The organism is Candidatus Amarolinea dominans (assembly GCA_016719785.1).
GTDB lineage: Bacteria > Chloroflexota > Anaerolineae > SSC4 > Amarolineaceae > Amarolinea > Amarolinea dominans.
In genome coordinates this window covers 461,374-576,716 of record JADJYJ010000003.1, presented here as the reverse complement: position 1 = coordinate 576,716, position 115,343 = coordinate 461,374, and the positions used below count along the sequence as shown (strand labels likewise).

Below are 115,343 nucleotides of genomic sequence, written 5' to 3'. Positions count from 1 at the left end.
CCTCTTGAGCCAATAATCGAGCGCTTCATCTGAGAGGATTCGTAGATGGGTGCGCCCTTCCTGCCACTGTGCGACGGTGGTGGTCGGTGGGGTATCGCCAAAGGCATCCAGAAACTCGGCTGAATGCGTTGTCAGGATGACCTGCGACTTGAGGGCGGCGTCGCTGGCGTACTCGGCGATGATCGGCAACATCGAAGGGTGGAGGCCTGTCTCTGGCTCGTCAATGGCAATCAACCCAGGCGGGTTCGGATTGACCAGGACCGCGAGAAGGAACAGGAAGCGCAACGTCCCATCCGAGAGATCGGCAGCCGTTTGCTCGCGCCGCAGGCTCTTCCAACGCACGCGCAACTGAATTCGCTGATCGGCGGCCGGCGGGAAGATCAACTCGTCGAAGTCATCCCCAAAGGCAACCCTCATGGCGGCGTTGATGTCGTGTTTGAAGTCCCGACTGCCGGTGTACAACGTATGAAGGACCGAGATCAGGTTGGCGCCATCGGGCGCCACGGAGGTCTCCGAACGGGCAAGCGTTGGTTGGCGCACAGGCGCCTCGCGATGCACCTGAAAATCCTGATAGACACGCCAGCTCGCCAGCTCATTCTGGAAGTGAGAGATGGTACGGTTTGCAGCGAATGGCCCCGAAGCCATCGAGAGCAGCGTTTCCTCCTCGGGCACGGCTTCTTCGGGCGCGTCCACCCTTTTCTCCCGTTCGTCAAACACGACCGCGTTGCGCGGCGTGCGCTCCAGGAACTTCATCGGTTGCTCCTTTTCGCCGGTTTGTACGCGATAGAAGTTGCCCAGAAGCTCATGTTCGATGCGATACGCGCTGGAAAGACCGAGGCGTAGCAGTTCTAGCTGATAGGTCAACCTGTAGCGTTCCGACTCGAGTTCTGGCATCGCCGCGCCGACCGGAGCGGTCTTGACCTGAAACGAAATCTGTGGTTCCTGGCCGTCCCAGACCAACGGCTCCATCCCCCCTTCGCGTTGAACATATTTCCCCAGGCCACCCCGCGCAGAGACGGCAAGCAATTCGAACACCTTGAGCAGATTGGACTTGCCGCTGCCGTTTGGCCCGATGATCACATTGATGTCGCCAGGCGTCCACGTGATATCGTAAAGTGAGCGAAACCGCTTTACATCTAGCTGTAACAGCATCTTCATGCTTGCCCCCAAGGTTCCGGTCATCGTCTGACACCGGTTTCATTAAGCCATCTTCACGTCAGCGCGGCCTACGCCTCGACGTAGTAGACGATGCCCACGGTGCCCGGCCCTACGTGCGAGCCAACGACCGGGCTGAGTTCGCTGAAGTGCAGTTCTGCCACGTCGAACTGATCTGCGATCTGGTCGTAGAGCCAGAGCGCGTCGCGGGTGGCGGCTGCGTGGGCCACGGCCACGTGCAGCGGTTTCTGGCCGGCCGCGGCCGTTTGCAGATCGAGCAGCAGCGCGTCGAGCGCGGCGCGGTGACCGCGGGCGGTGCTGGCGATGGTGGTGCGTCCATCTTCGATAGCCAGGATGGGCTTGAGCGCCAGGGCGGCGCCCAGCCAGCGGTCGGCCGCGCCGATGCGCCCACCGAGATACAGATAGCGCAGGTTGTCCACGACCAGGCGCACATGCAGCCGGGGCGCCAGGGCGCGAGCCGTCTCGGCGGCCTCCACCAACGTGGCGCCTGCGGCGCGTGCATGCGCCGCGGCCAGCACGACGAAGCCGGTGCCCATGGAGACCGAGCGCGAATCAATCACCTCGACGGGGATATCAACGGCCGCGGCCGCCTGACGCGCAATATCCACCGTGCGGCTGTAATCGGCGGACAAATGCACAGATAGGATACCGTCATGGGTCTCCGCCAACGCCTCGTAGGTGGCAATGAGCGATTCCAATGACGGCGGTGATGTCACCGGCAACTGGGAAACGTGCGAGAGGCGCTGGTAGAACTTTTCGGGTGCGATGTCCAGACCATCTCGGTAGGTGACGCCATCATAGGTCACGGTGAGGGGCACGATCGTGATCTGAAAATGGCGCAACAGATCACGCGGCATACAAGCGGTGCTATCTTTGACAATGGCAAATGACATGGTAGCTCGACACGTCCTTCGTCAGCGGCGGCGCTGCAGCAAGCGCGGGCTGCACAGATGCAATCAGAGGGCTGATTACCCCGCCGGACGGTGAGAATTGTCACGCTGACGGCTTGGCAACGAATAGACAGTTGTCGCCTGACAAGCTCTCATCATGACCACATTTATTATACCATGAGCGGTGAATAGCTGGAAACCATGCGGGGAGAGCGACACGGGCCTGGGAGTGGGGCGTCTCGCCCGCAGCGTCGCCAGGCGCTCGTGCTCGCAACGTGTGGCGCTCACGGGCTTAGGAACAGAAAGGGTCGTCGGCCGCAAGGACGCGTGGCAGGAGGAGTCGCAGGTCGTCCATGAGCTCGGGCAAATGCTCGGACAACGAATCGTCCATGAAGATACGGCGCGGGTACCAGGCGAGAGTGCCCTCGACTGATGGAGTCAGCGTACCTCCCTGCGCTTCGGCGGTGAAGATGCAAAGCAGCACGCCGGTGTTGGCATCGCCAGTGCCCAGGGTTGGGCTGGGCGGCTGGTTGAGGATGCCGCGCAGGCGCAGGTGGCTGACGGTCAGCCCGGTTTCTTCGTGTATTTCGCGCAGGGCCGCGGCCTGGATGCTTTCGCCGGCCTCGACATGGCCGCCCACACCGTTGAGGCGGTTGGCCCACAGGCGTTTATTGGGCGCGCCCCGCAGCAGAAGCACGTCATCGCCCTGAAGAATGAAACAGAGCGTGCGGGGCACAACGGTGTAGCGGCGGTCAGGCATACATTTCTTCCGCCGCGGGCGGTTGCCGGTCGGCGACCAACCGTTGGAGATCGGCCAGGCGCACGTTTGCCAGGCTGGAGACAACCAGGTTGGCCGCAGCCACGCGGCTGGGCGGCCCGACGCCGACCACCATCATGCCGGCAGCCCGTGCGCCCACAATTCCGGCCGCAGCATCTTCGAAGACCACGCAGGCCGACGGCGGCACGTTCAGCCGTGTCGCCGCCAACAGGAAAAGGTCGGGCGCTGGCTTCGAGTGCAGCACGCTGTGCCCGTCACAAATCACATCGAAGCGCGGCCGAATGCCCAGGCGATCGAGGACCGCATGGGCGTTTTGACTGGCCGAGGCGACCGCGGTGCGCAGGCCGCTGGCGCGGGCGTCGTCCAGCAACGGTAGGACGCCGGGCAGCAGATCGGCTGGTGTCATGTGGTTGAGCATGGTGAGGAAGTGGTCATTCTTGCGGGCCTGGAGTGCGGTCATCTGCGCCTCTGACAGGACGCGCCCGGCCAGGATCGCCTCCAGGGATGCGCGCCGCGAGACGCCGCGCAGTTGATCGCCCAGGGACCGGTTGAAGGCAAAACCCTCTTCTTCAGCCAGGCGCTGCCAGGTGCGGTAGTGCAATTCGGCCGTGTCGGTCAGCACGCCGTCCAGGTCGAAAATCAGAGCTTGCAGGGTCATCGTGGTCATCGGATCTTGATGATGGGGGGCAATCGAAGGGGGCGCCAATGGGGTTACGGTAACACGGGAAGCCAGTTCTGTCAAAATAAGACCGTCTATCTCAGCACAATGGGCGTCAGGCATTGAATTGGTCGGCCCTTACAAAATTATGATGGCATTTTGTAACTTGACTTACGGATGAAGGCTTGATTCATAACGGATAGTACGCTACATTCCCCCGTCACTCACCCCAAGCGCTCGTAAGTAGATTCCCCGATCATTTGATGCCCGAAGTCACCAGCAGGCAGCCGTGAGTCGGTCTGCCGAGAAAGAGGAGGAGGATCATCATGAAGTTGTCCGTGCAAACGCGCCGCGCCTGATGTTAGCGTTGGCTCTCATGTTAATGATTGGCGGGGTTGCACTTGCCAGCGAAGGGACGCATTGGTCTTATGGCGGTGAAAGTGGCCCCGATCACTGGGGTGATCTCAGCCCGGATTACGCCGCGTGCGCCACGGGCGTGGAACAATCGCCGGTTGACATTCCGGCTGACGCTGCGCTGAACGCAGGCGATATCAGCTTTAGCTATCAGCCGAGCGCGGTCAACATCATGAACAACGGCCACACGGTCCAAGTGAACTATGACCCAGGCAGTGCAATCACCTTGAACGGTGTGCGCTACGACTTGGTGCAGTTCCACTTTCACGCCCACAGCGAACATGCCCTGGCAGGTGAGCTTGAACCGATGGAAGCGCACCTGGTCCACAAGAACGCCAAAGGTGGCCTGGCCGTGGTCGGGGTTCTGCTCAAGGCGGGCAGTGAAAACCCGGCGTATGCCGCGGTGCTGAACAATCTGCCGGCCGAGGAAGGCGAACCGCATGCAGTCAGCGGCGCATCGGTGGATGCCAATCAACTGCTGCCCACCACGCGCACCTACTGGCGCTACAACGGCTCGCTGACAACGCCGCCATGCAGTGAAGGCGTACAATGGCTGGTGCTGAACACACCGGTAGAGCTGTCGGACGCGCAAATCGCCGAGTACACGGCCATCTACAACGCGAACGCGCGGCCGCTGCAGGCGTTCAACGCGCGCGCCTTTGTTTTGACGCTCACCCTGCCCGTCACCGGTGATGTGAGCATGACGTTCGACGCCGTCCTGCTGGTGGCCGGCGCGCTGTTGATGCTCAGCGGACTGATGATCCTGCGACGCAGCCGCGGGCTGGCGGTCAGCTAACAATAGAGACCCGGTTTCTGGCAGAAACCGGGTCTCTATTAAATTTCTATCGAAGAAAACGCTCATTTGACAAGATTTTTATTTTTTGTTATACTGTAAGTGCTTTCATGTAAGGACAATCGGCGGTTTGTTTACAGAGAGGTGGTTGAAAACGTGGCAGGTGTCACCATCTACGATGTCGCCCATCAGGCCGGCGTGAGCATTGCGTCCGTGTCACGTGTGCTCAACTCGCCTGAGTCGGTCAACCATGCGACGCGAGCGCGTGTGCTCACGGCCATTGATGCGTTGGGTTATATGCCCAAGGCCGAAGCCGTCGCGCGTGCGCGCAAGAGCACGCAGCGTATTGGCGTCCTGGCTCCCTTCTTCACCTATCCTTCGTTTGTGCAGCGTCTGCGCGGGGTGGCCGCCACCCTCTCGACGGCCGCGTACGAGCTGGTTATCTACAACGTGGACTCCTCCGCGCACCGCGACGCCTACCTCGCCAGCCTGCCTCTCACCCGTCGCCTGGATGGCATCATCGTCATGGCCCTGCCGTTTGCGGAAAGCGTGGCGGAGCGTTTGATGCAGCGCCTGGCCGTCAATGAGATGGATGTCGTCTTGATCGAGTGGTCACACGCCATGTTCAGCAGCATCGTGATTGATGATGCGGCCGGGGGGCGGCTGGCGGCCGAGCACCTGCTGACCCTGGGGCGCCGGCGCTTGGGTTTCGTGGGCGATTCAGATCTGCCCGATTACGCGATCCACACCAGTGACCGCCGCCTGGCCGGCTTTCGCGAGGCCCTGACGCAGGCAGGCCAGGAACTACCGGCCGACTATGTGGCGCTGGGGCCGCACGGCCTGGAGACCTCCTATCGCCAGGCGCAGCGCCTGTTTGACCTGCCGTCGCCGCCCGATGCCATTTTTGCGGCCAGTGACACACAAGCGCTGGGCGCCCTCAAGGCTGCGCGTGATCGAGGTCTGCGCGTGCCGCATGATGTCGCCATTATCGGTTTTGACGACCTTGACCTGGCCGATTACATCGGTTTGACCACGGTGCGCCAGCCTCTGGAGCAATCCGGTCGCATTGCGGCCGAGCTGCTCCTGGCGCGTTTGGATGACCCCACGCGACCCAACCAGAAAATCACCTTACCCCTCACGCTGGTGAAGCGTGAGACAGCCTGAGTCATGAAAATTAACGAAACAGGAGGAACCCAAAGGGCATTTCATCTATTCGTGTTCTGCTGTAGACGACGGACGCGGTCTACCTGGCCCGGCGCCCGGCGATCGTTTGCCAGTGATTGACTGAATCTGATCTGAAGGATCACAAGAAGGAGAGAGAAACATGCGACGTTTGAATTTGCTCACGCTGTTGGTCATCGTGACCCTGGTGCTGGGCGCCTGCAGTCAGGCTGCGACGCCAACCGCGGCCCCAGAAGCTACGAAGGCTCCGGAAGCCACGAAGGCTCCAGAAGCCACCAAGGCCCCGCCTACTGACGCGTCCGTGGGCGGCACTGAAGCCGGCGCCCGCGCCAAGGGTCTGACCGAACTGGCCGATGCCTATGCCGGCAAGTACAAGGGCACCAAGGTCACCATGACCGGCCCATTCACCGATGAAGATGCCGTGAAGTTCAACAACACGATCAAGGCGTTCGAGGGAGCCACCGGCATTGACATCCAGTACGAAGGCTCGAAGGAATTCGAGGCGTCCATCGCGGTGCGCGTGCAGGCCGGCGATGTGCCTGATGTGGTTGACTTCCCGCAGCCGGGCTTGCTGGGCACCTTCGTCAAGCAGGGCAAGGTTGTCCCGGTTTCTGCGGCCATCTCCGCGGGCTGGCTGAAGGAAAACTACCTGCAGTCGTGGCTGGACATGGCGACCATGACCGGTGCGGACGGCAAGGCCGACATGTACGGTGTCTGGCACCGCTTCAGCGGCAAATCGCAGGTCTGGTACCCCAAGAAGGCGTGGGACGCGGCTGGCTACAAGATTCCGACCACCTGGGATGAGCTGCTGGCGCTGACCGAACAAATCGCCAAGGACGGCGACCCGGCGTGGTGCGTGGGCATCGAGTCCGGCGCCGCCACCGGCTGGCCGGCCACCGACTGGACCGAGGAGATGATGCTGCGCACCACCTCCCTGGAGAACTACGACAAGTGGGTGAAGGGTGAACTGAAGTTCGCGTCACCTGAGGTCAAGAAGGCCGTCGAGACCTTCGCCAATGTCTGGAACAACGACAAGTACGTCTACGGCGGCAAGGCCAGCATCGTGACGACCTTCTTCGGCGATGCCCCGACTCCCATGTTCGAGAACCCGCCCAAGTGCTGGCTGCACAAGCAGGGTAACTTCATCACTTCCTTCTTCCCCAAGGAGGCCAAGGCTGGCGTGGATTACGACTTCTTCTACATGCCGCCGGTAGATGCCCAGTACGGCAAGCCCTACCTGGTAGCTGGCGACATCATGGCCATGTTCCACGACCGGCCTGAGGTGCGAGCCGTCATGCAGTTCTTCTCGACGGGTGAGAGCGTCAAGGGCTGGCTGGCCTCCGCAGGCGCGCTGTCCATGCACAACGACTCGCAGCTCGACTGGTACGGCGACCCCGTCGAACGCAAGATCGCCGAAACCGTCAAGGGAGCGACCTCTGTGCGCTTCGACGCTTCCGACCTGATGCCCGGCGAAGTTGGCTCCGGCTCCGAGTGGAAGGGCTTCACCGACTACTTCTCCGGCGCCAAGGACCTGGACACCGTCCTCCAGACCATCGACGCGGCCTGGCCGAAGTAAATCAGGCGCAGACGCCATGCCGGTCGGCGCAGGCCGACCTCGCGGCGGCACGCCCTTTCGGCCCGAATTCATTCGGCAGCTGTAGTCGGCGCCGGATGCCTGAGTAGTTTCGAGTGCGTAAACCGTCTGGCGGCAGGAAAGAGGCCATCGGGCCTGCTTTCCTGCCGCTCACGACCAGGAGGGTAACCCATGCAGCAACTGACAACACGGGCACAGCCCAAGAGCTCCCTGGAACGGCTCATCACTCTCGTCGTGCAGGCACTGATTTCGCTCTTTGTCCCGGTGCTCACTTTTCTCGTCCTCTACGCGGGCTTTCGCTTCTTGCGTGAGAGTGACGCGCCCAAGGGGATCATCGCCCTGGTGGCCATCATCTGGGGAGTGGGTGGCGTCGCGCTCTTGTACCTGGTCTCCAACTGGTTCATCGAGCGCATGGGCGACATCTGGCGCGCGCGCCTGCAGCCATTTGTCTTCGTAGGCCCGGCCGTGGCCATCCTGGCCTGGTACCTGGCCTTACCGACCGTCCGCACGTTTTGGGTCAGCCTGTTCGACCGCAACGGCACGGCCTTCGTCGGCCTGTCGAACTACCTGGCGGTGTTCACCAACCGGGACATGTTCACCGCGTTTCGTAACAACCTCATGTGGATCATCATTGGCGCCACCTTCTGCGTGGTGTTCGGCCTGCTGATCGCCGCCCTGGCGGACCGCAGCCGTTTCGAGAACTTCGCCAAGGCGATGATCTTCCTGCCCATGGCCATCTCGATGGTCGGCGCCGGCGTCATCTGGAACATGATCTACGACGTCAACCCGAACATCGGCCTGCTCAACGCCATCGTGGGCGGCCTGACCGGCGCCAAACCGGTGGCCTGGACCGCGGCGGCCAATCTGCAGCCCTGGAACAACCTGTTCCTGATCCTCATCGTGATCTGGTTGCAGACCGGCTACGCCATGGTGCTTTTCTCCGCGGCCCTCAAGGGCATCCCGGGCGAGATCATGGAGGCCGCACGTGTTGACGGCGCCACCGAGATCCAGGTCTTCTTGCGGATCATGATCCCCTACATCATGGGGACCATCATCTCGGTGGGAACTACCGTCGTTATCTTCACCCTGAAGATCTTCGACGTGGTGCAAGTGATGACCGGCGGCCAGTTCAGCACCCAAGTCATCGCGACCGAGTTTTATCGCCAGAGCTTCACCGCGCAGAACGCTGGTTACGGCTCGGCCATCGCCATCGTGTTGTTGATCGCCGTCATACCGGTCATGATCTACAATTTGCGCCAATTCAGCCAACGGGAGGTGTTCTGATGGCCACCAAAACCACAAGCGCCAAGCGCGCCAGGCTCGGTTCGGACATCCTGGTCAACGGCAGCCTGGCCCTCCTCGTGCTGCTCTGGACCATTCCAACCATCGGCCTGCTCGTCTCATCGTTCCGAACGCGCTTCGACATTCAGACCTCCGGCTGGTGGAGTATCCTGCCGCACCAGGAATGGATGCAGACTGAGGAGTTCAAGCCCGACGACAGCCTCGACCGCGAGGCTGTGATGACCATTCGCGACGCGCAGGGCACCTTCGAGCAATTCCGCGCCGGTGTGAATGCGCCGGACGGCAAGACCCGCCTGATCTGGATCGGCAACAAACGCCTGGGTGTCATCCAGGTGCAGGAACAGCACTGGACCAGCAACACCGACTTCACCGTGGAAAATTACGGCCAGGTGCTCGCCGGCAAGCAGTTCGAAATCCGCCAGCCAGACGGCAGCATACAGGTGGAGCAGGGCGACAACTTCGTCGGCGCGTTCCTCAACAGCCTGACGGTGACCATCCCCGCGACGCTGATTCCGATCTTGATTGCGGCCTTCGCGGCCTACGGCTTCGCCTGGATGGCTTTTCCTGGCCGCAAGGCATTCTTCATCATGGTGGTGGCCCTGCTGGTTGTGCCCCTGCAGATCGCATTGGTGCCGATCTTGCGCGACTATGTCAGCTTGAAACTCAACGGCGAATTTCTGGGCGTGTGGCTGGCACACACCGGCTTCGGCCTGCCGCTGGCCGTCTACCTGCTCTACAATTACATCAGTTCACTGCCCAAGGACATCCTGGAATCGGCATTCATTGACGGCGCCTCGCACTTCACCATTTTCGTGAACCTGATCCTTCCGCTCTCGGTGCCGGCGCTGGCGTCCTTCGCCATCTTCCAGTTCCTCTGGGTCTGGAACGACTACCTGATCGCGCTGATCTTCATCGGCGCCAAACCAGACGTGCAAGTGCTGACCATGCGCATCGCCGAAATGGTTGGCTCGCGTGGCAACGACTGGCACCTGCTCACCGCTGGCGCCTTCATTTCCATGCTTCTGCCGCTGGCCGTTTTCTTCAGCCTGCAGCGCTTCTTCGTGCGTGGCCTCCTGGCCGGCTCGGTGAAGGGCTAAGCGAACAAAAGTTGCCAACTTTTGGGAAAGTTGGCAACTTTTTCAGGAAGGTCACATGCAGAACGACTGGTACAGGGACGCTGTCTTCTACGAGGTATTCGTGCGCGCCTTCGCCGACGGCAATGGCGATGGCATCGGCGATCTGCCTGGCTTGACCGCCCGGCTCGACTATCTGCAAGCCCTGGGCGTGGATGCCCTCTGGATGCTGCCCATCTTCCCCTCCCCGCTGCGCGATGATGGGTATGATGTGGCCGACTATGGCGCCATTCATCCCGATTATGGCACGTTGGACGATTTTCGTCACCTGATGGCCGCAGCTCATCACCGCGGCCTGCGCGTGGTGGTTGAGTTAGTTCCCAACCACACCTCCGATCAGCACGCCTGGTTTCAGGCCTCGGCTGATCCTTCGCATCCTGATCACGCCACCTACCGTGATTGGTACGTCTGGAGCGACACCGACGACCGCTACGGCGCTGCGCGCATCATCTTCCTGGACTCTGAGCCGTCCAACTGGACGTTCGACCCGCGGCGCGGCCAGTATTTCTGGCACCGCTTTTTCCATCACCAGCCTGATCTCAACTACGACAACCCGGCCGTACAGCGCGCCATGCTGCGCGCCGTCCAATTCTGGCTTGACCTGGGCGTGGATGCCTTCCGCGTCGACGCGACACCCTACCTGTTCGAGCGCGAAGGCGCCAGCAGCGAAAATCTACCGGAAACGCACGCCTTTCTCAAGCGCCTGCGCCAGTTCGTGGACGCGTACGCGCCGGGGACCATGCTGCTCTCCGAGGCCAACCAGTGGCCGGAAGATGTGCGTCCCTATTTCGGGGGCAACCCGGCCGATCCAACCGCGCCTGGCGATGAATTTCACATGAACTTCCATTTCCCCCTCATGCCGCGCATCTTCATGGCGCTGGCCCGCGGCGATCGTGCGCCCATCCAGCAGATCCTGGCCCGTACCCCGCCCCTGCCCGCCGGCTGCCAGTGGGCCACGTTCCTGCGCTGTCACGATGAACTGACCCTGGAGATGGTCACGCCCGCGGAGCGCGAGTTCATGTGGAACTTCTACGCGCCAGAACCCCGTATGCGCCTGAACCTCGGCATCCGCCGGCGGCTGGCGCCCTTGCTCGGCAATGACCGCCGCCGCCTTGAGCTGGCCAATTCACTCCTCCTGACGCTGCCCGGCTCGCCCGTCATCTACTACGGCGACGAAATCGGCATGGGCGACAACATCTGGCTGGATGACCGCGACGGCGTGCGCACGCCCATGCAGTGGTCGGACGCGGTCAACGCCGGCTTCTCCAGCGCCGCCCCCGCGCAACTGCATGACCCGGTGATTGATGATGTGATGGGCGATCAGACCTACAGCTATCGCCGCGTCAATGTGGCCGCGCAGGAGGCCGACCCTGATTCCCTGCTGCACACCATGCAGCGGCTGATTGCCGTGCGCAAGCAACACCCCGCCTTTGGCCGCGGCGACCTCACCTGGTTGCCGTGCAGCACACCGGCCGTCGCGGCCTACAGCCGTGCGACCGCCGCTGAGCGCTTGTTCATCGTGCAAAATCTGTCCTCGCAGCCCCAGGCCGCGACGATCGAACTGCCCATCAGTGCCCCCCTGCCCCCAATCCTGGGGGAGCCGAATGCTTTTCCCCCCGCCGGCGCAGACCTGCACGACCTGCTGAGCGGAAGGCGCCTGGCCGTCCAGGAGGACGGCCGCTTGGCGTTGAACTTAGCCCCTTATGAGTACCTTTGGTTAGGTTGAACACATGAGCGAAACACCCTGGTTACAGCAGCAGACCCAATTGACCCTGGAGCGACTGCGCCCGCGCTTGCAAGCGCGCCTGTCAGCCCAGGCCGCGGCCGATCCTGACGGCTGGCAAGACTTCAGCCGCCGCCTGGACGCCAATTTTCCCCGCTTGTTCGCGACCTACTACGATCTCTACGCCGCGCGCTACGATTTCTTCTACCATCTCGAAGAACTGCTCGTCACCGCGGCCCTGGGCTGGTTCGACCGCCCGTCCAGCCTGCGCGGCCTGGACGCCAGCCGCGAGGCCGATCCGCAGTGGTTCCAAGCGGAGCGTATGTTGGGCGGCGTTTGTTATGTAGACCTGTTTGCCGGCAACCTGGACGGTGTGCGGGCGCAGATTCCCTATTTCAAGGAGCTGGGCCTGACCTTTCTGCACCTGATGCCGCTCTTCAGCAGCCCGGCCGGCAACAACGACGGCGGTTACGCGGTCAGCAGCTACCGCGAGGTCGACCCCAGCCTGGGCACGATGGCGCAGCTGTCTGCCCTGGCGGCCGAACTGCGCGCCAACGGCATCAGCCTGGTGCTCGATTTCGTCTTCAATCACACCTCGGATGAGCACGAATGGGCGCGGCGGGCGCAGGCGGGCGATCCAGTCTACACCGAGTTCTACTACCTGTTTCCCGATCGCACCATGCCAGACGCCTACGACAAGCATCTGCGTGAGATTTTCCCCGATGTGCGGCCCGGCAGCTTCACCTATCGCCCGGACATCGGCCGCTGGGTCTGGACCACCTTCAACAGCTTTCAGTGGGACTTGAACTACAGCAATCCCGTGGTGTTCCAGCACATGGCGGCCGAGATGCTCTTCCTCGCCAATGCCGGCGTCGAAGTGCTGCGCCTGGACGCGGTCGCGTTCGTGTGGAAACAACTGGGCACCGGCTGTGAAAACCTGCCCCAGGCCCATCGGCTCATTCAAGCCTACAACGCCCTGGCGCGCATCGCTGCGCCCTCGCTGCTCTTCAAGTCTGAGGCCATCGTTCATCCCGATGAGGTGGTCAAATACATCGGGCCTGGCGAATGTCAACTTTCGTATAACCCGCTGCTGATGGCGCTGCTGTGGGAGGCGCTGGCGACGCGCGAGGTCAAGCTGCTGCAAGGCTCGTTGCGCGACCGTTTTCGCATCAACCCCGCGTGCGCCTGGGTCAACTACATCCGCTGTCATGATGACATCGGCTGGACCTTCGACGACGGCGACGCGGCCCGCGTCAACATGCGCGGCTTCGATCACCGCCAATTTCTCAACGCCTTCTACACCGGCCGCTTCATCGGCAGTTTTGCCCGCGGCCTGCCCTTCCAGGAAAACCCCAAGACCGGCGATTGTCGTATCTCCGGCACGGCCGCGTCGCTGGCCGGCCTGGAAAAGGCGCTCTTCGACAACGATCCCACCCAGATCGAGTTTGCCCTGCGGCGCATTCTGCTCCTGCACAGCATCATCCTTTCGATGGGCGGCATCCCCCTCCTCTACCTGGGCGACGAGATCGGCATGTTGAACGACTACGGCTATGGGCGCGACCCGGCCAAAGCGGGCGACAGCCGCTGGGTGCATCGTCCGTCCGCCAACCAGGCGCAGATCGAAGAGCGCCATGACCCGACGACACTGACCGGCCGTCTCTTCACCCGCCTGCTGCACCTGATCGCGCTGCGCCGCGCCTCCCCGGCCCTGGGCGCGGGCGCGACGACCCTTTTCGACACGGGCAACGGCCATGTGCTCGGCTACGTGCGCCAGAACGGCGGGCAGCGTCTGCTCCTGTTCGCGAACTTCGCGAGAACAAACAGACCGTGGCCAACAGTGTCGTGCGCATCCAGGGCCTGGCTTATCATTTTCACGATCTGGTGGCCGACGAGCAGGTCACACTCAGCGGTGACCTGGACCTGGGGCCGTTTCGCTTCGTGTGGCTGCTGGCAGAATAAGGTAGGCAAAGCCAATGTTCGATCTCATTGCCTGTGGTGAACTCCTGATTGATTTTGTACCGACGGTATCTGGCCTCAGCCTGGCGCAGGCGCCAGCCTTCAAGAAGGCGCCGGGCGGCGCACCGGCCAATGTGGCCGTGGGCACCGCGCGCCTGGGCCGGCGCGCCGGCTTCATGGGGCAGGTCGGCGACGATGAGTTCGGTCATTTCCTGGCCGACACCCTGGCCGCCGATGGTGTGGATGTAGCCGGGCTGCGCTTCTCCGACGCCGCGCGCACCGCGCTGGCCTTCGTTTCCCTGCGCGCGGATGGCGAGCGTGAGTTCATGTTCTATCGCCATCCCAGCGCGGACATGCTCTGGCGTCCGGCCGATGTAGATCCAACTTACGCCGCGCAAACGCGCATCTTCCACTTTGGCTCCATCACCCTCATCGGGGAACCGAGCCGCAGCGCCACCCTGACCGCCGTGGCCGCGGCGCAGGCGGGCGGCGCGCTCATCTCCTACGACCCCAACCTGCGCCTGCCGCTGTGGCCTTCGCCTGGGGCCGCACGCACCGGCATGTTGCTGGGCTGGCAGTTGGCGCAGGTCATCAAAGTCAGCGAGGAGGAGCTGGCCTTCCTCAGCGGCGCAACTGACCTGGCTACGGGCGCCCGCCGTCTGTGGCACGACGCGCTGCGCCTGCTGGTGATAACGCAGGGATCGGGCGGCAGCACGTACTTCACGCCCCACGCGGCCGGGCATGTGCAAGGTTTCGCGGTAACGCCGGTGGACACCACCGGCGCCGGCGATGGCTTCGTCGCCGGCCTGCTGACCGGGCTGCTCGACTGTGATCTGAACTGGAGCGAAGATGATCTGCGCCATGCGCTGCGCCTGGGCAACGCGGTCGGCGCGCTCACCACGCTGGAGCGCGGCGCTATTCCCGGCCTGCCCACCCGCGCCGCAGTCGAGGCGTTCCTGGCAAGCGCACCCGTATGATTCTACTGGGCGAATTAGCGGCGCTCTTCACCTCGCTGGCCTGGTCGTTCACCTCGCTGCAGTTCACCCTGGCCGGCCAGCGCGTCGGTTCCGTGGTGGTCAACCGCACGCGGTTAGTTCTGGCGGTGGTCTATCTTTCGCTGGCGCATCTCCTGCTCACCGGCAGTCTCTGGCCGCAGGGAGCCGATTTGGAGCGCTGGCTGTGGCTGGGACTCTCCGGCGTCATCGGCCTGGTTGCCGGCGACGCCTGCCTCTTTCAGGCCTACGTGCTGATTGGCCCCCGCCGCACCATGCTGCTGATGACCCTGGCGCCGATCTTCTCTTCCCTGCTGGCCTGGCTGTGGTATGGTGAAACCCTGACCTGGCTGCAGACCCTGGCCATCCTCATGGCCCTGGCCGGCGTCGCCTGGGTCGCGATGGAGCCGCGTGGTCAGCCCAGCGCTTCCGCCGCATTTGTCGGCGATCACGATCACCACGCCTACCGCAACGGCGTTCTCCTGGGCATCGGCGCCGCGCTGGGTCAGGCCTTCGGCCTTTTCTTTTCCAAACTGGGCATGGACGGCGGCTTTCTGCCACTCTCCGCCACCCTGGTGCGCATCCTGATAGCGACGGCGACCCTCTGGCTGATCACGCTGCTGCAAGGGCAGGTGCGCGCCACCGTCACTGCCCTGCGTGACCGCCGCGCGACGCTCTTCATCATCGGCGGCGCGTTCACCGGCCCCTTCCTCGGCATCTGGGGTTCGATGGTCGCCGTGCAAAATGCCCCCCTGGGCATCGCCTCCACCCTGATGGCGCTGCCGCCCATCCTGCTGATCCCCCTGACGCACTGGATCTTCCACGAGCCGGTGACGCGCCGCGCCGTCATTGGCACCCTGATCGCCCTGGCCGGCGCCGCGCTGATTTTTTGGCAGTGACAATCACCGCACAGTCCCAAAGGGAGTAGTCAAGCGCAGAGATCGTTATATCGGAGGAAAACAATGCCCAATCTAGCCTACGTTGGACAAGTGATCACGGTCTATCCCATTCACGGCGCCGACCGCATCGAAAGCCTTGAAGTCGTGTGTGGCAAAGGGGGACGCTGGCGAGGCACGGCAAAGAAATCGGAGTTCGCGGTGGGCGAACTGTGCGAAGTCTACCTGCAGGACGCTTTGCTGCCACAAACCGAGCGTTACGCGTTCCTGGAACAGCGCGGCTGGCGCGTGCGCATGATGCGTCTCAGGGGGGTGCCCAGCGAGTGCCTGATCATGCCACTCACTGAAGACACCCAGGGTCTCGAACCCGGCACAGACATCACGGAACTGGCGGGTGTGACTAAATATGAAAAGCCGTTGCCTGCCAACATCGGCGGCGATATTCGCGGCAATTTCCCGCCATTCATTCCAAAGACCGACGAACCCAATTTTCAATCCGTACCTGCGATGATCGAGGCATTGGTTGGCCAGCCGTTCTATGCCACTGTCAAGGCCGATGGCAGCAGTGGCACCGTTTTCTGGGACGACGACGGTGTCGTTCGTGCTTGCTCGCGCAACTTCGAACTGAAAGATGGACCCACTACCGCGGTGTGGCAACTGGTGCGCAAGTACGATCTCGCGCGACATCGCCTTCCTATCGCATTGCAATTCGAGATCGTCGGCCCAGGTATCCAAAAGAACGCATTGGGCTTGAAAGAAGTGGACTTGCGGCTGTTCAACGTTTGGCGCATTGATCAACGTCGCTACCTCGATTTCGACGACATGCTTGCCGTTGCACAAAGCCTGGGCTTACCGATGGTAGAACTCGTTGAGATTGGCGATTCTTTCGGCTTGAAAGACGACGAAGCGTTGCGCCAGTACGCGGAGCGCACCTATACCAACGGCGCCACCGCAGAAGGTGTTGTCATTCGCCCCATGAAGGAAACCCGGGTCAATGGCGAGCGCCTTAGTTTCAAAGTAATCAACTTGCTCTATCGTGACTAAGTAGGGGCGGCGGCCCCGCCTCAGGGCGGTGAGCGAGGCGGCCAGCAGGGCCAGCCCGGCCAGCAGGACGGTCATGCCGTCGAAGCCGCGGCCCGCGCGGCCGGCGTCGGTCAGGCGCACAGCCGTGGGCGCAGCATAGGCCGCGCTGACAGGGCCGTGCCGCGTAATTATGTTTGTTATGTCCACATCTTCCAGCCAGTAGTAGTAGGTCGTGTTGTTGACCAGGTTGGCCGCATCCAGCCATTCATAGCTGAAGCCCTGACTGCTGCCCGGCGCCTGTGACGGGATCAGGCTGCTGTTGAGTTGCACGTCCGGCGCAGCGGGCGAAGTTCCGCGCCAGAGGTTGAAGCCCACGTTGCCCAGTTCGCTGACTGTTTCCCAACTGACACGCATGGCCTCGCCGCTCTGGATGGCGCTGAAATCGGCGAGGGCGGCCGACAGAACACCACTCTTGAAGGCGGTGAAGGTGGAGAAGCCCGTTTGACCACTGGCCGGGAAGCTCGTACCGCTGACAGTCCCTAGCTCGATCCAGGCCGGCCCGCCATCCCACTTCTTGCCATTCATGGCTTCTGCGCCGACCACGTCACCTGCCTTGAAGCCGAACGTTGCGTCATAGGAGAGGCTATCAATAGTCCCGTTCTGCGCGCCGGTCCAGTAGCGGGTGATGTAGGTGGTGGCGCCGGCCGGCTTGTCAGGGTGAACAGTATCCGTGACGCGGAAACAAACGGCCGCGCTGCTGAAATTCGCGCCACTGACGCTGAAAGACGTAACCGGGGAGTATTCAGATGCGCCGGTAGCGTCGCCGATGGGATAGTCATACGAACCGTTGGCGGCAAACTGCTTGCACAAAGCGCCTGCGCCGTCAGCCACGATCATGCGAGCGTCGCCGAACGTGCCGCTGATGGCCGACGCCGAGGATCCCAGGGTCAGGTCGTAGCTGCCCAGCGTCAACAGGCCGCTAGTGAGCGTCAGTTGGTTGTTCACCGCCGCAGGCCGATTGAGGGACACACCGGCCGCGTTGTTGATCGTCAGATACGCGAACGTCGTGTCCACGCTGCCGCCGATGGCCTGCGCAGCGGCGCCATTGAAAGTGACGGCGCCGTTGTTGTGGGTGTAGCTGCCGCTGTTCGTCCAGTTGTCGCCAACATTCATGTTCAGGCCGTTAGCGTTCAACGTGCCGCCGGAGATGGTCACGTCGTTCTTGACCGTCAAGCCGTTGGTGACGAGCTGAGCCGTCGGCGAGTTGGTGGCGTTCACGATCAGGTTGTAGACCGGCGCGATGCTGTTGACGCGGATGGTCTGGCCTGCAGGCGTGGAAGCGTCGCCGATTTGCAGGGCGCCGCCAGTGACTTCGTAGGTGGTGGAAAGGACAATCACGTCAGCCGCGTTCGAAGATGCCCTGCGCACGACTATCGTTCCGCCATTCATCGTGAAGGGAACGCCTGAATTCAGCTCAAATGGCGCCCTTGAGGTGCTCGTACTGCCGACCGTGTTCACCGTGATGATACCACCCAACTGGGTGAATGTTCCGGTTGAAGTACCACTATTGGGCGAAAACCTGCCGGCAATGTTCAGCGCTCCGCCTTCCATGATCAGGGTTCCATTATTCAGGTAGGTTATGCTGTTTCCAGAGCTTGCACCTACGTTGACAGTCCCGGCCGATATCCTCAGTAAGCCAGCATTGAGCGTCCAGCTATAACTGCCGGCATTGATCGTGCCCCCATTGTTCCAGAAGCCCGCAGTACTGCCTATGGACGGTCCGGATGTAAACGGCAACAGAGTTGACGCGCTCGATAGCTTGAACGTGCCTGATGTTAGCACAAGCGGGTTAACGGCAGCGTTCAGGGTAATCAGCGATGCGGCCTCCAGGATTCTGTCCTTGGCGCCCTTCGTCACCGAAAGGATATTGAAGTTCGTGGTTGATGTGCCAGCTATTTCCTGGTAGGAACTGGTTCCGTTGAAATCAACCGTTCCAATCCCCCGATTGAAAGTTCCGTTGTTGATCCAGTCTCCCGCCACAGACAAGGTATAGGCCGTCGAACCGTTCATTGTCAGCGAGGCGCCGGACTCGATGGTGATCTGGTTGCAGACCGCTCCCGCGGCAGCGATGGCCGGTTGGTTGGACGGCGCTGCGGGGATGGTCACGTTGTCGGCGCTGGTGGGCACGCTGCTGGAGGACCAGTTGCCAGCCGTGAACCAGTCTGTTGAAACCGTGCCGGTCCAATTGATGCCGCCGCAACTGTAATCGCCGGGCGCCTTTTCGGCGGCCATGGTGCGCTGGCCTTCGTTAGATCCGGTCACGGCACTCACGGCATAGTATTCGGTATTTACCGTGCTCTGCCCGGTCAGGGTGGCGCTGGCCCCATCGAACGTGATGTTGGAAGTGACCTCCTCCATGACCATGGCCCCCAGGCGATACACCTTGTAGGCGGTGGCGCCGGAAACGGCGCCCCACTTCAGGATGACCACATCGCTGCAGACGCTGAAGATCCTGAAGTTCTCAGCCGCCGGGCCGAGGTAGTTCACATCGCTGGTCGCGGTCAAGGCGCTGCGCTGCACCCGGAACTCGATGGTGTGAATGCCGGTCACGCTGGGAGCGGTCCACTGGTAAGTGCGACTCGTGGCGCTGTAGCCGCTGGTGATGCTCGTCCAACTGCCGCCATCCAGCCGGTAGTCGAGGCTGAACGTGCCGCTGGCGCCGTAGCTGTCCCACTTCAGATGATAGGCCGTGCCGGAGACGAAGCGATGGTCCTTCAGCGGGAACATCATGGTCAGCTCATCAGTCAGAAATTCGTAGGTCAGGTAGTAGGTCTGCGGGCCGGTGGGCACGCTGGTTCCACTCACCTCCATCGTCCAATTGCCCGAGGCGGGGTCGTCGAGCGTCACCTGTTCGATGGTATTGCGGCTGTCAACACTGCGGGTCGCCGCGGCGCTAATCGCCGCCACGCTGGCGGAATGATCGAGGACCCAGGGGTTGTAGCTGACGTTGGACGGGTCTTTGGCCACCAGGTCGAGGTTGTTGACGATGGCCGGGTTGGCGCTCACGGCGGCGGCCACATCGGGCCAGACGATCATCACGCGCACCTGTTTGGTGTTGGCGGGCACGGTGATGGTGTGGGAGTTCGTGCCGCCATGGGAGACGGAACCGGTCAGGAATTGGGCATTATCAATGACGTTGTAGGCGCGGCGCAGGTTGGGCCGACCATAGCCGTGCTTGAAATCAGGCCCGGCGTTGCCCAGGTCATCGGCTGTGTTCATCAGGATGGCGCGCAGCAGGGAGGAGGGCGGTTCGCTGCCGCTGTTCTTGGCCTTGTACACCTGCGCCAGCATCGCTACCTCGCCGGTAACTTTGGGCGCCGCGTCGGACGTCCCTTCGATGCCTTCGATCACCAACTGGGGGATAATCCGGCCATCATACATCGGGCCGCGGCTGCTGAAATACGTGATGGCATCCACGGAGTCGAGCGCGCCGATGGCAAATTGATTCTTGTTCTGTTTCATCTGCCCGGTGATGTTGGCCCAGCCGGTGCAGCAGGCATCGTAGGGCGTAGCCGGCCGAGTCGCCCGAATTGCCTGAGGAGTAGATGACGAGGTGGTTGGGGTAGGTGACGATGCGCAGGTCATGATCCCGCGCCGATTGATCGTAGCCGCCGCTGATCGTAACACCGTAGGAATGGTTGGTGTAGCGCATGCTGTGCGAAGCGTAGAGGGCCGCGTAATCGGGCGAGCCGACCACGCTGAGGAAGGTCGCGCCCCAGGCGTCGTTGCGGTTGGACGGGTCGAGATTGCCCGCGCCGCCCGCGTTCTGCATGACGCCGATCTTGTGACTGGACGAAGCCCCTGATTCCATCTCGGTCAGCCGGCCTTTGACATCCACCAGACTGTCCACTGTGCCGCTCTCGCCAATGCCAACGACGACCCCGGCGCCGTTGTAGTTCAGGCTGTTGTAGCCGGTGTTCAGGTAGTTGGCGCGGCCGCTGGCGTTGCGGTGATCGTAGCCGTCCAGCGTCGGTTCCTCCGGCGGCAGCCCGGCAAACTGAATGAACGGCAGCGCCAGAACCTCGCGCAGCCGCGCCGGATCGAGCGTGATGTCCAACTGGCGCGAGTAGTCACGATGAGCCTGGATGGCGACGCCCCTGGCCTGCAGGGCGGCCATCACCGTGGCCGCGTCCAGGTCGGTGTAGTAGCTGATCACCAGCCGGTCCGTAGCGCCGCCCTGGGCGATCAGGCCGGCCAGCGACGGCTCGAAGCGGAAGATGTCCGCGACCTCGATGATCGTGACGGCCTGGTCAGTCAGGCGGTCGAGGTCGAAGCCCTGTTCGATGACGGCGAAGTAGGTGTCATCGGGGAGATAGTCTACCAGGAGCAGGCCGGCGGCCGCCCACTGCTGCTGTTCGCGGTCGCCTGGAATTTGCTTGAACTGGATCAGCTTGAAGGTCTTGCCGTCGAAGCTGGCGCCGGCCGCGACTTTGGCTTCAGCGGGCGTCACGATGTCTGGAATGATGTTGCCACTGACCAGCCGAATCGGCTTGACGCCGCTGCCCTGGGCATGCACCCCGCTCGTGGTTGTTATCAGGAACAGCCACGCGCCACAGATGAGCAGCGCAGCCTTCGACAGATTCTTGATGGATGATTTCATTGAGTTCCTCCTGGCGTTATCACTGTTGCTCGAAAACCGGGACCACCGATCAACCCGGATGGACACGGATTTTCCTGCCTTTGCGTCCTGGCGTCCCTGCGTCTTTGCGTTATCACCTGCGCTCGAGGATGATCTGAGGGGGCTGAAAGGCATCCTCCGCGCCCTCCCGGCCGCCAAACTCCGTGCGCAGGAACTCCACGAGGTCTTCCACATCGGCAAAGGGCCGCTGTTCGCCCGTGGCAATGCACTGGACCGAAGCTGCCCAGACGATTCGTTGGTCGTTGCGAACCTGCCTGAAACGTAGCAGGTATGAGGCATACTGTGGCTGCGAGATCATGCGCTGCACTCCTTGTTCCGGGGTCAGTGTAGCAGGGAGGTATCACCAAACTCTCACCAGGCCGCCCAAACTGGCTGCGCTTTTCACCTGTTTTCGGTTATAATGGGGCCGCTTGCCGGTCGCCCCTTCAGCCGCCCCAATAGAACTGATCGTGTGAACGACCCTCCCAGCCAACCATTCCACAGGAGCGTTCGATGTCTCACCTCCGCATTGCCCTGTTCGGCGGTTTCGAGGCCAGCCTGGATACCCAACCGCTCGTTGACTTTGGCGCGGACAAGGCGCGCGGCCTGCTGGCCTACCTGGCCGTCGAATCGAACCGCCCGCACCGCCGCGACGAACTGGCCGCGCTGCTGTGGCCCGACTCCACGGATACCCGCGCGGCTCACAACCTCAGCCAGACCCTGCTGCGCCTGCGCCGCGCCCTGGGCGCAGCCGGCGCGCCAACGCCCCCCCGCCAGCAGCCCCTCCTCCTGATCACCAACCGGGACATTCAGTTCAACCCCCTGGGCGACCATTGGCTCGACGTAGCCGAGTTCGCCGAGTTGATCCGCGCCCGGCGCCAACATCAGCACCAAAACGACGATCTCTGCCCCCTCTGCCTCGGCTGGCTGAAGCAGGCTGCCAACCTCTATCGCGGCGAACTGCTGGCCGGTTTCTCCCTGCGCGACAGCGTGCCGTTCGAGGAATGGCAGGTGGTGCAGCAGGAAATGCTGCACATGCAGGCCGTCGAAGCGCTCGCCTCCCTGGCAGCTTACCATGAACGCCGCGGCGAACCGCAGCAGACGCAGGAATTTGCCCGCCGCCTGGCGGCGATGGAGCCCTGGCACGAGCCGGCGCAGCTCATGCTGATCGCCGCGCTGGCCGCGTCGGGTCAAACGGCGGTCGCGCTGGAACAGTACAACGCCTTCAGCCGCCTGCTGGCGGCGGAGTTCGGCGCGACGCCCTCGCCCTCGGCCCGTGGCCTGCACGATCGGATTCGGGCGCATGCGGCCCTGCGCGATCCAGGCGTCGCCGCCGGCCAGGCCGCGGCGCCCGGCGAGGAACGTCGGCAGGTCACGGTCATGGTGTGCGGCCGCCGCCGCGCCGCCGCCGCGGGCGATCCGGAGGATGATTTGGAAGCGCTGGCGCGGTGCAGCGCCCACTGCACGGGGGCCCTGGCGCGCGGCGGGGGCCAGCGCCAACCGCGGCAAGGCCTGACCTGCCTGGTCTACTTCGGCCACCCGGTCGCGTACGAAGATGCGGCGCAGCGGGCCGTGCGCGCCGGCCTGGAGATTGCCGTCGCGGCGGGCGACGGGTACAGCCACGCCATCGGCATTGACACCGGCATGATGGTTTCTCTGCCAGGGGAGATGGGCCGCGAGATGGTGGGAGAGGCGCCCATCCGCGCCCGCGCCTGCCAGCAGCAGGCCGAAGCGGGCAGCGTGTGGGTGACCGCGGCCACGGAGCGCCTGATCCGCGGCTGGTTCGACTGCCAGCCGGGGCCGGGCGCGGTCCCGGCCGCTTTTCGTATCAGCGGCGAACACGCAGCGGGCAGCCGGCTGGCCTGGCTGGCGCAAACCCAGTCTCTGCCGCCCCTGGTGGGGCGCGAGGCGGAAATGCAGCAGTTGACCGCGCTCCTGCAAGCGGCGCAGCAGGGGCAGGGCCAGGTGGTTGCGCTGGCCGGCGAAGCGGGCATCGGCAAGTCACGCCTGGTCTGGGAACTGAAACGCGTGGCATCGCCATCCGTTCGCTGGCTGGAAACCGCCTGCACGCCGCATTTTCAGCACACCAGCCTGCACCCGGTCATTGCCATGTTCCAACGGTTCCTGGATCTGCAGCCGGGCAACGATGCCCAGGCGCCGCGGGCCAAACTCGATGATCTGTTCGAGCGCCTGGGGCTGGCGCAGCCGACCGCGACCTGGCTGCTGGCGCTGCTGCTCGACCTGCCCACAGAGATGCCTGCGCCGCAGACCATCACCGAAGACCAGCGCCAGCGCATGCGCCTGGCCTGTGTGGCGCTGCTGGGCCGGCTGGCCGCCCAACGGCCCCTGGTCGTGGTGATCGAAGATCTGCACTGGGCCGACCCTTCGACGGTGGCCTGGCTCGATGCGTCGCTGGACGCGCTGACCGCGCTGCCCTGCCTGACGCTGCTCACTTATCGGCCCATCTTCACCCCGCCCTGGCGGCCGCGCAGCCGCCTGACCCAACTGACTCTCGGTCCGTTGAACCCTGGGCAGGCCGAGCGCCTGGTGGACGGTCTGGTGGGCGATAAGGCCGTACCTGCTGCGCTCCGTCGCCGCGTGGTCGAGCGGGCTGACGGCGTCCCCCTGTTCGTGCAGGAGCTGGCCCGGGCGCTGCTCGAAAGCGGCGCGCCGGCAGCGGCCAGCGCAATCCCGGCCACGTTGCACGACTCACTGCGTGCGCGTCTGGATCGGATGGGCGCGGCCAAAGTGACCGCCGGCTGGGCCGCTGCCCTCGGCCGCGAGTTCGCCTACCCCGTGCTGGCTGCCGTCGTGCCCTTCGATGAACCACGCCTGCGGGCCGACCTGGCCACACTTACCGCGGCGGGCTTGATCCAACCGACCGGCGCTGCGACGGCGACGCACTATGCGTTCAAGCATGTCCTGATTCAGGAAGCTGCGCTGGGTGCGCTGTTGAGGCGGACCCGGCAGGCCCATCACCGGCGCATCGCCGAAACCTACGCGGCGCGCTTTCCGCAGATCGCCGAGACGCAACTGGAGGTGATGGCAGAGCACTACCTCCAGGCAGGGCTGGTCACGCAGGCCGTGAACTACTGGCTGAAGGCCGGCGAGCGCGCGACGACACAGGGCGCCACGCTGGAAGCCAGGCATTTCTTCGACCGCGCGTTGGACACCATCGAACCTGGGGATGTGGAACGACGCTGGCGGGCGTTGTGGGGGCGGGAGACGGCGCTCTGTTTTCGCGGAGAGCGGCTCGCACAGAAGGCCGACATCGAGGCGCTACTGGCATTGGCCGAACAGCTCGATGACGACGGCCGCCGCAGCCAAGCGCACCTGCGCCATGCGCGCTACGTCTCATCGCAGGCCGATTATCGAGAACTGGCGCAAGTTGCAGATGCCGCCATCGCGGCCGCGCAGCGCGCCGGACGCCCGGCGCTGGCGGTGGAAGCGCTGGCGTACAAAGTCACAGCCTTGCTGCGCCTGGGTGAGCGATCTGCGCTGCGGTCGGTCGTGGCAGAAACACTGGCCCTGGCGCAGACGATCGGTGAGGATGACATTCGCTCGTACGCGATGGCGGCCGTGGCGCTTTACTATTTCGAGAACGGTGATCTTGCCCATGCTGCGCAAATCCTCACGCAGAGCCTGCACGCGGCCCGTCGCAGCCAGAACCGTCATCTCGACCTGGAATGTCAGTATCACGGGCACCTCGGCTTCGCCTTCGCGCAGTTGGGACTGTACAGCGAGGCCCGTGACGCGCTGGAGGCCGGTCTGGAACTGGCGAATCTGACCGGAATAGGCCGCCATCAAGCCTATCAGATGGTCAACCTGGGCTTCGTGCATTGGCGCAGCGGTGACCTGGCCACAGCGATTCAGATGGAAGAGGCCGCACTGCAGGAGTATGCGGCGACCGGCGATGCGTTTGGTCAGGCCGTCTGCCGGGCCTATCTGGGCTACATGCATGAGGAAATGGGCGACCTGGTCCCCGCAGCAGGAGACCTGGCAGCGGCCCGTCTGGGTTTTGCCGAGCTAGGGGTTGAGCCGGACAAGATCGAAGCGCAGGCGACCGAGGCGCGCGTGCTATTGGCCCTGGGTCAGCCAGAAGCGGCGCGGCAGTTGACGATGGATGTTTGGGAGTACCTGTGTGAGCAGGGAACCGACGGGTTCAGTTCCCCCGCCTGGGTTTATGTGTGCGTCGCCGATGTTCTGGCTCAAGTCGGAAATCCCGGCATCTCAGCGGTCGCGGTGCTTGCAGCCGGCTGTCGCGAGGTGCTGCTGCGAGCAGACAGAATCAGCGACGCGGCGTGGCGACGGGCGTTCCTGCACAACGTGGCCGAGAACCGGGCCGTGATGGCCGCGCCGGTAACGCAAGCCCGCCGAATGAATTCGGCGTCTGATAACCCGCCGAATGAATTCGGCGTCTGATACGGCCCGCCGAATGAATTCGGCGTCTGATACGGCCCGCCGAATGAATTCGGCGTCTGATACGCTAAACCTGCTGAAGCAGGTTGCGTGAGTGCGTCTTGGCGTCTTGGCGTTATGGTTACAAACGACAAGAAGGTGGTGAAGAGAAGGGACTTGCACTTTGACAATCGAATAGAACTTCCTATCTGTTTCGGGCGCAAGCGAGAACGCTGAAGTTACGGTGGCTGAAATGTGCTATCCTGAATAAAGTCATGAGGCGAAATTCAGGAGGCAGCCAATGAAAGCAAAAACAGAATGGCGAGTACGGATGGAACGCCAAGCCCATCGAGATGCCATGCACAGACTGAAAGCCGCTTATCAGAAATTGAGTCAAGAAACAGAGCCGAAGGAGGTTCGTAATGAAACAGACAGCTGCGTTGTATGCCCGTGTTTCGACGCAACGCCAGGAAGAGGAGGCCACGATAGCCAGCCAGGTGGCGGCGATTGAAGAATATGCCACCCACGAGGGGTACGCCTTGCGAAAGGACTTGTATTTTCTGGACGAGGCGGTGAGCGGGGCGAAATGGATCGTCCGGCGCTGGATCGGTTACGAGACCGAGAAGGTGAAGGCTGTTACCAGGTGGTGATCTGCCTGAGTCCAGATCGGTTGGCAAGGGTGTACATGTTGCAGGTGCTTCTGCTGGAAGAATTTCGGCAAGCCGGGATACAAATGTTGTTTGTGAACCAGCCTCCGGTGAGTGATAGCCCGCAGAGCCAACTGTTGTTCGGCATTCAAGGGTTGTTTGCCGAGTATGAACGGGCTGTGATTGCCGAACGGATGCGGCGAGGGCGTCTGCATTGCGCACGTCAGGGAGCAATGGTCAACCCAAAGACCCCATATGGGTATGATTACGTGCCCAAAACAGGGAGGGAAGGCGGGCGTTGGGAAATCAATGCCGAAGAAGCCAGGGTCGTGCGTCAAATTTACGCCTGGTATACCCAATCCGAGCCGATGACTATTCAAGAAATCACAGATCGCTTGAATCGAGACGGCCTCCAACCGCGCCGGAAGTGCTGGCGCAGTAGCCTGATTGGAAACATCCTGCGACAAACCCAATATACCGGATTGGCTTACTACAATCGCACCGAAAAGGTGTATCATGAGGTGGGGCGATTGCGTAAAATTGGGCATGGCAAGCGTCTTTGCCCGGTGAGTATGCTTCGCCCCACAGAAGAATGGATTGCCATTCCGTCCCCAGCATTTTGGACAAGGATATCTGGCGCATGGCACAAGAACGACTGAAAACGAACCAGCGATTCTCAATGCGCAACAATCGCAACCACCGCTATCTCCTGCGCGGCTTGTTGATTTGCGCCACTTGTGGCCATACACTCACCGCCCGCGCTGGGAATGGCTATTTTTCCTACAGCTGTGGCTATGGCGGTGTTCACCGTGCCCCCGATACGCCTGAGCATACCTGCCGCATTGACGGCAACACCGTTGAAACCCTGGTTTGGAACGCAGTGGTGGAGCTTTTGAAAAATCCCAAACTGATTTCCCAAGCGTGGGGCTGCGATGAAGCTGCCAACATCGAGCAAGGTGAGAAAGAGCGGTTGGAAAATCGCTTGCGATCGCTCGACCGTCAGCAAGAACGTCTGCTGGATTTGTACCAAGATGAGCAGATCGAAAAGCCATCCTACCTGGTGCGCAAACAACGTCTGGATGAGGAGCAAAAAAACATTCAAACGCGCCTTCTGCAAATCGAGCAAGAGGCCAAGTCCGAACAAATCAAGCAGGAATTGATCGAAGATTTCCAGCAATATTGCCAGCGTATCCAGGAAAACCTTGCAAATCCCAGCCCGGATTTACAACAGGAAGTGATTCGGTTGTTAATTGATCACGTTGTTGTCGGAAAAAATGAAATCGTGATCAAGCACATCGTCCCGACCGATGATGATTGTCGTTTGAAACCACAACGTCTTTGCGTTGAAGAAAAGCGTCCTGGCGTTGAAAACGCTCATCAATCGCCGGCCTGCTGTTCGGCCAGGAACACGACGCGCAGCAGGTGCAGTTCGGGATAGGGAATCGCCTGCTCCAGGGCTTCGTAGATCGGCGTAAGGCGCTCGGGGCCAAGCATCGCCAAGTGCTCGATCACCTGCGCTTGCTGGTCGGGCGTCAGCGTCGAGGCCGCGAGGACGGGCGCGGGGTCAACCGCGTGACCGGCGCGCAGGTAGTCGTAGAGATGACTGAGGATCGTGCTCTTTTGTACGCCGTACAAGGCTTGCAGGCTTTCGATGGGCTGCCCGGCCGCGAACAGCTCGCCCACCTCCTCGAAGCGCCGTTTGCCGCCGCCAATGCTGCTGACAACCACCGGCGGATCAGGCGGCCGGGGTTGCTCTGACAGACCCAGCTCTGCACAGTGCGCACGTATCACCGTTAGAAACGCCTCTCCGTATTTTTGCAGCTTGACCTGCCCCACGCCGTTGATGTCCAGCAGCCGCGTGGCCGACTGTGGGAAATAGGTCGCCATTTCCAGTAAGGTGCGATCCGAGAAGATGATGTAGGGCGGCATGTTCACCGCGTCGGCCAGGCGCCGGCGCACCTCGCGCAGCTTCTGGAACAAAATCTCGTCGTGCGGCGCCGCAGCAGCAGGCGCGGGCGCGGCCATGACCGCCTGCGCCACGCTGACCGCGCGGTGTTCCTCCAGCACGTCATGTCCCAGCCCGGTCAGCGTGAGCGAGCCAAACTGCATGTCCTGCGCCAGCAGCCCCTGGCTGATGAATTGCTGCGCCAGGTCGCGCCAGCGCTCCAGGGCGTGTTCCTTGCCGCTGCCATACGTTGGCAACTGCTGATGACGATAGTGGAGCACTGCTTGCGCCTGCGAGCCGCGCAGCACGTTGATGATGTGCGCCACCCCAAAGCGTTGACCGGTCTGGGCGACTGCGGTCAGGAATTTGTGCGCCGCGGCGGTCGCATCGGTCTGCGCCGCGGGCGCGACCTGACCCTGGCAGTGATCGCACATGGTGCAGGTGGGTTCCGCGATCTCCTCGCCAAAATAGGTGAGCAGGGGCGGGCGGCGACAGCCCTGCGCTTCCACGAAGCGGAGCATGGCTTGCAGCCGCGCACGTTTGCCGGGCTGCTCCGGCGGGGCGCTCTGTTCGATGAAATGAAAGATGGTGCCGATGTCCTGGCGGGCAACCAGCAGCAGGCAGTCAGCGCGCAGGCCGTCGCGGCCGGCGCGGCCGATCTGCTGGTAATAGCTTTCGATGTTTTCCGGCAGATTATGATGAACGATGAAGCGCACGTTAGATTTGTTGATCCCCATGCCAAAGGCGATGGTGGCGACCATGATGGGCGCCTCATCGCGCACGAACAGGCGCTGGTTCTGACGCCGGGTGGCGTCGTCCAGGCCCGCATGGTAGGCGAGCGCGCGGTAGCCGTGCCCGTTCAACTGCGCGGTCAGGGTGTCCACCTGCTGCCGCGTGCTGCAATAGATGATGCCCGACTGGTCTGGATGTTGGGCCAGGAAATCGAGCACCTGGCTCAGGCCGTCCCTGCGCGGTTGGACCGCCAGGTACAGATTGGGGCGGTCGAAGCTGGCCACGAATTCGTGGGCACGACCGAAGCCCAGGATGGCCTGGATGTCGTCGCGCACACGCGGGGTGGCTGTGGCAGTCAGCGCCACGCACACCGCTTGCGGGTAGCGGCGACGCACTGACAAGAGTTGCCGGTACTCCGGCCGGAAGTCGTGCCCCCACGAGGAGATGCAGTGCGCTTCGTCAATCGTCAGGCAATCTATGGCGCACTGATCGAGCAAAACCAATGTTTCTGGCCGCAGCAGCGTCTCCGGCGCCACATACAGCAGTTTGATTTCGCCCTGGCGGACTTGCGCGGTCGTGGCCACATAGTCGCTGTAGTTCAGCGTGCTGTTGAGAAAGGCCGCCGGCACCCCCAGCTCGTGCAACTGGTCCACCTGGTCTTGCATCAGGGCAATCAGCGGCGACACCACCACGGTCAGCCCGGCAAAGAGCAGGGCCGGCAGTTGGTAGCAGAGCGACTTACCGCCGCCGGTGGGCATGACGACCAGTGTATCCTCGCGCCGCATCATGCTGCCGATGATGTCATCCTGCAAGGGGCGAAAGCTGTCGTAGCCGAAGATGGTTTTCAACAGCCGCCGCGGCGTCTGCCCGGTGGCGGTCAACGCCGGCGCCGCGGGTCGCGAGGTTGGTGCGGTGACAACCGGCGGCTGGGCCGCCAACTCACGCCCAGGCGGAGGCTGCGGGGATGTCACCGCCGGCGAGGGGCGCGCCGCGGGTACGATGGCCCGTTGTCTTGGCAAGAACCAGCCCGAAAGCTGCACGAAACAGCGTTCCTCCACGTCCGGGCTGGTCTCCGGCCGCCACCAGTGCGCCAGGGAGACCCGCACGATGGCGCCGGCCGGGATTTCGGGCAGAGGCTCTTGAAAACCAACGAAGGTGAGGGTGTGGCCGCCCGCGGGCGTGGGATAGCGATAGCGGATGCGCTTGGCGTCGTCGGCTCGCGTCAATGGCTCGGCCGGTCGCCAGAACATGGTGCTATAGGGTGGGATGCCGGTGCGCGCCGTGATGAAGAGCACGCCGGCCGCGGTGGTCTGGGTCAAACCCTCGTACAGCGCCTCGATCCCGCCGGCGCGCGGCGGCAGGAAACGCTCGATGAAGGGAATGGGGTCGGTCATCGGGCCGAGGCGTCGCCGCTCATGCACGATCAGATTCTCGACGTGGGGCGGGACCAGTTGCGGCGCCGGAGCCGCATCCACCTCCCACACCTCGCCGACGCCATACTCCAGGCCAGCTGCCTCATGCGTGGCCGCATTGGCCGCCACCAGGCGCACGCTCTGCCCCTCGAAGCTAATCCCCCCAATGCAGGCCCCGCCGCCCATCCGCGTCTTGGCCACAATCAAAACTTTCACAACCGCTCTCCGCTCTCCATGTTCACCCTTCATCCTTCACCCTCAGATGTCTGACCGGGCTGCTCAGCGCGGCGGTCAGGTGGGCGGCCAGCAGGGAACGATGGCAGGCCTGGGGCGCCTGTTCCACGCACAGCAGGGCGATGACATGACCGTAGGCGCTCAAATCGGCCAGGAGCTGAGCGCTGTCCAGCCCAGCCAGGCACTCCTGCTCATACTGAGCACTGAACGCCGGCGCCAGCGCGGCCCGTTGACGCTTGGCGACACGGCCGGCCGCGTCGGCGGCGTCCTGCACGTGGCGCAAGGCGTGACTGGGCGCCAGGTCAGGCCGGTGCAGATAGCGGATATTCAGCGCGGCCAGCCGGTCTTGCAGGCGCCGGCTGTTGGCAAAGGCATAGGCCGCGCCCCGCACCCCGCGGCGTCGGCGAATGTCGCACACCGCTTCGACGCCGGCGGCTTGCAGGGCCTGAAAGAAATGGTCGGCATCGAAGCCATAGACACCGATTGTAACGATTTCAATCATATCCGCCCCCATCGTCACTCTCATCCATGTCGCCATCTTCGTCATCATCATCATCATCGGTCGCCTGGTAGCGTTTGCGTGACGTAAATGTGGGAGCGCCAAACAACCCCAGTTGACCGCCGGTCAGGCGGGCGATGACCGCCGCGTGCGACAGCGGCTGGTCGTTCTCATCCAGGTGAATCACCGGAATGTCAAGGCTGGTGAGAGACTCGCCGATCAGCTTGCTGCGATGACACTCTTCGGGCCGCCCCTCGCTGCACAGCAGCACCACGCGGCGCTGTTGGGCAAACGCACGGCGGAGGCGACCGATGCCCTCCTGGTAGGCGGCCGTCTGCTTGACCAGGTCGTAATCCACCTTGCCATCGCGGTAGCAGGCGGGGTCGGCGGGCCGGCCGCCGAGGAGATCTCCCATGTACAGATAACGAATGTGACGCCGCTCGATTTCGCGCGCCAGCGACTCTTTGGAGAATTCGGGCTTGAAACGCGAGTAGGGCGCGGAGCGAATGTCAATCACAAAGGCGATCTGCCACGTCTGCAGAACCGCCAGCAGCGCCTCCACACTGCGCGCACCATAGCCGATGGTGTAAATGGGGATTGGATCGGTCATACTTCGTCCTTCATTCAATTCGCGATGCCCAGCACCTCGACGTTGTCAATGTAGCCGAAGTCGCTGCTGTCTGCGCTCCATTGACCGAAGGCCAGCTTGAAGTCGCTGCGGTTGGCCGCGCCGGCCGGCAGGCTGAACTCCATGAGGTGCAGCGCGCCGTTCTCCTCCGGATCGCCATTCTTGATCGTCTCGATCTTTTGCCAGGCCGCGCCATCCCACCAGTAGGCGATCAACCGTTCGGAGGCCTCGTAGGACGCCGCGCCCAGGGCGACGCGGTACACGATGTCATGGTAGCCGGCCGTGGAAACGGTGCGGTTCATCCAGCAGTTGTTGCCGGCCATGCGGACGCTGTACGCGCCGATCCTGGGGTCGCCGCTGTACCAGGTGGTGCTGCCCTCCTTGTACCATCCGCTGAAACCGGCCTCGAAATCATCCAGAAAGATGCGCTGCAGCCCGGCCGCAGGGGTGGGGTGCTGGTCGGCGCGGGCGTGGGGGTGGGCGTCGCGGCGGCGGTCGGCGTGCTGGTCGGCGCAGGGGTGGGGGTGTTCGTCGCGGCGACGGTCGGCGTGCTGGTCGGCGCGGGCGTGGGGGTGTTCGTTGCGGCGACGGTCGGCGTGCTGGTGGGCGTCGGGCCGGTGGCGAAGCCTCGCACGACCACATCGTCGCTGAAGCCGTAGTCGTTGGTCGCGCTGCCGTTGAGCTTGAAGCGCAGGCCGAAATTCGGGTTGTTGTCGGCGCCCTGCGGCAGTTGGAGCTCGAAGGGGTTGAGCAGGTTGTTCTCCTCCGGGTCCCTGTTGTTGATCTGCTTCAGCACGACCCAGGCGCTGCCATCATACCAGAGGGCCTGCAGATTCTCGCTGTCGTTGTCCAGGCTGTGTGCGCCCAGGCCGAAGGCCACGGAGATGAAGCGGTAGCCCACGGTCGAGATCGTCTTTTCGATGCTGCCGGTGACGCGCAGGCGCGCGCTGTGCGTGCCGTTCTTGGGTGAGCCGGTGTACCAGGTGGTATTGCCGCTGCGAGCCCAATCCAGCGCGGTCTCGAAGCCGTCCGTGAAGATCGCCTCGCCGCTGCCGATGGGCCGCGCCGCGATGTAATCCACCCTGGTTTCGGTGTCCTGCCCCAGGTCGTTGAACGCGGTCAGGCTGACGGTATAGTAGCCGGGCGCGGTGTACTCATGGGTCGGATTTTGCAGAGTGGAGGTTCCACCGTCGCCAAAATCCCAGGCCCAGGCGGTCGGCGCGGCGCTGGAGAGGTCGCTGAAGCTGACCATCAGCGGCGTGGCGCCCGCGGTTGGGCTGGCCGTGAAGTTGGCAACCGGCGGCTGCGGCGCGGCCTGGAACTCGTAGGCGCCGATGTCCCACAGCCCGTTGTTGGGCCGCGGGGCCGCGTCGAAATCGTGATCCGGGGCTGCGGTCGCCGCGCCGTGATCAATGGCCGGCGATGTGGGCTGTAAATGAAAATCTGCGCCGGTCGCGTTGACGAAGGCCGGGTCTCCTTCCACGTAATCGGCCCCGCGCAGCTCGCCGGTCCGACCGCGGAAGCCGTCAATCAGGTTGTGATCCACGGTCAGGGCCGCGGCGGGCACCCCCTCGGCCAGGATAGTGAAGAAGTCGTTCTGGCTGACGATGTTGTTACGGATGACGATATTCTGCACGGACGGCTCTGCCACCTCGATACCGCCGCCCCAGACGCCGTCGCCGTTGTCGTAGAAGGTGTTGTTGATGATGGCGATGTCGTGAATGGGATGGGGATAGCCGGCGTCCCAATCGCCGATGGTGATGCCCTTGCGCGTGTTGCGGTAGAGCACGTTGTTGATGATGGTCACGTTGGTCAGCTCGCCGCCGCGCTCCGAGGCCAGGGCGATGCCGTGGTGGAAGCAGTTATGGCTGCGGTTGCCGTCCAGGGTGATGTTGTAGGTGGGCGAGTCCCAGGCATCCACGTAGAGGCAGAGGCGGTTCATGTCGTGGACGTAGTTGCCTTTGACCAGCACATCGTGCGAGCCATCCTTGATGTCAATGCCCTCGCCGCCGTTGGCGCCCGGGCCGCCGTGATGCACGTGATTGTCGAGAACCTGCACATAGGCGCTCTGGGTTACGGAGATGGCCTCCTGCTCGCCGTTGTTGTTGGCAAGCTCCACCTCGTTGTTCTGAATCACCGTGTTGGTGCTCGTCCACGAGGCAAGGCCGGAGTGCAGGGTGTTGTAGGTGCGATTGTTTTCGATGATGCAGTTGTCCGCATGGTAACAGATGATGCCAAAGCCGTCGGTGATGTTCTGCACCACGAAGCCGCTGATGCGCACGAAACCGGCGTAGTCCACGCGGAAGCCGCCGTCGAAATAGTTCGCCAGGCTCATGCCGTTCGCATCCACCACCGGCGTTTCACCCGGATAGGCAGCAAAAGTGATGAACACGCCGGCCGCGCCAGAGTGGGTGATGCGCACCGCCTCGTGGTAAACGCCTGCGCGCACATAAACCGTGTCGCCGGCCGACACGGTGTCGGCCGCATGCTGAATCGTCCGCCAGGGCAGCGCCTCCGTGCCCGGATTGCTGTCCGCGCCGGTCGTCGCCACATAATAGAAGGCGCTGGCGCGCGCCAGCGGCGCTTGGGCGGCGGGGAGAAGCAGGGACAGGATCATGATGCAGAGAAAAAGGAAGCGAAAAGACAAGCGAAAAGAAAGGGGAGAAGAAGAGACAGAAGAGGAGCGATGGAATTTCATGGAATGGTCTTTCTCTCGATAGATCGTTGGTCGTCCGGCCAACCCGCGCACGAATGAATTCACGGGCTGATACACGCATCACGTATCATTCTACGCCCTTCTTCCAGGTCTGTCAACAAAAAAGAGAATATCCCAATTCATGCGGCGGCGCGCACCCGTTTTTGTCCTTTCGTCTGTTTTGACCGATAATACGCAAACTGCAGCGCGCTTGCGCAGACGGTAAATTCCTTTTATCATCTCTTTTCATAAGAAAGGCCCACCCCATGGCGACATCACTGGTTGGCAGACGCCTCGGTAAGTACGAAATTCAAGCGGAAATCGGTCGCGGTGGCATGGGTGTTGTCTACCGCGGCTATGACCCCGCGCTGCAGCGCGTCGTGGCCGTCAAGGTCCTGCCGCCGCAACTGGCCATGGACCCCGACTTCGTGCGCCGCTTTCATCGCGAAGCCGTCATGGCCGCACAGCTCAAACACCCCAACATTGTCACCATTCACGATGTGGGCGAGCACGAGGACTTCCACTTCATTGTCATGGAGTACCTCGAAGGGTCCCCGCTCGACCGCTGGCTGACCAGCGGCCTCCTGGGTGTGGATCAGGTCAATCGCGTGGTACGCCAGGTGGCCGACGCCCTCGACTTTGCCCACAAACGCGGGGTCGTCCATCGCGACATCAAACCGTCCAACATCATGGTGTCCAACGATGGTCATGTCACCCTGATGGACTTTGGCCTGGTGCGCGCCACCGAAGGCACCGTGCTGACGATGAGCGGCGCGGTCATGGGCACGCCGGAGTACATGGCCCCCGAACAAGCCCAGGGTCAACCTACCGATCATCGGGCCGACATCTACGCCTTCGGTATCGTGATCTATCGCCTGCTCGTAGGCCGCTTGCCCTTCGAACGCACCACCGCCCCTGCCTTGATCCACGCGCATGTCTACGAAGCGCCGCCGCCCCTGCGCCAACTACGGCCTGATCTGTCCAGGGTCGTGGAAGCCGTGGTGCTCAAGGCGATTGCCAAACAGCCGACCGATCGCTATCAAAGCGCAGGGCAGTTGGCGCGCGAGTTCGAAGCGGCTATCGGCGGTAAGGCCGACGCAGGGCTGGCAGCGCCCGTCGCACCCCCTGTCGCCGGCGGCAGCGGACGCGCATCCACCCCGCCTGGCGCCAGCCGTCCTCCCACCCCGTCCGGCTCCACGACCGCGCGTCCGCGGCCACGCACAGCACCGCCCGCCGCCCGCCAACCTGCCAGCAAGATGCCGATCCTGATCGGCCTGCTGCTGCTGCTCCTCGTGGCAGCCGTTGGCGGCGCGTGGCTGATCACGCGGCCCCCCGAAACTCCAACCGCCACGCCTGCACCGACCGTCGTAGTGAAAACCGGCGACGAGGTCACGCCAGCGCCATCGCCGACCCCGACGCCGACCTCTACACCGACAACGGCGCCGACAGCCACGAGTACGCAGGTGATCGTGGTCGTCGCGTCGCCAACGCCGACCCGGTCCGTCGTCACAGCCACCAAAGCGCCCACAGCGACGGCCACCCCCACGGTCGTGCCCACGGCCACGCCCGCGCCCACGGCCACCCGGCCTGTGGCCGCCCCCACCAAAGCGCCCACCAAAGCGCCCGCGCCGCCCGCACGGCCCGGCCTGGTGCTCGATTTCGAGCAGGATCAAACCTGGCGCCGGGGCGATGAACCCTACGGCGCCTTTACCCGTTCCACCGAGCAGGCCAAACTCGGCGCCAGCAGCGGCAAGCTGGCCTATGACTTCGCGGCCGTCACCAACAACTACGTCGTCTTCGAGCTGCGGCCGGCCAAGGCCCTGTCCGGCAACCCCACCGGGCTTACCGCCTGGGTCTTCGGCGACGGCTCCGGACATTTTCTCAATGTTTGGATCAAGGACAAGGCCAGCGAGGTGCGCGCCTACTCCTTCGGCCAGATCTACCACCAGGGCTGGCAGCAGATGACCGCCTGGTTCAACGATCAGGCGCCCTGGCCGGCCGGCCACATCAGCGGCCCGGACAACCAGGTGCTCGACTATCCCGTCAGTTTCTTTCAGTTCGCCCTCGATGGCGTGCCCGACGGTTCCGCCAGCCGCGGCGCCATCTACCTGGACGAGGTCTTCATCACCAACGCGCCGATTCCAATCGGGCCGACGCCGACGCCGCCCAATGTCAATCCGGTCCCGACGATCTCCGGTTCCGCACAGCTCACCTTCGCCCCGGGCCGCGACGCGCTGGCCGCCGCCGGCAGCCTCCTGAGCCTGGGCCTGCTGCTCGGCTTTGCCCTGCTCGGCGCCTGGCCCACCCGCCGGCGCTGACGCCGTCCAGGATGAGGGGTATCAACGCAAAGTCGCCAGGACGCAGAGGCGCAAAGGCTGGCCGCCGCCGTCTGTCGCGTGACATACCCAAACCGTAGGTCACGCCTCCGGCGTGACAACGCCCTCGGCGACAAATCACGCTTCGGTGTGCCCCAATTCGTGGCAATTCGTGCAATTCGTGGCAAAATCCGGCGCGGCGCGGGATTGACCGCGGCTCACAGATGCGGTATGATTGTCGGTGCATGGTCTCCCATGCATCCTGTCTGCATGTGCCATTGACGAAGCAAAGGTAGTCGCATGTACTTGATGTACGTAGATGAGAGCGGTGATTGTGGATTGACGAATAGCCCAACTCTTGAGCAGAACCCCGCAAACGCAAAGGACGCCAAAGGCGCAAGACGCCCGTGAATGAATTCACGGTCTGATACACCGAAACCTGCTGAAGCAGGTTGGTGTTGGGTGTGACGGCTGAATTCGTGAAATTTGCGGAGAACGAATTCACGGGCTGAACCACCAGAACCTGTCACGACCGGTTCCCACCACCGCAACCCGCTTGAGCGGGTTTGACGTATCAGACACCGAATTCATTCGGCGTCCGCAACGCGAATCCAATTCGTGTCAATTCGTGAAATTCGTGGCAGGGCATGAATGAATTCAGAAGGATCATCCGTATACCCCTACCTCCTCGGCCCGCACCTGATCCGCCTGACCGGCCTGCTGGCGGTCGTCCTCCTGCCCCCTCTGGTTCAACCCGTGGGCCGATGTCGCGTTCGAGCCGGCCAAGATCGCCCTGTTTCTGCTCCTCGTCCTCCTCGCGGGCAGCATTGCCCTGCCCACCTGGCTGCGTAAACCGGACGCGCTGGCCGCGCCGCCGCGGGCGCTCCGGCGCTGGCTCAGCGCCTACCTCGCCATCATCGCCGCGGCCACCTTCGCCTCGGTTGACCCGCCGGCCAGCCTGTGGGGCACCCCCAACAACCTGCACGGCGCGCTGGTTCTGGCCGCCGGCCCGCTCTTTGCCCTCCTCCTGCTGTTGTCCTGGCGCACCCTCGCTGCGCGGCAACGCCAGGTGACCGCGCTGATCCTCGGCAGCGTGCCCGTGACCCTCTACGGCCTGATCCAAGCCCTGGGCCTTGATCCTCTGTCCTGGACCACCGACGCCATTTCGCCGGTACTCTCCACGCTCGGACGCTCCAACTTTCTCGGCGCCTACCTGGCGCTGATCATTCCCTTCACCCTGGCCCGCCTGTGGGAACCGCTGCCATCCGGCCTGACGCTGCCGGCGGCCCGCTGGCGCACCGGAGTGGTGCTGGCGCTTCAAGTGACCTGCCTGCTGTTGACCCAAGCCCGCGGCGCCTGGCTGGGCGCGACGGTCGCCGTGGCAGTCTGCCTGGGGCTGCTGGCCTACCGCTGGCGCGATCGGCGCCTGGCCCTGGCTGCCCTGCTGGTCTGCCTGCTGGGCGGCGCCTGGCTGCTGATGATGAACCGGGTCAGCCTGGTTCGGCAGCCAACGGCGGTATCGGCCTCAGCGCCCTTTGTCGAATTGCGGCTGGCTTCCACCGCCACGCGGCTGCTCATCTGGCGTACAAGCGCCGGTCTGATCGGCCCGCGCTGGCTCCTGGGCTATGGGCCGGCGACCTTCACCCCGGTTTTCAAGCCCAACTCCCCGGCAGAATTGACATCTTGGCAAGATTCGGCTATTGTAACTGACCCGCACAACCTGGTGCTGGATCAATGGCTGACGCTTGGGCTGGCTGGGCTGCTGGCCCTGGTCGCCACGGTCGTCACCTTCTACCGCCTGACCTGGCGTGGACTGCTGAGCACGGCTGACCGCCCGGCGCATGCGCGCAGCGCCGCGGCCCTGGCGGCCGTCACCGGCTTCTTGGTCCAGGCGCAGTTCAACCCGAACGTAATCGTCACGCTTGCCATTTTTTGGATCGCTATGATGTTGGGAGTTGCAGAGGGACATTCATGAGTTCATCCCTGATTGGAAAACGGCTTGGCCGCTATGAAATTCGCAGTGAAATTGGCCGCGGCGGCATGGGCATGGTCTTCGAAGCCTTCGACGCCCTGCTGCAGCGGACTGTGGCCATCAAGGTGCTGCCGCCGCAGTTTGCCTTCGATGAGGACTTCGTGCGCCGCTTCCATCGCGAGGGCGTGATGTCGGCTCAATTGCACCATGTCAACGTGGTCACCATTCACGACGTGGGCGAGCATGACGGTTTTCACTACCTGGTGATGGAATTTCTCGAGGGCAAAACGCTCGATCAGTGGCTCAAGGATCATGGCACTATGCCGCTGAGCCAGGCTGTGCCGGTCCTGCGCCAGATTGCCAGCGCCCTCGATTTTGCCCACAGCCGCGGCATGATCCATCGCGACATCAAGCCTTCCAACATCATGCTTACGGCGGAGGGGCACGCCACGCTGATGGACTTTGGCCTGGTGCGCGCGGCCGAAGGCGCCATGCTCACCCGCACCGGCATGGTGGTGGGCACGCCCGAATATATGGCGCCCGAACAGGCCACCGGCGCCGAGGTAGATGCGCGTACCGATGTCTACGCGCTGGGAGTGGTTCTCTACCGCATGTTGAGCGGAAAGCTCCCCTTTACGCGCTCAACGCCCTACGCCGTCACCTATGCGCACATCCATGAGCCGCCGCCGCCCTTGCGCCAAACCCGCGCTGACTTGCCGCCCCGCCTGGAGACCATTCTGCTCAAGGCGCTGGCCAAAGACCCGGCCGCGCGCTATCAACGCGCCGGGCATCTGGCCGACGATTTTGCCGCAGCCGTGGCGGAGTTGCCGGCAGCTGTCCGTACCACCGTGCCCACCGCGGCGGTGACAAGGGTCGCACAGCCAGCGGCAGAAGTTCATGCGGCGCAAACTCTCATTGGCGGCGCGCCGACCCTCCGCATGGAAAGCGAGCCTCCGGTGGTCGCACCTGCCTCATCAGCCGCGCCTGCGGTCGCAACCACGCGAGCGGGCGCGACGCGGCTGCCGCTCATCATCGGCGCCGTGGCCCTGCTGGCCGTCCTGGGCATCGTCGGCGCGCTGCTGGCAAGCAACCGTGGCTCCGCGTCCGCGCCCACGGCAACCCCACAGGTGCTTGTCGTGGTTTCGCCATCCCCGCTCGCGACCACTCTTATCGTCGAAACTCCGCCGCCGGCCACGGTGACGGCGACGGTTGCCACCGCCACGCTGGCGCCCACCGCGACGGCCGCGCCGCTGCCGTCGGATACGCCCACCGCGGCGGCGACGGACACGCCCACGAATACGCCTGCGCCCACCGCCACGCCAGCGAACACGCCCACGCCCCGCCCGGCGGTCACGGTGGCCCCGCTTGCCCCTGGCGTGGTGCTTGATTTCGAGCGCGATGTCGCCTGGCGTCGCGGTCAGCAGCCCTATGGCACGCTGACGCGCTCAGCCGAGCAGGTCAAAGCGGATAAGTCGGCCGCCAAATTGGCCTACGATTTTGCCGCGGTGGCCGACAATTATGTCGTCTTCGAAGCGCGGCCGGCCTTGAGCCTGCCCGGCAGTCCCACCGGCCTGACCGCGTGGGTCTACGGCGAGGGCGCCGGTCATTTTCTGAACGTTTGGATCAAGGACAAGGCCGGCGAAGTGCGCGCCTACACCTTCGGCCAGATCAAACATCAGGGCTGGCAACAGCTCACGGCCTGGTTCGATGATCGCGCGCCCTGGCCGGTGGGCCACATCAGCGGCACGGACAACCAGGCCCTGGACTATCCCGTCAGCCTCTTTGCCCTGGTGCTCGACGGTGTGCCGGACAAGCAGGCCAGCCGCGGCGCCATCTATCTGGATGATGTGCGCGTCACGACGGCGCCCATTGCCGCCGCATCGGTCACGCCCGGCGCCGGTGCATCCACGTCCACCCCTGCCCCGTCCGGCAGCACAGCCACACCGAGCGGCGGCGGCAGCCCAGCCGGCCTGAGCGGTCGCATTGCCTACGCCACCTGGAACGGCAGCAGCATGGACACGGTGCTCTACAACGTCAGCAATGACAGTCGGGGTACGATCATCGGCAACATGCGCCAGCCCGATTTCAACGTCAACGGCGAATTGGTGGGCAACGGCGATGGCGGCGGCGCCGATAACCTGGTGCGCACCGACCGCAATGGCGGCGGCAAACGCCTGATCAGCGAACACCCCGAAGATATGCACCCGCACTGGTCGCCGTCCGGCATCAGCGTGATCTTCGACTCCAGCGCGCAGGGCGACGGGCGCTACCGGCTCTATTTTCAAGAGGATGCCGGCGCCCGCCGTGAGACGCCGCCGCTCAAGATCGGCGCCCAGGAGTTGTTCGGACGTTACCCGGTCATCCTGGAAAGCTGGCGCGTGGCTTTCAACGGTTGTGACAACTGGGCCGGCGGCCGCACCTGCGGCATCATGACGATTGACACCAGCGGCAATAATCCCGGCGTCGCGACCGATCAACCGGGCGACATACCAACCGACAACCGCGGCTCTCAGATTCTGTTCATGTCGAACCGTGATGGCAATTGGGAGGTCTACCGCGTGGGTGAAGACGGCGGCGGACTACAACGACTCACCAATAACCCCGCCAATGATGGTTTGGCAACCGCTTCCCCAGACGGCAACTTCATCGCCTTCGTCTCCAACCGGGATGGCGGCTGGGCGGTCTTCGTCATGCGCGCGGACGGCAGCGAGCAGCGCAAGCTGTTCGACCTGAACGGCGGCTACGGCAGCGGTGATTGGGACTGGACCCAGGAACGCTTGAGCTGGGGGCCTTGAGGAGAAAAACATGGCAGACCCATTGATTGGGCAGCAGATCGGCAAGTATCAGATTCAGAGTGAGCTGGGGCGTGGCGGCATGGGGGTGGTTTACCGCGCCTACGACCCTGACCTGCGGCGAACGGTGGCGATCAAGATTCTCGCGCCCCAGTTGGCAGCCGACGAAGACTTCGTCAAACGCTTCCAGCAAGAAGCGATCATGTCTGCCAATTTGCACCATCCGCACGTGATTACCATTTACGATGTGGGTGCGACCGGCGACCTGCATTATCTCATCATGCAGTACCTGGAAGGCGCCACGCTGGAGCACTGGGTGCGTAAGAATGGCCCGATGCCCCTGGCACAGACCGCGGACGTGGTACAACAGGTTTCGCAGGCGCTCGATTACGCGCATGACCAGGGCATCGTCCACCGCGATATCAAGCCGGCCAATATCATGCTCAGCCCCAGCGGGCAGATCACGCTGATGGACTTTGGCCTGGTGCGGGCGGGAGCCGGCACCGGGTTGACGCGCACAGGCATCGTGATGGGGACGCCAGAGTACATGGCGCCCGAACAGGCCCAGGATGGCGACATTGATCGTCGCACCGATCTCTACTCGCTGGGCGTGGTCATCTACAAGCTGTTGACGGGGCGCGTGCCGTTTGCGCGCACCACGCCCGTGGCTACCATCTTTGCCCATGTCCATGAAGCCCCGCCGCCCATTTGCCAGGTCAAGGCTGACCTGCCGCAACCGATCGAGGCGGTGGTGAGCAAGGTGCTGGCCAAGGACCCGGCCGATCGTTACCAACGCGCCGGCGAATTGGCACGCGATTTTGTCATCGCCAGCCAGGGACACACGCCGCCCGGACTAAGCACACAGGCAGCCGCGCCGCCGCCGGAAAGGACGATCGTAGCAGACGCCATCGCGCCATCCCCGCGCAAATCGGCGCCGGCCGCAAAATCGGCCGCGTCGCAGCCTGCGGCGCGACCCGCAACGCCGACCAGTCAGCCTTTCCCGCTGCCGTTGGTGGCCGGGCTGGCAGTCCTGCTCGTGGTGGTGATTGCCGGCCTGGGCATCGCGCTCAGCGGTTCCGGCGGGCGCCAGCCCCCCACGGCCACAACCGTGGCCCAAGGCAGCACGCCGGCCACCGGCGCCACGGTTCCAGCGGCAGCCACCACCGCCGCACCAGTCGCAGCGCCGGGCAGCGACACGCCCGCGCCATCACCGACGCCGACGGTGTCGCCGTCACCGACGCCCACACCCGCGCCAGAGTTGCGCATCATGGGCGCGGCGGTCAATGTGCGCAGCGGGCCGGACATGGCCTACCCCATCCTGGCGCGCTTGCGCAAAGGCGAAAAGCTCACAATCACCGGGCGCTACGCGGCTAATGAAACCGGCGCCTGGTGGCAATTCATGTACAACCGCACCCCGGCCTGGATCGCCGCCTCAACGCTGATTACCACCACCGGCCTGGTGGAAACAGTGCCGGTCATCACCGAGACGCTCAAGCCCGAACTTGGCCCAGGCTCGGCGCGCATCAGTGCGCAGGACGGCATGATGCAGCTTTATGTGCCGGCCGGGCCTTTCTTGCGTGGCTCCACCGGCACCGACCTGGTGGCCGACGATAACGAGAAGCCGCAGAGCGTCCTGACGCTGTCTGCGTTCTGGGTGGATCGCACCGAGGTCACAAACGGCATGTTCAAGCAGTTTGTAGCGGCGGCCAAGTTCCAGACGACGGCCGAAAAAAACGGCCAGTCGCGCGTGTTCGATCCCACCAGTAAATGGAACCTGATCAAAGGCGCAAACTGGCAACACCCCTTTGGCCCGGACAGCACGATTGAGGGTCAGGACGATTATCCGGTGACGCACATCAGTTGGAACGATGCCGTGGCCTACTGCCGCTGGGCTGGCCGGCGTCTGCCGACCGAGGCCGAATGGGAAAAGGCCGCGCGCGGCCCGGATGGCCTGCTGTATCCCTGGGGCGACGAGCCGACGGCGGGTGATCTGGTCAACTTTGCCGATTCCAACCTGGATATCTACGGCGCCGAGCGCGGCGTGGATGACGGTTTTCAATTCGCAGCACCGGTTGGACACTATCCGGCAGGCGCCAGCCCCTACGATGCGCTCGACATGGCCGGCAATGTGCAGGAGTGGGTGTCTGATTGGTACGAGAAGGGCTATTATGCCAAAGCTCCGGAGGGCGATCCGCAAGGTCCAGCCACCGGGCAGGCGCGTGTCAGCCGCAGCGGTTCCTGGTGGACCACGGCCAAAGTCGTGCGCACCAGCTTCCGCAGCGCGTATGGCCCCACGGATGTCTATGCCATCTTCGGCTTCCGTTGCGTGGAGTCGGGCCAGTGAGCGCCCGATGACGACGCCCACAAGCCCGCGCGGCGATAGTAGCGAGTATGACGCCGTGGATCAACCATCACTCGCCAGCTTCTGGAGCCTGACGCCCGGCCAACGTGAGGCCGTCTTGCTCGACGGCATCCTGCAAACGCACGCCTGGCACTTTACGCGCAACCGCGCCTACCAGCAAACGGTCGCCGCCCGCGGGGTGGGGCCATCCCTGGATGCCGGCGCGCTGGCGCGTGTGCTGCGGCCCACGTCACAGACCTTCAAGTCCTACATTGATCTGCTGGGAACACCGTTTCCGCAAGACCGCCCGCTCGAATTCCTGGGCTGGTTGGCGGATCAGCTCTCCATCGAACTGCCGCGCGCGCGCTTCAGCCGCTTTCGCCCGCGCTACGGCTCGCTGGAGGCGCTCTTGCGTGCCATCGAAGCGATCTTCGCCGACCTGGGCCTGGAAATCCTGACCTCCAGCGGCACCTCCGGGCGAGCCACCATCCTGGTGCGCAACCAGCAGGCCCTGGCCCGCACCACGGAGAGTTTCTACCTGTCGTTTCAGCGCTACTTCGCAATGCAGGCCGATCACCGCGCCATCTTCATCATGCCGCGGCAAACCCGCATCGCGATGGCGCGCATGGCACAGTTCAGCACACAGGGCATCGGTCTCGCGCCCGAGCGGGTGCATTTCACGATCCCGTTTGCCGCCCAACCCGACCAGGTGCGCATCCGCGCCGGCCGTACCTGGCGCAGCGGCTGGGCCGGCATGGTCGAACGCCGGCTGTGGCACCCGTTCATGCACTGGATGGGCGACCATGTCGTCACCCCCAGGGCGGTGCAGAGCACGGTCAGCTTGCTCCGGCAGGCGTCGGCAGCCAGGGAAAAGGTGCTCTTGTTCGCCGGTTGGACGCACCTGCACGCAGTGGCATTGGACATCCTGCGCCAGGGAACGCCGCTGCGCCTGACGCCGGGCAGCCTGGTCGGTTCTGGCGGCGGCATGAAGGAACGCTACCCCCACACGCCGGCCGAGATCAGGGCGACCGTCGCGCAGGCAATGACTTCGGCCGATGGCGAGCCGGTCATGGTGCGCGACACCTACGGCATGGCCGAGGGCAATTGGGCGGCCATGCAGTGCCGGCACGGCAACTATCACCTGCCGCCCTGGATCCACGCAGCCACCGTGGATGCGAACGATGCGCTGCAGACGGGCGCGGACACCACCGGCCTGCTGGCCTTCTTCGATCCTTTCGGCGGCGGCGAGCTGTTCCCGGCTTTTTTCAAGACGGCCGACCGTGTGCATCTGCTGCGCGGCGACGCATCGTGTTCATGCGGCGAGGCCGGCGCCTATCTCGCGCAAGGCTCCATTCAACGCGTGGATCTACTGGACGAAGCCGGCTGCGCCGCGCAGCTATAGGGGTGGGACATGGACGGTTTTTGGCTGCCCGACGCTTTGCAGCAGCAGCCCGCCTTCGCGAACGTGGGCTACCGAACGCTTTCCTACCTGGACGGCCAACCCGCGGCGCCGGACGATCCGCGTGCGGTGACGGCCCGCTATCCCGATCTGCAGCCTTCTGACTGGCAGGCGCTCCTGGCCGGGCTGCGCGGCCAGCGCACGCGTGTCCCGACTGGGGCCGCGTACTGGGTGCGCCTGCAAACAGCCTTGCAAGTGGCCGGCCGCCGCCTGGCCGATCCGGCCGATCCTCTGCGCCGCGAGATTCTGACCGCGCTCCCCATCTACACCGGCTACTCAGAAGCGATGATCCGCATGACGCTGGCCGCGCTGGACATGATGGCGCTGGACCAACTGCCGGCCGCGTATGCCAGTTTGCCCACCTGGCAGGCTGCCGCCGCGTGGCAGCCTATCCCCGGCCTCCCCGGACGGTTGCGCTTCTATCCGGCCGCGACGCCTGGCTGGAACCTGGCGCGATTTCTGCGCCGCCGCCAGGATGGTCCGCTCCCTGGCGAAGTGACTGCGCCTGAACTGGTGGTGGGCTACGGCGCGGGCAACGTGCCGGGCACCGCGCTGCTGATCACCTTCCTGGCGCAGGCCACGAGCCTGGCTGCGGACACGGCGCCGCCGGCCATCGTCATCCGCAATTCGCGCCAGGAACCGCTGTTCGGGCCGCTGGTTCTGCGTGCGCTGGCCGCGGTTGATCCTGACCTGGTGGCGAACGTCGCTCTGCTGATTTGGGACTTCGAGGATGAGCGCATCCAGGCGCTGCTGCTGGCCCAGGCAGACCTGATTGTAGCCGCGGCCGGCGATCAAACGATTAGCGAGATTGGTCGGGCCGCGCGACACGCCGCGCCCGCGCAGCCGCCGCGGCTGCACGCGCACGGACACAAGGTCAGCTTTGCGGCCATCGGCCGCGAGATGCTGGCGCCGCAAGCCCGGCTGCCAGACGCGCCCGCGCTGCCGCTGCTGGATGTGGTTGCGCTGCTGGCGGCCCTGGATTCCATCTTCTGGGATCAGAACGGCTGCCTGTCCGCGCGCGTGCATTTCGTGGAAGTCGCAGACGCGGGCGTCACCGGCCAGGCGAGCCTTGCGCGCTACGCCGAACGCCTGACCGCGCACTGCCAGACCCTGGCGACGCTCCTGCCGCGCGGCGCCTGGCCCCGTCAGCCGCTGCACGATCGTTTCGATCGCTACAAGGCGCTGGAGGCCACGGGGCAGGTGCGGGTATGGTCAGGCTATGACGATGACTTTGTCGTTGTGGTGGACGAGCGCCCTTTGCCAGCGGACCGGCGGCAGGCGGCCGGCCAGTGGCTGAGCCAGGTCAACGGTTGTCAGGGCCGCGTGATCGTGGTGCGGCCGGTGGCAAACTTACTGGAAATCCCGGAGCGCTACCTGGCGCTCCTGCCGCCTGGCAACCTGCAGTCGCTGAGTGTGGCCGTTGGGCAGGCAGGGGTCGGGATAACCCCGCGTTTCTGCATTTTGCCGAGGCCTGCGGCGCCCGCGGCGTCACCGCCATCCGCACCGTGGGCCGCGGCGCGTTTCCGCAACTGGCCTACTCCTGGGATGGTCTGCTCCCGCTCGACCTGGTGCGCACCCGCCCGCCCGGTCACTTCACCACCATCGAATTCGACGACCCACTCAGCGAAATCGCCGCCACCTGGCAACTCCTCCAACGCCTCGCGCCCCTGTAACGCAATCCGCCGGATTGCAGCGCCCCTACTTTCCCCACTCCCACGGCCGTGTGTTCTGGAAGATCCAGGCGGCGGTGTGAAACGCGGAAAGGCCCACCAGCGCCAGAGCGGCCTCCCAGCGCGCGCGTTCGTCGGGCAGGGCGCGGCCCAACAGCACGGCCGCCAGCGTCGTCAGCGGCAGGCTGCTCAGGCTGAACAGGTCCCAGTCACGCTGGCCGCCGTAGTCCGGGTTCCAGAGCAGAATGAAGAGCAGGCTGCCTGCAGCCGCGACCGCGAGAAAGCGCACGTAGACAGAAAGTGACGGCGCCGCGGCAGTCAGGGGTCTCGCCAGGCAGAGCAGTACAACCGCCAGACTGACCGGCGCGCTGAGTAACTGCTGATTGACGATGTCGAGCAGGTGTCCCCAGGAAAACATAGTGTAGTGCTCCCAGCGCGTGGCGGTGGTCCACAGGGGCACCAGCCAACGGCCGTCGCCGCCGCCGGGGCGATCGCTGCTGAGCAGCGCCTGCAGGCCGTGACCGCCGGCCTGCATCATGGCAATGACACCCAGGCCGATCAGCAGCAAGGGCGCGGCCGCCTGCAGCAGGGTTCGCGGCCAGCCGACGCGCCGGGCGCTGATCGCGGCCAGGACGAGGAGCGACGGCGCGAGGTTGAGTGTGGAGGGATGCAGGGCGTTAGCCAGGCCCAGGGCGGCGGCCGTGACCCACAGCGGGGTCTTGTTCGCCAGCGTGCGTGCGGCCAGCCAGAGATAGATCATGATGGCGACGGCGGGCAGGGTGTAGTTTTCGACATAGCCGAAGAAGAGTTGCATCGTGCCCAGGCTGAGCAAGAGTCCGGCCACGAGCAGGCGCTGGCCGCGGCTGCGGCCCGCTTCCCAGGCCAGTTGCAGCACCACAAAGACGTAGACCGCGCCGGCCGCAACACTGGTGATGGCGTAGGCGGGGAAGGCATCGGGCCACTGCCAAAGGCGCTGGCCGAGCGCCCACAGCTTCGCGTGCCAGAGGACGGTCAGGGGCGCCTGCCAGGTGTAGACCAGACGCAGGGCCGGATCGGGATAGGGGATGGCGTTGGTGAGGATGTAGGCGTCGCCCCAGCGCGTGTGTACCAGGCGCAAGGCCCAGAAGAGCGGTATGGAGAGCAAGGCCAGGGCTGCAAACCAGCGCATGGGGGGTTGTGACGGCGGTGCAGTTTCTGTGGAGGCGACGCTGCGCGCAGCCTTCAGCAGGCGGTCGGTCAGCGCGGGGATGCAGAGCGCCGCCACCAGCAGCGCCAGCGTCCAGCGTACGGCCGGAGCGAAGAAAGTGATGGGCCAGAGGCCCCAGGCCGCGGCTTCGCCGAAGCGGGGCGCGGCCAGGTGCAAGATGAGAAGGACGAGAACCAGGCCGCGCAGCGACCAGAGCAAGCGCCTGGAAGGCGAAGTGTCAACCAACATGGGACGCATTGTACCGCGCCGCGGTCGGAGTGACAAAGCGGGCCAGGGGCGCGGCGCGTGACAGGTCGAAAAAAGAATCGAGAGGGCGAGCCAGGGAGCAGCTCGTCCTCTCGATCAGCGAAAAAACCCCGAGATCGGAAACCAAACCCACAGGCTGCAGACGAAGGATTGCAGCCCATTTCCTAGAGGCTCGATGCCATTCGTGGGCTGTTTCCCGGGCGGCAGGCAGGGGAAAACAGCCACGAATATCATCGCCCGCCCAGACGGGAGAGAGTCTGGGAGCAGAGGCCGGGAGCGGCCCTGCACGATCCCAGGGGGACAGTAGGCAAAAGCCAGAACAATGTCAGGGGCAGACAGTCATGGGGGCAGGCGTGACGGGGACATCCAGACGAGCGGCCATCTGCGCCACGAAGTGCAGTGACTGCGTCGGGCTATCGAACTGCCAGCGTTCGCCGCTCTGGACATGCTCGACCTCACTGTACCAGTGATCCGACGGCTGTTCCTGGTCATCACACCACAGGCGTACCACGAATGAGACGTATTTAGCCGCGGGAAACATGGTCTCCTCCTTATATGCAAGCCCAGCCGGAACAGCCAACAACCGCAATCAACGTTGCCACAAACTACTGTGCAGAACCGATCGTGACTAAGGCAACGTGCGCCATTCCAGCACAATCTCAGGGTCAACAACTGAAGAGTCAGATGTGTATCCCCAAACGATTCTGTTGCCGTAAATCACTGCGCCCAGAACAGCCGCTTTTTCACCTGGTGGTGGTGTAAGGGCAAGGAACATGCGTTTGTTCACCAAATCGTAGATATACAACGGCCTCCTGCGAGAAGCTATCCAATACAGCCACTGACCATCCAAGCGTGGATCTCCAGATTCTCCGCCTGGGGCGGCAATCACTTCTCGGCGCCCATCTCGTAGATCATAGACTACAGCCTCAAACCCTTGGCTATATCGTGGACCAGCTTTCCATATTGCCCATGGGTATGAGAACGCAGGCATACTACTTTTTCCGTCGGTTGTCAACGCGACACGTTGCCCGGTATCCAAATCGAACAGATAGATGTTATTACCTCTTCCCCGATTATCAGGTAAATCTTGTTCGACAACCAACTTGCCGCCTGAGAGCGCGGGGGCCACCCACATATAGTTAGTCTCGGCACAGATGCGGTCCAACTCGCGTTGCTCACCTGTGCGAAGATTGCGCAGTGCCAGTATCGTTTCCGTACACGCAGCCTGTTTGGATTGCTTTAGCTGTGTCCACACCACCCAATCACCGTCGGCTTCTATATCTGGCCCGGGCCACGAGTCCGCGTCTCCGGCTTCCTCAACAACAACCCGTTCATTCCCGTCTCTGAGATTCAATGCCCGCACGATCCAGGCCGCGTAGTCGTCTTCATGAGTATCAACAAAGATCAACCAGTCACCGCTGCGAATTGGTTTATAGGTTGCTATATCGCCATCATCGAAGTTCGTCGTCGCTACCATCTCGATAGGTCCGCCAGCAAAGGGATAGCGGAAAATATGACGCCGGTCGTCTGAACCTAAGACAAAGTACAGGTGGGTCTCATCGGGAACAAGCCAGGTTGCGCGTTGGGTTTGTGCCGGTAACCGGTGTAATAGCGCCGGCGTCAGAGTAGCCCAAGCCGTAGTGGGAGTAGGTGTAGGAGTCGGCTTCGAAGGTGATGTGGGGGTAAACGACGGCGTCGATGCAGATATGGTAGGAGTCTTGGTCCGCGACGAAGTGGCAGATACCGAGGGTATCGCTTGAACCAGGGTAGGCGTTGCTGTTGGTGTGAAAGTCAGTTCTCTGCCATGACTGATCTCGCCAGAAGTTTCATCTGACGGAGACATAAGGGGTGTTCGCGTCGCTTGGCAGGCGGTCAGCATTGATAGGCCAATCGCCAAGTTAAGCCAGACACTCGCTCTGACTCTTACAGGCAATACTCTGATCATCGGTGTTACCAGACCTGTGAATTGTTACGGCTGACGTGCTGCCACAACTGTTCCATAGGCATGCTCTGACGATAAGAGCCATAATAGCCTGCCGCCGTACCAGAGGTTTCCGTATAGTAAATGGTCGTGTTAGTCGCACCAGGCGCATTGTAGCCATAAATGGCTATCACATGCCGAACGTCTCGATTTCCCCAACCACTCATTATCTGTCCAGATGACGCACCTGTTCTTAGAGCAGTGACCATCGCGTAACCATTAATAATATCCATTTTTATGTAGTATCTCAGATAATTCTCGTTACCGGCGGCATCCAAGATATACCAGGTGGTACCCAAGCGTCTATTCAGAACGTCTCGAATGAATCGAGTATAAACGCCCCAGGTTGGGTCAATATATTCTTCTGCACCAATCACATCTATGTGGGGTATTTGTGAAGCATCCAGGCGCGCATCAAGCACAACCTGGGTCGCACCGGGACCGCAATAATTGCGGTGAGCAGAATCGTTAGGTTCAAGCCAGGTACCCACAATTACTATCCGATAATCAAGTACACCTTCAGTCACCGTTTCGAGATTTTCCACAAATTGTTTGGCCGTCTCGCTCTTGTTGGCTATCTCCAGTTGTTCTTCTGCTGATGGAACATAATTGGGGTCTGGTCCATTTCGCATTTGGGCATCGTCAACCTCGTCAAAATAACCCACATGGGGCGCCTTTTCATTCGGTTGTGCCTGCGTCTCACCAGCCGAAGAAAGTGCCAGGATAACTGCAAGCCCAATAATGGTAATTGCTCGTAGATACAACTTTGTCATTGAAACCTCCGCCTAATACTCACGCTTGATGGCGTCACAAACTATCATAAAGTATAACACGCAAGTGGCTACAAACTGGCTACAAATGGGTGTTTTTAGGGGGAAAAATCAACGAGTTTCGAGGCAGTTTGGCGCCAGGTCAAGGCTCGATGAGGACGTCTTGCCAGAACCACCATTCGAGTGCAGAGGTGGGAAAGCGTTTGATGCGGGGTTTGAGGAGCAAGGAGTAGCGGGCATAGAGAAGCGGCACCAGCGCCGCCTCACGGATCAGAATTTGCTCGGCCGCCTGATAGAGGCGCACACGCTTGTCCTGGTGCGGAGTGACGCGCGCTTCTTCGACCAGGGCCTGGTACTGGGGATGACGCCAGCCGCCATAGATGCGGCGGAAGATCACCTCGCGCAGGAAATTGTCGGGATCGGGGAAGTCGGCGGCCCAGGCGGTGATGCGCAGCGCGGGGCGCGTGGTCAGCAGACGATCCACCAGCTGCCCCACCGGCACAATGTCCCAGTCAACCTGCACGCCCAGGTGTTGGCGCCACTGCTGCTGGGCGTAATGGCAAATGGGGTCGGTGCCGGCGTGGCTCAGCGCGGTCAGGGGCGGCAAACCGCGGCCACCCGGATAGCCGGCCGCGGCCAGGGTTGCGCGCGCGGCCTGCGGATCGAAGGGGAGGGCCAGGCCAGGGCTGTGCGCGGGCATGCCGGGCGGAATGAAGCCGCCGCTGGCCGGAAATTCGTAACCGCGCTGCACCACCTCGGCCAGGTAGGTGCGATCAAGCGCCAGGGCCAGGGCGCGCCGTAAGAGAGGATTGTCGAATGGCGGCTGCGAGGCATCGAACTGCAAAATCCACGAGCGCAAGGTGGGCAGCGACACATAGTCACCGGGAAAACGCTGGCGGGCGCGATCTTGCATGCCGGGTGAGGCGCCTTCCAGGTTGAGCACATCGAGTTGATCGGCCTCATACGCGGCCAGGCCGTCGTCGTAGCTCAGGCCCAGGGACAGTTCCACCCGTTCGATGTTGCCGGCACAGTGGCCAAAGTAAGCCGTGTTGCGCACCAACGAGAGGCGCTGGCCCGCTTGCCAGGCAGCCAGGCGATAGGGGCCATTGCTCACAAAATGCTCCGGCTGTGTCCAGGCTGCGCCCTGTTTCTCCACCACATGCCGCGGCACCGGGTACCAGGCGCTGCAGGCCATCAATTGCAGGAAGTAACCCGTGGGCCGCTCCAGTTCCACCAGTAGCGTCAGATCGTCCAGCGCATGCACGCCCACCTGGTCAATGTGGGTCAACTGGCCCTGGCGATAGGCCTCTGCGCCCTTGATGTCGTCGAACGACAGGCCCAAGAATGGCGAACGTGGCGTGCCGCCCAGGATGCGCTTCCAGGCATACTCGAAATCGCCCGCGGTCACCGGCTGGCCGTCGCTCCAGCGCACATCCTCGCGCAGATGGAAAACGTAGGTCAGGCCGCCGTCGCGCACATCCCACGCGCGCGCCACCGCCGGCACCACGCCCAGGTCAGGCGTGCGTTCGAGTAGGCCGCGAAAGAGCAGATCGGCCGTGCCGCTGGTGTAGAATTCCCAGGTTTGCGCCGGGTCCAGCGCCGTTGGTTCAGTCCAGTTGATGCGAAAGGTCTGCGGCTGGCGCGCGGCCGGCGGCAGGGGTTGGCTGCTGCTGCGCTGCCAGAGGGCAAATCCCCGTTCGTAGGCCTGGCGCGCCTGCGGGAATTGAAACGCGGTGTGATAGGTCAAAGCCAGCTTCATGAGCGTACGCGCGCTTTGCTCATACTCGCCCATCTGCTCCAACAAGGCCAGCGCTTGCTCGTAAGCCTCCACTGCCGCCTGGTGCGCATACAGGCCGCGCGCACGGTCGCCCAGCAGCAGCAGGTACGTCACGGCCTTGCCTGTTTCCTGGCCGTGATAGGTGTGGCGGGCGGCCGCGTGATGCAGCGCCAGCGCCGCCAGCAGCTCATCATCGGACAGACCCTGCCCGCGTGCCGGTCGCCGCGGTGCAGCGCCTGGTTTATCGCGTTGCGTCAGCGCGCTGATCTCGAACGCAAAAATCTTCTCCAGGGCTTCGGCCGCCCGGTGATGCAGGAGCAGACGCCGGCCCACGCTCAGGTGCTGATAGACAACCGAGCGCACCAGTTCATGCAGAAAATGGTAGCCCGCCGCGTGTTCGCCAAGCAACTGGCGGGCTAACAGTTCTTCGCTGGCGCTGATTGACTCCAGTTCATCACGGCCGGCGGTCAGGTACAGCACATCGCGGCGCATGGCATTGCCGAGGATGGCGCCGGCTTCCAGGATTTGGCGCGCCAGGGGCGTCAACCGTTGCAGGCGTATCTCAACTGCCTGGCGCACGGTGTCCGGCAGCGGCAGATCAGTTTCCTGGGCGGCCGTTGTCGCTTGCGGCGGCCAATTGCCGGCCTCCATGAGGGCGCGCAAGGTCTCCAGGAGAAAGAAGGGGTTGCCGCCCGTGACCCGGTGCAACTGCATAACCGTCGGTTCAGCGAGGATTGTCGCCCCGGTCATGAACTGCGCCAGGCGGCGCACCATCGGCACATCCAGCGCGCCCAGGTCAATTTCGGTCAACACGCCGGCGCGTGCCAGGCTGTGGCGTAATTCGTGCAGCGGCGCGGCCTCTTCGCTGCGCACGGTGGCCAGCACCAGGATGCGGCTGCCATACAGCCGGCGCCCCAGGTAGGCCAGCCAGTCAAGGGTGGCCGCGTCCGCCCAGTGCAGATCATCCAGACACAGGACCAGCGGTTGAATTTCAGCCAGGTGCAGGACGATCTGGCTGAGGGCATTGAGCAGGTGCAAACGCGCCTCCGCCAGATCGGCGCTGTCAGGCAAAGGCGTCGCGGCCTGGCCGAACGCAAGCTCCGGCAGCAGACGCGCCGCCTGTTGTCGCCACACCGGGGCCGCCTGTGACACGAGCGTGGGCAGATCGGGGAGCGAACGCAGGGCCTCGCCGACCACCTGGTAGGGCAGGACATGTTCAGTGCGCTGCGCGTCGCCCAGGCCCACGAAGAGCGCAGCCCGTTCGCGCGCGGCGTTGACAAACTCATGCACCAGCCGTGTCTTGCCGATCCCCGGCTCCCCGTTGATCCAGACCACGTTGCCCTGGCGGCTCTGCGCGCGTGCGAACTGCTGCTGGAGCTGACGCAGCGCCTCGTCGCGCCCGAGCAAGGGCACATCAGCGCCGGGCAGCGCTACCCACGCCGGTCGCGTCTGCGGTTGCGCCAGGCGCTCCAGTTGTCCGTACAGAATGGCCTGGTAAGCAGCGCGCGTGGTATCCAGGGGATGCGTGCCCAACTCGCGCTCCAGGACGGCGACCAAACGGTCGAACTGGCGCAGAGCCGCGACGCGGTTGCCGCTGAGCGCGTAGAGCACCATGAGCGCGCGGTGAATTTCCTCGCGCACGTCATCCTGCGCCAGGTAATGCTGCGCCAGGGCAATGCCGGTCTCATAATCGCCCTCAGTCTGGCAGTGCTCGAGCACAGCACTGACCGCGGCGTCGTAGGTGTTGTGCAACGTTTCCCGTTCGTACCCCAGCCATTGCTCGTACTCGGTGCTTTCAGGGATCGTCAGTCCTGGCAGGAAAGGCCCGCGATACAGGTCGAGGGCGCGGCGCAACGCCGCGCGCCGCCCGGCGCCGGTTGGCGTGGCACACAGGCTCGCAAACGCGTCCACATCAGACCAGACCAGCGCCGGGTCCAGGCTGACGTGATCATCGCTCAGTTGCAGGAGGTCCGGCTGGGGCAAGGCGCGGCGCAGATGGGTCAGCAGGTGCGTCAGGTTGCGGCGTGCGGCGGTCTGGTGTGCGTCCGGCCAGAAGAGGAACACCAGATCGTCACGTGCGACCGGGCGCAGACGAACGGCCAGGCGCCAGAGCAGCGCGCGTGCCTGCCGGCGTGTAATGGCAAGTGGGCGTCCCTGCCAGGAAATCTCGCTTGAGCCTAAGACGCGCAGTTGCAGCGGAGCAGTGGGCGTGGTTGCGGAGGGTGGGACCTGTGGTACGGACACGGATGCTGTCTTCTCCCCCAATGGCGAGGAACTCCTTTTATTGTACTTTACATCAAGTCGGCGGAACGTGCAATCTGGGGGGAGAATGAGGAATGGAGACCGGAGACCGGAGATTGAGAACGGAACCCCGCCCCCCCCCCCCCCTCCGGCCGGGCCCCCCCCTCCCCCCGCCCCCGCTTTCTGGTTTCTCTCCCCTTTTTTCGGACCGGAGAACCCCCGCCTTCCGCATCGCCTTCCTGATCTCTAGAGACCGGAGATTGGGGAGCTTGTTTGGGAGGTGAGAGGGTTGTATAATGGGGGTATGGTGATTGTGATGTGGGTGAGGAGGTGATTGTATGACTTGGACAGAGGTTCAGCACGCGTATCCTGAGCAGTGGGTGGTCATGGAGGCGTTGGAATCACAGAGCGACGATGAGCAGTGGAAGGTGGATTCTGTGGCGGTGCTCGAAAGCTGCGCGGATGGGATGGCGGCGATGAACTGTTACCGGCACTTCCATCAGCAATACCCGCTGCGCGAGTTTCTCTTTCTCCATACAAGCCGCAGCAAACTGCAATTCCGAGAACACCGCTGGATGGGCATTCCTACACCAATTGCAAATTGAGTTTGCAGTGTGAAAATCTGCCCCCAGCGTGGTGCTGGGGGCAGATTCCTTTTTCAACGCCTGCCGGCCCACAGCGCCTGATCGAGGTCGGCGATGATGTCGGCGGGGTGTTCGGCGCCGATGCTGAGGCGGATCAGGTTGGATGACACGCCGCCCAGGTTGCGGCCAGCCTCGCCCTGCTGTTGATGGGTGGAGATGGCCGGGATGGTGGCAACACTCTTGATGCGGCCCAGGTCGGTGGCGCGCCAGACCATCTGCAGGTTGTCGAAGACCCGGCGCGCGGCCTGCGCATCATCCTTGACGGCGAAGCTCAGCAGGTAGCCGTAGCGGTTGACCTCCTGGCCGTAATCATCGGCGCCGTCAGCCAGCCACATGTAACGGGCGGCCACATCATGGCCGGGGGTGCTTGCCAGACCGGGATAGCTCACCTCGGCCACGGCCGGGTGATCCGCCAGGAAGTTAGCGACCTGCATGGCGCCGCGGCTCATCTGATCGAGCTTGGGGCGCAGGGTGCGCAGGTCATTCAGCGTCATCAGCGCGTTGAAGGGGCTGAGCGCCGGGCCATGATCGCGGAAGGGCAGCAGCTTGGTGTAGATGGCGAAGTTGGCGCGCATCTCGTCCGAGCCAACCCGGCTGGGAAGATCGTGGCGGGCAACCAGCGCGCCGGCAATGGCAAAACCGCTGGAGGCCATGGCCTTGCTGACCGAATGCACGACGATGTCCGCGCCGTGCTGCAAGGGGCGCATGAGCGCCGGCGTGGCCACGGTAGCATCCACGATCAACGGCACGCCGTGCGCATGGGCCAGGTCGGCCACCGCGGCCAGGTCGAACATGCCCAAACCAGGGTTCGAGGGCATTTCGCCAAAGACGAAGCGCGTGTTGGCGTCCATCTTACTGGCCCATTCATTGACATCGAGCGGATCGCGCACCCAGCGCACCTCGACGCCCCGCTCGGCTGCGTAGCGGCTGAAGAGCATGAAGGTGCCGCCGTAGCATTTGGCGCTGGTGACAAAATTCATGGGGTAGCTGCCGTGCCCGTTGCTGCGGCTGGAGGCCGGCGTCACGACCAGGAAGGGATTGGTCGCCATGAAGATGGCGCTCATCCCCGACCCGGTGACACAGGCGCTAACCTCACCGGCGTAGCCATAGCCTTCGAGCAGGGCCAGCGTTTCTTCCAGGTAGTGCAGGGTGGGGTTGGCAATGCGCGAGTAGGTCCACGATGGCATCTGGTAGGCCAGCGCAACTTCCATGTGATTGCTGTTCTCGAAATGCTGCGCCGGGCTGAGAAAGGCCGGCTCCAGGATGCTGCCTTGATTGGCCAACGCCTCCCGCATGTCATACATGCCATGCACGGCGATGGTGTCGAACTTCTTGGCGCGCATGATGGCGCGGCGGGCCGCGGCGGCCTGGCTCATCTCCTGCCCGCGCGCCAGGTAATCCTGCACGCTGGCCGATTCCGCGACGGTTGTCATGCTGACTGACATGGTCGTTGACATGAATTACATCTCCTCTTGGCGGCTCATCCGCGCCCGTCTCACAGGTTTTACAGATTGAAGCAAACCACTTTTGGCTCTGTCATCTCATGGACCGCAAATCGAATTCCTTCGCGACCCAGGCCGGACCCTTTGACGCCGCCAAACGGCATGGCATCAATCCGGTAATCGGTGCTGTCGTTGATCATCACCCCACCCACGCGCAGTTCGCGCATGGCCTGGAACGCGCTTTGCAGATCGCGGGTGAAGATGCCTGCCTGCAAGCCATAGTCCACGGCATTGGCGCGCTGGATGGCATCTTCCAGGTCGCGGATACGGGAGACGATCGTCACCGGACCGTAGATTTCCTCCTGCGCCAGCGCGCAGCTGTCCGGCACATCGGTCATGACAGTGGGCGCATAGAAATTACCGTGGCGCTCGCCGCCGCACAGCACGGTGGCGCCGGCCGCGATGGCCTCGTTGACTGTGCGCTCGATGCGCAGCGCTTCGGCGCGATTGATGATGGGGCCCATGTCGGTGGCTTCGTCCAGCTTGTCGCCCACGCGGTAGGCGCGCGCCCCCGCGACGAAGCGCGGCACAAACGCGTCGTAGATGGCTTCATGCACCAACAGGCGCTGCACGTGCAGGCAGTTCTGTCCGGCCGCCCAAAACGCGCCGCTGACGTTGGCGCTGACCGCAAGTTCGAGATCCGCATCGGCCATCACGATGACCGGCGCATTGCTGCCCAACTCCATGCCCACCTTCTTCAGCCCGATCTTGCGCATGATCGTTTCACCGGTCGCGCGACTGCCGGTGAAGGAGATCATGCGCACGCGCGGATCGCTCACCAGAAGATCGCCCACTTCGCTGCCGCGGCCGGTAATCACCTGCAACATGCCGGCCGGCGCGCCGGCCTCTTGAATGGCCTCGGCCAGGCGCAGGGCGCTGAGCGGCGTCTCCGAATGAGGCTTGACGATGATGGTGTTGCCGGAGGCCAGGGCCGGGCCAATCTTGTGCGCCACCAGGTTCAGCGGGTCGTTGAAAGGCGCAATCGCGCCGATGACGCCGATCGGTTCACGGATGTAGAAGCCAAAACGATTTTCGCTGCCCTGACGTTGATCGAAGGGGATGGTTTCCCCGGTCAGGTGACGCGTCTCCTCCGCGCTGATGCGCAGGGTGTCCACGCAGCGTGACGCCTCCTTGCGCGCCTCGCGAATCGTCTTGATGCCCTCGCGGGCAATGGTGTAGGCGAATTCTTCACGCCGCGCCGCGACCAGGTCCGCGGCCCGCGTCAGGATCGCGTGGCGCTCATGCACCGACAGACGCCGCGTCCGCTCGAAGCCGCAGACCGCCGCTGCGATGGCCGCGTTCATATCGGCTGCGTTGGCCTGCGGCACCGTATCAACCAGGCTGTCATCCTGCGGGTCACGCACTTCCATGCGCGCCGCCCGCTCGACCCACTCACCATTCAACAACATTTTCATGATCTATTTCCTCTGCGTCCTCACGCCAGCGGCTCGAAGCGGGCCTGGAAGAAGCGCAGATACTTCGGCTCGTAGACCATGCGCAGACCGTGGGTCTGGTCACGGTTGTCGTAGACAATTTTAAGCGACTCCGCGACCACGTCCATGTGCGCCTGCGTGTAGACGCGGCGCGGAATGGTCAAGCGGGTCAGTTCCAGCTTGGGGTAGTTGTGATCCCCGGTCTTGGCATTGCGCCCGGCGCTGACGACGCCGCGCTCCATCGAACGGATGCCCGAATCGAGATACAGCTCGGCCGCCAGGGTCTGCGCGGGAAATTCGCTTTGCGGGATGTGCGGGTAGAAACGGCGTGCGTCCACGAAGATGGCATGGCCGCCCACCGGTTGCACAATCGGAATGCCCCAGTCGGTGAGCAGTTGGCCCAGGTAGCGCACCTGACCGATGCGGGCGCGGATATGATCGTCCTGCATAGACTCGGCCGTGCCGATCGCCATCGCTTCCATATCGCGGCCAGCCAGGCCGCCGTAGGTGTGCAGGCCCTCGAAAACCACGACCAGGTTGCGCAGTTCCTCGAACAGGTCCCAGTCGTTGACGGCCAGCCAGCCGCCAATGTTGACCAGGCTGTCCTTCTTCGCGCTCATCCACGCGCCATCGGTGTACGAGCAAAACTCCAGGACAATGGCCGCAATCGGCTTGTCGGCATAGCCCGGCTCGCGTTCCTGGATGAAGTAGGCGTTCTCGGCCATGCGCGTGGCGTCGAGATAGATTTTGACGCCATAGCGGTCGCACAAGGCGCGCAACTGGCGCGCATTCTCCATGCTGACCGGCTGCCCGCCCGCCATGTTGACTGTGCCGGCCAGGCTGACATAGGCGATGTTCTCCGCGCCCTTCTCCTGGATGAGCGCTTCCACCTTCGCCAGGTCCACATTGCCCTTGAACGGGTGCATGTCGGCGGGGTCATGGGCTTCGTCAATGATCACATCCACGAAGATGCCGCCCGCCATCTCTTGGTGCAGGCGCGTGGTGGTGAAGTACATATTGCCCGGCACGTACTGCCCCGGCTTGATGCTGGTCTGGCTCAACAGGTGTTCCGCGCCGCGCCCCTGGTGAGTGGGCACCATGTAGCGATAGCCGTAGTAGGTCTGAATCGCGTTTTCCAGGTGGTAGAAATTGCGGCTGCCGGCATAGGCTTCATCGCCCAGCATCATGCCGGCCCATTGACGATCGCTCATCGCGCTGGTGCCGCTGTCGGTCAGCAGGTCAATATAGACATCGTCCGAGCGCAGGAGAAAAGTGTTATAGCCGGCCTCGACCAGTGCCTTCTCCCGCTCGGCCCGGCTCACCATGCGCAATGGCTCCACCATCTTGATCTTCCAGGGCTCCGCCCAGGAGCGGCGGCCAAACTGCTGGCCCATCGTTTGTGGGGTTGATTGTGTCATCGTTGACGCCTCCCTTGTAAGTCGAACGCTGAATGCTGAATTCACCCAATCGGCAACGCCGTCGCCGACTTGATTTCACTGAACACCACGCTGGTGTGAATGCGGGCCACGCCGGGCAGCGGGGTCAGGTTGCCCACCACAAAGCGCTCCAGGTCCTGGCGGTTGCGAATGACCACCTTGAGGAGGTAATCGTACTCACCCGTCAGGTGATAACATTCGAGCACTTCCGGCATCTGGCGTACCGCCTGGCGGAAGCGCTCCACCTGCTCCAACTGATGCATCTGCAGGCTGATCTGGATGAAGCAGAGCAGATCGAAACCGAGCTTCTCACGATCCACAATGGCTACCGCCGCCTTGATGTAGCCCTGCTGTTGCAAGCGCCTGATACGCGCATGCGTGGCCGGCGGCGACAAATTGACGCGGCGGGCCAGTTCCACGTTGCTGATTCGCCCGTCGGTCTGCAACTCACGCAACACCTGTAAATCTATCTCATCCAGTCCCATGTCTTGCGAACTATTTAACACAATTGACCTCCAAAGTCAATAGATATTCGGAAGAAAAAGTTCATCAACGAAGAAGAAGCGAAACAGGATCGGGTTTACCTTATTTTATTCCATTTGTCGCTATCTGTAAAGCCCCTGGCTGAACAATCGAAATGACCGCCTGACGGTGTCCACCGCGCCAGGGCGCAACGGCCGCGCTGGCCCCAAACGGGCCGCTGCAACCCGCGCCAGAATCTCCGACCCGCGGCGTGCAACCGGTTCCGGGCGCCATTTTGTGCAATGTGCCAAGACAGAGCGCGGTCTTTGCGTGCAAAATAACGTGGTTTTGGCTCAGCCGCAGCATTACAATAGTAACACATCAGCCACACATCCACGACCAGCGCACGCAGACACAAACGCACGCAGAAGTTTCGGAGAACTGCATGAAAATCACCTTGAATCGTTTGATGACGCCCGTAGCTCTCTTGGCCATGGTGCTGCCGTTTGTGCAGGCCCTGGCCGAACCGGCGCAAAGCCTCAGTGTACCCTCCACGTTTGTGTGGATCGTTCTCATTTTGCTGGCCGCCAGGACCGCCAGCCTGGTCGAGCGCATCGGGCAGCCGGCCGTCCTGGGCGAGCTGTTGGTGGGCGTCCTTCTGGGCAATCTCGCGCTGGTGGGCCTGAATGGCTTGGAGCCGATCAAGACCAACGAGATCATCAAGTTCCTGGCCGAGTTGGGCGTCGTCATCTTGCTCTTCCAGGTGGGCCTGGAATCGAACGTGCAGCAGATGCGTCGCGTCGGCATGCGCGCTCTCTCGGTCGCGCTGGTCGGCGTCATGGCGCCCTTCCTGCTCGGCGCCTACCTGGTTGGCCCTCTCTTGCTGCCCGGTTTGCCATCGGTGGCCTATCTCTTCATTGGCGCCATCCTCACCGCCACCTCGGTCGGCATTACGGCGCGGGTTTTCCGCGACCTGGGCCAACTGCAGACGCCTGAGGCCCAGGTGGTGCTGGGGGCCGCGGTGATTGATGACGTCATCGGCTTGATCATCCTGGCCGTGGTGTCGGCCATCGTCAGCGCGGGCGCGGTTGACCTGGGCGCCATCGTTGGCATCACCGGCAAGGCCATCGCCTTCCTGGTCGGCGCCATCGTCCTGGGCCAGGTTTTGGCCGCACGCCTGGGCCGCGTTTTTTCCAAAATCCACACCGGCCTGGGCATGAAGTTCACCCTGGCGATCGCCTTCGCCCTGCTCACCGCGCACTTCGCCGAAGCCATCGGCCTGGCGCCCATCGTCGGCGCCTTTGCCGCCGGCCTGGTGCTCGACCCCGTCCATTTCCAGCATTTCGAGGACCCCAAGATCATGGCCGATTTGCGTCAGGCCATGGTCGGCGCGCCGGCCGAGGTCAAGGCACGAGTGCAGACAGTCATCACCCATCACCTGGATCGCCACATCGAGGACCTGCTGGAGCCGCTGGGACATTTCCTGGTGCCGATCTTCTTTGTCCTGACCGGCATGAGCGTGCGCCTGGAAACTCTGCTCGATCCAGGCACGCTGATGATCGCGCTTGGCATCACGATCGTCGCCTTCGCGGGCAAGATGGTCTCCGGCCTGGTCGCCGGCCCCGTCAATCGGGTGATCGTCGGCCTGGGCATGATCCCGCGCGGCGAGGTCGGTTTGATCTTCGCCGCGTCCGGCCGCGCCCTGGGCGTTATTTCTGATCAGGTCTTCTCCATCATGGTGATCGTAGTCATCCTGAGCACCCTGCTCACACCTCCCCTGCTCACGCTGTTCCTCCGCCGCGCCACAGCCATTCCCCAACCCGAAACGTCCGCCGTACCAGCCTGACCCCACTTCCCCCTCGGCAGGCTGGCTGCTCCACGCATCGCCGGGCAAGCCGGCAACGGCCTCACCCACGAGCGATCCTTATCCGGTGGGCCTGCGCCCGGGTTGGATGATGGCCCGGCACACACGATTCGATTGACTCGGCGCTCGTTTGGGTCTATAATCTAGCTGGTATGGTTGTTATTGCGTCAGGATGGATGAAGACTATGAGAACGATTGACCGCGATTTACTGCAGGAAGTGACACGACGACTGGTTGAGCAATTTCAACCAGAGCAAGTCATTCTGTTTGGCTCACAAGCCTGGGGTAAGCCAACCGCAGACAGCGACATTGATCTGATGGTCGTTGTTGCGCACAGTGACCTCACGGACTATGAACGCTCGCTGCTTGGACATCGCTGTTTGAAGGGCCTTGACATTGCCAAGGACGTCGTCGTGAAAACTCGCGCGGAGTTCGATTTTTTCCGCGACGTACGCGCCTCGCTGGAATTCAAGATCACTCATCAAGGAGAAATTCTGTATGACCGACGCCAAATCTCAGCTCACGCGGAATTGGCTCATCAAAGCACAGCATGACCTGGCTTCTGCGCGTGTCCTGGCTGCAAGCAACCCGCCGCTGCTGGACACGGCCATTTATCACTGCCAGCAAGCAGCCGAGAAATCCCTCAAAGGCTACCTGGTTTACTGCGACCAAGCGTTCGAGCGAGTGCATGACATCGAAGTCTTGATACGTCTTGCGATGTTGCGCGTGGAAACGTTCGTGGATTGGATTGATGTGGGAATCGAATTGACACCCTATGCGCGCGTTTATCGCTACCCAGGCTATGCCACGGAACCCGGCCAAGAGCAATTCGATCGTGCGGTGACAGAAGCAGAAGGCCTATACGGATTTGTGCTTTCTATGTTGCCATTCGAGACATGGCCGGAATAGAAGCCCATCGCACGCTTGAATCTCTTGGTGAAGGCACGCAATGAGACCTCGGCATTATTTCTTGTTAGCCTGGCTTGCTGCCTGCGCGCTGCTCCTGCTGAGCGCCTGCCGCGGACCGACGCCCATCGCCGGCCGCGTGACTGAGATCACCGCCACGGGGGGCGCATCGAATACGCCGCGTTCAGCCACTTTTTCTGGTTCTGTTTGTCGTTATCCTCGTTTTAGTTGGCGGTCGCTTTGCGACCCGCCGGCCCGGCAAGCAGACTGTATCCGCTCCTCACCCTCCTGTCCGCTTTTTCTGCCCGGTTGACAAACAATACTGCAAAATCGGCCCCAGATTCGACCACGTCGCATGATAACCATGTCACCAACAATGTTATCACCGACCTGATGCAACGCGCCCGAGATGGCGGCGGCGTTTATACACTTGGGCAGCAGCCTGGAATGATGATCGAAGGTAACGTCGTGCGCAGGATGCAGGGTGATTTCGGATGCTATTACGCTGATGAAGGTTCATCGCCCATCACGTTTCAGAATAATGTTTGTGACACCGCGCCAGGGTGGCTGGATATGTGGATAGATACCGTCCATGACAATCATGTTCTCAATTCATATACCAACGTTCAAGCAATGAGAAACAACGGCGTCAACATCCAGATCGAAAACACGGTCTATGTTGACGGGCAAGCATGGCCGCCCGCGGCGCAGGCGATCATAGATCATGCCGGGTTGGAATCAGCCTATGCCTATTTGCATGACTGGTTCAATCCATAGCAGCCGCCCGCAGCAAACACACTATCTGTCGAGTCAGTTTCGGTAGGATTTTCGGTAGGATTTTCAATAGGAGGATCTTTCATATGAGCCCAATCCGGATGTCGAAATTAGAGTATGCGATGCGCATCGTGCTCGATTTCAACAAAGCCTTCAATCGTCAGGATGTCGCAGGCATGATGCAGCTCATGAGCGACGATTGTGTCTTCGAAAATACGAACCCGGCCCCCGACGGCACAGTTTATGCGGGCAAAGAAGTCGTCACGCGCTTTTGGGAGGACTTCTTCCGCGAATCGCCTCGCGCCCACATCGAGATCGAGGAGATCTTCGGTCTTGGCGAGCGCTGCATCATGCGTTGGAAATACAGTTGGGTGGACACCGAAGGGCGAAAGGGGCACGTCCGTGGCGTTGATCTCTTCCGGGTGACAAACGGCCTCATCCGCGAGAAGCTATCCTACGTCAAAGGGTAGGCCCAATCCCGCTGCCCGGTGCAAATTTACCGAATCTGGCACGAATCTGGTACAATAATGCGCCCTGACTTTTCACGACAACCCATGTGACCTCGCGCGCGCTGTCGCGTGCCGCTTGCTTTTTCTTTCGCAGCCATCATTTTCTTACAGGAGCGACCATATGAGCGAATCGGATGTCGAAACCCCCGCGGTCACAACGAGCGAGTTCTATTATCCATCTGCTGCGGTGATCGAACGTGCCCGCCTGAAGGACTGGGATGCGCTGGCACGCTACGCCGCAGAGGATCTGCAAGGCTTCTGGGCCGACGAGGCGTCAGAACTGGATTGGTACCAGCCCTGGGACCAAGTCCTGGATGACAGTAACCCACCGTTCTTTCGCTGGTTTGTCGGCGCCAAGTGCAACATCGTTCACAACGCGCTCGACCGCCACCAGGCGACGGAACGCCGCAATAAGCTGGCCCTGATCTGGGTGGGTGAAAACGGCAGCGTGCGCACCTACTCCTACTTTGCCCTCAACCGTGAGGTCTGCCAGTTCGCCAACGTGCTCAAGGCCATGGGCGTGAAGAAGGGCGATCGCGTGACGATCTACATGCCGCGCATCCCCGAAATTACCATTGCCATGCTGGCCTGCGCAAAAATTGGCGCCATTCATTCGGTGGTGTACGGCGGTTTCAGCGTGGATGCCCTGCAAGGACGCATCGAGGACTCTGAATCGAAGGTCGCGATCACCGCGGACGGCGGCTGGATGAACGGGAAGGTCGTCGAACTCAAGAAGACGATGGATGAGGCGCTCAAGCGCTGCCCGACCATCGAAACGGTGCTGGTCGTGCAGCGCACCGGTCACCAGGTCAACATGGAAACCGGCCGTGATTATTGGTATCATGACCTGATGAAGCTACCGATCGCCGGCTCCAAATGCGCCACCGAAGTCATGGACGCGGATGATCCGCTCTACATGCTCTACACCTCCGGCACCACCGGCAAGCCGAAGGCCATCTTGCACGTGCATGGCGGTTACATGGTGGGCATCTATTCGACCCTCAAGTATGTCTTCGACCTGCGCGATGACGACCGCTGGTGGTGCGCGGCCGATCCGGGCTGGGTCACCGGTCATTCGTACATCGTCTACGCACCGCTCATCATGGGCGCGACCTCGTTCATGTACGAAGGCGCGCCGACCTATCCCTATCCCAACCGCTGGTGGTCTCTCATCGAGAAGTACGGGATCAATGTGCTCTACACCGCGCCGACCGCGATCCGCGGCCTGATGCGCTTTGGTGAGTCGTGGCCGCACCGGCACGACCTGTCATCGCTGCGCCTGCTCGGCAGCGTGGGCGAACCGATCAACCCGGAGGCCTGGCGCTGGTATCACCGGGTCATCGGCGCGGAGCGCTGCCCCATCATGGACACCTGGTGGCAGACGGAGACCGGCATGTTCATGATTACGCCGACACCGGTGATGCCGCTCAAGCCGGGCAGCGGCACACGGCCCTTTTTCGGACAAGAGGTCGAAATCCTGGACGAGGCCGGCAATCCGGTACGCGATGACGAAGAGGGCTACCTGGTGCTCACGAAACCGTGGCCGGCGATGATGCGCACCATCTACAAAGACCCAGACCGCTATGTGAGCCAGTACTGGTCGAAATATCCGGGCAAATACCTGGCCGGGGATTCGGCGCGCCGTGACAAGGATGGCTATTTCTGGATCATCGGCCGCGTGGACGATGTCATCAAGGTCTCCGGCTATCGCCTGGGCACGGCCGAGATCGAAAGCGCGCTGGTATCGCATCCGGCCGTGGCCGAAGCCGCGGCCATCGGCCTGGCGCATGAGATCAAAGGCCAGGCCATTCACGCCTTCTGCATCCTGCGCCAGGGCTTTCAACCCAGCCCTGGCCTGGCCGACGAACTGCGTGCTCATGTCGGCCAGCACTTAGGCCCCATCGCCAAACCCGAAGCCGTCAACTTCGTAGACAAGCTGCCCAAGACCCGTTCCGGCAAAATCATGCGCCGCGTCCTCAAAGCGCGTGCCCAGGGCCTGCCCGAAGGCGACATCAGCACATTGGAAGAGTAACCGGGACACGCCGGAGGCGATGACCTACGGTGTGACGGGGGTTGGCCGCGATGCGAATGTTGTCACGCCGGAGGCGATGACCTACGGTGTGACGGGGGTTGGCCGCGAGGCGCATGTTGTCACGCCGGAGGCGATGACCTACGCGACGAGACCGGCCAATAATGCCGTGGCCGCGGCGGCGCCATCGGCTCCCTGGTAACCGCCGCCGATCAAACCCTGACGGTCAATGACGACAAAGGCGGGCTGCTTGTTGACGGCTTTGATGCCAAAGGCTTTCAGCAGCTCGCCTTTCCAGTCTGGCAGGATGATGACGTACGCGGCCGGCTCCTCGCCCGCCGCGAGCCGGGCCACCGACTTCTGGTACGACTCCTTGAGCGCGTTCTCCGCCATGCCTTTCAGGATGATCGGTACTGCCGACAAATCCACGGCCGTGGCAATCGTCACCTGACTTGCGCTCGGATACTGCTCGCGGATGGCCTTGATGATGCCACGACCGTCGCGCTGCGTGTCCTGATTGACGAACACCAGCACTGCCACCTGGCCGGCCAGCGCTTCCGGGCTGATCTCACGCCCCGAACCCACCGCCTTCACCTTGAACTTCGGCGCCGGCTGCCCGGCCCGCACAAACTCTGTTCCCATTCTACCTTCTCCTTTTCGATTTTCGATTGCCGATCTCCGCCCTCACTCCAACGCCTCCGCCAGCACCTCCACCACATGGCGGGCGCGGCGGCCGCTGAAATGGGCGATCTGCTGGCGGCAGGAAACGCCGTCGGCCGCGATCTGCGCCTGGGGGGCCGCGGCGAGGGCCGGCAGCAGGCGATCCTCCGCGATCTTGCGGCTGATCGCGTAATGCTCCGTTTCATAGCCAAACGCGCCGGCCATGCCGCAGCAGCCGGCCTCGATTTCGCTGATCTGGCGTCCTGGCAACAGGCGCAGAGCGGCCAATGCCGGGCCGGTGCTTACCAGCGCCTTCTGATGGCAATGCCCGTGCAGCAGGATCTGTTCCTGGCCCGGTCTGAAGGTGAGATGCAGGCGGCCCGCGCGGCGCTCCTGATCCAGGAACTCCTCGATCGTGAAACTGGCCGCGGCGAGCGCCTGCGCCTGCTCATCTCCGGGCAAGAGCGCCAGATACTCGTCGCGGAAGCTCAGAATGCAGCTTGGCTCCAGTCCCAGAACCGGCATCCCCTGGGCCACGTAGGGCGCCAGCACGCCGACGTTGTGCTGCGCCAGGCGCTTTGCCTCCGCCAGCATCCCTTTGGAAAGCAGCGGGCGGCCGCAGCACTGCCGCCGCGGTGCAATCAACACCTGGTAGCCGGCCGCTTCCAGCAGCTTGACCGCGGCCTGACCCACCGCGGGGTAGTTGTATTCGATCCAGGTGTCATGAAAGAGCAGCACCGGCCCTTGCGCCGGCCCCGCGGGCAACCCCGGCCGGCGACGCTTGAACCAGGCGCTGAAGGTCTGGCGGCTGAACAGCGGCAACGCGCGGTTGGGATGGACGCCCAGCGCGTTGAGCGCCAGCCGGGCCGCAGACGTGCGCAGCATCCAATTTGCCAGCGGGGCAACCGGCGCGGCCAGGCTGCTGAGTCGGGCGATGTGACCAAAAATCCGACTGCGCAGCGGCACTCCCTGCGCCTCCTGCACCTGGGCCAGGTATTCACCCTTGAGCCGCGTCATGTCCACGCTGCTTGGACATTCGGTCTTGCACGCTTTGCAACCCAGGCAGAGGTCCATGACATCGTGCAATTCCGGGCCGGTCAGGGCCAGCGCAGAGGGGCGGCCGCTGAGCGCCGCGCGCAGGGCGTTGGCGCGGCCGCGCGTCGAGTCCTTTTCTTCACGGGTGGCCTGGAAGGAAGGGCACATCGTGCCGCTCTCTTTGCGACAGACGCCGGCGCCGTTGCACATCTCGACCGCGCCGGCAAAGCCGCCGTCCGCGCCAAAGTCGTAATGGGTGTGCAGTTCTACCGTGCGATAGGCCGGGCCGTAGCGCAGATCGGCCCGCGGGTCAGGCCCATGCACCTTCTTGCCCGGATTGAGGCTGTTGGCCGGATCGAAGATCGCCTTGAGCTCGCACATGGCCGCGTACAGCCGCGGGCCAAAGAGACGGGCATTGAGGTGCGAGTGCGCCACGCCATCGCCATGCTCGCCGGTCATGACGCCGCCATGACGCAGGGCCAGTTCGCAGGCGCCCTCCGCCAGGTCCACCATCAACTCCACGCCCGCGGCGGTCTTCAGGTTGACCAGGGGGCGAACGTGCAGGCAGCCGGCGCTGGCGTGGGCGTAGAAGCTGCCGTGCGTGCCATGACGTTTGAGCAGGTCGAGCACGTCGGCCACGTAGCGCGGCAGGTTGGCGACCGGCACCGACACATCTTCGATGCACGGGATCGGCTTGGCGTCGCCACGGATGCTCATCAGGATGCCCAGGCCCACCTTGCGCACGCTCCAAACCGTGGCCTGGCTGGCCGGGTCGAGCAGGCGCAGGGGCGGACGCGGCCAGCCGGCCTGGCGTAGGGTCAACGCCAGGTGGTCGAGGTGTGCGTTTAGCTCAGCCTCGCTGGCGCCGGTAAACTCCACGGCCAGGAGCGCGGCCGGCGTGCCATCCACGAAGAACATCTTGCCGGCCGTGCCGGGCTGCTGGCGCGCCAGGCCAATCAGCATGTCATCCATCAACTCCACGGCTGAGGGCTGGCACGCCAGGATGGCATTGGTTGCCTCCATGGCCGCCAGCAGGTCGTCGAACTGGCAGATCGCCAGCGCAGTGCGGCTGGGGCGCGGCACCACCGCCAGCGTGGCGCTGGTCAGGACGGCCAGGGTGCCTTCAGAGCCGGCCAGCAGCGGGGCCAGGCCTTGCGGTCGCACCGAAAAAGTGGGATGGCGGCCAGGCGCGTCGGGCAGAAGGTAGGTCAGGCCATAGCCGCTGGAGCGGCGCCAGTGGGCGGGGAAGCGTTCCTGGATGTCTTGCCCGTAGGTATCCAGGAGGCGGGTCACTCCGGCATAGATGCGGGCGGCGGGCGTGTCGCCTGTGGTCCGGCCGGCCCAGGCTGGATCGGTTGGCGCCAGGGTGTCGAAGCGGGCGCAACTGCCATCGGCCAGGACCACGTCTGCGCCAAGCACCTGGTCGGCAAACATGCCGTAGAGGATGGAGTGCGCGCCGGTGGCGTTGTTGGCCAGGCTACCGCCCACTGTGGCGCGTTCGGCGCTGGCGGGGTCAGGGCCGAGCATCAGGCCAAACGGTCGCAGATAGGCGTTGAGGGTGTTGATGACAACCCCAGGCTGCACCCGCACCCAGCGCGCCTCCACGTCCACGGCTTCGATCTGGTTCAGGTGGGTCGAGCAATCAAGGATGACGGCGCGGCCGATGGCCTGGCCGGAGAGGGAGCTGCCCGCGCCGCGGGCCAGGACCGGCACGCCGGCCCGCGCGCAGACGCTGACCGCGGCCGCGACATCGGCCGCGTCGCGCGGAATCACCACACCGAGCGGCTCGATCTGGTAGTTGCTGGCATCGGTGCTATAGAGCAGGCGGCTGGTCGCATCGAAGCGCACCGCGCCTGACACGGCCTGGCGGAGGCTGTCGGCCAAATCGGCCTGGGCTATGTGTGCAACCGAGCGGGTCATGGACATCTCCCCAACGATGGATTTGCAATGGATTCCTGATCTTATGCTGCAAGCGGGAATAGACTTCACTTTTCCGCCTAAGGGGTCAGGCGCAATTCGTGCCCGCTTGCAGCACATTTTAACATGAGAGTGAGGACTTTACCAGACGCCGGGCCTACGGTGCAATTGCCAAGCATGGGCACGTTTGCTATAATCAGCCCGTGCGCCCCTCCCGTAGAAGCAAGACAAAGGAGCAAGTTCAACCCATCATGGATGTTAAAACCATCGGTATCATTGGCTGTGGCCTCATGGGGTCAGGGATTGCAGAAGTGGCAGCCAAGAGTGGTTTTCAGGTATTGATTCGTGAGCAAAATGAGCAGTTGTTGAAGAAGGGCCTGGGACGAATTGAGTCCTCCCTGGGACGGGCGGTCGCCAAAGGCAAGCTGAGCGCAGAGGACAAGGCAGCCGCGCAGACCCGCCTGTCCGGCGCCGTTGGCCTGGATGACGCCCTGGCGACGTGCGATCTGATCGTCGAAGCGGTGACGGAGGACACGGGACTGAAGCAGGGGATCTTCCGGGCGCTGGACGCGATCTGCCCGGCGAACACCATTCTGGCAAGCAACACCTCATCCATTTCTGTGATTGATCTGGCCGCCGTCACGCGCCGCCCCAACCAAGTGTTGGGGATGCACTTCTTCAACCCGGTGCCGGTGATGCCGCTGCTTGAGCTGGTGCGCACCGTGCAAACCGACGACGCCACCCTCGATACCGCGCGCGCCGTGGGCGAGCGCATGGGCAAGAAGATGATCGTGGCCAAGGACGCGCCGGGCTTCGTGGTCAACCGCCTGTTGATTCCCTACCTGCTGGATGGCATCCGCGTCTATGAGCAGGGCCTGGCCAGCCGTGAGGACATTGACAATGGCATGATGTTGGGCGCCAATCACCCGATGGGGCCGTTGACCCTGACCGATTTTGTCGGTCTCGATACGACTCTGTTTGTGGCCGATGTGCTGTTTGCGGAACTGGGGGAGACGCGCTTCAAGGCGCCGACTCTGCTGCGCCGCCTGGTCAGCGCCGGGCACCTGGGCCGCAAGAGCGGTCGCGGTTTCTATCAGTATGGTTCATAGCGGAAATTCCGTGTGGCCTCCCGGTCGGTGAGTTGCCAACGGGTATTGCCGTCCACCCCGGTAACAAGGCAGGAATCAATGGCGTCATGACGATGGTCACGTGGACGCTCTATCCCGCATGGCACTGAGATCTGATACTTCAGGAGGACAAAATGCGACGACATGGAATGGTGGCCCTGGTGTTTTGCCTGGCGGTCGCCGCGTTGACCGCGGCCGGCATATCTGGCAGCGGACCCAATGCAGCGAGTATCGCCCTCGCGCCGAATCCGTTGACGCTCAGTGTCAATGACACCGGCAGCATCAATGTGCAGATCAGCAACGCGCAGAACCTGGGCGCGTTCGAGTTCATCATTGCGTTCGATCCGGCGGTGGTTCACGCGTCGGGGGTGACGCTTGGCCCGATGCTGACCGGCAGCGGCACCTACACGGCCTATTTGCTCGGCCCCCTGATTGACAACACAGTCGGTACGGTGCGCTTCGCCGCCTACACCTTGGGCACAGGCGCGGGGCCGAACGGCAGCGGCGTGCTGGCTACGATGCAGTTCCAGGGAATGAGCGCCGGTACCAGCGGGTTGACTTTCACCAAGGTGCGCATCACCGACCGCAGTGCGGTGATTGACGCTGGCGCCGCGGCCACCAATGGCTCCGTCGTCGTCGGCTCTGGCTCCGGCCCTCGCATGTGGCTGCCCACCCTGCGCAAGTAACCACGGCCTGCTCGACAATCGCTGTGCGCGAAGCGCCGGCCGAGGCCGAGATTGCCAGCCACCAGCTCATGGTGCGCGCGGCATTGATTCGTCCCCTGGCCGCGGGCATCTTTGCCTATCTACCCCTGGCGCGCCGCGCCCTGAACAAGATCGAAGCCATCATCCGCCAGGAGATAGACGCGATCGGCGGGCAGGAGATGACCATGCCGGTGGTGCAGCCGGCTGAGCTGTGGCAGCAAAGCGGGCGCTGGGACCGCATCGGCCCCGAACTGGCGCGCTTCAAGGACCGCGGCGGCCGCGACCTGGTGCTGGCCATGACGCACGAAGAGGTGGTGGCCGACCTGGTGCGGCGCGAGGTGCGCTCGTATCGCCAACTGCCGCGGCTGGTTTATCACCTGCAGACCAAGTTCCGCGATGAGCCGCGCGCACGCGGCGGCCTGATCCGCGTGCGTGAGTTTACCATGAAGGATTCCTACAGCCTGGACGCGGACGCAGACGGGCTGGATCGGCAGTATCAGGCGCACTACCACGCCTACTTCGAGATCTTCCGGCGCTGTGGCCTGCCGGTGGTTGCGGTGCAATCGGATGTGGGCATGATGGGCGGGCAGAGTGCGCACGAGTACATGTACCTGACCCCCATCGGCGAAGATACGCTGCTGTTGTGCGACGCGTGCGGCTACGCGGCCAATCGGCAGGTGGCAACTGTGCGCAAACCACAGCCGCAGCCAGAGCCGTTGCTTCCGCTGACGCAAGTTGCCACGCCGGATACCACCACGATTGCGGCCCTGGCAGATCTGTTACAGGTGCCCGCCAGCCGTACCGCCAAAGCCTACTTCACGGTGGCGACGCTCGACCGCGCGGGGCCGGGCGTCGAGCGTTTCGTTTTTGCCGTGGTGCGCGGGGACATGGACGTCAATGAGACCAAGCTGGCCAACGTGGTGGGAGCAACCAACCTGCGCCTGGCAACCGAGGCAGAGATTCTGGCTATCGGCGCTCAGCCCGGCTACGGCTCGCCCATCGGCGCCCGCCGTGACGCCTACACACTCGTGGTGGATGACCTGGTGGCGCAGTCGCCCAACCTGGTAGCCGGCGCCAACCGGGTGGGCTGGCACCTGTTGCACACCAATCATGGTCGTGATTACCAGGCTGATGTGGTGGCTGATATCGTGGCTGCGGCCGCTGGAGATGCCTGTGCCACGTGCGCGGCGACACTGCGCAGTGTGCGCGGCGTCGAGGTGGGCAACATCTTCAAGCTGGGCACGCACTTCAGCGAGGCGTTGGGCGCGATGTTTCTGGACGCGACTGGCCGCGAAAAACCGGTAGTCATGGGATCGTACGGAATCGGGGTGGGGCGCCTGCTGGCTTGCGTGGTGGAGGAGCATCACGACCGGGCGGGCATCGTCTGGCCGCTGGCTGTGGCGCCGTACCAGGTACACCTGGTGGTTTTGGGCCGCAAAGCGCCGGCCGCGGTGGCAGCGGCCGAACAACTCTATCGCGACCTGTGGGCTGCGGGCATCGAGGTGCTGATGGATGATCGCGACGAAAGTCCCGGCGTCAAATTCAACGACGCGGACTTGATTGGCTTGCCGCTGCGTATCACGGTGGGCGACCGCAGCTTGAAGGCAGGCGGGATCGAGTTGAAGCCGCGTCGCGGGGACGAGACACGCCTGGCGCCGCTGGCCGACATCATCGCAACCGTGCGCGCAGCACTGGCCGATCTGCAGGAAGGCTAACCGGTGGTCATGGCGCGGGTGGCGGCCATGGCGGCCATGAAGAGCGCCATGAGGCCGTAGATCAGGGCTTCGCTGCGGGTCGTCTTGCCGCCGGTGAAGGCGAAGGTGGCAGGGATGAGGATCATCATCAGGATGCCGTAGAGATAGTGGATCAAACGGGCCGGCCGGCCGCCGTTGACATACATCACCATCCCCAGGATGGCCTGGGCCAGAAAGAGCAGCTCGCCAATCGCCAGGATGCCCCAGAGATTACCGTCAATGTCCCGGCGTCGGAAGTAGATGGCCAGCGCCCAGATGCCGGCAATCGCCAGGAACAGTACGCCGGCGTTGCCGAGGTTGTGATGGATGACTTGTAGTGACATGGCTTGACCTTATCAGGTGCGCGCAACGATGACGACGCCCATAAAAATGACGGCAATGCCCACCCAGCGCAGCGCGGGCACATTTTCACCCAACACCAGGTAGGAGAGCAGCGGAATTAAGATATAGGAGAGAGCCAGCAGGGGATATGCGAAGCTCAGGTCGAGCCGCGACAAGACGACGAGCCAGAGCACGGCGCCCAGGCCATAGGCGGCCAGCCCGAACCAGATCGTAGGCACGCTTGCCACTGCCAACGCCGTTTGCAATGGCTGCTGTAGGGCGCTTGCACCCAGCCGTCCCACGGCGGTCATTCCGCTCTTGAGCAGGAGTTGACCGAGGGTGGCTGTACCCACAGCTCCGAGAACCAGAAGCAGCGAAAAGAGCATGGACTTCCCTTTCTTCACGATTCAATCCGCGCGAATTGATGAAATAACGACACGTCCTCAGTAATGATAACGGGCCTGAAGAAAATCTATGCGGTCGTGACTTACCAGGTATACAATACGATGTTCATCCGTCAGTCGCCGGGACCATGCACCAGGGGCAAAGTACTTCAAAGGCTCCGGTTTGCCCATACCGCTAAACGGATCGCGCATGACAGCTTCGACTAAATCGAATGTTCGTAAAGCGATCTTACGATCTGTCTCCACCCAGTAACGCAAATCGTCACGGAACTCTGGCTGAAATACGGCTACGCGCTGAAAATGCTCAGCCGCTGGCTTCTCTCGTCGCTGCCTCAAGGCTCACCTCACGGCGCAGATCTTCGATAGATTGTGGTTCAATATCGCGGTGCAGAGCGCGGTTTAGCGCAGCGAGTAAGCGTTCTGCATTCTTGGGTGAACGTAACAAGTAGGCCGTCTCCATCAAGCTGGTCAGCTCTGCGGCTGAAATCAAAGCCACATCTTCGACCCCACGCCGCTGGATAATAACGATGTCACGATTCGCGGTAACGCTGCTGCAGAGCTTGGCAAAGTTAGCGCGTGCTTGAGTATACGTAGTTTGGATTGTCATATAAGCCTCTCGTTATCGTTCTGTACTGCAATACTGTACAACGGTTCATTCTCTCTGTCAAATGCACCGCGCCACCTAAAGGCCAGGAGATGTCGGGTTGACATGCCCGATCTTGATCCCCGCGCCGCCTTCCCATTCCTACGTCGTCGCAGTCAACGCACGACGGCAGAAACCTTCGTGCAAGAGCGTGGTTGCCAGCAGGCGCTCCAGCTTGGGATCCTGAACGTTCAGCGCGGCGCGGTCAGCGATGAAAAGGGCCAGGCCGGCCGCCAGGTAGGCATGAGGATCACCGCTGGCGGCGGGCTGCGGGTCATAGCCCAGCCGCGCCAGGGATGCGATGCGCTGCCCCACCGCCTGCCAGCGCGGTGTGCTGCCGGCGCCATCGGACAGCCAGGCGCCATCGGCTGCACCCAGGCAGCCCAGGTGATGGTCGAGCAGGTGGGCGATCCAGAACCAGGCGTCGCCCAGACCCTCCGCAGGAGCGGCCAGATCGGCCAGGGCAATCTGCGCGACGTTGACCCGGCCAGGGGAATCATCGGACAGGCGACCGGGCGCATAGCCGCGCTGATCGCCGATCAGGATATGCCCGCTGGGTAGTTCGGCCCACCAGGCCAGCAGCGACGGCGGCAGGCGTCCCAATGCTTGGGCCAGGTGCTGCGCTGGTTCGAACGGGCTGCGAAAACTGGCGCGCACCGACGCGGGCGCCTGCGTCCAGGCTGTGGGCGCCAGGTGAATGTGTGCGTGCAGCAGTTGGCGAAGCGTTGGTGTCAGAGCCACGAGCGGCACCTATCAGCGCATTGCATATCAGCGCAGGCGCAGCGTTTGCCCGATGCGCAGGATAGAGGCGGAGTTCAACCCGTTGAGCCGCGCCAGAGTTTGCCAGGAAGAGCCGAAGCGGGCGGCGATGGCTGACAACGAGTCGCCGGCGCGTACACGATAGACGGTCGGCGCCGGCGCGGGCGGCGCGGCGCTGGCCTGCGCCGGCGCGGTCAGGCGCAGCACCTGGCCGATGCGCAGGATAGATTTCGCGTTCAGCCCGTTCCATTGCGCCAGCGTCTGCCAGGTCAACCCAAAGCGGCCGGCAATGGAAGCCAGCGCGTCGCCTGCCTGCACGGTGTATGTTGTGGGAGGCTGTGGCGCAACCTGCGGCGCTGCATCTGCGGGCTGCACGGCCGCGGGTGGTTCAAGCGGCGGCGGTGCGGCTTGCTCCGGTGCGGGCGCGTCCGCGGGCGGTGTGACGGCGGGCGGCGCGGCGTCAGGGATGTCGAGCACCTGGCCTGCCTGCAGCCTGGTGGGATCCTTGATGTCGTTGAGTTGGGCAATGCGCAACCAGGGAATGCCCAGGCGGCGGCCGATGGCTTCCAGGGTGTCGCCCGGCTCCACAATGTAGGTGGAGCCAGTGACGAGCGCCTCACCGCCGGCAGAATCCACGGCCGGCGCCGGCTCGCCTGCGTCTGCAATCAACACGGCATCCGCCGCGGTGCCGCCATCGGCGCTGGCGGCGAAGAGCATGACCCACACCTGGCCCCAGCCGTTGGGGGGGACGGCCATGCCCACACCGATTTCCCTGTAATGGCGGTGCATGAGGTTCTCATAATGCGGGGGATCTGCCAGCCACCAGGCAAAGCCCTTTTCCAGGGCGCGGCTGTAGACCCAATTCTCGCTGACGAGCGACGCATTGTAGCCGGCGCGGCGCACGCGTTCGGGCGCACGGCTGCCATCCGAACCCACATGGCCCAGGTGGCCGCTGGCGATGATGTCATTGACATGAGCCTGCGCGACCTGGCTCAGCAGTGGATTGAGCCAGTAGGGGTTGAGACCGCGCTGACTGCGCGCACGATTGGTGAGGCGAACCATCTGTTCGATCAAGGGAGAAGGTGCGGGTGAAACAGGGGCTTCCTGTGCGGCTGCTGGCAAGGGAACCAATCCGATGCCGATGAGAAGGCACCAGATGCCCAGGAACAGATGGCCCACCGACGGACGATGGGTGGTTGAGAACATGGGCGCATTATAGCGAGGGCGTGCGAAATGGTCAAACTGCCCGCGCGTGCTCGTCCATAGTACCGATGACCCATTTTTTCGCATCTGTAAGGTAATCGTAAGCATGGGGGCTTGTTCCAGACGCCAGAACGCGCTATGCTATACCCATGCTGTACGCTTGCAGTATATATTTAATCCCGTGTGTGCCATGTGAGCAGTTGAGGTCAACGCACACATCTGTAACAGAGTCAGTTATGCCGCCTCGATAACCTCCCGTCGTTCAACAAATTTAACATCTCAAGAAGGAGTATCGCATCATGATGATGGGTTGGGAGATCACAGTCTCCGCTACCAGGCTTGTGGCTTCGCTCATTATAGCCCTGGTCACCGGCATTGCACTCTCTGCGTTTCTGGCCGCCATCGGTCATGCGCATGGTTACAATCCGGAGGCCATATTCAATCTGGCCGGCCTGAGCATCACCGGCTATATGATCGCCTGGTTTTGGCAACGCCATCGCGCGTTAGCGCGCTGAACCGACAAGTATACTGCAAATCGTTCCAAAAGCCTGGGCTAAAGGCGTCGCAACCCTTGCTGCCCAGGCTTTTTCGTGCCCGCGGCCGACCCCACATCCACAGGCCGTTTGCGCGTGACGAATGAGCCTGAGTGGGGTTACACCAGGTGACAATTTCTGTCTGGCGCTCCCACACCGCTGGGACAGCGCCGAGGTATCTTCTCAAGCATCATCACAAATCCGGAGGAAAGACAACCGATGAGTGACCAATCATTCAAAGGCAAGTGGGCGCTCATTTTGGGCGCTTCCAGTGGCATGGGCGCAGCCGTCTCGCGCGAGCTGGCGAAGGCGGGCATGAACATTTTCGGCGTACACCTGGACATGAAGACGACCCTGCCCCTGGTCAAGACCCTGATCGAAGACATCGAAGGCTATGGTAGCCAGGCGATGTTTTTCAATGTCAACGCGGCAGACGAGACCAAGCGCGGGCGTGTGCTGGACAAGGTGCAGGAGACGCTGGCCGCCGCGGGCGCCGAGAGCACCGTGCATGTCATGATGCACTCGCTGGCGTTCGGCACCCTGCTGCCCTTCGTGCATGAAGACCCGGCGCAGCGCATCAGCAAGGCGCAGATGGACATGACGCTGGATGTGATGGCGCACAGCCTGGTCTACTGGACGCAGGATTTGATGGATCGCCATCTGCTAGGGCGCGGCAGTCGCATCTTTGCCATGACCAGCGAAGGGTCGCATCGCGTGGTGACGAATTACGGCGCGGTGTCCGCGGCCAAGGCCGCGCTGGAATCGCACACGCGCGTGCTGGCGCAGGAGTTGGGCAAGCAAGGCATTCTGGTCAACTGCATTCAGGCTGGCGTCACCGACACGCCGGCGCTGCGCAAGATTCCCGGCAACGAAAAGATCGTCGAAGGCGCGCTGCGCCGCAACCCGGTTGGTCGCCTGACCACCACGCAGGACGTGGCGATCACCATCCGCCAGTTGTCACACCCGGACATTCGGTGGGTCAGTGGCTCGATTATCTTCGTGGATGGCGGCGAAGACGCCTGCGCAGGTTAAACCCGAACGCTTGATCGCATCAACCCGCTGGTCCCTCCGGCGGGTTGCACGTGATGACACGCGAGGACATGTGACAAAATGACCACAGGTGAAATCCTGGCCCTGTACGACGCAGAGATGCGCCGCGACCCCTTCGACCCGTTTGGCCGCGTGGAAAAGCTGCCGGATCTGACGCGGGTGATGATGGAACCGCCCGGCCGTCACGGCGGCTGGATTCTTTACACGCGGCTCAGCCCTGAAACGGCTGACGAGGCCATTGCGACGCAGATCGCAGACATGAGCAGGCACATGGAGACAGCCGGCCGGGGTCTCGAGGACAGAGACGGAAATACTCAGGGAGGTATCGAGAGAGGCATAGAAAGCAGCTTCGAGAGCAGCTTCGAGAGCAGCTTCGAGAGCAGCTTCGAGAGCAGCTTCGAATGGAAGGTCTTCGATCACGATACGCCGGCCGATCTCAAGCAGCGGCTCATCGCCCACGGCTTCGAGCCGGACGAGCCAGAGGCGCTGATGGCGCTCGATCTGGAGGAGGCGCCGGCGCGGCTCCTCCAGCCCGTGAGCGCCGACATCCTGCGTATCACTGACCCGGCGCAGTTGAGCCTGGTCGCCGCGGTGCAGGCGCAGGTGTGGGAAAAGCCGACGCCAGGGTTGGAGGATGAGTTGGCGCAGACGCTGCGCACCCATCCCGACCTGATGAGCATCTTTCAGGCCTATGCAGACGACAAACCGGTGGCCAATGCCCGCATCTGTTACCATCCCGGCCGCCGGTTTGCCGATCTGTGGGGCGGCTCCACGCTGCCGGCCTATCGCGGCCGCGGCATCTACACCGCGCTGGTGGCCGTGCGGGCACAAGAGGCCCGCACCCGCGGTGTGCGTTTTCTCACCGTGGATGCCAGTCCGATGAGCCGCCCTATCCTGCAAAAACTGGGCTTCCGCCACCTGGTCTACACGACGCCGTTTGTGTGGACAAAGCGCTGACGCCCGCCCTCATGGTAATACGGCCCATTCCGGCTTACCCTCGCGTGCAATCACCTGTACAGATGCGCTCATCGGACTATCCCTCCGCGTGGGGCTATCTTCAGGACCAAGATCACCAATACCTCGTGTTATTTACGCGCCCGAATTTTGATGCTCGCCATGACGCGGTCAAGGGAGACGCCGTGCAGGTGGCCGTTGGCCTGCGCCTGCAGCGCGGCGATGTCGCTGGCGCTCAGCACCTCGGTGATGGGCAGATAGTCCCGCGCCGCCACCTCGACCTCCCGAAAACCGGCCTGACGGATCGCCTCCACATAATCGCTCTCCAGCCAGGCGCCGGCCACGCAGCCGGCCCAGGAGTCCAGGTCGCCGCGCAGCGCTTCAGGGATCGGCACCTCGAAGACCATGTCTGACACAGCCAGCTCGCCGCCCGGTTTGAGCACACGCAGGGCTTCCCGAAAGACTTGGGGTTTGTCCGGCGACAGGTTGATGACGCAGTTGGAGATGATGACATCCACCGAGTCGTCCTCCACCGGCATCTCTTCGATCTCGCCCCAGCGAAACTCCACGTTTGTCAGGCCCAGTTTTTTGGCGTTGCGCCGCGCCAGCCGGATCATATCGGTGGTCATGTCCAGGCCGATGACGCGGCCGGTCGGGCCAACCTGGCGCGCGGCCAGGAAACAGTCAATGCCGCCGCCGCTGCCCAGGTCGAGCACGGTCTGGCCGGGGTGCAGACCGGCAATGGCCGTTGGGTTGCCGCATCCCAACGAAATGGCCGTCACCGAATCCGGTAGATCGGAAAGTTGGTCAGACGAGTAGAGGGCGCCGGCCACGCTGGAGGTCGGCTCACCCGCGACGTTGACCAGTTCCAGGCTGCTCAGGTCCAGCGTCACTGAGCTGGCAGGGCCGCAGCAGCCGCCGGCCGCGGCGGCTGTGGTTGGCTCACAGCAGCTCACGGGCGCGGGCCGGGCTTCGAGGTCGGCCGAGTTGACCTGGCGCGCGAGGGCGCCGTAACGATCCTGCACGCGACCGCGCACGCGGTCGGCATCGAGCGGGGCGGTAGGGGTGTTCATCGTTGACATACTTCAGACTCCTTGCGATTGATGTGATTCGTTCGCCATTCACCGGCGGTTGATCGGCTGGCGATCCTCAACTTGCATAGACGAACATCTATGGATAAGATCAAAAAAACAGCCTGGCTCAGGCAGGAGGCTGATGGGGCTGCAGCGACCAGATTTCCTGTTCGGGCGCGAACCTCTGCAGGAACACCCCGCAGCAAATCGCCACCGCGTCCTGGTTCAGGCTGTAATAGACCTGACGACCCTCGCGGCGCATCGTGACCAGCCCGGTTTCACGCAGCAGGTTCAAATGATGGGAAACCGTGGGTTGGCTGACCTCATTGCCGTCGTGCGCCAGCCGCTCCACCACGTCCGTGACGCACAGCTCACTACAGCACAGAATCTGCATGATCTGCTGGCGGGTTTCATCCGCTATCGTTTTCGCGAACGCGAGTAAGTCGGTCATGGTTTGCATATCGCATAGATGTTCATCTATGGGTTAGTATACCAGGTCAGAGGGAGGCTGTCAAAAATCCAACAGCTCGATCTCACATCATACATCAATTCGTGTCATGCGGTTCTTGCGCCAAAAGTTACAAACTTATTCAGCGATCTCAAACGCCAGATCGCTGCGCTGCTGCCATCTCCACATGCTGCACGCTGGGAAGCTTTATCATTTGCAGCACCAATCGCAAAGCCTCGTTGACTGCTTCATCCGTTGGAAACGCCTCGACTACATCAGGCGCAAGCAGGACTACGTTCTTGCCAGTGCGCCGCCCAGGCGCGAACCTTCCCTTTGGGACGATTGTCATTCTACTCAGATCGTACTCACCACGCAATTCATAGTCACTGGGGTCATTCTGCTTCTGCATAGAATAATTCCTCTTTCGAGCGCGGCAACGATGTGATCGGTTGATTCTCGTAGGGCGAGGTAGTTGCCCCAATCCTGGTCGCGTTGGTACATTCGATAGTCCTTTCACAATGTACAGCAGTCGAGCTGACGATGAGCGCCTGATGCGACTATTGCTCAAGCCAAGACGGCCGCCGATTCTTCCATCCACGCGGGCTTGAGGTCGTAGTAGAGAACATCCGGATCAATATCCGCGCCATTATCCCAGGCGATGGCGCCGCCCGCGATCTTCATGGCTCGGAACCGAGCAGGGTTGCTCCGCAGCGGCTCGAAGATGGGGCCGTGCAGGTAGATCGCAAGATCAATTTCTCGGCGCGTGCCATTGTCGAAAGTCACCAGCACCTTGAACTCTTGTAGGGGTTCGATGGCGCAAACACGCACGCGGGGGCCAAATTTCCCCATGTCTTGCCTCCTCAATCCAACGGCTCAATCTCTGTCAATGGCACCTGTTCTCGCGCTCTATCCCAGTTCGTCCGGAGCTCAGGGCGGTGATCCAATGCCCACTCCACAACCATGCTATGAGCGCGCCTCGGTAGATGACCGCGCAGAATGTCCAGTGTCTCGATGGTATAGACTGCCTCGAACTCGCCATACTCGGCATGAAAGTGAGGCGGCGAATGGTCGTTGAAGTACATGTAAATGACGACGCCGAAGAAAGCTGAAATGCTGGGCATCGGTTCAGTCTCCTGCTCACAATTATATATCAATCCGTGTAATGGCGACAACTCTCAAGCATTCGCTCAAATCGGCGGCGCATTTCCTCGCTGGAGATCCAGCCCTCGACGCGGGCGCCAGCCCACAAACGCTCGATCAAGTCATTAAACCAGGTGACAAGCACCTGATGTGCTTAATGCTCAGAACCTGCTCACCTATGCATTTGGCGTGCATTTAACCAGCGCTTGAGTGACTGGGGGTTTTCACCACTTTGTCGTCCCGCCAATAACCCTTCGACGCCGATATGCTCATCCAGATCAGGCCATTCGATCGCATAGCCGTCTCCCAAGAGTTGCCAATTCTGTCGTTCCACGTCAGAAGCATTGAACAAACGAGGGTACCAGGACAGGGGCACATGCATTCGACGACCATCGGCCAGATCCACGGTCAGGTCATCATCTGTCACAGCAACTTCCACGGCGACAGGGTCGATCTCAAGCACCAAAGTACTCATGCCACGCCTCCAAGAGATATTGCTCATGCCTTACCACGAGACGCGCGATGCGGTTCAGTTCGTGCCCGGGAAAATCGCGATTCTTGGCAAGCACAACTGGGTCAAGCCAGAACTTGGCGATTCGCCGCTCGCGTTTCACGTGTATGTGAGGCGGCTCGCCCTTATCGGAACTAAAGAAAATGAAGCTATAGGGACCATCTTCAAGTACAGTGGGCATAGTATTTTCGTCTCACATGTCCTCGTTATTGTCAATGTTCTTGATTGCCTGCAACAGCCGCCTCCGGTTCGGCTCCGACCGCAGCAGATAGTCAGTCTCGTCTACTTCAGTGACCGTGATCTCCACTTCCCTGTCCCTAAAGAGCGTTTGTAGAGCTTGGATGAACTGCTCATTCAATTCATTGACATTCAGACGATAGACAGTGACCACGTTACCAGACTCCCTTCTACACCACCCATTCACCTAGATTGGTACTGGCATACACATCTACGTCATTGTACATGAAAGCAACATGACTGCCAAACACGCCTCCGCGGTCTCAGTCAGGGTCCACTTTCATTCCTGTCACCCGGCCGTCATCGAAATGCCGAACATGAAGAAGCGCAGCACCTCGAAGTAGTCGTCCGCCTCGAATTGCACGACGTGGGGCCGGGCAAGGCGGGCGCCGGGGAAGAAGCTGGCCTGCCGCGCGTTCGTGTGCAGCCTGAAATACACTTCGCTTGTGAAATGCGGCGGCATGGTCACGCGACAGCGGCTGGCATCGCCGCGCAGCGCCGCTTCGACGCTGCTGCGGATGCGTTCAACAGCCAGACCGGGATGAATGCTGCTGGTGGCGTCCCCCACCCCTTCCATGACCGCAACGGTGGACAGGGCCGGCAGAAAATCCTGGGCATCCCGGCAAATGCCGGCGTCGCCGGAGAGAAAAACCACCGGCACGGCCAACCAGCCCGCGGTGTAGGCATTGATCAGGAACTCGGACGCGTCGCGGTCGTTGATCTTGACGTAGACGACGCGGTCGGTCAGAGTATGCGCCAGCGGCGAGGCGTCGGAACCGGAGCGTGAGTGGTAGCCAATCATGAGCGCCGCCTGAAAGGTCTCATCCAGGCCGGCCATCATCGAATAGGGGTCGAGCGTCCAGCTCCGAATCAGCCGGACCGCACGCGGCAGTTTCGATGCAATCAGGTTGCGCCCGGTCCAATGCGCATCTTTGACCACGATCTCCGTCGCGCCCGCGCTGAGCGCACCTTCGCACGCCGCGGCAACTTCGGCTGTCATTTGCTCGCGATACTCCGTATAATCGGCATGCGCCTTGTCCGTCTCGTTCCAGTTGGTAGCTCCCGTCACGCCTTCGATATCGGCGGAAATGAACACCTTCACAGCACACCTCCTGTTGAATCTCTTTTTACCTATGGCGCCGGCAAAAATCGGCTCAGCGACAAAGGCACTATACACTTCCGTCTGTAGTTTGTCAACCCGCTCCCCACGCAACCCCCGCGCAACCCCCACGTAATGACTGGCGGCAATCTCGGATTTACTGCTTGTCCTGCTGCAAGCGCTGTGTTATAATTCAAGACAATTGCTCTTGCTACGCTTGGGCGGATTTCTAGCGGTGTTACGGCGCAACGAGATACCCGGAAACCAACTTTAGTTAGGCCCCCTGTCCGAGTGGTAGAATCAATCAGGGCGCCGAAAAACAACCTGGTAAGTCATACAGGTGGAGTCCACGTGTCAGATCCAGCACAACAGCTCAAGAATCTCAATCCGAATGAACGCGAGGTCCTGGCCCTGCTCGTCACTGCGGACAGGATCAAACAGAGCGTCAACCGCCAGTCCGCCGTGCGGCTTGTCGGTCTCGATGCCACGGTCGCGCGCGGCGTCCTGGACCGGCTGGTAGCGATGGGCATCCTGAACGCATCGCAGGGAAAGGCCATTAACAGCCACTATACGATTGCGCCGCTCTACCAGGCTGCGGCACAGGCGCTGGTCGAGCATGTCACCCTCACACCGGTCAGAGGGGCCAACGTCCGAAAACCCGCCACGCCATCGTTCGATGAATGGCTGGCCGATTTGCACCATCTGCAGCACGATCCTCGCCCCTGGTCTCCCTCCGCCGCTATTTCAAGCCGGCTGGAAGCGGCGGACGTCGCCCTCCATGAAGCCGGTTTGCTGGCGCCGTTCTGGATGGGATTGTTGGTCTCGAAAAATGGACGGGCCTATCCCAGCCCTGAATTGCACCATTTCCTGGCTCTCCCTCCCGACAGCCAGGTGGCCCAAATTCTCTGGACTCTCCAGCGCGCTGACCCCGCACTCGCGGAACTCCTGCTCCGGATCTGCCGCTTGGGGCAACCGCAGCAATGGTATTACCTGGCAGACATCAGGCACCTGCGACGCTCCACCATCTCGCAACTGTCCGAATGGGCATCCGACCACACGGATCTCCTCAGGAGTCATTTGGCCTGGCCGCTCAGCGTTGGATTGATCTCACTGGCTCTGTCGAGCGACGGCGGGCACGTGTTCCAGGTGAGCCAACTGCTGGGCGATTGGTGCAAAGCCGGCGCCCATGCACAGCCGCCGGCCGCCCATCGCGACGCAAATCGCTTCCTGACGCTGCTGCTGCACGACACCGGGCGGCTGCAAACGCTGGAGCGCACCTGGCTGGGATCAGTTCCAGCCAAGGGAACCGTCCCCGAGCGGGTCACCAGCCTGCTGACCGCCATGACCACGGCGTCACATATCAAGGCCCAGATCCATCAGCAGCCTCCCGGTACCCAACAGATCTTGCGGCGTATGCTGGCGACCAGGAATTACACCCTTCAGGGAGCCGGATCAGGCGAACTGACCCACCTGAAGTCCCTGCAAACTACCGGCCTGGTATTCGCCCTGCCGGCCGGCGCAGAGTGGGGTCTACCGGTGGAACTTGCTGCACCGCTCCTGGCCTACTTCGAAGGCAGGGATCAGTCTGATCAGCAGAGCACCTGGCTGGGCGAGGCGCCCTGGATGCGCAACGATGGCCTGTCTGTGCATAGCGACCTGCTGGCCTTCTGGCTGAGCCTGACGGATCTCGAATACGATGTGTCCACCCCCACCAACCGCACCTTCGACTCCTATGGCCGACCCACTTCCACTCCCTGGTTGCTGCGCCGCAATGATCAGGAAACTTACTACTACGAATCTCGCTACAGCTGGTTGACAGGACTAGCGAACCAGCGTGATTGGGTGCTATCTTCATCCAGCCCCGCTGCACTCAAGAACAAGACGGTCTTTACCTTTCTTCGCATGCCCTGGAAGCAGCGTCATTACGAACTGCTGCGAACAGCCCACACGGTCGCGACTCAGAATCAGTGCAGCCTGCGCGGCCTGGCCAATGCCCTACTCAGCCGCCCGGATGGCGCCTGGACGCGTCTCAGTTGGCTCTACGAGTTCATGTTGGACAACCCCGCCCTGGCCGGTTACGGCAGCTCCTGGAACAGGCCGACCCCGGAAGGAGTCACGAACAACGTCAACACCCGGTTGATCAACCCGCTGCTCTGGCTCGGGCTGCTCGAACTGGCAGCCCAAGAGAGCGGACTTGTCGCTGTCCGCCTGACCCCCTTGGGGCGTGAACTGTTGCCCATGCCATTCGAGAAGAGCGCGGCCAACCCTGGGGGCACAAGCCCCGTCTCCCCGCAGGTAAAACTGCGCCAACCAGGCATTCTCAGCATCGAAAATCATCCCGCCGTGGTAGAATTGATCTATCGCGCCGCACGCACCGGCAACATCCTGGCAGTCGGCCACACCTGGGAAATCGAGCTAACGGGTAAGCACCTGCAGCAGGTTTCAGCCAAAAACCTGGCCGAATTGCAGAGGCTCCTCCAACCCTACCGAATCGAAGTGAAAGGCCAGGCATGATACGGGTGTTCGTTCCGATCGAAGAGCTGCGCTGGCCGGATGACCCTCCCAGGCGCAAAGGATCAGTCGCTTGAGCACAAAACCACAACAAGACGCCATCAAAGCCCATCTGCAGAGCAAGGTCGTTGCGGAAATGCGCGACATGGCCCGCAAACGCGGGGTCAAACTGCCCACTGGGCCACGAGATGCCATCGTCGAGATCATGGCGGCCAACCTCAGCGATCCTGCGGCCAACCACGCCGTCATCAACAGCCTCACTCCCGAACTTCGCCAAACGCTCGACCTGCTGGCCTGGAATGGCTTTATGAGATTCCCAGATCTGACAGCGCTGGTGCAGCCGTGGAAGATCGAACGCACGTCCGAAGAAGTGGCGGCCGATCTGCACCAACTGGGTGGCTACGGCCTGGCTTTCATGCCGTCTGGGACCGGCTACATCATTTCGCCTGCGGTCGTCAATCTGACGCCGGTCGCCTTGCCGGCGCCCGTTCAGCCCAAGACGTCTTTCTCTTCCCCTGACGCCGTTGCACCTCACACCCTTGACGCCCTGGTCATCGCCCTGGCCAGCTACGTGATGACGCACCCCGTCCGCCTGACGGTTTCCTCACGGTGGGATCAGCCTTTGCCACAGTCGGGCGCAGCGATCGCGGCCGTTCGCACCAGGCTCGATCTGCCGGGCGACCTGCTCAGCGCCTTTCCCGACGTGCCTCCCGTCACCTGGGAACTAGCCCTGGCCCTGCTGCTACACACCCAGATCATGACCACGACGACTACTTCGTCCGTCAATCGCCAAAGCCTTCTGGAATTGGCCGGCCAGGCGCCTGCTGTCCGCCTCAATCGCCTTTTTGCAGCCTGGCAAGCGCTCGGTTCCTGGGGTGAATGGCGTCTGCTGGAACAGCAGAAACGGGTCGAGATGGTCGTGCAGCCGAGTTTCGTGCAGAACCGGCAGATAGCAACGCCAGCCGGACTGGACAACACCTGCCTGGCGGACCGCGCCACCCTGCTGCGCCTGCTCGAACGCCTGACTCCTGGTCAGTGGTATCTCAGCCGGGACCTGACGCACGCCATGTCCCAACTGAGTCCCAACTTTCCCAAGTTCTCCCAAGACCCAGCGTGGGGACTGGCCCTGGCGGGTCACACCACCGCCCTGAAGCGTGACAGCGACGCCTGGCAGATTGGCCTCGGCGCATTCATCGAACAATGGCTGCATGGCCCCCTGACCTGGTTGGGTGGGCTGGCCTGGCGCGGCGATTTCTTCAGCCTGACCCCGCTGGGCGCCTGGCTGCTCGATCTCGAAACCGCTCCGCCCTCTCTCGCGGCGCCGCACACCGGCCTGCAGGTCATGGACGATGGCAAACTCAAGATCGCTGTTGCCAGCACCGACCAGGAAGCGTGGGGCACCGTGTTCCACAGCGCGGCCCTGGCGCTGGATCAGCCGCAGCCGGCGGCGGATGGCAGCCTCCTGTTCAGGGTGCAGCCCGACTTGCTGGCAATCAGCCTGGACCAGGGCGCCGACCCCGCCGCCATCCTGGCCGGCCTGGAGCGCGGCCTCGGCGGTTCATCTGCGGCGCAGCGCCTGCTGCAGACCGTTCAACATTGGCTCGGCGCCTATGGCCGCATTCGCATCTTCGAAAACATCGCGCGGCTCGACCTGGCAGATGATTTCGCCCTGCAGGAAATCCTGGCCGGCGCGCTGCCCGCACCGCTGCGCCCACTCACCCGCACCCTGGCCGTCATCCCCGATCTGGCCTTCGACGCCGTGCGCGATGCCCTGATCGCACGCGGCCACACGCCAACCGTCATCAGCGATCTGCCCAAAAAGGAACACGCCTCGCCCGCCGGGACGCACAAAGGGACGGCGCCATGAACCCCACCGTGCTCGACCTTCTGTCACTCGTCAACGAGCAGGTGCTGGACGCCATCCGCTTGGCGCGCCTGGCGCCGCAGCAGTCGCTGCCGGCGCTGGCGCAGCAGCTTGCTGAGCCAGAGGCGATCCAGGCCGCGTATCGAGCCTTGCCCGTGACCGAAAAAACGATCATGGATCGGCTCCTGCTGCGCGGAACCGACCAGGCGGCGCCTCTGCAGATCGAGCTGGTGAGCGCAGGGTTGATCGAATCGGATGGTTCGCCGAAGGTGCCCAATCATTTCCGCTACATACCGCATCTGGCGCGATCTACCTCGCGGCGCTTCAGCGATGTCACCGCACGCCTGTTGACGGCTGGCCTGGTTTTCACCGGTGAACCTTCGTTCTTCAGTCCGCAGCCGCTCGATTTTGGCCCAGGAGAAACACTGTGCGTGCCCGCTGAGGTTCTGAGCGCCCTGCCGCAGCCTGAATCGAAGTTTCAGGTGTTGGACGACAGCGCGGCCAGCACACGGCGGATCGGTCGCGGGAACCTGGCCCATCTGCGTTTTTTTGCCTTGTGGGAGCATCTTTCGCGCCAACCGCTCCGCCTGACGATCCAGGGCGAGTTTCATCGCTTGGACTTGCGCAAAGCCAGCCGCGCGCTGAACATCGGCGGCCAGACTCTGAACGATCGGGAAGCCCAGGAGATCACCGAGTTCTATGCGACACTGGCCACCGGTCTGGGCATTCTGGAGACAAGGGACGGGTTGCTCGTCAGTTGTCCGGAGCCGAGTTTCCTCGGCCTGCCGCAGGCCGATTTCTTGTTCCTGGCCCTGGAAGCTTTCCATCAGCGCGGGCGACTGGCTGAAGCAACTGAGCTGGCCAATGATGTGGGGCAGGCAAAAAGGACAGCAGCGGCGCAGCGCGCCCTGTTGAAATTCTTGCAGGTCGTTCCAGCCGGCGTCTGGATCAGTTTCGATTCGTTCTCACAGCAGGTCAGCCTTTGGGCGCCGGAACTGCTGCGCCCGCGCGCGGCGCAGGCCTTACCGCCTGTACAAAAATGGAGCGATTACGAACGGCCCTTCATCACGGAGTCCGTGCAAGGGCCGTTCCATTGGCTGGGCGCATGCGACATTGCCCTGGACGCTGCGGGGCAGGCGATTGCGTTTCGCGTTTCAGCCGACGGCCTGGCGACTCTCCTGGGCGTCGCGCCGCAGGAGACATCTACACCCGGGCTGATCGTGGTGCAGCCAACTTTTCAGGTTGTTGCCTTGCCGCGGCTGGATTTTCGGTCACTCATTCAGCTCAGCGCGTTTGCCGACTTGACGCGGTTGGCCGAAGCGCCAGAGTTCAAGTTGACCAAGTCCAGCCTGTACCGAGCCGCGCAGGCCGGCCTGACGCTGGAGCAGATCGTTGATTTGTTGCAGCAATGGAGCCACAGCCCGCTGCCCGGCAACGTGCAGCGCGAGATGGAAGAATGGGTCGGCCGGCACGCGCGTGTCACGCTGCGCCACTCCGCGCCCCTGCTGCAAACCGAAAGTGAGGCGCTGCTCGATCAGCTCCTGACCGATCCGGCGCTTGCCCCCTTCTTCGGGCAAAGGCTGGCGCCCACCATCGTGGAGCTGGCCCTGGACCAGGCGCACGGCCCGGGGGTGCTCTGGCGCGAGCTGCTGGCACGCGGGGAATTGGCGATGCAGATGCCGCCGGCTGCGCCTGTGGGCGCCTGGCGAGTGACAGCCGAAGGAGAGCTGCAGTCTGCGGCCGCTCTGCCAGACCCTCTCTGGCTACCGCTGCTGCAGCGGGTAGCAACGCCGGGCGCCGCAGCCGGTGAGCAACCGACCAGGGTTTGGACCATCACCGCGGAGAAAGTGAAGGCGGTGGTGGACAAGAATGCCACGGCCGAACCCTTCCTGGCGCTGTTGCGGCAGTTGGCGCCAGGTCCGCTGCCGGCCGAGCTGGTTCAGCGCATCGAACGCTGGGCGCGTCCGCCGGAGAAGGCCCAGGTAGGCCATGTCACCTTGCTGCGGGTGGGTACGGCTGAGGCGGCGATACAACTGCTGGCCGACCGCAGTCTGCGCGGCGCGCTCAAGCCGCTGCCCGGCGCGGACAGCACCTGGCTCGTGGTCAAGGAAGATACGCTCTCCCGCGTGCGCGCCCGCCTGGCGGAATGGGAAGTGATCGTCAGCGAAGGGGTGTGGGATTAGGCTCGGATCAGAACTCGTCTTCGTCGAGCGCCGCGACCAGCGGCTGGGCGACCAGTTCACGCCAGGCGGCGAGAATCGTTTCATCGGCCATGTTCGCCAGGAGCCGATCGGTCACCGGACCGGGATCGCACTTGAGTGCAGGAAATGCCAGCAGGAGCATGGCGATGTCGCGCCAATCGGTTCCGGCCTTGGGGCTGCTGCGGCGCTGCGCGTAAGCCGTGACTTTGCTGGCAAGCAACTCGACGGGTGCGATGACCTGGACTCCGGCAAGTCGTTCGATCGTGGGCAAGGCTTTCACCGCGCGTATATCAACCAGGTGACGGTTACCGGTTTTCTGCACCTGGTAGAGCCGGAAGCCGCGACCGCCGGCAACCTCACGAACGCGCACGGCGATGTGAAAGCGTCGCGCCAGGTAAGCTCGCAGTTCTTCGGCCAGTTCGGTTGGGTGCGTCGCCATGAGGTCAATGTCCTGGGTCATGCGCGGCTCATGCACATAGGCGTTGACTGCTTGCGCACCGAACACAGCGACATCATTGCGGTCACGCAGAAAATCGAGCACCGCCGCATGAATCGTCGCCAGCGGCAGCGGTTCGGCCGTGACGTATTCGCGCAACAGCAAAGCACCCGCGTTCAGCACAGGCTCGTAGGTGATAGCGGGGGCGGCAAGATCAGCTGTCATGGTGACCCAAACCCCTTCGATGGCTCTCTTCCGGCAGTAACACAACCAGAACGCGGTCATTCTACCACGAGTCTACGTCCATCGCAACACGGCCAGGAGAACCTTCAGTAGTTCCAAATGTAGCACACATTCAACCACAAAGAGCACAGAGAACACAAAGAAACGGCAGATCAGACGCAAATCGGCAACTTCTCTGCGTTCTTTGTGATCTCTGTGGTTAAAAACCAGGCTACATTTGGAACTACTGGGAGAACCCTCTCCCTGCTTGGTCACGACAGCTCCTGGAATTCACCAACCCTGGAAAAAATCGCGGCCGGCTCCTGCCGTCATAAATCACAGCGGCAGCGCCAACAACCCCTTTTGGTACAGAGTTCCGACCAGGCTGAGCGCCGGCTGGCCGAAGTCCTGCGCCAGCGTGCGTAGGGTCGTCTTGCCGTTGAATGCAGCGAGCAGCGGTTGCGCGTCGGGGCGCAGCGACACCACCGCGTTACCGCGCAGGAGCACAAAACCAAATTGCTCCACACGCAGCCGGTAGCGCGGTTCGGGTTTCATGTCCGGATGCAGTTTCAGGGGGGCCGGCGTGCGCGGCGCCGCGTGCAGCGGAATGGCATCCCCGATCAGCGGGTCTTTCTCCAGCCCCAACTCCATCGCCACGGCCCGGCAGCCTCCGTGGCAGGTGCTGAAGACACCGCACTCATGGCATTGAGCGGGTACGGCCTCGCGGAAGGCTTGCATTTCGTGCGAATGCCAGGCTGCCTCTAGTGACTGCTTCAACAGATTGCCGGCCAACAGATACGAGTGATTGCACGGCCGCAGATTACCCCACGGGTCAACCGTGGCGTAGGCCACACCGGCCAGGCAGCCGCTCGATGAGTTGGGCGTCAGGCACTGCGGCACGCAAATGCCAAACTGCGCTGGCCGCCCGGCGGCTTTCAGGCGATCAATCAGGTTGACGGCTCGGATCAGCTCCTGCTTCGATAGATCGCTGCTGGGCAGAGGCGCTCCCAGATAGCGATTGAAGGTGACATGGCGCGCGCCCAGCGCCAGCGCCAAATCCATGATGGCATCCAGCGCATGTTGATTGGCCTGGGTCAAAACGGTGCTGGTGGTGACCGGGATGCCGCGAGCGACAGCCAACCGGATATTGGCGACCGTTTCTGCGAACGAGCCGGCCACGCCGCTGAACAACTCATGCGTGGCGGCTGTGTGGCCGTGCAGCGAGATCACGAGACCGGTCAACTGCGGCGCCGCGGCCAGGAAATCAAGCAGAATTTCCGGCTGTAGCCAACGACCGTTTGTGAAAAGCGAAAACTCGATGCCCCTATCGGCGACGGCGCGCACAATCGCCGCGAAATCTGGATGCAGCGTGGCTTCCCCGCCGGTCAGCTTGACACGGCTGGCGTGCGGCGCGATCTGGTCGAGCACCGTGGCCCACTGCGCCGCGTTCAAGGGCCGGTGGCGGAGCTGACCCCGGCGGGTCTGTTTATCGTCAATGAAGACGTTATAACACCCCGGGCAGCGGTTGTTGCAGGCCGGGGTCAATTCCAACGAATAGAGCACAGGCGCCGACAGCGTGTGAATCACGGGATTGCCTCGGCGGCGCCTGGGGCGACGATGAGATCCGAATCGCTGCCGCAGGCGCCGCAATTCGAATCGAACGCCGGTTGAGACAGATCAGGCCGCGGCGCCGCCGTCTCATCTAACTCAACCGGCAGCAATGGCGCCCCTGCGCCGGAATCGAACAGCTCGATAGTCAGTCTCATGGCGAGGAGAGCAGAAGGCGTCTCCCATTCAGACGTATTGCTCATTGCACAGCTTCCTCCTCGCTCAGGCCGGCTATATCTTCGATGACAAGTAGGAGACGCTTGGGAACGACGTTGTAGGTCTGCCCCACCTGGCGGACGACATCACGCAGGTGATCGAGCCGCTCACCCTTGAGCGGCCGGATACGGCGATAAACCGCCGCCAGAGTCTCACGCAGGCGCGGGGCAACGTCTGAGAATTTCTCGAAATAGGCAACCGAGATGACGAATTCAGTCATCATTTGCTCAAGCAAAAGATCCTTGCCCGCGACCGTCAGCGTCTCGTCCAGGCCCTTGGACGTCCAAATGGCCCGCTGCAGGTGCAGCTTGCCCAGGGCCAGCCAGTATTCATCAATTGGATCATCTATCTTGCCAAAACCGCCCGGCTGCAGCCGATACTCCGGTGGTATCGCTTGTTCGATACGCGCCAGCCATTCTCGTGCCGCAGGTAAGTCACCGCTGTCGGCGTAGGTCTGGGCCAGGTCGTCGTAGGTGTCGAGCGCCTGGCGGGTCAGTCCAAAACTATCAGCAATGTCGGCCGCCTGCAGTTGCAGCGCAATGGCCTGGGCGCGCTTTGCCCCTGCATCTACCGGCGACTGGCCGATCGTTTCCAGGGCGAAGGCCCAGTCGGTATAGGTATCGGCCAGCTCATTGAGCGCCTGCCAGCGACGCATCGGTTCCTTGACCTGATCCTCTTGCGGATCATCAGTGACAAAGATGGTGAGCGCTTCTTCCAGGGCTGCCACAGCCTTAGAAAACAACCTGTTGGCGCTCTCGATGTTGTACGACCCACGCTTGGCGCGATCGCCTTGCATACGATAGGCCTGACCGAGGGTCAGCGTAGCCAGGCCGAGGGCACGGCGGTTATTGAGTTCGTTGGCAATCCTCTTGGCTTCTTCCGCAGGGTGAATCGCCTCATCCGGTCGTCCCAACAGGGCATGAATGGCAGCCTGGGTGGTGAGGCTCATGGCGAGGGGGAAGCGCAGACGTAGCTCACGGCGCAGACTGAGGGCATCTTCGATCAAGGAGTCCGCGTTGTATTGGCGTCCCATGACCGCGTACAGGAATGCCTCGTTGTTAGTTGTGTCGGCCAATTCATCTTTCAGATCGGCCTCGCGCAGGTAGCGCACGGCATGACGGTAATCAGTCAAGGCCCTGCTGTAGCGCCCACTCACCCAACGTGCATAGGCTCGATTGTTGTGGGCTCGTCCCAGGATGCGTTGACGCCACCACTGCTGATACTCATCCGCCGGGACGACCGGTGTCAACGAATCTATGGCCAGGTTCAGCGCTTGTCGGCCAGACGCCTCATTGCCACTGTAGATCAGGGCCTCTGCATAGTAAGTCAACAGATGCGCCCAGAAGTAGACATCATCGGTGTCGAAAATCTTCCTGGCATCAGCGACCAGGGTGGGTTCGAGGGAGAGGGAAGATGTTACTGGCGCGAAGTCCTGATGGACAAAAGGCGGCGCAAATTGCAGGATGACCTCCGCAATCTGAACGGCCCTGTGATTGTCGCCGCGATTGATGTGACGCTTGATCCAGCGGATGGCGCTGTCGCGATTCACCGCTTCCTGGTTCACGCCCTCGTATTGCGCCCGACGGATGGCGCCAGGCTGCTGAAAGAAACGCAAGAACTCATCACGTAGACGCATGTCGAAGCCGACCAGGGCCGCCTTGATGGCCTCCTCGTCCCAGCGCGCAAAGTAGCGCTCGAAACCACGCCGAGGCTCGGCGCGCAGTTCATAGTGCAGAATATCAATCTTGACATTCTGCTGGGCATCCTCATCACTGACGGCCGCCAGCCGATTCTGATAGAACCTGGCAATCTGCTTCCATTTGGCAACACGATCTTCAATTGGCCTGAATTTCATTTTTGGGTCGTCGAGAAGGTCGTACATCTCATCGTGCAGGTAGATGCGCGGCCAGTCCGGACGTGACTTGACAAAAGTGAATCGTTTCATCGCCTCCAGGCGTTGCTGGCACGCATCCAGCGGCCAACCGGGTTCCAGGTAGTACAACAATTCGGCATCGAGGCCCTGGCGTGTGAGCGCCATGTAGGGCAAGGTATCTTCGATGGGGTAGCCGGTGTCCAGTCTCTGGATGCGGTCAATGACACGAGGGGCAATTTCCTGCCAGCGGTCATCAGCGTTGTGCTGGTCGGGTGATCCCTCGGCAAACAGATCTTCGATGTCTGCGCCGCTGTAGACGGCCAGGTCAATCAGGAGGGCCAGGCGGATGGGACGCCCGCCAGTAAACGCGTATAACTGGCCCGGCCCGATGGTGATTTGGCTCTGCGTGCGCTCCTCACGCGTGGCCAGGGCAACCATTTCTGCAAAGTAGCGCGCCGTCTCGGTTTCGTCAAAACCGGCCAGCTCACGGGCGGTGTAGCACCGGTCGGGTTGATTGCCAAATGCGGCACGCAAGTCAGCGTCCAGCTTCATGCTGTTGGGACGGCCGGCAAAGACAATGACGGCGTTGTGCAGTTGCGGCAGCGTCTCCAGCAGCCACATCTTCACCGCGATGGCCTCCTGCGGCACCTGGCAGATCGTTTGGATGATGTCGTTCTCATACTGAACCAACTCGACCGTGTCGAAAGTGAGCAGGACGCGCGCCTGATCCGCCAGTGCGTTGAACCCCTCGACGAAGGCTGCTGTGAGCTGGACACGAAGCGATTCGAGTTGCTTTGCCTCCACATGCTCGTGACGCTGGCGCTCAAAACTCGCGCGCAGACCCCAGTAATGGTCAAAATAGTGGCGGTCAGGGTCAATGGCCTCACAGATCGCCCTCTCGATACCACTGTTGCTGTGGGTGCTCGACAGGTAGAGATCAATGATCTTGCTCCAACGGAGCGGGCGCTCGGAAGTGCTGCGCTGACCTGCGGATTCGCCAATTTTCTCCAACAGGCGCGTCTTGCCAATACCGCCAGGCCCGTGGAAGTAAAGAACGTCGGTGTGTCCCCAGTGGGCGAACGCGTCCTGGGCCAGCTTCAACTCGACCGCGCGGCCGATGATGTCCTCTGTGCGTAAGGCGTAATGTCTTAAGTTAGTCATGAGATTGCCTCCGTGTCAAGGTATCGTTGCGCCATTGCTGCTGTGCTGACTCACCACCCGCGCCAGCGCATCAACACGCTCAGTCAACTCCTGGTAGCAATCGCCCAGCAATTCCTGCAATTCATCATCTCGCTTCAGCTCCTCCAGCAGCGTCGTAACGCCTTCCAGGTCAAGCCTGCTCGTAACGGGATCCAGATAAGCCGTAACCGTAGGCTCGATCACGCTCCACGGGGTGTCGCCGCCGGCCCGCGCCTTCGCGCGCATGGCGTCATGGTAGATAGCGGCGATGATGTAGGTAGCGCTCAGCGGTTGGCTCTCGCGAATCAGTCTGACATAAAGGTCTTTGGCGCTGCGATGGCGCCGGTCATACTCGTCGGCATCAGTCAAGAGCAGCCAACGATTGATGATCTTGCGCACGGTTGGGTCAATGATATAACCGTGATGGGTTTGACTCCAAAACGTCAGGTCAGTGCCGAGCATAGACTTGATGATGTCCTGAAAGTACGAGTCTGGTTCGGCCCTCAAGTCATCGTTGTTTTCAGTTTCGGCCAGGAACATCTGCAGGGCTCGAATATGAAAATGGCGCAGGGTGGCTGCGGCAAGCAAGCGTTGGCGCACATCCCAGTTGACATGATTGAGCCACCATTCGATCACGGTTCCCAGGAGATCGGCAAAGTCCTTTTCGAACTGTCGTGCCACACGCTCATCAATCGGTTGTGCAGCCGGTGTCAAAGCGGCCAGTCCTTCACCCAAACGCCAGGTGGCATAGGGATGACCGAAGGAGTACGGGTAGAGGATGTTGCCAACCAGCTCCGCCTCTGCGACTCTGCGTTCCTGCTTGAGTTGGGCGGTAACCTCATCCGTTTTGAAAGGCAAAACCTGCCAACGCTTGAGTCTGCGTCGCACTTCAAACTGCTGAAAGCGCTTCATCTCTTTGCGCGCCGCAAACACAAGCAGCATCCTGGAGTCGCGCCCGATGGGCATCCACAGGTGTTCCTCGAACCAGGCAAACCAATCGAAATGGGTGTCTTCGAGAATGTCGAGCGAGTCAAAGAGGCAAATGGGCACGAAGCGCTCGCTCAACGCCTGGAACAAACAGACGATCGCCCTGGCGATCTCTTCTGGAGATTGGCCGCCTGCAATCGCCTCGTTGATCAGAGCGATTTCCCTTCGTTCGTCGGTGTTGAGTTGATTTTCGAGACGGTGAATCGCTTGTTGCACACTCTGCGTGAAGGTCCGCAGCAGTGCGTCGAGGGTCTCGCAGTGGCGTACCGTATCTTCGGCAAAGTCAAAAACAATGGCAAAACTGCCTTTTTGCTGGGCGTCGGGCTGATCGTGCCCAAGTTCGTGCGCCAGGTGTCGTATGATCCAGGTCTTGCCCAGCCCGCTGACTCCCCACAACATGATGATTTGGCGCAGCGATTGCCCGTGCTTGGCTTCCTTCAGTTGGTCCCGAAAACCCTGCAAAAGTTTCTCGCGTGCAACGAATTTATCGGTCTCGTAGGCCGGGGGTGGAACATAGACGACACCTGACGTCAGGCTTGGTTGGGGTTGCATCTGCGTCAGGGCAGACGCAGCGCCCCTTGCTTGTGTCATAATCTCCTCCTTTGCAAAGCCGTCAAGCGTGCCACAAGTTCATGGTGAACCTCCACGTTGACATGAGAACAAAAACAAAAAAGCCAATACCCCAAAATTGGGTATTGGCTCTACTAACCCAGATCGCCAGGGCGTTTGGTTTGCTGAAAGGCGATTACCTTCCATGCAATGTGAAAAATAGCTGCGGTCCACTGACCGGAGACGCGTAGGGTATGCATCATGCACTGCCGATCTTTCTTAGATTTGCGCACAAGCGGCGCGGAAATCGTGTTCAGTCAGACGATAGTTCTCGTTGCGACTATTCTAACCGGTCAACTAAACACTTACTTGACAACGACTTGACAACTTAGGGCTGGTCAAAAGAGCGTCCTGTTCTTTTTGGGCATGTTCTGCCGGAATACAAACAGGGATCTGTTGATTGCTAAGCTCTGTGCGCAGCCTGGCGCGCTAGCGTTTAGCCACATGATTCAGCTGCACACCGCGACCACGCACGGTAGCCAAATAGATCGGCTCATCGGCCCCCTTGGGTTCGATGAGATCGCGCAGGCGGCTCAGTACACGGCGCAGAGCCGAGTCGCCATCAAATATGTCAATCAAATCCTCGTTTTCAACGACCTCTCCTGCATTATCATAGAGAACGGAGAAAAGCTCTAGCAACCGGCCCGTTAACACGGACTCGCGCGCCCCGACACGAATCCGGCCAGTCGCTTTATCGAAGCGCAGGAGTGGAACCCCGGTGATGACCGATGACTGCATGCCTGCTTTCCAATCGTTCCGAATCGTCTCCCATTCCTGCCACGTCAGCAAGGGACGAACTGGCTCGGTGGGCTGTGCTGCCTGGCGGCGCGCATGGGTGACGATCAAGCTGTCGCACAGTTCGATCAGATTGCGTGGCACCTCGCTCGCGGTCTTGATCAGATTAGTGTGCAAAAGCGCGCCGCAATCAGGTTCGCATAATTCCTCGAAATCAGAGACCCTGGTATCGCTGAACACCACCAGCCGTTGGCGCAGCAATTCAGCCAACGACTCATCGTTCCATACGATACTCCGTGTGGGCAAGCGATCTATGCGCACACCGGGCCGGCGATGCAATTCGGTTTGTAGATCAGCCGGTAAAAAGAGCTTGAACGCCGTGTCGTCGGCTTCCATAATGTCCAGGTCCGCCAGCAAGGGGGCAAGAAAATCGGCCATGAAATCCGGGTTGTCGGTCAGTGGGGGGCGTTCATCAACCTCATCAATCAGAATGCAGACATCGGTCAAGCCGGCTTGACGCACCAGGCGCATGAACGATTGCCAGAGGAAGAGCGGTGAACGAGAGTTTTCATCAATCGCTGCCGGTGGTGCATCGGCCAGGGCCAGCCAGAAGCGCCCGGCTGGTTTCCATTGCTGCGCTTGACTTTCGAACAGAACAGTTAATTGGCGACCGGCGTAGGCCTGATCGAACGCTCGCCAATCGTACACAGGTATGGCGCCGGTTGCAGCACGGAGCTGATCGGTGAACCAGACTTGATCCTGCGCCACCGGACAGAAGGTGTCCCAGAACCAACGTAAGCGCTGCAGTCCCTTCCCCGAGAGACATTTGGCCAGGTTGACATCATTGGCCAGAGTCTCAACCAGTGTGAGTGTGGCGCGATCCAAGATTAGCCGGATGTGGTCCCCCGCAGTGAGGGGGCGTCCGTTCTTGACCCACTCTGCCAGGTTGCCGAACGACGTATATTCAACCCCCAGCGTGGTGGACGACGGGTTGTAGGGCCGGCAATCGCGCGCGACCATGATGCGATGCGCACTTTTGCCGCAGCCACGTGACGCGTAAACAATCAGGGTCTGGGCTTCGCGAATCTCATCATAATAGGGCGTGGAAATAAAATAGGTGTGGAGGTACGGTTCGCGCTTCGCTTCCTGTTCGGCCACACGGACATCGAACGGGTTCGCGCGAAACTCATGCAGGACCAGCCAATCGCGTAGGGCCTGCTTTTCGGCAACGGTGAGGATCGGTTTGGAACTGGAACTGGTTGATTTACTCATGGCCGGGGGCCTCCTGCTACTCCCGACACCACATGGGCACGCGTATCCAGGCGCAAATCAACTGACACTGTTCTCATTCTACCACGAGTCCGCGTCCGTCGCAATACAGCCCTGCCAGGTATCGCGATGACAGTGGGCGGGGCCGTCAATAGTTGGTAGCGGGCGCAGGCGAGTGGCACAATTTGCTCTCTACGCCTTCCATGTGGTGCAATCGGTGATTAGGGGGACCACGCGGGCTTACCGATGGGTGGTTGCAGGCGTCGAGTCCCTGCACCCTGGGCATTGAGACTCAATCTTGTATGCGAAAAGGCGCCGGTTGTTTATTCAACCGGCGCCTTGTTCTACATCTTACGTTTCGCTTTCAGTCTGCTGAGCCTTTGCCCTGGCTGCGCCCGACCAACGGTCGAACGATGGCCTGATTCAGCACGCGATACGCCGGCGCAAGGCCATACCTACCACGGTCAGCAGCACGAGGGCCAGGGCCAGCGGCAACCATAGATTGCTCGTTCCCGGCGTGCCGCTGTCCAGGCTGCTCAACTCCACACCGGTCGGCGGAGTCGTCGGTGTGGCCGTTGGAGTGGCGGTGGGCGGCACGATTGTGGCCGTGGGAGTGGCCGTGGGCGGCACGGATGTGGCCGTGGGTGTCGCGGTCGGCGCCACACTCGTTGCTGTTGGCGTGGGCGTGGGGCCGGCGGGCTGGCATGACTGCACCGTTACGTCGTCAACATACCAGCCCTCGTAGCTCACCGAGCTGTCGGTGCCCAGGCGCATGCGGAAGCTCGCGGTCTGGCCCGCATAGCTGGTGACATCCACAATCGAGTTCAGGTAGGGCTGTGCGGGGTTGCTGCACCAGGCCTGCAGACCGGCCAACGGGTTGCCAAAGCTGCCGGAGACCGCCCCGTTGTAGGGGTCGGTCAGCAGTGAGGCGTTCGGCACCTGGGTCCAGGTCGCGCCGCCGTCGGTGGACACTTCCAGGATGCCGCCATCGTAGCAGGCCGTGGCGCCGCTTGACTCGATGTGCTGATAGTTCCAGAACTTGAGCGTGACCGGGTTTTGGCCGCTGGGCAGGGCCACGGCCGGCGAGACCAGGCGCTGATCGCTGACGGTCGCCGGATCGTTCGCCTTCCAGGAGGTTGTGCCGCTGTGCGGCCGCGCGGTGGAGAGCGCCCAGGTGTCGCCGGTGCCGCTGTGCGTCCAACCGCCGGCGCCCGCCTCGAAGTCGTTGGTGTACAGAATGTTGGCCGTCGTGCCGGGGCCACAGTCGCCAGGCGCAGCCTGGGTGGTGAAGCTGAAGACGGCAGAGTAGGCGCCGGCGCCGCAGGCGTTGTTCGCCTTCACCCGCCAGTAGTAGGTGGTGCTGGTGTTGAGCGAGGCGCCATTCCAGGTTGTGCCGGTCAGGCCCGTGGCCGAAGCGACAACAGTGACGAAGCCGGCGTCGGTCGCGACCTGGATGTCATAGGTGCCGGCGCCGCTGGCCGCGTTCCAGGTAAACGTCGGCGCCGCGGGCACGTTGAGTGCGCCGTTAGCCGGCGCGGTCAGGACCGGCACGCCTGGCGCGGCCGCTTGCACGGTCAGGTCAACGGCGGTCTGGTGGACGTTCGGGCCGGCCGCTGTGCCAACGACGTTGAAGTTATAGCTGCCCGCCGCCGCGCCGCTGATGGTCATGGTGCTGGCGCCGGGCGGGGTGACCGGGTTGGTGCTAAAGCCGGCCGCGCCGGGGTTGCCTGATGCGCTCAGGGTCACCGGGCTGTTGTAGCCGCTGACGCTGCCAATGTTCACGTTGTACGCGGCATTGGCGCCCACGCAGATCTGCTGGCTGGCGGGCGTCACGGCCAGGGTGAAGTCGGGCGTGCCGCAGGCATCGAACTTGAACGCGCCGATGCGGGTGCTCCACTGGGTGGCGGCGTTCCATTGCCCCGTGAACCAGAAGGTGCAGTCGTCCACCGGATCAACGCTCATGGCCGCGTAGTCGCCGTAGCGGTTGCTGCCGTTGATGCTCGTGCCGTTGACCAGGGTGTACTCGCCCTGCGGCAGCGTGCCCAGCGGGTCCGAGGCCAGGCGGCCGGCGTAGCGCAGCGACGGATAGACCGTCTGGCTGGAGACGTTGTAGCCCACGGCGATGTTGCCCGCGCCGTCCATGGCGATGCCGCCCATCCAACGGTTGTCCGTGGTGGTGGGCGCATAGGTGCCTTCCTGATAGAGACTCCACGCACCCGCGCCGACCTTGCGCATCTCGAACCAGCGCACGCCGCCAAAATTGTTGCCATTGATGTCGGTGACGAAGTTGCCCACCAACGTCTCATGGTCGCCGAAGTTGCGATAGGCCAGGCGGTTCATGATGACTTCACGGATCGGGTCCAATGAGGAGGAACTGCCCTGCGCCACGCCCGGCATGCCCATGCAGTAGAACGAGGTCAGGCCACACAGGTCCGAATCGAACTCGGCCGTCACGATGTCGGGCAGCTTGGTGAAGGTTGAGCTGGCGGGCGTGGTCCAGTCCACGTGGAAGGCGTAGATCTCCAGGATGTCGCTGCTGGGGAAGCCGCTGGGGCCATGCACTTCGGTGTCGCGGTGGCGCATGATGTAGTCCGGCGCGCCCGCTGGCGGTGTGGTCATGCCGTCCAGGTCGGCCGGGGTCAGGGCCTGGAAGCTGAAACCGGATAGATTGGCCGCGGTGAAGCGCTGGAACGTGGCTGGCAGGCCGGCCAGCATCTTGGCGCGGTCCAGCGCGAAGGCCGACGGGCTGCTTTCATTGGCGGTTCCGTAGTAGGCATCGGGCCACACGCCGTACTTGGGGTAGTCCGGGAAGCTGGGCATGCTGAACGAATACGAGTAGTACGCGCCCAACGGATCAGCCGTCTGCGAGATGAGGACGCACAACGCGTTGCCAGAACCGAATTCGCTCAAGAACCAACGGTTGGCCAGTTGGTCATACAGAACAACCGGATCGCCGTTGCCGGTGGCGCAGCCGCCCAGGGATGTGAGAGCAAAGGCCTGGATCAAGGCGCCGGTCGCTTTGTTGTAGACGGCCACATCGGTGGCATTGATCATTTGGATGTAGTGGTTGGCGCCGACATCGCCCACGGTGTCCGGCGGGTTGACGAAGGTGTAGCCCTGGCCGTTGAAGTTAAAGATCGGGGTGCCAAAGGCGTCAGGCTGGGCCGGGGGAGCCGCGGCTTGCAGGGGCAGCAGCGGGTCCGGGCCGCCCTTGACATCGAAGGTGGGATCGAGATTGGCATTGAAATTCATGCGCGGGTTGATCTCGCGATCCAAGGTGGGTTCATGGACGGGCGGCGGTGCATCGCGGCCGGCCGACGTCAGGACTGGCGTGACGGGATCGCTGGCGGTGAACTCGCCGACCGGCGTCTCCTGTTGGGCAGCGCCGGTCAGATTGACCGCGCTGCGCTGTCCGGCCAGGGTCTTGGTGCTCGTCATGTCAGCGGGCAGCACAAAGGCCAGGCCGAACACCATCAAAATTGTGATGGCGCCGAAAAACTTACGTGCGTACTTCATGCGTCATTCCTCCTACTCACGGCATTGATTTTTGGCTGCCTCATGGGGCCGCCTTTTAGAACAGGGGTTGAGTTAACTCGGAAGCCGCCGCGGCGGCCTCCGCCACCGATGCTTGTCCATAGAAGGCGCGTTCGATCTCTTTGCTGACCGTGTCTTCGATCGCGGGCCAATTGGACATGACCGGAACGGTACGTAGGGTTGGCACGGCATCAAGCCAGACCTGGCTGTGAGCCGGTTTTTGGGTAGGATCAAGGAAACTGGCCGATTCGGCGACCATGCGCAGTGAAGGCACCGTGCGACCGCTGCGGGCTACAATTTCCTGACCTGTGACGGAGTTAGCGTATTCGATGAATTTCCAGGCGGCCTCCTTGTCTTTGCTCTTGCCGGCCATGCAATAGCCGTCGCTGTGCAGGATGCTGGCCGATTGCGACCCTCGGGGTAGCGGCGCCACGTCCCAATCGAAATTTTTGATGGTGCGCATGGTGGGCACCGCGCGCCGGCTGTTGAAATACATGCCCAACGCGCCGCTGAGGAAACGGCTCTCGCTCTCCTGCGCGGCCTCGGCGGCCGCGTCCGGAACCACCTTCTCCCTGACCTGCAGATCCACGAACCACTGGAACGCCAAGCGCGCGGCCGGGCTGTCCAGGCTAAGGCGCGTCGGGTTGGCGGGATCGTCAACCAACTCGCCGCCGGCCTGCCAGATGAAAGGCGCCAGGCGATAGAGGATAGGATCAATGCCAACGCCGTACTGGTCGGTGACGCTGTCGCCGTTCTTGTCCACGGTCAGCGCCCGGGCGGCCGCCACGAAGTCAGCCCAGGTCCAATCGTTGGTTGGATAGGGCACGCCGGCCGCGTCGAACAGCGCCTTGTTGTAGTAGATCACCAGGCTGGAGACGTTTTGCGGAACGCACCACAGCTCACCCTGGTAGCGGAACGCACCGAGCGCCGGCGGATAGAAATCGCCCGCTTTCAGCACCTGGCTCCTGGCCAGGCGCGGCCCCACGGCCTCCAGCGCGGCTCTATCGGCGAACGCCGCGATGCGGCGATTGTTGAGCAACATCACGTCCGCGGGTGCGCCCGCGGCGAAATCCGCGGCCAGCCGCCGCAGATAGTCGGCATCATCCGGCATGTAGCGCAATTCCACGGTGTAATCCGGGTTGGCGGACTGGAAAGAGTCTACGAGCGTTTGGTAAGCCTCGTACTCCGCCTTGCTGCCGGAGACCATGAACGAAATCGAGTGTGGCGTTGGCGCGGCCGCACAGCCGGACAGAGTTGGCAAAATCAGCAACAGAACGAACAACAGTAGAGACAGCTTGCGCATCAGCCTTTTTCCAGGAGCGCGGCGATTGAGTTGTCGCTCAGAAAGAGCGGTTGCAAGGCAACGAACAGCAGGATGATCGGGATGGTCATGAACGTGGCGCCGGCCATCAGGAGCGGCCAGTTCGTTGCATCGAGCTGCTTGAGGATCTGCACGCCGATCGGCAGGGTGTAGGTTTGCGGCCGGTACAGATAGAGTACGGGATTGGTAAAGTCGTTCCAGAACTGAACGAAGGCCAACATGACGACTGCGGCCACCGTTGGTCGGGCCAGGGGCATGGCAAGTTCCCGGTAGGTCGTCCAGGCGTCGGCGCCTTCGAGCCGCGCCGCCTCGTAGATCTCGGCCGGCGTGCGGCGAAACGTCCAGAAGAAGAGCAGCACCAACAGCGGTCCGCCGCCGGCAAAGGCCGGCAGAATCAGCGACCACACCGTGACCAGCAGACCGGCCCAACTCAGCATCTGGTAGCGAAACAGCCAGACAGCGGATGGGGGCACCATGAGCAGGAAGACGGCGACGATCAGCAGGCGATTGCGCCAGGGGTCGCGCACCTGTGACAGGCCAAATCCGCCCAGGGACGCGGTCAACAGCGTCAGTGGCACGGACACCGCGACGACCAGTACCGAGTTGAGCAGGTAACGAGCCAGGGCACCTGGCGAAAAATCTCGACGTAGTTGCCCCATTGCGGGTCGGCCGGCCACCACTCGACGGTGCGCGGGGGCGGCAGTCCCAGCGGCCGCAATGACACGACCGCCATCCAGAAAAGCGGCAGAACGAACAGAAGCGCCACGGCCACCCCGACCAGCCCCGAAACGACAAACCGGGCAGGGTCTCGCCTGGGTCGCGCTGATGGTCCGGCGCGATCGAATGCACGGCCGCGCACGGGGGGCGTTGGGGAATGCCCCTCTCCCGGTTCAGGCGATGTCATCATGTCTGTTCAATCCAACCAGGTTCACAATGCCCACCACCAACAGGCTGGTCAACAGGTACAGAATCACCGTCATCGCCGCGGCAAGGCCAAAATCAAAGAGATCAAAGGCCAGTTCGAACACGAGTAGGGGCACGAAGGTCGTGGCGTAATAGGGGCCGCCATAGGTCATGACAAACGACGGTGTAAATGTGTTCTGCAGGCTGACCACGATATCGCGAAACGTCAGCAGCAGGAGCCAGGGTGTCAGCAGCGGCAGGGAAATGCGCCAAAAGGACTGCCAGGCATTGGCGCCGTCAACACGCGCCGCCTCGTAGATCACCCTGGGAATGGTCTTGAGGCCAACCAGCAGCAGCACCATCCCCTCACCGATGGTGAACAATGACATCAGCGCCAGGCTCATACGCGCGGTCGTCGGGTTGAGCAGCCAATCAGGCGTTGGCAGACCCACGGCGTGCAGCACGGCGTTCAAGGGGCCATACAGCGGGTTGAGGATCCACAGCCAGATCAGCGCGTATGCGCCTTCGGGGAGGATAGTCGGCAGAAAGACCGCTGCGCGCAGTCCGCCGAACAGGCGACCGCTTTGTTGCAGCAAGAGCGCCAGCAACAGAGCGCCGAGCAGACGCAGCGGCACAGCCAGGAAGATGAACTGCAGCGAGATACGCAGCGAAAGCCGCGCCAGCGGCGAAGCCAGCAGCGCCCGGAAGTTGTTCAGACCGACCCAGGTGGGCGGTTGGATCGCGTTGTACTTGGTGAAAGCCACGCCCAGGGTAATCAGGGCCGGCAGGACGATCAAGATCAGAGAGCCGAGAAAAAAGGGAATCAAAAAGAGGCGGGCCTGGGTTTCGTAAGCAGAAAGCGACCAGGTTCCAGACCCCGGAGCCGCATTGGGGTTCTTAACGTTGGCGGGCCGCGAATTCGTCAAAGACACACTTCCTCTCCTCACCTCTCCTCTTCCTCCCCTCTCCTCTCCGCACCGCGGAGAGGAGAGGGGCCGGGGGTGAGGTGAGGCCGCTAAACCCGCCCTCTCCCTCCCCTCCCTCCTCTCCGGCAACGGAGAGGAGAGGGGCCGGGGGTGAGGTGGGGTCTTAGCGCGCGCTGCGCTGGCGTAGCGACATGCCCACCACAGTCAACAGCACCAGGGCCAGGGCCAGCGGCAACCACAGATTGCTCGTTCCCGGCGTGCCGCTGTCCAGGCTGCTCAACTCCACACCGGTCGGCGGAGTCGTCGGTGTGGGCGTGGCCGTGGGCGGCACGGAGGTGGCCGTCGGGGTGGCGGTCGGCGCCACACTCGTCGCTGTCGGCGTGGGGGTGGGGCCGGCGGGCTGGCATGACTGCACGGTCACGTCGTCAACGTACCAGCCTTCATAGCTCACCGAGCTGTCGGTGCCCAGGCGCATGCGGAAGCTCGCGGTCTGACCCGCATAGCTGGTGACATCTACAATCGAGTTCAGGTAGGGCTGCGCGGGGTTGCTGCACCAGGCCTGCAGACCGGCCAACGGGTTGCCAAAGCTGCCGGAGACCGCCCCGTTGTAGGGGTCGGTCAGCAGTGAGGCGTTCGGCACCTGGGTCCATGTCGCACCGCCGTCGGTGGACACTTCCACAATGGCGCCATCGTAGCAGGCCGTGGCACCGCTTGACTCGATGTGCTGATAGTTCCAGAACTTGAGCGTGACCGGGTTTTGGCCGCTGGGCAGGGCCACGGCCGGCGAGACCAGGCGCTGATCGCTGACGGTCGCCGAATCGTTCGCCTTCCAGGAGGTTGTGCCGCTGTGCGGCCGCGCGGTGGAGAGCGCCCAGGTGTCGCCGGTGCCGCTGTGCGTCCAACCGCCGGCGCCCGCCTCGAAGTCGTTGGTGTACAGGATGTTGGGCGTCGTGCCGGCGCTGCAGTCGCCAGGCGCTGCCACCGTCGTGAAGCTGAAGACGGCGGAATAGGCGCCGGCGCCGCAGGTGTTGGTGGCCATGACCCGCCAGTAATGCACGGTATTGGTGTTCAGCGTAGTGCCTGGCGTCCAACTGGTGCCGGTCAGGCCGGTGGCCGAAGCGACAACAGTGACGAAGCCGGCGTCGGTCGCGACCTGGATGTCATAGGTGCCGGCCTGGCTGGCAGCCGCCCATGTGAAGGTGGGCGTGGCCGGCACGTTGAGCGCGCCGTTGGCCGGAGAGGTCAGCGTGGGGGCGCCGGCCGCGGCCGTGAAGAGATTGAGCACCACATTGGCCGATTTCGGGCCGGAGGTCGAAGCGGCCGACACGGTAATCGTCGAGCTGCCGGCCGAGGCCGCGCCGGTGTTGCCGATGGTCAGCACGCTGGCGCCGGGCGGGGTCACCGGGTTGGTGCTGAAGCCAGCAGTGGTGCCAGCCGGGTTGCCACTGGCGCTTAGGGTGACGGGGTCCACGTAGCCCAGGATCGAGCCGATGGTCACGTTGTAGGTCGCGTTGGTCGGTGCGCAGATGGACTGGCTGGCCGGTGCGACATCCAGCGTGTAATCAGGCGCGAACGCTTCTTTGTCGAACCAGACGTCCGGGTCCTGATGTCCGCTCTGAATGTTGCGATCATCTGACCACTGGATATAGCCAAAGCCGGCGTCCTGAAGCTGCTGGTCGTAGTCGCCATGGTAGCAAGATGCCAGGCTGGGGTCAATGTAGACCGGCGAAGAGACATCGCTCACGCGCTGGCTCGCTTGCCAGGTGGCGCCGCCGTCATGCGAAATGCGCATGTAGTAGTCGAAGAGCAGGTTGCCAGCATCGAGCCGGCGATCGTACCAGGTGGCGACGATGCGACCGGAAGGCCCGGCGCTGATGGTGGGGAAGAACTGATCGCGGGTCGTGGCGTCGTCGTTCAGCTTGACCTCGGCGCCCCAGGTCGCGCCGTTGTCGGTCGAGCGGCGGTAGTAGACATCAATCACGTCGCCGGTGTTCAGGCTGTCCGGGTCGCGACTGTAGACCACGTGCAGATTGCCGTTGGGCGACACCGTGATCTGCGGCGAAGGCAGGTAGCGGATATTGCCATTCAGGGCCGGCCGGCCGCAGCTTGCGGTGGGGCCTGACGCCTGTGGATTGATGCCGCCGGTGAGTGGGTTGGCCGTGGCGGCAAAGGTGGTGCCGCCATTGGTGGAGCGCACGACTTCGATGTTGATCGGGCCGCTGGGATAGGGATTCCAACGTACCCAGGAGACGTAATAATCACCGTTGGGCGCTACTGCCGGCCAGGCGCCCTGTACATCAACACCCGACGCGCTCAAAATTACAGGCGATGACCATGTCGCGCCCGCGTTGGAGGAGTAGATCGCATGAATCCGAGCATCGGTGAAGTCGGTCCAGGCTATGTACAGGCGGCCGTAATAGGGACTGGCCGCGTTGTTGTCAACCGCCATCAGTTCCTTGTCATCGTTGGCGCCCGAATGCGCCATGCCGACCCAGGTCAGCGTGGCGCAGTCGTCCGTGGACTTCCACAAGCCCAGGCCACTGGCATGCAGCGTGGTTATGTAGAAGAGACCGTCGGACTTACGCCAGACCAGGCTGGGATCGCCGTAGGACAGACCGCCGGCGCCGGTTGGCACCGCACCGTTGTCGGTGAAGCTGACGCCGCCGTTTGTCGAGCGGCTGAAGCCGGTGTAGCCGATGCCCTGGACCACACCGCTGTAGGAGTCGTTGTAGGCCGAGCAGAGCGTGCCGGTCGTTTCGTTGCGGGCGATGCTGGTCTCGCTCTGGGTGTGGGAGGTACCGCCCGGGTCGAGCGTTGGATTGTTGACCAGGACATCGGCGCCCAGGGAGGGAACGCCGGGCTGACCGGCCGCGGCATCCTCGGACTTCACCTGACCCAATTCGCCGGCGCGACCGCAGGCGATGAGCAGGTTGGTTTCGAACATGCCGGACATTAGCCCGCGCGCTTTGGGATCATCCAACAGTGCGCACGCCGCCGTGGGCGACTTGGTTGCGGTGAGGGTTGAATTGGCCGGCGCGGGCAGCAGGCCGGCGGCAGGCTGAGTGGCGTTGGCTGCCAGCGGCACTAAGAGCAGAGCCACCACAGCGAGCACATACAACAAACGGAGCGGTTTCACAGTGTAGTTCCTCCTACGAAAAGAGAGAGATGGGTGAAATAGACTGATCGGCAGGCGTGCCATTGTATCACCAAAGCACACCAGCCCCAAACAACCTCTATGATCTGGACGCGGGCAGGGTGGGATCCGGCGTCGCCAGGGTATCCTCGATCGTCAGTGTGACCTGGCCGGTTTCGCGCAGCAGCAGGCCGATGTTGATGCGGTGGGGGCCGGCGGTCAAGTGCGGGCCAATGCCTACCAGGGTCAGTTCCATCTTCAGGGGCCAGTCGAAGGGATGCTCCGGTGAGACGTTGGCGGCCGGACGCAGGCTCTTGCGGGTTTGCAGAAGCAAATCGTCGCCGGTATACAGACGGCCATCCACGGTGAGGGGACCAATACCGAGCAGCGTGCCGGGCGCCAGGCGGTTGCTCAGCCGCAGCTCGAAACCATCGCGGCGATTGCGCAGACTGCCTTCGACGTAGAAACGACGCAACAACGCAGGCGGTACCGGCATTGGTTCCCTCTCGCTTCGACTGACTTCTTGACTTTCACTGACTTCTTGGCTTCACTCGCGCCGCGGTCAGATGGCGGCGCCGCCATCCACATGCAGGACATGCCCGGTGATATAGGCTGCTTCATCAGACGCCAGGAAAACGTAGGCGTTGGCAATGTCCTCCGGCCGGCCCAATTGGCGCAGCGCAATTTTGGCCTTCAGGTCTTCCAACACCTTGTCCGGGATGCCGGCCAGCATTTCGGTGCTGATGAAGCCGGGCGCGACGGCGTTGACGCGCACCCCCTTCGGTCCCAATTCCCGCGCCCACACTTTGGTCATGCCGATGACGCCGGCCTTGCTGGCTACGTAGTTCGTCTGGCCGTAGTTGCCATAGACGCCCACCACCGATGAGGCGTTGATGATGGCGCCGCTGCCCTGTGCCACCATCAGCGGCGCCACCGCCTGGGTGCAGTTGAACACTCCCTTGAGGTTGACATTGATGACGAAATCGAAGTCCTGCTCGGTCATCTTGAGCAGGCTGCGGTCCCGAATGACGCCGGCGTTGTTGACCAGGACATCAATGCGGCCAAACCGCGCCACCGCCGCGCTGACCAACGCGTCCACGCTGGCGCGCTCGGTGACATTGACTTGGACGAAGATCGCGCGGCCGCCGCCGGCGCGAATGTCGGCCGCGGTCTGTTCGCCGCCGGTCACATCCAGATCACACACCACCACCTGCGCGCCCTGGTCGGCAAAGGCCAGGGCCGTGGCGCGGCCGATACCGCGAGCCGAGCCGGTGATGATGGCTACTTTATCCTGTAGACGCATTGGGTCTCCTTTGCTCCCCGCTGTTTCGTTAGCAACTCAATTGACCAGTTCCAGGCTGAGCGCGACCGCTTCGCCGCCACCCAGGCAGAGGCTTGCCAGCCCAGTTCGTTTACTCTGCTGCTGCAGGGCATGGATGAGCGTCACCACCACGCGTGCGCCGCTGCAGCCGATCGGATGGCCCAGGGCAATCGCGCCGCCGTTGACGTTGACGCGTTCCCAATCCCAACCCAATGCATGTCCATCGGCCAGGACCTGCGCGGCAAAGGCCTCGTTGACCTCGATCAGGTCGTAGTCGGCCACCGTGGTGTTCGTTCGTTCGAGCAGCCGGCGCACCGCGTAGATGGGCGCCGTGAAAATTTCCAACGGCTTGACCCCAGCCTGCGCGTAGCCAGTGATACGCGCCAGCGGCGTCAGTCCTAACTCGGCCACACGGGCGCCGCTCATCACCACCAGCGCGGCCGCGCCATCGCTCAGCCCGGGCGCATTGCCCGCCGTGACGGTGCCCCCTTCCACGAAGGCCGGGCGCAAGCGCGCGAGGGATTCCCGGGTACTGTCACGCCGCGGGGTCTCGTCGGCAGCGAATAGCAAGGGCGGGCCTTTGCGTTGAGGGATCTCCACGGGCACAATCTCCGCGCGAAAGCGGCCGGCCTCCTGCGCGGCCAGCGCCTTTTGTTGGCTGGCCAGGGAAAACTCGTCCTGCTCTGCACGGCTGATCTTGTACTCGCTCGCCACCCACTCGGCCGAATTGCCCATGTGGTGATGCTCGAACGCGCACCAGAGACCGTCATGCACCACGGCATCTACCAGTTCGGCATTGCCCAGGCGATAGCCGCTGCGCGCCTGGGGCAGCAGATACGGCGCCATGTCCATGCTCTCCATGCCGCCACACACGTAGATGTGGCCGTCGCCGGCGCGGATCGCGTTGGCCGCCATCATGATGGCCTTGAGGCCGGAACCGCACACTTTGTTGATGGTGGTCGCGCTGACGGTTTCGGGCAATCCGCCCAGGAGAGCGGCCTGCCGCGCCGGCGCCTGTCCCGCGCCGGCCTGCACCACATGGCCCATGATCACTTCATCTACCTGGGCCGGGTCAATGCCCGCCCGCGCCACAGCCGCCCGCACAGCCACGCCGCCCAACACCGCGGCTGGAACATCTTTCAGCGTGCCCTGAAAGCGTCCAATCGGGGTACGCGCCGCGCTGACAAGATAGACTTCTAATTGGTCTGCCATAGAATCCTTTCTGGTATGTGATCTATAATCCGGGGTAGGGGCATGGCCTTGCGCCTGCCCGCGTGGGCGACCGCAAGGGTGCGCCCCTACAAATTGAGAAGATACCCTTTCTGCGTCTGGTCCTACAGGATGGCGGCGAAGGCGCGCAGTTGCTCCCCGGCCGCGCCGACAATCGGCTCTCCATGTCCCAGGCAAAGAACTTCGATATCCAGTTTGGCGAGCCGGCGGATCGTCTCCACGGCCAGCACGCGACTGGGTGTCAAGAAACCTACCGGGGGAACGAGCCGGCCACCGCGCCGCGCCAGCGCATCGGCTCCGATCAGGATTTTTCGTTCGGGATGATACAGGGCAATCTGTCCGGGCGCATGACCGGGTGCATGGAATACTCGAAAACCTTCGGCCAGCATCTGCCGGTCGAGCACCATGTCATCTACCGGGCTGGGGCGATACTTGAAGATCACGCGATCGAGCAGGCGGAAGAGCGGCGTCATGGCGTAGCCCAGGACCGTTGGCGCCAGGGCGCGCACACGCTGGCCCAACACGCCAGGCACCTCCGCCGCATGGGCGATGACCGCGGCGCCGGTCGCGGCGCGAATTTGGGCCAGGCCGCCGACATGATCGAAATCGGCATGGGTGATGATGATGCGATCAACAGCGTGTGGCCCATGGCCAGCATCGCCCAGCGCTCTGAGGATGGGGTAGGCGTGCCAGGGCATGCCGGTATCAATCAACGTGAAGCCATCAGCGCGCTGCCACAGGTACACGTTGACCTCGCGCACCTCGTCGAACAGCCACAGCCCCTGAACGATCTCCCGCATGGGCCTAGAGGCCTCCCATGTGGAAGCGATCCTGATAGAGCTTCATCGCGCGCAAAATTTCGGTCTTAGCCGCCGCCGCATTTTCCCAACCGATCGGCTTCGTGCGCATGCCCTCCAGGTCTTTGTAGACCTCGAAAAAATGGCCCACTTCCGCCAGGTAGTGCTTGGGAATGTCGGTGATGTCATGGTAGTCGGTGAAGATCGGATCGCGCGCCGGCACTGCCAGGATCTTGTCGTCGGCCACACCTTTATCCAACATGCGGAAGATGCCAATCGGCCGGGCCTCGATGATGCAGCCGGGGAACGTCGGCTCGTTGACCATCACCAGGATGTCGAGCGGGTCGCCGTCATCGTAGAAAGTCTGCGGAATCAAGCCGTAATCGCCGGGGTAATGGAGCGACGAGTAAAGCACGCGGTCGAGCTTGATCACCCCAAATTCCTTGTTGTATTCGTACTTGTTGCGGCTGCCCTTGGGAATCTCTACCAGGGTGTAGATGATCTCGGGCGCATTGGGGCCGGTGCGCAGTTCGCGCCACAAATTCATCATATCATGATTTCCATTTCACCTATCAATGATCGAGTTCGCACCCGAATTTACGTTTTGTTCTCAACGCTGCCCATCTCAACGCTGTCCAGAATACCCACCACCACCGAGATGATGGGAGCATCCGGGATATTCGTCACCTGGCGGGCGCCGCTGCCTTCGCGCAGCACCAGCACCGTATCGCCGATACCCGCCTGCGCGTGGTCAATCGCCACAAAATCATCGTCCGGTCTGGCCCCAGGCAGATGCAGCGGCTGCACCACCAACAGCTTGAAGCCGTGGTAGGCCGGGTGCTTGATCGTTGACACGAGCGTGCCGATAACTTTGGCGATGAGCATAGTTTAGAGGACCAGTGACAGTCCTTCCTGCACATCCACCGCTTCGACGATGCCGATGACGGCCAGGTCAATGGGCAGCATGGCGCTGGTGGTGTAGGCCAGCATGGCTTCGCGTGATCGCACCAGGCAGACGATGTCACCCTGCCCCGCGCTCAGGCGTGCGGTATCCACGGCCACCTGCGGAGTGCCGCGCGCGCGCAGGTGCTTGTCCAACGGCTGCACCACGAGTAGTTTGGCGCCTTGCAGCCCCTCATACTTACGCGTCGCCACCGCGCTGCCGACGATCTTGCCCAGTAACATCTTTCGCCTCCAGAGACCCGGTTTCTCGCGCCTCTCGCGCCTACTTGCCCTTGAGCTGGCCGATGATGTCCACCGCGGCCGCTTTGGCGGCCAAAATCTCCGCCTCGGTACCCGACATCCACATGCGCCCAAAGCGTCCGACGGACGAGATATGCACCAGCTTGATGTTGGCGGCCTTTTCGGCCTCATTGGCCGCCAGGTTGATGTAGGCGGCCGGCGCGACTTCCAGCACCAGCATCGTTTCGCCCGACACGATCATGGCGCCACGGCGGAAGCGGTTGAGCAACTGCGCCTGGTACGGGTCCACGTTGGTGATGACCTGCACCGATGCCACTTCCGGCTTGACCCGGTCCTCCTCGCTCAGGCCCAGGCGCTGCAGGACGATGCGCCCGGCCTCGATCACATCGGCCTGTGCCAGGGAGTGTATCTCGAACATGCCGAACTCGCGTTCGACGATCTGTGCGCCCGGCTTGGCGTCGGTGCTCTTGACAGCAATGTCAACCACGCGGAAGACTTCGTTGCCCGGCGCCATTTCAACGTAGAGCGAAGCCATGCCCTCGACAGGCAGGTCGCCCTGGGTGATGGTGCCTACAAACGCCGCATACTGCGGCTGCATACGGTCGAGAAAGCAGTACGCTCGTAACGAAAATTCATCGGCCATAATCGCTCCCCTGCACAAAGAAAACCCGGACCCAGCTTGGCGTCGCCAACTGCAGCGGCACACCTGCTGGCAGCAACACGACATCGCCGGCAAACGCGCGCCACGTCTGCCCCTGGGCGCTGATCTCCAGCACCCCTTCGATGACGACCTCAATTTCAGCCTGCGCCAGGGTCACAGCACGCGCACCGGCCCGCCAACTGCAAAAGCCGGCGCGCACCGGCCCGCCATCCGCCACGCCCAGAATATCCTGCTGCCGCAGATCCAGGGCCGGCGCCGCACCCGGTACGACGGCCGCCGGTTCGGCCGCTCGCCCGCTGATGACGCGCACATCCTGCCATCCAG

The 115,343-nt window shown here is 62.7% G+C and carries 91 protein-coding genes and 1 pseudogene (2 of these 92 only partly in view); 35 read left to right on the top strand and 57 right to left on the bottom strand.

The window, feature by feature from the left end:
- From IPM84_05825 to pgmB, 4 genes are all read right to left on the bottom strand, one after another.
- On the bottom strand, positions 1-1,158 hold the 5' portion of the coding sequence (locus IPM84_05825; GenBank protein ID MBK9092286.1) for an AAA family ATPase. The gene continues 51 nt to the left of window position 1, outside the view; only the first 1,158 of its 1,209 coding nucleotides appear in the window; the start codon lies at positions 1,156-1,158; its stop codon lies off the left edge, out of view.
- A gap of 68 nt (positions 1,159-1,226) precedes the next feature.
- Positions 1,227-2,069 (bottom strand): DegV family protein, encoded by an 843-nt coding sequence (locus IPM84_05820; protein MBK9092285.1) that lies wholly within the window; start codon positions 2,067-2,069, stop codon positions 1,227-1,229.
- A 289-nt stretch (positions 2,070-2,358) separates the two neighbouring features.
- Positions 2,359-2,826, bottom strand: a complete 468-nt coding sequence (locus IPM84_05815; GenBank protein ID MBK9092284.1) for an NUDIX domain-containing protein — start codon at positions 2,824-2,826, stop codon at positions 2,359-2,361.
- The gene (gene pgmB / locus IPM84_05810; GenBank protein MBK9092283.1) at positions 2,819-3,502 is read right to left on the bottom strand and encodes a beta-phosphoglucomutase; all 684 of its coding nucleotides are present in this window, start codon (positions 3,500-3,502) and stop codon (positions 2,819-2,821) included. Before pgmB ends, IPM84_05815 begins: the two co-directional genes overlap by 8 nt.
- 358 nt (positions 3,503-3,860) lie before the next feature.
- Here pgmB and IPM84_05805 point away from each other — a divergent pair, with 358 nt between their 5' ends.
- From IPM84_05805 to IPM84_05765, 9 genes and pseudogenes are all read left to right on the top strand, one after another.
- A complete protein-coding gene (locus IPM84_05805) occupies positions 3,861-4,712 on the top strand; it encodes a carbonic anhydrase family protein (protein ID MBK9092282.1) in 852 nt (283 codons plus the stop codon).
- A gap of 153 nt (positions 4,713-4,865) precedes the next feature.
- A complete protein-coding gene (locus tag IPM84_05800) occupies positions 4,866-5,873 on the top strand; it encodes a LacI family DNA-binding transcriptional regulator (protein MBK9092281.1) in 1,008 nt (335 codons plus the stop codon).
- A gap of 160 nt (positions 5,874-6,033) precedes the next feature.
- The gene (locus tag IPM84_05795) at positions 6,034-7,467 is read left to right on the top strand and encodes a carbohydrate ABC transporter substrate-binding protein (GenBank protein MBK9092280.1); all 1,434 of its coding nucleotides are present in this window, start codon (positions 6,034-6,036) and stop codon (positions 7,465-7,467) included.
- A gap of 189 nt (positions 7,468-7,656) precedes the next feature.
- Entirely contained in the window at positions 7,657-8,769 is a 1,113-nt protein-coding gene (locus IPM84_05790) for a sugar ABC transporter permease (protein MBK9092279.1), read from the top strand.
- Positions 8,769-9,884 (top strand): carbohydrate ABC transporter permease, encoded by a 1,116-nt coding sequence (locus IPM84_05785; protein ID MBK9092278.1) that lies wholly within the window; start codon positions 8,769-8,771, stop codon positions 9,882-9,884. The genes IPM84_05790 and IPM84_05785 overlap by 1 nt, the downstream gene beginning before the upstream one ends.
- A gap of 55 nt (positions 9,885-9,939) precedes the next feature.
- Positions 9,940-11,646, top strand: a complete 1,707-nt coding sequence (treS, locus tag IPM84_05780; protein ID MBK9092277.1) for a maltose alpha-D-glucosyltransferase — start codon at positions 9,940-9,942, stop codon at positions 11,644-11,646.
- A 4-nt stretch (positions 11,647-11,650) separates the two neighbouring features.
- A pseudogene (locus tag IPM84_05775) lies at positions 11,651-13,602 on the top strand (amylosucrase).
- A 14-nt stretch (positions 13,603-13,616) separates the two neighbouring features.
- Positions 13,617-14,576 carry a fructokinase gene (locus tag IPM84_05770; GenBank protein MBK9092276.1) on the top strand — a complete coding sequence of 320 codons (960 nt, stop codon included), beginning with the start codon at positions 13,617-13,619 and terminating at the stop codon, positions 14,574-14,576.
- Entirely contained in the window at positions 14,573-15,490 is a 918-nt protein-coding gene (locus IPM84_05765) for a DMT family transporter (protein MBK9092275.1), read from the top strand. The genes IPM84_05770 and IPM84_05765 overlap by 4 nt, the downstream gene beginning before the upstream one ends.
- Positions 15,491-16,336: 846 nt before the next feature.
- On the opposite strand, the gene IPM84_05760 is transcribed toward IPM84_05765, so the two are convergent.
- From IPM84_05760 to IPM84_05750, 3 genes are all read right to left on the bottom strand, one after another.
- Positions 16,337-20,032, bottom strand: a complete 3,696-nt coding sequence (locus tag IPM84_05760; GenBank protein ID MBK9092274.1) for a S8 family serine peptidase — start codon at positions 20,030-20,032, stop codon at positions 16,337-16,339.
- Entirely contained in the window at positions 19,944-21,170 is a 1,227-nt protein-coding gene (locus IPM84_05755) for a hypothetical protein (protein ID MBK9092273.1), read from the bottom strand. Before IPM84_05755 ends, IPM84_05760 begins: the two co-directional genes overlap by 89 nt.
- A gap of 112 nt (positions 21,171-21,282) precedes the next feature.
- Positions 21,283-21,507, bottom strand: coding sequence for a hypothetical protein (locus IPM84_05750; GenBank protein ID MBK9092272.1), 225 nt, complete (start codon positions 21,505-21,507; stop codon positions 21,283-21,285).
- A 194-nt stretch (positions 21,508-21,701) separates the two neighbouring features.
- Here IPM84_05750 and IPM84_05745 point away from each other — a divergent pair, with 194 nt between their 5' ends.
- The 4 genes from IPM84_05745 to IPM84_05730 all read left to right on the top strand — a co-directional run bounded on the left by IPM84_05745 (position 21,702) and on the right by IPM84_05730 (position 27,671).
- Positions 21,702-25,610 carry an AAA family ATPase gene (locus tag IPM84_05745; GenBank protein MBK9092271.1) on the top strand — a complete coding sequence of 1,303 codons (3,909 nt, stop codon included), beginning with the start codon at positions 21,702-21,704 and terminating at the stop codon, positions 25,608-25,610.
- Between the two features lie 398 nt (positions 25,611-26,008).
- On the top strand, positions 26,009-26,236 hold the full coding sequence (locus IPM84_05740) for a recombinase family protein (protein ID MBK9092270.1): 228 nt from the start codon (positions 26,009-26,011) through the stop codon (positions 26,234-26,236).
- Positions 26,173-26,892, top strand: coding sequence for a recombinase family protein (locus IPM84_05735; GenBank protein ID MBK9092269.1), 720 nt, complete (start codon positions 26,173-26,175; stop codon positions 26,890-26,892). Before IPM84_05740 ends, IPM84_05735 begins: the two co-directional genes overlap by 64 nt.
- Positions 26,874-27,671 (top strand): recombinase zinc beta ribbon domain-containing protein, encoded by a 798-nt coding sequence (locus tag IPM84_05730; protein ID MBK9092268.1) that lies wholly within the window; start codon positions 26,874-26,876, stop codon positions 27,669-27,671. Before IPM84_05735 ends, IPM84_05730 begins: the two co-directional genes overlap by 19 nt.
- Here the strand turns inward: IPM84_05730 and recQ are convergent.
- From recQ to IPM84_05705, 5 genes are read right to left on the bottom strand one after another with little or no spacing between them, the layout of a single operon-like run.
- Complete coding sequence (recQ, locus tag IPM84_05725) at positions 27,611-30,538, bottom strand: DNA helicase RecQ (GenBank protein MBK9092267.1); 2,928 nt, start codon at positions 30,536-30,538, stop codon at positions 27,611-27,613. The genes IPM84_05730 and recQ overlap by 61 nt on opposite strands.
- Positions 30,539-30,560: 22 nt before the next feature.
- Complete coding sequence (locus tag IPM84_05720) at positions 30,561-31,058, bottom strand: DUF488 domain-containing protein (GenBank protein ID MBK9092266.1); 498 nt, start codon at positions 31,056-31,058, stop codon at positions 30,561-30,563.
- A complete protein-coding gene (locus tag IPM84_05715; protein MBK9092265.1) occupies positions 31,051-31,665 on the bottom strand; it encodes a DUF488 domain-containing protein in 615 nt (204 codons plus the stop codon). The genes IPM84_05720 and IPM84_05715 overlap by 8 nt, the downstream gene beginning before the upstream one ends.
- A gap of 14 nt (positions 31,666-31,679) precedes the next feature.
- The gene (locus tag IPM84_05710) at positions 31,680-31,985 is read right to left on the bottom strand and encodes a hypothetical protein (protein ID MBK9092264.1); all 306 of its coding nucleotides are present in this window, start codon (positions 31,983-31,985) and stop codon (positions 31,680-31,682) included.
- Positions 31,982-34,381, bottom strand: a complete 2,400-nt coding sequence (locus tag IPM84_05705; protein ID MBK9092263.1) for a right-handed parallel beta-helix repeat-containing protein — start codon at positions 34,379-34,381, stop codon at positions 31,982-31,984. The genes IPM84_05710 and IPM84_05705 overlap by 4 nt, the downstream gene beginning before the upstream one ends.
- Positions 34,382-34,644: 263 nt before the next feature.
- Between IPM84_05705 and IPM84_05700 the strand changes: the two genes are divergently transcribed.
- The 6 genes from IPM84_05700 to IPM84_05675 all read left to right on the top strand — a co-directional run bounded on the left by IPM84_05700 (position 34,645) and on the right by IPM84_05675 (position 47,231).
- Positions 34,645-36,696: a protein kinase gene (locus IPM84_05700; protein MBK9092262.1), complete on the top strand. Its 2,052-nt coding sequence runs from the start codon at positions 34,645-34,647 to the stop codon at positions 36,694-36,696.
- Between the two features lie 1,066 nt (positions 36,697-37,762).
- Positions 37,763-38,668, top strand: coding sequence for an O-antigen ligase family protein (locus IPM84_05695; protein MBK9092261.1), 906 nt, complete (start codon positions 37,763-37,765; stop codon positions 38,666-38,668).
- A complete protein-coding gene (locus IPM84_05690; protein MBK9092260.1) occupies positions 38,665-41,460 on the top strand; it encodes a protein kinase in 2,796 nt (931 codons plus the stop codon). Before IPM84_05695 ends, IPM84_05690 begins: the two co-directional genes overlap by 4 nt.
- A gap of 10 nt (positions 41,461-41,470) precedes the next feature.
- Complete coding sequence (locus IPM84_05685; GenBank protein MBK9092259.1) at positions 41,471-43,801, top strand: SUMF1/EgtB/PvdO family nonheme iron enzyme; 2,331 nt, start codon at positions 41,471-41,473, stop codon at positions 43,799-43,801.
- Between the two features lie 7 nt (positions 43,802-43,808).
- Positions 43,809-45,200 (top strand): hypothetical protein, encoded by a 1,392-nt coding sequence (locus IPM84_05680; protein MBK9092258.1) that lies wholly within the window; start codon positions 43,809-43,811, stop codon positions 45,198-45,200.
- 9 nt (positions 45,201-45,209) lie between these two features.
- The gene (locus IPM84_05675) at positions 45,210-47,231 is read left to right on the top strand and encodes a hypothetical protein (protein MBK9092257.1); all 2,022 of its coding nucleotides are present in this window, start codon (positions 45,210-45,212) and stop codon (positions 47,229-47,231) included.
- Positions 47,232-48,705: 1,474 nt separating this feature from the next.
- Here IPM84_05675 and IPM84_05670 read toward each other — a convergent pair.
- The 4 genes from IPM84_05670 to IPM84_05655 all read right to left on the bottom strand — a co-directional run bounded on the left by IPM84_05670 (position 48,706) and on the right by IPM84_05655 (position 55,152).
- Positions 48,706-48,921, bottom strand: a complete 216-nt coding sequence (locus tag IPM84_05670) for a hypothetical protein (protein MBK9092256.1) — start codon at positions 48,919-48,921, stop codon at positions 48,706-48,708.
- Positions 48,922-49,008: 87 nt separating this feature from the next.
- Positions 49,009-49,857 (bottom strand): hypothetical protein, encoded by an 849-nt coding sequence (locus IPM84_05665; protein ID MBK9092255.1) that lies wholly within the window; start codon positions 49,855-49,857, stop codon positions 49,009-49,011.
- Positions 49,858-50,330: 473 nt separating this feature from the next.
- Positions 50,331-51,134, bottom strand: coding sequence for a hypothetical protein (locus IPM84_05660; protein ID MBK9092254.1), 804 nt, complete (start codon positions 51,132-51,134; stop codon positions 50,331-50,333).
- A gap of 139 nt (positions 51,135-51,273) precedes the next feature.
- Positions 51,274-55,152, bottom strand: a complete 3,879-nt coding sequence (locus IPM84_05655) for an AAA family ATPase (protein MBK9092253.1) — start codon at positions 55,150-55,152, stop codon at positions 51,274-51,276.
- A 335-nt stretch (positions 55,153-55,487) separates the two neighbouring features.
- On the opposite strand from IPM84_05655, the gene IPM84_05650 reads away from it, so the two are divergent.
- Positions 55,488-55,754 carry a hypothetical protein gene (locus tag IPM84_05650; protein MBK9092252.1) on the top strand — a complete coding sequence of 89 codons (267 nt, stop codon included), beginning with the start codon at positions 55,488-55,490 and terminating at the stop codon, positions 55,752-55,754.
- A 53-nt stretch (positions 55,755-55,807) separates the two neighbouring features.
- On the opposite strand, the gene IPM84_05645 is transcribed toward IPM84_05650, so the two are convergent.
- The 4 genes from IPM84_05645 to IPM84_05630 form a co-directional block, all read right to left on the bottom strand.
- Positions 55,808-57,226 (bottom strand): O-acetylhomoserine aminocarboxypropyltransferase/cysteine synthase, encoded by a 1,419-nt coding sequence (locus IPM84_05645; protein ID MBK9092251.1) that lies wholly within the window; start codon positions 57,224-57,226, stop codon positions 55,808-55,810.
- Positions 57,227-57,297: 71 nt separating this feature from the next.
- Positions 57,298-58,710: an aldehyde dehydrogenase family protein gene (locus IPM84_05640; GenBank protein MBK9092250.1), complete on the bottom strand. Its 1,413-nt coding sequence runs from the start codon at positions 58,708-58,710 to the stop codon at positions 57,298-57,300.
- A gap of 20 nt (positions 58,711-58,730) precedes the next feature.
- Positions 58,731-60,146, bottom strand: a complete 1,416-nt coding sequence (locus IPM84_05635; GenBank protein MBK9092249.1) for a tyrosine phenol-lyase — start codon at positions 60,144-60,146, stop codon at positions 58,731-58,733.
- Positions 60,147-60,187: 41 nt separating this feature from the next.
- The gene (locus IPM84_05630) at positions 60,188-60,649 is read right to left on the bottom strand and encodes an Lrp/AsnC family transcriptional regulator (GenBank protein ID MBK9092248.1); all 462 of its coding nucleotides are present in this window, start codon (positions 60,647-60,649) and stop codon (positions 60,188-60,190) included.
- 470 nt (positions 60,650-61,119) lie between these two features.
- On the opposite strand from IPM84_05630, the gene IPM84_05625 reads away from it, so the two are divergent.
- The 6 genes from IPM84_05625 (at position 61,120) to acs (ending at position 66,711) form a co-directional block, all read left to right on the top strand.
- The gene (locus IPM84_05625) at positions 61,120-62,472 is read left to right on the top strand and encodes a cation:proton antiporter (GenBank protein MBK9092247.1); all 1,353 of its coding nucleotides are present in this window, start codon (positions 61,120-61,122) and stop codon (positions 62,470-62,472) included.
- A gap of 203 nt (positions 62,473-62,675) precedes the next feature.
- Positions 62,676-63,044, top strand: a complete 369-nt coding sequence (locus IPM84_05620) for a nucleotidyltransferase domain-containing protein (protein ID MBK9092246.1) — start codon at positions 62,676-62,678, stop codon at positions 63,042-63,044.
- Positions 62,989-63,399 (top strand): HEPN domain-containing protein, encoded by a 411-nt coding sequence (locus IPM84_05615; protein ID MBK9092245.1) that lies wholly within the window; start codon positions 62,989-62,991, stop codon positions 63,397-63,399. The genes IPM84_05620 and IPM84_05615 overlap by 56 nt, the downstream gene beginning before the upstream one ends.
- A 237-nt stretch (positions 63,400-63,636) precedes the next feature.
- Complete coding sequence (locus IPM84_05610; GenBank protein ID MBK9092244.1) at positions 63,637-64,173, top strand: hypothetical protein; 537 nt, start codon at positions 63,637-63,639, stop codon at positions 64,171-64,173.
- Positions 64,174-64,256: 83 nt separating this feature from the next.
- On the top strand, positions 64,257-64,640 hold the full coding sequence (locus tag IPM84_05605; protein MBK9092243.1) for a nuclear transport factor 2 family protein: 384 nt from the start codon (positions 64,257-64,259) through the stop codon (positions 64,638-64,640).
- 160 nt (positions 64,641-64,800) lie between these two features.
- On the top strand, positions 64,801-66,711 hold the full coding sequence (gene acs / locus IPM84_05600; GenBank protein MBK9092242.1) for an acetate--CoA ligase: 1,911 nt from the start codon (positions 64,801-64,803) through the stop codon (positions 66,709-66,711).
- 138 nt (positions 66,712-66,849) lie between these two features.
- Here acs and IPM84_05595 read toward each other — a convergent pair whose 3' ends face one another.
- A complete protein-coding gene (locus IPM84_05595; GenBank protein MBK9092241.1) occupies positions 66,850-67,350 on the bottom strand; it encodes a redoxin domain-containing protein in 501 nt (166 codons plus the stop codon).
- Between the two features lie 42 nt (positions 67,351-67,392).
- Positions 67,393-70,323, bottom strand: a complete 2,931-nt coding sequence (locus IPM84_05590) for an FAD-binding protein (GenBank protein MBK9092240.1) — start codon at positions 70,321-70,323, stop codon at positions 67,393-67,395.
- Positions 70,324-70,571: 248 nt separating this feature from the next.
- Here IPM84_05590 and IPM84_05585 point away from each other — a divergent pair, with 248 nt between their 5' ends.
- The 3 genes from IPM84_05585 to IPM84_05575 all read left to right on the top strand — a co-directional run bounded on the left by IPM84_05585 (position 70,572) and on the right by IPM84_05575 (position 73,866).
- The gene (locus IPM84_05585) at positions 70,572-71,429 is read left to right on the top strand and encodes a 3-hydroxybutyryl-CoA dehydrogenase (GenBank protein MBK9092239.1); all 858 of its coding nucleotides are present in this window, start codon (positions 70,572-70,574) and stop codon (positions 71,427-71,429) included.
- A gap of 152 nt (positions 71,430-71,581) precedes the next feature.
- Positions 71,582-72,133, top strand: coding sequence for a hypothetical protein (locus IPM84_05580; GenBank protein MBK9092238.1), 552 nt, complete (start codon positions 71,582-71,584; stop codon positions 72,131-72,133).
- A 17-nt stretch (positions 72,134-72,150) separates the two neighbouring features.
- Entirely contained in the window at positions 72,151-73,866 is a 1,716-nt protein-coding gene (locus IPM84_05575) for a proline--tRNA ligase (GenBank protein MBK9092237.1), read from the top strand.
- Here the strand turns inward: IPM84_05575 and IPM84_05570 are convergent.
- From IPM84_05570 to IPM84_05545, 6 genes are all read right to left on the bottom strand, one after another.
- Complete coding sequence (locus tag IPM84_05570; protein ID MBK9092236.1) at positions 73,863-74,228, bottom strand: hypothetical protein; 366 nt, start codon at positions 74,226-74,228, stop codon at positions 73,863-73,865. The genes IPM84_05575 and IPM84_05570 overlap by 4 nt on opposite strands.
- A 12-nt stretch (positions 74,229-74,240) precedes the next feature.
- Positions 74,241-74,630 carry an EamA family transporter gene (locus IPM84_05565; GenBank protein ID MBK9092235.1) on the bottom strand — a complete coding sequence of 130 codons (390 nt, stop codon included), beginning with the start codon at positions 74,628-74,630 and terminating at the stop codon, positions 74,241-74,243.
- A gap of 39 nt (positions 74,631-74,669) precedes the next feature.
- The gene (locus tag IPM84_05560) at positions 74,670-74,966 is read right to left on the bottom strand and encodes a Txe/YoeB family addiction module toxin (protein MBK9092234.1); all 297 of its coding nucleotides are present in this window, start codon (positions 74,964-74,966) and stop codon (positions 74,670-74,672) included.
- A complete protein-coding gene (locus IPM84_05555) occupies positions 74,935-75,237 on the bottom strand; it encodes a type II toxin-antitoxin system prevent-host-death family antitoxin (protein MBK9092233.1) in 303 nt (100 codons plus the stop codon). The genes IPM84_05560 and IPM84_05555 overlap by 32 nt, the downstream gene beginning before the upstream one ends.
- A gap of 138 nt (positions 75,238-75,375) precedes the next feature.
- Positions 75,376-76,014: a hypothetical protein gene (locus IPM84_05550; GenBank protein MBK9092232.1), complete on the bottom strand. Its 639-nt coding sequence runs from the start codon at positions 76,012-76,014 to the stop codon at positions 75,376-75,378.
- 27 nt (positions 76,015-76,041) lie between these two features.
- Positions 76,042-77,238, bottom strand: coding sequence for a LysM peptidoglycan-binding domain-containing protein (locus IPM84_05545; GenBank protein ID MBK9092231.1), 1,197 nt, complete (start codon positions 77,236-77,238; stop codon positions 76,042-76,044).
- A gap of 296 nt (positions 77,239-77,534) precedes the next feature.
- Here IPM84_05545 and IPM84_05540 point away from each other — a divergent pair, with 296 nt between their 5' ends.
- From IPM84_05540 to IPM84_05530, 3 genes are all read left to right on the top strand, one after another.
- Positions 77,535-77,750, top strand: a complete 216-nt coding sequence (locus tag IPM84_05540) for a hypothetical protein (GenBank protein ID MBK9092230.1) — start codon at positions 77,535-77,537, stop codon at positions 77,748-77,750.
- 237 nt (positions 77,751-77,987) lie between these two features.
- A complete protein-coding gene (locus IPM84_05535) occupies positions 77,988-78,800 on the top strand; it encodes an SDR family oxidoreductase (protein ID MBK9092229.1) in 813 nt (270 codons plus the stop codon).
- A gap of 78 nt (positions 78,801-78,878) precedes the next feature.
- Positions 78,879-79,775 (top strand): GNAT family N-acetyltransferase, encoded by an 897-nt coding sequence (locus IPM84_05530; GenBank protein MBK9092228.1) that lies wholly within the window; start codon positions 78,879-78,881, stop codon positions 79,773-79,775.
- 128 nt (positions 79,776-79,903) lie between these two features.
- On the opposite strand, the gene arsM is transcribed toward IPM84_05530, so the two are convergent.
- From arsM to IPM84_05485, 9 genes are all read right to left on the bottom strand, one after another.
- Complete coding sequence (gene arsM, locus IPM84_05525; protein MBK9092227.1) at positions 79,904-80,845, bottom strand: arsenite methyltransferase; 942 nt, start codon at positions 80,843-80,845, stop codon at positions 79,904-79,906.
- Positions 80,846-80,972: 127 nt separating this feature from the next.
- Entirely contained in the window at positions 80,973-81,305 is a 333-nt protein-coding gene (locus IPM84_05520) for a winged helix-turn-helix transcriptional regulator (protein ID MBK9092226.1), read from the bottom strand.
- 139 nt (positions 81,306-81,444) lie between these two features.
- Positions 81,445-81,702 (bottom strand): hypothetical protein, encoded by a 258-nt coding sequence (locus tag IPM84_05515; GenBank protein ID MBK9092225.1) that lies wholly within the window; start codon positions 81,700-81,702, stop codon positions 81,445-81,447.
- Between the two features lie 155 nt (positions 81,703-81,857).
- Positions 81,858-82,142 (bottom strand): DUF2442 domain-containing protein, encoded by a 285-nt coding sequence (locus IPM84_05510; GenBank protein ID MBK9092224.1) that lies wholly within the window; start codon positions 82,140-82,142, stop codon positions 81,858-81,860.
- An 11-nt stretch (positions 82,143-82,153) separates the two neighbouring features.
- On the bottom strand, positions 82,154-82,414 hold the full coding sequence (locus IPM84_05505) for a DUF4160 domain-containing protein (GenBank protein MBK9092223.1): 261 nt from the start codon (positions 82,412-82,414) through the stop codon (positions 82,154-82,156).
- 191 nt (positions 82,415-82,605) lie between these two features.
- Positions 82,606-82,908 carry a DUF2442 domain-containing protein gene (locus IPM84_05500; GenBank protein MBK9092222.1) on the bottom strand — a complete coding sequence of 101 codons (303 nt, stop codon included), beginning with the start codon at positions 82,906-82,908 and terminating at the stop codon, positions 82,606-82,608.
- Positions 82,889-83,125, bottom strand: a complete 237-nt coding sequence (locus IPM84_05495) for a DUF4160 domain-containing protein (GenBank protein MBK9092221.1) — start codon at positions 83,123-83,125, stop codon at positions 82,889-82,891. The genes IPM84_05500 and IPM84_05495 overlap by 20 nt, the downstream gene beginning before the upstream one ends.
- A gap of 12 nt (positions 83,126-83,137) precedes the next feature.
- Positions 83,138-83,335 carry a hypothetical protein gene (locus IPM84_05490; protein ID MBK9092220.1) on the bottom strand — a complete coding sequence of 66 codons (198 nt, stop codon included), beginning with the start codon at positions 83,333-83,335 and terminating at the stop codon, positions 83,138-83,140.
- A 135-nt stretch (positions 83,336-83,470) separates the two neighbouring features.
- Positions 83,471-84,283, bottom strand: coding sequence for a M55 family metallopeptidase (locus IPM84_05485; protein ID MBK9092219.1), 813 nt, complete (start codon positions 84,281-84,283; stop codon positions 83,471-83,473).
- A 348-nt stretch (positions 84,284-84,631) separates the two neighbouring features.
- Between IPM84_05485 and IPM84_05480 the strand changes: the two genes are divergently transcribed.
- The 3 genes from IPM84_05480 to IPM84_05470 all read left to right on the top strand — a co-directional run bounded on the left by IPM84_05480 (position 84,632) and on the right by IPM84_05470 (position 90,838).
- On the top strand, positions 84,632-86,794 hold the full coding sequence (locus IPM84_05480; GenBank protein ID MBK9092218.1) for a hypothetical protein: 2,163 nt from the start codon (positions 84,632-84,634) through the stop codon (positions 86,792-86,794).
- 70 nt (positions 86,795-86,864) lie between these two features.
- Entirely contained in the window at positions 86,865-88,658 is a 1,794-nt protein-coding gene (locus IPM84_05475; protein ID MBK9092217.1) for a hypothetical protein, read from the top strand.
- Entirely contained in the window at positions 88,655-90,838 is a 2,184-nt protein-coding gene (locus tag IPM84_05470; GenBank protein MBK9092216.1) for a helicase-associated domain-containing protein, read from the top strand. Before IPM84_05475 ends, IPM84_05470 begins: the two co-directional genes overlap by 4 nt.
- A 7-nt stretch (positions 90,839-90,845) precedes the next feature.
- Here the strand turns inward: IPM84_05470 and IPM84_05465 are convergent, their stop codons facing one another.
- The 20 genes from IPM84_05465 to IPM84_05370 all read right to left on the bottom strand — a co-directional run.
- Positions 90,846-91,517 carry a nucleotidyl transferase AbiEii/AbiGii toxin family protein gene (locus tag IPM84_05465; protein MBK9092215.1) on the bottom strand — a complete coding sequence of 224 codons (672 nt, stop codon included), beginning with the start codon at positions 91,515-91,517 and terminating at the stop codon, positions 90,846-90,848.
- A gap of 333 nt (positions 91,518-91,850) precedes the next feature.
- Entirely contained in the window at positions 91,851-93,101 is a 1,251-nt protein-coding gene (locus IPM84_05460; protein MBK9092214.1) for a radical SAM protein, read from the bottom strand.
- The gene (locus tag IPM84_05455; GenBank protein ID MBK9092213.1) at positions 93,098-93,325 is read right to left on the bottom strand and encodes a hypothetical protein; all 228 of its coding nucleotides are present in this window, start codon (positions 93,323-93,325) and stop codon (positions 93,098-93,100) included. The genes IPM84_05460 and IPM84_05455 overlap by 4 nt, the downstream gene beginning before the upstream one ends.
- On the bottom strand, positions 93,322-96,372 hold the full coding sequence (locus IPM84_05450; GenBank protein ID MBK9092212.1) for an ATP-binding protein: 3,051 nt from the start codon (positions 96,370-96,372) through the stop codon (positions 93,322-93,324). Before IPM84_05450 ends, IPM84_05455 begins: the two co-directional genes overlap by 4 nt.
- A 15-nt stretch (positions 96,373-96,387) precedes the next feature.
- Positions 96,388-97,968: an ATP-binding protein gene (locus IPM84_05445; protein ID MBK9092211.1), complete on the bottom strand. Its 1,581-nt coding sequence runs from the start codon at positions 97,966-97,968 to the stop codon at positions 96,388-96,390.
- Positions 97,969-98,415: 447 nt separating this feature from the next.
- Positions 98,416-99,993, bottom strand: coding sequence for a winged helix-turn-helix transcriptional regulator (locus IPM84_05440; protein MBK9092210.1), 1,578 nt, complete (start codon positions 99,991-99,993; stop codon positions 98,416-98,418).
- A 420-nt stretch (positions 99,994-100,413) separates the two neighbouring features.
- Positions 100,414-103,506 (bottom strand): hypothetical protein, encoded by a 3,093-nt coding sequence (locus IPM84_05435; protein ID MBK9092209.1) that lies wholly within the window; start codon positions 103,504-103,506, stop codon positions 100,414-100,416.
- A gap of 55 nt (positions 103,507-103,561) precedes the next feature.
- Positions 103,562-104,827 carry a sugar ABC transporter substrate-binding protein gene (locus tag IPM84_05430; GenBank protein ID MBK9092208.1) on the bottom strand — a complete coding sequence of 422 codons (1,266 nt, stop codon included), beginning with the start codon at positions 104,825-104,827 and terminating at the stop codon, positions 103,562-103,564.
- Positions 104,827-105,504: a carbohydrate ABC transporter permease gene (locus IPM84_05425; protein MBK9092207.1), complete on the bottom strand. Its 678-nt coding sequence runs from the start codon at positions 105,502-105,504 to the stop codon at positions 104,827-104,829. The genes IPM84_05430 and IPM84_05425 overlap by 1 nt, the downstream gene beginning before the upstream one ends.
- A 231-nt stretch (positions 105,505-105,735) precedes the next feature.
- The gene (locus tag IPM84_05420) at positions 105,736-106,680 is read right to left on the bottom strand and encodes a sugar ABC transporter permease (GenBank protein ID MBK9092206.1); all 945 of its coding nucleotides are present in this window, start codon (positions 106,678-106,680) and stop codon (positions 105,736-105,738) included.
- Positions 106,681-106,837: 157 nt separating this feature from the next.
- Complete coding sequence (locus IPM84_05415) at positions 106,838-109,810, bottom strand: immune inhibitor A (protein MBK9092205.1); 2,973 nt, start codon at positions 109,808-109,810, stop codon at positions 106,838-106,840.
- A 97-nt stretch (positions 109,811-109,907) separates the two neighbouring features.
- On the bottom strand, positions 109,908-110,303 hold the full coding sequence (locus tag IPM84_05410; protein ID MBK9092204.1) for a hypothetical protein: 396 nt from the start codon (positions 110,301-110,303) through the stop codon (positions 109,908-109,910).
- Positions 110,304-110,369: 66 nt separating this feature from the next.
- On the bottom strand, positions 110,370-111,110 hold the full coding sequence (fabG, locus tag IPM84_05405; GenBank protein ID MBK9092203.1) for a 3-oxoacyl-ACP reductase FabG: 741 nt from the start codon (positions 111,108-111,110) through the stop codon (positions 110,370-110,372).
- Positions 111,111-111,146: 36 nt separating this feature from the next.
- Entirely contained in the window at positions 111,147-112,340 is a 1,194-nt protein-coding gene (locus tag IPM84_05400) for an acetyl-CoA C-acetyltransferase (GenBank protein MBK9092202.1), read from the bottom strand.
- A 122-nt stretch (positions 112,341-112,462) separates the two neighbouring features.
- A complete protein-coding gene (locus IPM84_05395) occupies positions 112,463-113,158 on the bottom strand; it encodes an MBL fold metallo-hydrolase (protein ID MBK9092201.1) in 696 nt (231 codons plus the stop codon).
- Positions 113,159-113,162: 4 nt separating this feature from the next.
- Positions 113,163-113,705: an inorganic diphosphatase gene (locus tag IPM84_05390; protein MBK9092200.1), complete on the bottom strand. Its 543-nt coding sequence runs from the start codon at positions 113,703-113,705 to the stop codon at positions 113,163-113,165.
- A gap of 47 nt (positions 113,706-113,752) precedes the next feature.
- Complete coding sequence (locus tag IPM84_05385) at positions 113,753-114,040, bottom strand: EutN/CcmL family microcompartment protein (GenBank protein MBK9092199.1); 288 nt, start codon at positions 114,038-114,040, stop codon at positions 113,753-113,755.
- 3 nt (positions 114,041-114,043) lie between these two features.
- Positions 114,044-114,340 (bottom strand): EutN/CcmL family microcompartment protein, encoded by a 297-nt coding sequence (locus tag IPM84_05380; protein MBK9092198.1) that lies wholly within the window; start codon positions 114,338-114,340, stop codon positions 114,044-114,046.
- Between the two features lie 40 nt (positions 114,341-114,380).
- Positions 114,381-115,001 (bottom strand): hypothetical protein, encoded by a 621-nt coding sequence (locus tag IPM84_05375; GenBank protein ID MBK9092197.1) that lies wholly within the window; start codon positions 114,999-115,001, stop codon positions 114,381-114,383.
- Positions 114,991-115,343, bottom strand: the 3' portion of a protein-coding gene (locus tag IPM84_05370) for a hypothetical protein (GenBank protein ID MBK9092196.1). 352 nt of this gene lie beyond the right edge of the window; only the last 353 of its 705 coding nucleotides appear in the window; its start codon lies beyond the right edge, outside the window; its stop codon occupies positions 114,991-114,993. The genes IPM84_05375 and IPM84_05370 overlap by 11 nt, the downstream gene beginning before the upstream one ends.

Coding starts and splice junctions, on each gene's coding strand:
- IPM84_05820 (MBK9092285.1), bottom strand. CDS start 2,069: ATGTCATTTGCCATTGTCAAAGATAGCACCGCTTGTATGCCGCGTGAT.
- IPM84_05815 (MBK9092284.1), bottom strand. CDS start 2,826: ATGCCTGACCGCCGCTACACCGTTGTGCCCCGCACGCTCTGTTTCATT.
- pgmB (MBK9092283.1), bottom strand. CDS start 3,502: ATGACCCTGCAAGCTCTGATTTTCGACCTGGACGGCGTGCTGACCGAC.
- IPM84_05805 (MBK9092282.1), top strand. CDS start 3,861: ATGTTAGCGTTGGCTCTCATGTTAATGATTGGCGGGGTTGCACTTGCC.
- IPM84_05795 (MBK9092280.1), top strand. CDS start 6,034: ATGCGACGTTTGAATTTGCTCACGCTGTTGGTCATCGTGACCCTGGTG.
- IPM84_05790 (MBK9092279.1), top strand. CDS start 7,657: ATGCAGCAACTGACAACACGGGCACAGCCCAAGAGCTCCCTGGAACGG.
- IPM84_05785 (MBK9092278.1), top strand. CDS start 8,769: ATGGCCACCAAAACCACAAGCGCCAAGCGCGCCAGGCTCGGTTCGGAC.
- treS (MBK9092277.1), top strand. CDS start 9,940: ATGCAGAACGACTGGTACAGGGACGCTGTCTTCTACGAGGTATTCGTG.
- IPM84_05770 (MBK9092276.1), top strand. CDS start 13,617: ATGTTCGATCTCATTGCCTGTGGTGAACTCCTGATTGATTTTGTACCG.
- IPM84_05765 (MBK9092275.1), top strand. CDS start 14,573: ATGATTCTACTGGGCGAATTAGCGGCGCTCTTCACCTCGCTGGCCTGG.
- IPM84_05760 (MBK9092274.1), bottom strand. CDS start 20,032: ATGAAACAGAACAAGAATCAATTTGCCATCGGCGCGCTCGACTCCGTG.
- IPM84_05755 (MBK9092273.1), bottom strand. CDS start 21,170: ATGAAATCATCCATCAAGAATCTGTCGAAGGCTGCGCTGCTCATCTGT.
- IPM84_05750 (MBK9092272.1), bottom strand. CDS start 21,507: ATGATCTCGCAGCCACAGTATGCCTCATACCTGCTACGTTTCAGGCAG.
- IPM84_05745 (MBK9092271.1), top strand. CDS start 21,702: ATGTCTCACCTCCGCATTGCCCTGTTCGGCGGTTTCGAGGCCAGCCTG.
- IPM84_05740 (MBK9092270.1), top strand. CDS start 26,009: ATGAAACAGACAGCTGCGTTGTATGCCCGTGTTTCGACGCAACGCCAG.
- IPM84_05735 (MBK9092269.1), top strand. CDS start 26,173: ATGGATCGTCCGGCGCTGGATCGGTTACGAGACCGAGAAGGTGAAGGC.
- IPM84_05730 (MBK9092268.1), top strand. CDS start 26,874: ATGGCACAAGAACGACTGAAAACGAACCAGCGATTCTCAATGCGCAAC.
- IPM84_05720 (MBK9092266.1), bottom strand. CDS start 31,058: ATGATTGAAATCGTTACAATCGGTGTCTATGGCTTCGATGCCGACCAT.
- IPM84_05715 (MBK9092265.1), bottom strand. CDS start 31,665: ATGACCGATCCAATCCCCATTTACACCATCGGCTATGGTGCGCGCAGT.
- IPM84_05710 (MBK9092264.1), bottom strand. CDS start 31,985: ATGAACCGCACCGTTTCCACGGCCGGCTACCATGACATCGTGTACCGC.
- IPM84_05705 (MBK9092263.1), bottom strand. CDS start 34,381: ATGAAATTCCATCGCTCCTCTTCTGTCTCTTCTTCTCCCCTTTCTTTT.
- IPM84_05700 (MBK9092262.1), top strand. CDS start 34,645: ATGGCGACATCACTGGTTGGCAGACGCCTCGGTAAGTACGAAATTCAA.
- IPM84_05690 (MBK9092260.1), top strand. CDS start 38,665: ATGAGTTCATCCCTGATTGGAAAACGGCTTGGCCGCTATGAAATTCGC.
- IPM84_05685 (MBK9092259.1), top strand. CDS start 41,471: ATGGCAGACCCATTGATTGGGCAGCAGATCGGCAAGTATCAGATTCAG.
- IPM84_05680 (MBK9092258.1), top strand. CDS start 43,809: ATGACGACGCCCACAAGCCCGCGCGGCGATAGTAGCGAGTATGACGCC.
- IPM84_05675 (MBK9092257.1), top strand. CDS start 45,210: ATGGACGGTTTTTGGCTGCCCGACGCTTTGCAGCAGCAGCCCGCCTTC.
- IPM84_05670 (MBK9092256.1), bottom strand. CDS start 48,921: ATGTTTCCCGCGGCTAAATACGTCTCATTCGTGGTACGCCTGTGGTGT.
- IPM84_05665 (MBK9092255.1), bottom strand. CDS start 49,857: ATGGTAGCGACGACGAACTTCGATGATGGCGATATAGCAACCTATAAA.
- IPM84_05660 (MBK9092254.1), bottom strand. CDS start 51,134: ATGACAAAGTTGTATCTACGAGCAATTACCATTATTGGGCTTGCAGTT.
- IPM84_05650 (MBK9092252.1), top strand. CDS start 55,488: ATGACTTGGACAGAGGTTCAGCACGCGTATCCTGAGCAGTGGGTGGTC.
- IPM84_05645 (MBK9092251.1), bottom strand. CDS start 57,226: ATGACAACCGTCGCGGAATCGGCCAGCGTGCAGGATTACCTGGCGCGC.
- IPM84_05640 (MBK9092250.1), bottom strand. CDS start 58,710: ATGAAAATGTTGTTGAATGGTGAGTGGGTCGAGCGGGCGGCGCGCATG.
- IPM84_05635 (MBK9092249.1), bottom strand. CDS start 60,146: ATGACACAATCAACCCCACAAACGATGGGCCAGCAGTTTGGCCGCCGC.
- IPM84_05630 (MBK9092248.1), bottom strand. CDS start 60,649: ATGGGACTGGATGAGATAGATTTACAGGTGTTGCGTGAGTTGCAGACC.
- IPM84_05625 (MBK9092247.1), top strand. CDS start 61,120: ATGGTGCTGCCGTTTGTGCAGGCCCTGGCCGAACCGGCGCAAAGCCTC.
- IPM84_05620 (MBK9092246.1), top strand. CDS start 62,676: ATGAGAACGATTGACCGCGATTTACTGCAGGAAGTGACACGACGACTG.
- IPM84_05615 (MBK9092245.1), top strand. CDS start 62,989: ATGACCGACGCCAAATCTCAGCTCACGCGGAATTGGCTCATCAAAGCA.
- IPM84_05605 (MBK9092243.1), top strand. CDS start 64,257: ATGAGCCCAATCCGGATGTCGAAATTAGAGTATGCGATGCGCATCGTG.
- acs (MBK9092242.1), top strand. CDS start 64,801: ATGAGCGAATCGGATGTCGAAACCCCCGCGGTCACAACGAGCGAGTTC.
- IPM84_05595 (MBK9092241.1), bottom strand. CDS start 67,350: ATGGGAACAGAGTTTGTGCGGGCCGGGCAGCCGGCGCCGAAGTTCAAG.
- IPM84_05590 (MBK9092240.1), bottom strand. CDS start 70,323: ATGACCCGCTCGGTTGCACACATAGCCCAGGCCGATTTGGCCGACAGC.
- IPM84_05585 (MBK9092239.1), top strand. CDS start 70,572: ATGGATGTTAAAACCATCGGTATCATTGGCTGTGGCCTCATGGGGTCA.
- IPM84_05580 (MBK9092238.1), top strand. CDS start 71,582: ATGCGACGACATGGAATGGTGGCCCTGGTGTTTTGCCTGGCGGTCGCC.
- IPM84_05570 (MBK9092236.1), bottom strand. CDS start 74,228: ATGTCACTACAAGTCATCCATCACAACCTCGGCAACGCCGGCGTACTG.
- IPM84_05555 (MBK9092233.1), bottom strand. CDS start 75,237: ATGACAATCCAAACTACGTATACTCAAGCACGCGCTAACTTTGCCAAG.
- IPM84_05545 (MBK9092231.1), bottom strand. CDS start 77,238: ATGTTCTCAACCACCCATCGTCCGTCGGTGGGCCATCTGTTCCTGGGC.
- IPM84_05540 (MBK9092230.1), top strand. CDS start 77,535: ATGATGATGGGTTGGGAGATCACAGTCTCCGCTACCAGGCTTGTGGCT.
- IPM84_05535 (MBK9092229.1), top strand. CDS start 77,988: ATGAGTGACCAATCATTCAAAGGCAAGTGGGCGCTCATTTTGGGCGCT.
- IPM84_05530 (MBK9092228.1), top strand. CDS start 78,879: ATGACCACAGGTGAAATCCTGGCCCTGTACGACGCAGAGATGCGCCGC.
- arsM (MBK9092227.1), bottom strand. CDS start 80,845: ATGAACACCCCTACCGCCCCGCTCGATGCCGACCGCGTGCGCGGTCGC.
- IPM84_05520 (MBK9092226.1), bottom strand. CDS start 81,305: ATGCAAACCATGACCGACTTACTCGCGTTCGCGAAAACGATAGCGGAT.
- IPM84_05515 (MBK9092225.1), bottom strand. CDS start 81,702: ATGCAGAAGCAGAATGACCCCAGTGACTATGAATTGCGTGGTGAGTAC.
- IPM84_05510 (MBK9092224.1), bottom strand. CDS start 82,142: ATGGGGAAATTTGGCCCCCGCGTGCGTGTTTGCGCCATCGAACCCCTA.
- IPM84_05505 (MBK9092223.1), bottom strand. CDS start 82,414: ATGCCCAGCATTTCAGCTTTCTTCGGCGTCGTCATTTACATGTACTTC.
- IPM84_05500 (MBK9092222.1), bottom strand. CDS start 82,908: ATGAGTACTTTGGTGCTTGAGATCGACCCTGTCGCCGTGGAAGTTGCT.
- IPM84_05495 (MBK9092221.1), bottom strand. CDS start 83,125: ATGCCCACTGTACTTGAAGATGGTCCCTATAGCTTCATTTTCTTTAGT.
- IPM84_05470 (MBK9092216.1), top strand. CDS start 88,655: ATGAACCCCACCGTGCTCGACCTTCTGTCACTCGTCAACGAGCAGGTG.
- IPM84_05465 (MBK9092215.1), bottom strand. CDS start 91,517: ATGACAGCTGATCTTGCCGCCCCCGCTATCACCTACGAGCCTGTGCTG.
- IPM84_05455 (MBK9092213.1), bottom strand. CDS start 93,325: ATGAGCAATACGTCTGAATGGGAGACGCCTTCTGCTCTCCTCGCCATG.
- IPM84_05450 (MBK9092212.1), bottom strand. CDS start 96,372: ATGACTAACTTAAGACATTACGCCTTACGCACAGAGGACATCATCGGC.
- IPM84_05445 (MBK9092211.1), bottom strand. CDS start 97,968: ATGACACAAGCAAGGGGCGCTGCGTCTGCCCTGACGCAGATGCAACCC.
- IPM84_05440 (MBK9092210.1), bottom strand. CDS start 99,993: ATGAGTAAATCAACCAGTTCCAGTTCCAAACCGATCCTCACCGTTGCC.
- IPM84_05435 (MBK9092209.1), bottom strand. CDS start 103,506: ATGAAGTACGCACGTAAGTTTTTCGGCGCCATCACAATTTTGATGGTG.
- IPM84_05430 (MBK9092208.1), bottom strand. CDS start 104,827: ATGCGCAAGCTGTCTCTACTGTTGTTCGTTCTGTTGCTGATTTTGCCA.
- IPM84_05425 (MBK9092207.1), bottom strand. CDS start 105,504: ATGGGGCAACTACGTCGAGATTTTTCGCCAGGTGCCCTGGCTCGTTAC.
- IPM84_05410 (MBK9092204.1), bottom strand. CDS start 110,303: ATGCCGGTACCGCCTGCGTTGTTGCGTCGTTTCTACGTCGAAGGCAGT.
- fabG (MBK9092203.1), bottom strand. CDS start 111,110: ATGCGTCTACAGGATAAAGTAGCCATCATCACCGGCTCGGCTCGCGGT.
- IPM84_05400 (MBK9092202.1), bottom strand. CDS start 112,340: ATGGCAGACCAATTAGAAGTCTATCTTGTCAGCGCGGCGCGTACCCCG.
- IPM84_05395 (MBK9092201.1), bottom strand. CDS start 113,158: ATGCGGGAGATCGTTCAGGGGCTGTGGCTGTTCGACGAGGTGCGCGAG.
- IPM84_05390 (MBK9092200.1), bottom strand. CDS start 113,705: ATGATGAATTTGTGGCGCGAACTGCGCACCGGCCCCAATGCGCCCGAG.
- IPM84_05385 (MBK9092199.1), bottom strand. CDS start 114,040: ATGCTCATCGCCAAAGTTATCGGCACGCTCGTGTCAACGATCAAGCAC.
- IPM84_05380 (MBK9092198.1), bottom strand. CDS start 114,340: ATGTTACTGGGCAAGATCGTCGGCAGCGCGGTGGCGACGCGTAAGTAT.
- IPM84_05375 (MBK9092197.1), bottom strand. CDS start 115,001: ATGGCCGATGAATTTTCGTTACGAGCGTACTGCTTTCTCGACCGTATG.